We start from the raw sequence: 115343 nt of genomic DNA on the forward strand, positions 1-115343 counted from the left end.
TATCGATGCCGGTTGGCAATGGCGCGAGCCCGGATGCTCGATGTGCCTGGCGATGAATGGCGATGAATTGACTCCAGGCCAACGTTGCGCTTCGACTTCAAACCGGAATTTTGAAGGCCGCCAAGGTAAAGGCGGACGCACGCACTTGGTTTCGCCTGCAATGGCGGCGGCCGCAGCGGCGGCAGGCCATTTTGTCGATATTCGCAAACTATAAGATCGGAAAGAATTATGGAACCGTACAAAAAACATGAAAGCATCGCGGCATTGATGAACCGCAGCAACGTCGATACCGACCAGATTATCCCCAAGCAGTTCCTGAAAAAAGTGGAACGCAGCGGTTTTGGTCAGCATCTTTTTCACGACTGGCGTTTTAACGACGACGGCAGCGACAACCCGCAATTCGAGCTGAACAAGCCTGCATTCAAGGGCGCTAAAATCCTGGTCGTCGGCGACAACTTCGGCTGCGGCTCGTCACGCGAACACGCGCCTTGGGCAATTGCCGATTATGGTTTTAACACCATCATTTCCACCAGCTATGCCGATATTTTCTACAACAACTGTTTCAAAAACGGCATTCTGGCGATCAAAGTCGATAAAGCTCAGCTGGATAAATTGATGGCCGAAATTGCGGCCAACGAAGGCGTGCGTTTTGTCGTCGACCTTGAAAATCAACAGGTCACCACACCTGGCGGCAATAGCTTCAGCTTTGAGATCGACCCGTTCCGCAAAGGCAACCTGTTGAGCGGACTGGATGACATCGGCTTGACCTTAAAGCATGTTGATAAGATCACGCAGTATGAACAGCAGCATAAGCAAAACTTTCCTTGGCTTTGGGTTTAAGCAGCGCAAAGCCCTCTCCAGCGGGATACCTACAAGGATGTAGGTAGTAGAGCAATGCAGGAGCAATTGCCGAGAGGGTTGGGTGAGGGGAACCAAAATAAGCTTTTTATCCCCTCATCCCAACCTTCTCCCTGAAGGAGAGAGCGTATCTTCTAAAATCAGCAGCATTGGGCATGGAAGCCGGAGCAAACCGGCCCATGCAGTTGTAACCCAACAGAAACTTTAATCAATCCGCTTACATTGAGAGCACAGGCGACAACCATGTCCACCGATTCAAGACATATCCAGCTGATGGACACCACCTTGCGTGATGGCGAGCAAACTCAAGGCGTTTCCTTTACGCCGGTGGAAAAAGTCAGTATTGCCAAAGCCCTGTTGCAATCTCTGCGGGTTGACCGGATTGAAGTCGCCTCCGCCCGCGTCTCCCAGGGTGAAAAAGAAGCGGTCACCAGCATTAACGAGTGGGCGAAACAGGAAGGCTTTGCCGGACGCGTTGAAGTCCTGGGTTTTGTCGATCACACGCGCAGCGTCGACTGGATACTGGAAACCGGCGGCGACGTGATCAACCTGCTGATCAAAGGCAGCGAAAAGCATTGCCGCGTACAATTGGGCAAAACGCTCGCCGAACATACCGCAGATGTCTTGCAAACCGTCAACTACGCGCTGGAAAAGGGCCTGAAAGTCAACGTCTATCTTGAAGACTGGTCTAACGGCTATCGAGACGACCGGGATTATGTTTACGGTTTGATGGACAACCTGCAAAACGCGGGCATCAATCATTTCATGCTGCCCGATACCCTCGGCGTGTTGTCGCCTGCCGAAGTGTTCTCAAGCTTCAGCGACATGTGCAGCCGCTACCCGAAGCTGCAATTCGATTTTCATCCGCACAACGATTACGGCCTGGCGACCGCCAACGTGATGGAAGCGGTTCGCGCCGGCGTCAACGCGATACACTGCACCGTTAACTGCCTCGGCGAGCGCGCGGGCAATGCCTCAATGGCCGAAGTGGCCGTGGTGTTGCGCGATAAAATGAACATGCAGCTGTCGATCGATGAAAGCCATATCGTCCGCATCAGCTCTATGGTCGAAAACTTTTCCGGCAAACGCATCGCCGCCAATGCGCCGATCGTCGGGGCCGATGTTTTCACCCAAACCGCAGGCATCCATGCCGACGGCGATCAAAAAGGCGGACTGTACAAAACCAAATTGGGCCCGGAACGTTTCTCCCGCACCCGTAGCTACGCCTTGGGCAAGATGAGCGGCAAAGCGTCGCTGAAAAAGAATCTGGAAATGCTGGAACTCGACCTGTCGGAAGAGAACCAGAAAAAAGTGCTGGCCCGGATCGTCAGCCTCGGCGATTCAAAAGAGACCATCACCACCGACGACCTGCCCTTTATCATTGCCGACGTGTTGGAGAGCAAGAGTTACCAGCATATCAAACTGCTGAACTGCTCGATCACCAGCGGTTTGGATTTGGAATCGACTGCCAGCCTGCGAGTCAAAGTGATGGGCGCGACGCACATTGCATCCGGTTCCGGCAACGGCGGCTTTGACGCATTCGTCGACGCCATCAACAAAGTCATGCAGCAACACAACTACACCCTGCCCGCACTGGCCGACTTTGAAATACGGATACCCAGAGGCGGACATACCAGCGCCTTAACCGAGTGCGTCATCACCTGGAATTGCGGCGACGAACTGCGCAAAACCCGCGCCGTGCATTCCAACCAGGTTTTTGCTGCGGTATTGGCCGCGCTTAAAATCATCAACATGCAGCTGCACGAACTGGGTTTTAGTCAGACCTGAAAATCATTGTCTCGCGATGCATGCAGAGCAATACAGAAGCCTAAGCACGCTATGAATGATATTAACCCGTATAAAAACGACGTTATTTGCCACTGTAGCGGAACCACTAAACAGCAAATTAAGGAACTTGTTAATAAGGGAGTCGACGATCTGGACAGAATATCCAGAATGACCGGTGCATGCTCAGGCTGCGGCGCTTGCGATGCTTCAATATTGGAATTGCTGGCCGGGAATAGAACCGATTGAGGTGCTTGCCACCCTTTCATTCATCGTTCCCTCCTGTGTGGGAACGCAGTTAGTAACGCGCCAGCGTCACGGTTAGCAATCGCCGGAGCATTGCCGAATGAGTTGCGTCGGAACGACGCCAAACCCAGGTGCTTGATCAGGCGGCATGCTCCTTAAGCCACTCCTTCAGCGCTTCATTCATCCGCGATTGCCAGCCGCGACCTGTAGCTCGAAATGCGTCCAGCACATCGCGGTCAAAACGCACCGTAGTAGATACCTTGGTGGGCGACTGTTGCTTACCACGTCTTTTTAAGCCTCGTAGCGTGGCTTGTAACGATTCAGGCAAGGCGGAAAACGGCACGGCGTTTTTAAAATCTTCTTCGGTAAGCTCACGTACTTCGCCGTCCGCGTCAGTTAAGGGTAATTGGTTTGTCATATTTACGCGCCTCTCTACTGTTGGCCTTGCGAAAGCTCACGACGCGGATGCCGTCAGGAATTTGCACAAAACAAAGAAAATGTAATCGTCCATCCAGATAACCGATAGCGATTTGGCGCTGTTCGCCATAATCCTGCCGCTCGTCAATCAGGAAGGTTGCCGACAAAAAATCAAACTCCGCCGCGCGTTCAAAGCTCAAACTGCGTTCCATGATGTTCTTAGCGTTTTTGGCCGGGTCAAAGTCGATTCGCATTATTTTATTGTAGTAACAAAAAAATATTTAAGCCAGTATATTGTCAGCAATGGGCTGAAATGTTTGAGGACGATCCGCGCCACCGATAATCAAAGCCCTGTAGAGACAATTCTACGTCCTGACATTTATGCTGTGCACCTCTTTACCTACCTTCATTGATACAGCGTTCTGATTATGGATTCCAAATTAGCGGAGATAGTAAAACCAGGGGGAGACACGTGGGTTAACGCCGCATAAGGTTTAATAGTCGGGTCGGGCAACGAAACGCAGTTTCTCGAACTTCTTGGCTACGATCCTTAGCGCGTTATGAATTCGCTATTTCCAAAAGCATTTTTTTCATAAGCATTCTTTGTTTCATTCAGAATAGGGTGTCCTCCGTTATTCACTTCAAAAGGCATATGCTCTAAAAACGCATATCTTTCGATTAAAAGCTTATATTTCCAATATGTATCATTGGCATCCGTACAATAACAATTGATCGCCAACAATTGAGTAATGTCATAACCAAGGAATGAGCGAACAATATTACTGTACATTTTTTCATTGGCCAGCACGTCTGAAGACTGGATTTTATCTGCTTCGAGTGCTGCACCAATTGTGCTGCCTGGAGCGTTTATAGCTATGAATTTTAACAGTTGATATAGAACCCTGAAGTAGTGCCCGCAAACGTTATTTTTCTTTTCAAGAGCTACCTTTGCTGATGCTAAGTTCGTAAAATCTGATTCCAAAAATATAGAACGATAGATAAGTTTAACGTGACTGTATCTGGTGACATCTGGACTTGTGCTAATGGCCTCCAGCGCTTTATTATGCTGATCAAGCAGCGAGAAAAAAGTACTTTCGAACTGTTGCCTTGCTAAAGTTTCTGATTGTTTATCAAGAATTTTCTTTGTGTCTTCCTGAGCAGATGCACTACGGCTAAGTTCCTTTCGGGTTAAATCAAGCTCATTCCTTGTTAGTTCAAGCTCTTTGGTCTGGATGCCTATAGTCCACAACAAGGCAATCAAGCTTAAAAAACTCAAGATTGGATTCAGTGTCCCGCCGATATAATCACCAAATTGGCCCGCATCTGCTTTACCACTAAATGGTGAATCATTAAAGTGAGAAAAATAGTTCCAAAAGACTATCGCTACGACTAAGGAAGCAATAACAACCACTATCCATAAAAGTATATTGGTTGACTTTTTGGGTACCGCGGATTCAGTTTTCTTGTCAGGTTCTTTATTACTCATATTGACGTAACTCCAATTCATTTAATTTTTCTTATTATTTCAACGTAGTGCGCAGGTGGATTCGCCGTTAGGCAATTCACCGCAACTGCGACGGACTGTAATTGACGTTGTGTGTTGATTGGCGGATTGTAAAGCGCTGTCCTGCTGAAAAATCAGAAAAAACAGCTTCTTCGGCACTATCAACATCAAATTTCAGGTTAATGTAACAAATCAGATTGTGAGCATATCCCTACAAATCACAGATTATTTCGGCATTTTTGTTGTATTTCGCTGAGCAATAAAAAACCCGCTAAGCCTCTCGGCTTGCGGGTTTCTATATATCGGTTTAATAATTTGGTGGAGGCGGCGGGAATTGAACCCGCGTCCGCAAGTACTCCGCCACAAGGTCTACATGCTTATCCCGCACTTTTGATTTAGCTAGTGACTACCCGTCGGGCCAAGAAAATCACCAGCGATTCCGTAAGGTTTTAGCGCCGCCACACCGGACAGATTTTGGCGCGATCTTATGTAGATGACCTCTGAGCGCCTTTCATACCTAAAAGGTACTAAAAACTCCACCCGCATAAGCACAGATGGTCAGAGGAATGGTGCTGGTTTTAAGCAGCTAAAGCCATTGAGTAGTTTTCGTCATTTGCGAATACTTTAGTTTCAGTAGATTTTACGAGGTGTACTGTCCTCGGCATGCGCTTAAGGTTTCGCTACCCACGTCGAAGCCATGTCGCCCCCCGTGATGTGTATAATATACGAATTGTATAAAAATTGTACAATTATTTTTTTAGCCCGGTATTTATAAGGGTTCCAGGGGGCTTTACCGTTCATCCTCCGCCAGGGCTCTCCTGAGCGCAGCTGAAGGGCTCAGGACGGCAAAGCCTTGACTGTCGTTTCTGTACGTCAAAATCCTTATTTTTTAATTTTCCTCGGCAATCGCTCCTGCATTGCTCTACCTCCTGCATCCATGCAGTCGTCTCCTAGCCCTCTCCAACAGGAGAGAGGGAATAAAAGCATCGTGTTAATCAATCAGCATCCTAGCCAAGGGACTGTTGCTGTCTATTGGTAGCTGCCGGTCAGCGGCTCCGCACTGCTCGATAATCCCGTCAAGCCGGCTGATCTGCTCGACATGCTGAGCACAGATGTTTTCTATCACCAGCAGCACACCGCCATCGATCATGGTAAGCGCATTGTTTAACCCTTTGTTTAGTCCCCTTAAGGCGCTTTTTTCCAGCGACGGCTTTAATTTTTTCAGGATGAAAAAAGGTGTCAGCCAAGTAATGGCGATTAACAAGCCGCTATGTATCGCAAAGTCCACGCCCAAATAAGCTACATCGGTCATGTTGCTGGTGTAATAGCCGATAAAAACCTGATAGCCGACCCAACAGATGGCGGCAAGCGGCAGGACGATTTCACATAGGCGCATGAACTTTAAAAAGCCGCGATGCAAGGCATTGCCGGGATTCGCCAAGGCCTGCCTGGCGGCCAGTTCGCTTTGAGCCTGGACGATTTTGGGCACTTTTTCCCGTAATGCGGACAGCTGTTTTTTAAGCGGACTCACCGGTACGCCCAACTGGTCCGCATTGATCACGAATTCATCCAGCGCGTCGTCGAAACGGGCTTCGGCCCACTCGTCCCATAAGTTGAGTTTAGCACCAGTCGCTACATATTTAGCAGCCGACGGATTGCCTAATAAATCAGCAGCATGGTCGGCATAGTGCCGCGCTAATTGCTGGATAGGCCATGCAAAACCCTGTTGCAATACTTGGGCTGAGCGTCGCCATTGATCCTGCCACAGCGTCGGTAATTGTTGAAACGCCGATGTGGACCCCAGTAGCCGCCCGGTGTTTTCCAGGTTTTTCTTTAACTCGTCTTTCCTGGCCTGCGAACTTCGTTGCTCCAGTTGCGCAACGACATGCTCGGTCGCCAACGAGCTGATGGTCGATTCCAACGCGCCGAACTCGTCGACTTGCAGGCCTTCGGCGCAGGCGGTCTTGAAGATGATCGGCTCGGCAAAACCCGCTTTATGCAGTTGCCGCTTGAAATCTTCATACTGTTCTGTCAGGCCTCTGTCCCACTGATTCAGCACAAACAGCCAGGCATGCCTGCCGCCCTCTGCAAGCAGCAAGCGCCAGGCTTTTTCGTCGCGATAGCGTTCGGGGCTGACCACGTAGATCAGCACGTCGATATGCGGCAGCCATTCCAGCACTTGGTGTTTGTTGCTTTGCTCGGTGCTGTCGAAGTCGGGCATGTCGATCCAGATCACATGTTTCCTGGCCTCATTGTCATGCTCGGCGGTTTTGATTTGGGCCAGCGGCAGTTGCTCGGGCAAATGCTTGATCGCAACGCTATGGTGATGATAAAGAGTGACTTCCCGCGAAGTGGGCCGCTCGACTCCGGCTCTGGCGATGGCTTTGCCTGCCAGGCGATTCAGCAATGAACTCTTGCCGACGCCGGTGCCGCCCATGAAAGCGACTATCAGCGGCCTGGAACCGTCATGATCAAACAATGTATCGGGCGTTCTCGCATCGGCATCACTTAACTGCCGGGCAGTGTCGGCATTGATCCAGCCTGCCGCCGACGCCTGTTCGGCCCAGCGTTTTGTCGTTTGTACCAAACTAGAGTAATCGTAAGCCATGTCGCTTTTCTGTCAGTTGTAGCTCTGCCGCATGCAGCTGGTCAGGGGAGATATTAAAATGAGTATTCATCGATAAGTGCTCGGGCAGCTGCAACAGTTTAAGGCGCAGGCTCCCGACAAATAACGCCTGTTTGACGGTATCGAATTGGTTCTGCTTTAATTCGGCTTCCACTTTGTGCATATAGCTGCCGACCGCACTTTCAGCCAGCAGCGAGGTCACTGTCAGCATCGCCGGGGCGACAACCAGGTCATGCAGGCCGATGCCGCCCATTTGCAAGGTCAGCGCAATAACGGCGGCATCGGCGGTGGCACGGGTTGCGCGTAAACTATTGAGCACCACCGGCTGTTCTTGCAGCTTGTAATACAAACGATGCGCGGCGCTTTCCACATCCTGCTGGAAAGACAGGTGATAATCTTTAGCCGCCAGCCCGAAATCCTGTAACACGTCCTGCCGCCGGCTGCGCAGCACACTGTTGATCTGCCGCCACCACTGGCTTTGTTCGGTCTTGTCGATCAGCTTGTCGGACAATTGAATCAGCGTATGTTCGGCTATTTGATTTAACAAAGCTATTTCGTAGCTGCTGTCTGAAATATGCAGACTCTTACGGCCTAACTTCATGAACTGCCTGACCGGCCAGGTCAAGACCTTGCGGGTGCCGGCCAAAACGCGTTCTAATCCGGGTATTTCCATTAAGTGCAGCAGTTCGGTCATCGCAAGCTGAAAGGTTTCATAATGATGCGGATGATTCAGGTAATCGCGCTGGTAACTTTCCATCGCCTGTCCTATCATCAGGTCGACTAATTCTGCCCAATCGTTTAATACCCGATGTTCGGCAAACACAGGTTCCAGCCAAGTTTGCCAGTGCCTTCTCAATAACGCCTGCTCAAAACGCGCGTGCTTGTCGCGCCTTACTTTATTCGCCAGTTGGTTAAGCAACTGACGCCTGGACTCGGGCCATACCGGCAGCCCGCCCGGCTTTTGGTAGTACAGCGGAACGACCTCGGGAAATTCATCGGTTCTGGCATGCCGCCATTTTTCCTTTAAGGACTCGATAATGACCGATTCCGACCCTTCAACCAGCTTGTTCAGGCAAATGATCGTCGGCTGATGCAGTTCTTCAACAGCGGCCATGATGTCCCAGACCGACTGATCGGCGTATTTTTCCTTGCTGACCACCAGGATCACCATATCCGCCAGCGCAATCGCCCTGATAACGCCTTCCCGGTAGGTAGCCGAGTCTATCGAGTCGAAATCGGGCGTATCCCATAAAACGCCATGCGGCAAGAGTCCTGAATCAGTGGTGTTTTCGCTTAGCGAATAGCAATCGTGCCGGTCTTTGCTGAGCTGGGTTTGCGGCAACTGCTGGAAGCGGCCGAAATAACGTTGCAGGCCGTTGCAGTCTTCAATACTGACGCCGTTGCAAAAACCCTGAGGATGAATAGTGTAACCCGCCAACGGACTGACGCCGGCGGCGCTGCTGTTTAACAGCACGTTGGCCAGCGAACTTTTTCCGGCCTGCGTGGGTCCCACCACGGCCATTTGCAACAACGGCTGCTGCGACGCAGCAATCAGCTGGCCCTTACGGATAAAGGCTTCAGCCAGAATAAGCTGATCGATCCGTTGTTGATAGCTTGTTTTGACAGAGTCGGCGCCCAGTTGAGCCGAAACCGCCTGGTAACGTTGTTTTAATAATTGGATAAATTCCAGCATGAAAAGCCAGCTCAGGATTATAATGACCTGCTATTTTACTTCGTTTGACAAACCAGCGTTATATAATAAACATCGCAAACCATGTAAATAGCATGACATGCGTCCCTACTTAAACTTGAGGTTATCTTTATGAAGAAATTACCTATTCTTCTGCTCATTCTCTGCTGCACTTCTTTAATCGCATGTAGCAAGGGCTCACAAATTAATGGCCATACTACCCGCACCGCTTTTAAATCAGTAAAGGCGCTAAAAAACCGCTTATCGCCCGATGCTCGCATTGAGTTTGAAGTGTCTTTCTGGATGCTTCGCGATTCCATTAAAAGTGAAAAAGAATTTCTTAATACTGTTGACGGTAAAAAACCTGAAGAGATCATTGCAATGGGCAAAGAACTTTATCAGCAACGGAAAAACAGCGGTTTTGCAGGCTACGAGAAATACACAAGCTGGGATGATATGATCGCCAAATTCGGCAAGGAAAGAATTGACCAGGATAACCGTAAAGGCCCAAAAGAAGACCCTAAAGACAAAGCCAACGACGTTTTGTACAAGCTCTAAGCCTTACCGGCCAGGCAAGGCTTTTTGTTCGGTTAATACTGCAACAAATTGACTTGCCTCAGTGATGGTCTGCTCCATTGCACGGATCAGCTGGGAAATATCGATGCCTATCTCAATAAATTCATGTCTTAATGCCGCGATAGCCTGGGCATTAAGGTTGTGCTTCAAATACAACACCTGATCCTTGAATGCCGCCAGCACCGGCTGAATTTTTGCTTCCGCCTTTTGCATGGACTTGATAAGCCGGGCGTAATTTTGTCTGGCTAACTTTAATTGCTGCTTGCTGTGTGAGCGCAAGTTACGGTTCGTGTATTCATTCAGTTCGCTTTCCCATTCTTTAAACAGCGCCTCGCTGACCTGTTCGATCGCCCTGATTCTGTTGCTGACCGCTTCGGATTTGGCACAGCAAAACTGATACTGTCTGTTCAGCAGGTTATATTTATGGTCCAGCGCCGTCTCATTAACGCAAACCAGGGTCTTAAACCGCTCCAGCGCATCTTCAAACTCATTTTTGGTTTCCCGCAAACCCACGCAGGCCTGCTCGACATGAGCAACCACTATATCGCGCTTATGTTCGCCAATCGATTCCCTGGCGCTGTAATAGACGTTGCGGATTTTTTTTGAGAGGAAGCCTCTGATTAAATTTAACAATATTTTTACCAAATCGTTGGATGCCGGGGTATTTTGATCGGCTATTAAAACCTTGATGTATTTACTTGAGTTTTATCACTTGAAATCTTTTTATTCACCACGAAGACACGAAGGACGCGAAGTTTATTTCTTCGTGTCCTTCGTGTCTTCGTGGTGATATTTTTTACAACTTAACATTGCACTTTTTCCACGACTCCCGTGGGAATACCGTTACTCGACTAACTATTCGCGCCGCCAGCTGGTGGTGCCGTCGGGCGAATCTTCCAGAATCACGCCCTGCTCTTTCAGGTCGTTACGGATTTTATCGGCCAAAGCCCAGTCTTTGGCTTTTTTTGCATCCAGACGCGCCTGGATTTGCTGTTCGATTTGTCCTTCACCAAGTACAGCGTCCCCGCTACCTTTAAGAAAAGCATCAGGGTCATCCTGCAATATGCCCAGCAAGCCGCCTAAATATTTCAGCGTAGCCGCCAATACACCAGCTTTCTGCGGGTCGGTTTCTTTGGCTTTATTCAAGTCCCTGGCTAAATCAAACAACACCGACAAAACAACCGGCGTATTAAAATCATCATCCATCGCCTGTTCAAAACGGATTTTATATGCTTGCTCAATCGCCGCATCGGCCGTAATTTCCACGCCGCGCAGGGCAGTATACAGCCGCGTTAAAGCCGCTTTTGCGTCATTGAGCTGTTCATCGGAATAATTCAACGGACTGCGGTAATGACTGGAAAGAATGAAGAAGCGGATGATCTCCGGCTTGTACTGGTTCAACACTTCACGCACGGTAAAGAAATTACCCAGCGACTTGGACATTTTTTCTTCATTAATACGGACAAAACCGTTGTGCATCCACAGATTGACGAATTTCTCGCCGGTCGCCCCTTCCGACTGGGCTATTTCATTTTCATGATGCGGAAACTGCAAATCCATACCGCCGCCGTGGATGTCGAAATGATTGCCCAAACAACAGGTGGACATCGCCGAACACTCGATATGCCAGCCGGGGCGGCCCAAACCCCACGGCGAATCCCAGGCAGGTTCGTTGGCCTTGGCCATCTTCCACAACACAAAATCCATCGGATTGCGTTTTGCCGGATCCACATCAACACGTTCGCCGGCCTGCAAATCGTCCAGGTTCTTGCCCGATAACCGGCCGTAATCCTTGAACTGGGTCACCGCATAAAAAACATCGCCATTGCTGCCGACATAAGCCAAGCCTTTGTCCGCCAAGGCTTTAATCATCGCGATAATGTCGTCGATAGATTGCGTCGCCCTCGGCTCAAGGTCGGGCGGCAAAACGGCCAGCGCCCGCTCATCCTCGTGCATCGCGTCAATAAACCGCGCAGTCAATTGACTGTAGTCTTCGCCGTTTTCAATCGCACGTTGGATGATTTTGTCGTCAATATCGGTAATGTTGCGCACGTAGGTCAATTCATAACCCTGATAGCGAAGGTAACGAGCAACCGTATCGAACACGACCATGACCCGCGCATGGCCGACATGGCAATAATCGTAAACCGTCATGCCGCAGACATACATGCCGACTTTGCCCGCTACGCGCGGCTGGAACTGTTCTTTTTTTCGGGTCAGGGTGTTATATATTTTCAGCATGTCATTAAATCATTCAGTTAGGCGATGTTTTCCATTGCCGATCAGCCGGGGCAGGTTAAACAAATCCGCACAATCTACCAAGCGCATGCTTCTCTTTCAAGACAAAAACACTTAGAATTTGTTCTTTGCATCACTCAACAAGGAAAACCATGCGTACTTTCATTTTCTCCATGATGCTGCTTTTAACCACAACACTCTCATTTGCAACGGAAAATAAAATGTCTGATACACCATCAAAAGTTAAATTAACAACCTCTATGGGTGAAATCATTATCCAGCTGAATCCTGAAAAAGCGCCTATTTCATCGGCAAATTTCCTGACTTATGTTAACGAAGGCTTTTACAGCAACACTATTTTCCATCGCATAATTCCCGGATTTATGGCGCAAGGCGGCGGTTTTGATACTGACTTTAACCAAAAAGCGGTTCATGATCCTATCAAAAACGAAGCCGATAACGGCTTGCCGAACAAACGCGGCACTTTAGCGATGGCGCGCACCAACGTTCCCGATTCCGCAACCGCTCAGTTTTTTATCAACTACAAAGACAATTCATTCCTGAATCATACCAGCCCAACACCCAGTGGCTGGGGCTACGCGGTATTCGGCGAAGTCATTGAAGGCATGGATGTTGTCGATGAAATGGCAAAACAACCCACAGGCAACCGTGGCGGACATCAAGACGTACCCAAAACCGACATCATTGTCGAAAAAGCTGAAGTTATAAAATAGACGAAAGGCGCAAGGCTAAAGGCGAAAGGTGCCGACACCCCCCCGTCTTTAGCCCTTTGCCCTTTGCCCTTTGCCCTTTTGCCTCTCACTCGCCCTTGAATCAAGAAATCCTATTCATCTCAGACCTGCATATTTCCCTGGAAAAGCCTGAAATCACCCGCCGGTTTCTTTCATTCCTTAGCGATAGAGCGCCCAAAGCAGCCGCGGTTTATATATTGGGCGATCTTTTCGATGCCTGGATAGGCGACGACGACTTTACTCCACCCAACAACACGATCCGAAAACAGCTTAAACAGCTGACCGATTCAGGCACTCAGGTTTATTTACAGCAAGGCAACCGCGATTTCCTGCTAGGTAAGCGGTTTGCCAAGGATACCGGCGTCATACTTCTCGATGAGTACGCCGTGATCGATTTACATGGCACGCCGACGCTGTTAACTCACGGCGATTTATTGTGTACCGATGACCGGCCTTATCAGGCATTCCGCGCCAAATCCCATACCCTGGAATGGCAACAATCCGTGTTGTCAAAGCCCTTGTTTTTACGGCTGCTGGCGGCACGCTGGTATCGTGTCCGCAGTTATTTCCACAAACGCCGGAAGTCCCAGGACATTATGGATGTCAATCAGGACACGGTGATCAACGTTATGCGCAAGCGACGCTGCCTGCGCTTGATTCATGGGCATACGCACCGTCCCGCTATCCATGACTTTGAAATAGACGGACAACCCGCACAGCGCTTTGTTCTTTCCGCATGGAGCAAGCATGCGGCCGAAGTATTATGCTGGAACAGCAACGGCTACCACATCGAAGCCATTTAACCTGTCTATTTGTTTTACATAGATAAAAGTCAAAAATAAATTCAGCGACTTTAATTCGAGCACTATTACAAATGCAATCTTTGTAGAACCTCCTCTTCCTCCTCGGCGACAATTAAATCAATGACGTGTCGCTCAACCGCATCTGTAACGAAATATCCTGAAAATCTAAAGCCCTCGTAGCGGCTGCACGGATGCAGGAGCAATGACCGGCCACCCTGTGTTTTATCAAAACGTTACAGAAAATCACTCCGCATCGACGCCTATAAAAGTTGACTTTTGGGGCAAAATCATTAAATTTAGGCCCCTAGAGTGAAAATTTCCTGTATCCATGGAACATGAAAAACACCCTAAAAACTAATATTAGTCCTAAAAAACACAATCACTATTCTGTCAAATTAACAGAATACCAGGAGAAATATAATATGAAGAAGCCTTTGAAAAGTTGGCTGCTTGCTTCCAGTGTGGCTGCTATTCTAGCCGCACCAGCAGTTTCAACTGCTAACAGCGAAGTTGAAAAACTGACCCAAAACCCAGCCAACTGGGCAACTTGGGGTGGTGATTACGCAGGTACTCGTTACAGCAAGCTAAGCGAAATCAATACCAGCAATGTGAAAAATCTGCAACCAGCCTGGTCTTTTTCTACAGGCGTCTTGCGTGGCCACGAAGGCGGCCCCTTGGTTGTTAACGATGTTCTTTACATTCATACACCTTTCCCTAACACTGTTTACGCAATTGATCAAAAAACTCAATCCGTAATCTGGGAATTCACGCCGACACAAGATGCTGACGTAACTATTCCTGTTATGTGCTGCGACACTGTCAACCGTGGTTTGGCTTATGGCGACGGCAAAATCTTCCTGCAACAATCCGATACCGTTTTAACTGCACTGGACGCTAAAACCGGTAAACGCGTATGGAGCGTACAAAACGGCGACCCTAAACTGGGCATGACCAACACACAGGCTCCGTTAGTTGTTAAAGATACTGTTTTAACCGGTATTTCCGGTGGTGAATTTGGTGTTCGCGGTTTCTTGGCGGCATACAACATCAATACCGGCGCGCTGGTCTGGAAAGGCCACAGCATGGGTCCTGATAAAGACACTCTGATTGATCCCAAGAAGACAACCACCTGGAAAGACGGCAAAGTCACTCCGGTTGGCGAAAACTCAAGCACCAGCACTTGGCAAGGCGACCAATGGAAAATCGGCGGCGGCACGACATGGGGCTGGTACAGCTATGATCCTAAATTGAACCTGATTTACTACGGATCAGGCAACCCATCTACATGGAACCCGGTTCAACGTCCTGGCGACAACAAATGGTCCATGTCATTATGGGCTCGTGACGCCGACACCGGTGCGGTTAAATGGGTTTACCAAATGACTCCACACGATGAGTGGGACTTTGACGGTATCAACGAAACCGTTCTGGTTGACCAAGAAGTTAAAGGCAAAATGCACAAAACTATCGTGCATTTCGACCGTAACGGTTTTGGCTACACGTTAGATCGTGAAACCGGCGAACTGCTTGTTGCTGAAAAATTCGACAAATCAGTTAACTGGGCAACTCATGTCGACATGAACACCGGCCGTCCACAAGTTGTATCTAAATACAGTACTGAGCAAAACGGCGAAGACGTTAACACACAAGGCGTTTGCCCTGCTGCGTTAGGAAGTAAAAACCAACAACCGGTTTCTTACTCTCCACAAACCGGCTTGTTCTATATCTCAGGCAACCACTTGTGCATGGACTACGAACCATTCGAAGTATCATACACAGCGGGTCAACCCTACGTTGGCGCTACTTTGACTATGATGCCTGCCGGCGCGGACGTTATGACCGGCAAACCAGACGGCACAACCAACCTGGGCCAGTTCACAGCTTATGACGCCAAAACCGGTAAAATCGCTTGGTCTAACAAAGAACAATTCTCTGTTTGGTCAGGTTCTGTTGCAACTGCCGGCGGCGTAGTATTCTACGGTACTCTGGAAGGCTACCTGAAAGCGGTTGACGCTAAAACAGGTAAAGAACTCTATCGGTTCAAAACACCTTCCGGCATCATCGGCAACGTTAATACTTGGGAATATAACGGCAAGCAATATGTTGGCGTTCTTTCAGGTATCGGCGGCTGGGCTGGCATCGGTATCGCTGCCGGCCTTGACAGCGGTGAAGCAAGTTCAAACTCCGAAGGTTTGGGCGCTGTGGGCGCTTACAGAAGCTTAAGCTCTTTCACTAAACTGGGCGGTACATTAACTGTATTTACATTACCCAGCAACTAAATCGATCTGATTTTTAGATTGTGAATTAAAAGCCCCGGTTGATTTATCAACCGGGGCTTTTTTTTGCCTCTTTATCCAGTAAACTATGACCCCTTACTGTTTGATTCACACAAGGAGATCTTAATGAGGACCTTACCTCAACATACAGCATACTTCGCCATCTTGTTTCTAGCCGCAATCAGCTTTTCCGCCACAGCAGAAGAAAAATTCAAAGTCTGCGCCGACCCTTTGAATCCGCCCTATTCCACAAAAAACAAAGACGGCTTTGAAAACAAAATCGCCGAACTGTTTGCCAAAGAACTGGGACAGACCGTTGAATACACATGGTTGCCGCAACGCATCGGCTTTATCCGCAACACGTTAAATGCGCCGTTAAAAGACACCGATGTGGACAGCAATGAATATAAATGTGACGTCATTATGGGCGTTCCGGCAGGTTACGAGCTTACCTTGACAACCTCTCCGTACTACCAGTCGACTTATGTGCTGTTAATCGCCAAAGGACGCGGCTGGGATGATATTATCGATGCCGCCCAATTAGCCGATCTGCCGCTAAAAAGACAGGAGGCATTAAAAATTGCGATGTTTGACCGCGGCCCCGGCACAACCTGGATGCAAAAAAACGGTCTGCTCGATGTGGGCATCCCTTATCAATCGATGTCGGGCGACGGCGAAAATAATGTCGCCATGCAGATAGAAAAGGATCTTAAAGCGAAGAAGATTGATATGGTTATTCTGTGGGGACCTATGGCGGGCTATGTCGTTGCGCAAAGCCCTAAAAACAGTTACTCAATGATCCCGATGAAATCAACACCGGACATGAAATTCGAATTTGCGATGGCGATGGGCGTTCGCAATGGCGATAAAGCAAGAAAAGAGGCTCTTGACAAGCTGATAGCGGATAAAGCGGATAAGATTCGGGCCATCATGGCAGGTTACAACTTTCCGTTGCTACCGCTCCCTAAACAGGCTGTTCGCAAAGACGACGATTGACCCCAATTAATCTATATTCAAGGGCGGCCCGGCCGGCCGCCCTACGAAAACCTTATTTACGATTAAACAAGCCAACCAGATACGCAAATCTGACCGCCCGTTCATGTGACAACTGATCCCACTGAAAACGCCACTTCCAATTACCCACAGTTGTACCTGGAGTATTCATACGATGCTCAGACCCCAATTCCAGAATATCCTGCATCGGAATGACCGCAAGGTTTGCAACCGATGCCAATGCGGCATGAATTAACGCACAATGCAGCGGCATAGCGGGCCTGCCGAGGTAATCGTAAATGTGGTTCCTAGCATCATCGCTAATACCCTGCAGCCAGCCTAACGTTGTGTCATTATCATGAGTACCGGTGTAAACAACGCAGTTTTTCTCATAATTGTCCGGCAAATAAGGGTTATCAGGGCCGTCGCCAAATGCGAACTGCAAGATCTTCATGCCCGGCAAACCAAACTCATCCCTTAACGCCTCAACTTCGGGTGTAATAATACCCAAATCCTCGGCAACCAACGGAATCGACCCATGCTCGGCTTTTATTGCATTTAATAACGCCTGGCCCGGCGCATTAACCCAAACGCCATTAATTGCGGTATCTTCATTGGCGGGTATTTCCCAGGCGGCTTCAAGTCCCCGGAAATGATCGATCCGAATAATATCAAACAACTCAAGCTGGGTTTCCATCCTTTCGACCCACCAATGAAATCCGGTGTTCTCCAGATGGTCCCAGTTATAGTGCGGGTTCCCCCAGCGCTGCCCTGTTTCAGAAAAATAATCGGGCGGCACACCGGCCACAACAGACATCTCACCTGATTTATCGAGCTTAAAAACCTCACGATGCGCCCAGACATCGGCACTGTCATAAGACACAAAAATAGGAATATCGCCGAATAAAAAAACACCATGCCGGTTGGCGTAGACTTTTAATTCCAGCCATTGCCGGAAGAACACATATTGCTCAAATTTAATACATTCAATTTGTGTTTTTAGCCGGCGACGCGCTTCTTTTATGGCTTTTGCATCTCTTTCCTTGAAATGCTCCGGCCACTGGTTCCAGCATTGCTGGTTAAATTCAACTCTAAGCGCCAGAAACAACGCGAAATCATCGAGCCAGAACGCCTTGTCCCGGCAAAAAAGTTCAAAGTCCTCCTTATCCCGCTGTTCGGCGCTTTCCAGGTATCCATAATAAGCTTTTGTTACCAGACACCTTGTGGCGCAATTGCCGGCACATTCTTCGCATTTCTCGGTGCGGTGCAGCCACCCCCGCTTGACCAGCCACTCAATATTGATTAATGCAGGATTCCCGGCGTGGGCGGACAGGCATTGGTAGGGCGAACCATCCGCATGGGTCATGCCTAAAGGCAAAACTTGCCATACGCTCACCCCCGAATCATGCAGAAACTTTACAAAATGGTAAGCTTCCTGCCCCAAATCACCCTGACGGCCCGCACCCGGCAACGATGTAATATGCAAAAGAATGCCGGCGCGGCGTTTATTTAAGACGTCATTCACTCTTAATGATCTCTTGTTTGTGGTAACTATTCAGCAAATGCTAACTTTATGGGAACGCGGCTAACACTGCGCGGCAGACTCGGCCGGATTGCCAAAAGCCAAATCCATTATGCCCTTTACAACAGGCTTTAATAACTTTACCTGTTATAGCTTTCATACAACTTTCAATTTTAATCAGCCAAATATGTTAGCTTCATACAAGCTCGACGCCTGGACGCATTGCTCCTCCCATAGCCGGAGCGCCGGAACCTTGGGTAAATGACATCGCCAGATAAGCGGGGGGATCTTCACCCAGCAATCGATACAAATTAGCCAAATTAAGCCGGAATTGTTTCTCAAAGTTGCTGACCGCTTCGCCCGGATTATAATCGCCAAACCACCAAAACCAGTCGGACCCTTCACAAACGGCTAACTGAAGCTCGGCCTGTTGCGCTTGTTTATCCGTTAACCTACCGGCGGCAATGACTTTGTCAAACGTCCATTTAGCATCCCCGAGCATATCCCAACCTCGATTCTTGTCCGCATCGCCTATCCAGGTCGAAAAAGTGCCGTAAACCCAACTGCCCGCAACCATTTTCGACAGCGGCTTAACGTCAACATTCTTGCGCAGACATTCCGAAAAAGTCGTTAATTCAATAGCCTGATGATCGGCCAGACGATGATACAGGCCGTTGAGGAAGTAATAGCCATTAGCAGGAAAATACTCCCAGGCATTCTCGCCGTCCATAATAATTGAAACCACCTTGTCTCCGGCTTCATGCATGGCAATATTTTCCAGATGGTGGATCAGATCGCCGACCGCATCATCGGCATGCCATTTTGAATACTCAAAACCAATAAGATCGGATAAGCCGTCATCCCGGAAAAAGCAGGCTATATCGGTTTTTTTCAGTTTAAAAGGATGATGAATCCCTGTGTGTTTGGCGTTTTCAGGAAGATTCAAACTATTATGCAGCACGGACCCGCCGCTAGCCGCCCAATCAAAACCGAAGTCACCCAATATTTTTAAGGTCTGCTCGCTGATGCTGCCTTCCGAAGGCCAGCATCCTTTAGGCTCAAAACCAAAAAACCGTTTAAACGTCTGCACGCCCTTTTCAAGATGCCACCATACGCGCTCCTTGCCTCCCGGATAGGCATCCAACTCAGGCAAAGGAGCACTCGGCATAGCCTCATGGGTGGAGTTCAAGTCCAGCAACAACGGCATGATAGGATGGGCGTAAGGCGTCACGGAAAGTTCAACCTGCCCTTTTCTGGCTAATGCCTTGTATCTACAGATAATACTGGTCAGCTGCTCGGCAATGACTTCTACAATTTCAATCCTGTCGTGCATGGTATAGCCGGAGCCTTTCTCTATCAGGCGTTTTATTCGGCTATCCGCCAACTTTATCGTTTCACCCATCCAAACCAAATGATACCAAACCAGAATATCGCTGATAAATTGAGAATTGACATACGTCAAAGAGTCGTAATGCTGCTCAAGCCATTCGGCCATTTCAATCAATCTTTTAAAGGTCGGATAACGGTTGATTTGCCGTTCCCTGTTCGCACGCATGCAGTCTTTAACCAGTTTCATGCGCTCTTCAGGATCCGCCGGAATACTCGGGTTAACCAAAGCCGCCAATAAAGGATCGGTAATCGAAATGCGGTCATGCAAATAGCCGTTGACTTGCCGGGCATATTCCTCGATTTGTTCCAGAAGTATAGGCGCGAAATTCACCACCGCCTTAGCCTTCGGCACGGCTTCCAGATGCGCCGCCATATCCACATAGTCTTTAATAACATGCAGATAGGTCCACGGCAGCTTGAATTCTCCCGTCTGTAAATCCCTGTATTCCGGCTGGTGCATATGCCAGCACAAGACCAGTTTCAGTTTTCTTTTATCTGACATAATGTCTTCTTTGTCCCAGCATGTCCGGCGTAACCAAAACGACTCCACCGGGGCTCACATGGAATCTTTTCTCATCTTCGGCCCTGTTTTCGCCGATGATGGTGCCTTCCGGGACTTCGCTGCCTTTCTCTATAATCGCTTTGGTAATGCGGCAATGGCGGCCGATATTCACTTCCGGCAAAACAATGGTGTCTTGCAACGTTGTGTATGAGTTAACGCGGACATTAGAAAATAGCAGGGAATGCCTGACTTTCGCCCCGGAAATCACGCAACCGCCGGAAACCATAGAGTCAACTGCCTGGCCCCGTCTTTTGTCGCTGTCGAAAACAAATTTGGCCGGCGGTGTTTGTTCCTGATAGGTCCAGATAGGCCAGGTTTTATCGTATAAATTTAAATCCGGCTTTACGCCAATCAATTCCATGTTGGCCGCCCAGTATGCATCGATGGTCCCCACATCGCGCCAGTAACTTTGCACCCCGCTTTGCAAATCCAAAAAGGGGTAAGCGTTGGCGACATATTTATCGATAACCGCCGGAATAATATCCTTGCCGAAATCCCGGCTTGAGCTCTTGGTGTCGGCATCTTTTAGCAATTGTTCAAACAAGAAACCGGCATTAAAAATATAAATACCCATGGATGCCAACGCAGTGTCCGTTCTGCCCGGCATAACCGGAGGATGCTCCGGCTTCTCAACAAAAGCCCTGACCCGCCTGTTTTCATCGACATCCATCACGCCGAAAGCGGTTGCATCCTGTAGCGAGACTTCGATACAGCCGATCGTCAAATCGGCCTTTTTTTCAACATGATCGGCAAGCATCGCGCCGTAATCCATTTTATAAATATGATCCCCGGCCAGCACTAGGATATGTTCAGGGCTACGGCTACGCAAAATATCAATATTCTGGAAAATAGCGTCAGCTGTTCCTTTATACCAGGAATTCTCGTCGTGCCGTTGCTGGGCCGGCATCAAATCGACATACTCGCCAAATTCGCCGCGTAAAAACCCCCAGCCCTGCTGGATGTGCCTGATCAGCGAATCCGACTTGTATTGGGTCAAAACGCCTATCTTGCGTATCCCCGAGTTCATGCAGTTCGACAGCGGAAAATCGATAATCCGAAACTTGCCGCCAAACGGTACAGCCGGCTTGGCGCGCCAATCGGTCATATTCATTAACCGCGAACCTCGGCCACCGGCCAGTATTAATGCAATGGTATTGCGGGTTAACTGGCTGACATTATGATCATACTTATGATTACTTGACGCTGACATTTTTCATCTCCATGTGGAATAGACTGACAACTCTTGATGTGTTTGGTAACATTCACGCAACTATTATTCCACTACACCGAGGCTATTCATAGTGAAAAAGCAATCTAATAACGCACTTGATTCAGATGCTATAAAAATCATGGAAGCCAAACATCATGATCCTTTTTCAATTTTAGGCCGCCACCCCAAGAACGATCACATTCAGGTTAAAGTGTACCTGCCTTACGCGGAAACGGTCAGCTTGAGTCACAACGGCGCGGCCTTGAACCGGATACCGGATACCGACTTTTTTGAATATAACGCCGAACCCGGCCGGTTGCCGGCTCATTACCGCCTGTCCTGGATCGATAAAGACGGCAACAGCCACGAAAACTACGACCCGTATGATTTCGGTCCGCAACTGCCGGAATTTGACCAACACCTATTCGGCGAAGGCAAGCACTGGCATATCTACCAAAAATTGGGCGGACATCTGCACAGCGTCGACGGCATTGCCGGGGTTTTGTTTACGGTTTGGGCGCCCAATGCCGGACGGGTCAGCGTAGTCGGCGATTTCAATCGCTGGGACGGACGTTGCAATCCGATGCGCAGCTTGGGCGGCAGCGGCATTTGGGAACTGTTCGTACCGGATTTGCAAGCCGGCTGTTTCTATAAATTTGAGATATTAAACCGCAATACCCATGAGGTTCTGTTAAAAACCGACCCTTACGGACAGCAATTCGAATTCCGCCCCAACACCTCGTCAATTGTTGTCCATGAAAACAACTATGATTGGCAGGATCAGCAATGGCTGGATGACCGTGTCCGCCACAATTGGCTGCATGAACCCATGTCTATCTACGAGGTTCACCTGGGTTCCTGGCGCCGCGATCATCTGGGCAATTTCCTCAATTACCGCGAACTGGCCGTACAGCTGGTCGACTATGTCAAGGAGATGGGCTTCAGCCATATTGAGTTATTGCCGGTCACCGAACACCCGCTGGACGCCTCCTGGGGTTATCAAACCACCGGCTATTTCGCCCCGACCAGCCGTCACGGCACGCCGGACGATTTCCGCTATTTCATCGACACCTGCCATCAAAACGGCATCGGCGTAATCCTGGACTGGGTACCCGCACATTTTCCCAAAGACAGCTTTGCGCTGGCCCGTTTCGACGGCAGCGCGCTTTATGAGCACGAAGACCCGCGCAAAGGCGAACACCGCGACTGGGGCACATTGATTTATAACTACGGCCGCAACGAAGTTAAAAACTTTTTGCTGGCCAGCGCGATGTTCTGGCTGGAGGAATTCCACCTCGACGGCTTGCGGGTCGATGCCGTGGCCTCGATGCTGTATCTGGATTATTCCCGCAACGAGAATGACTGGATTCCCAACATGTACGGCGGCAACGAAAACCTGGAAGCGATCGACTTCCTCAGAGAACTCAATACCGTCACCCACGACCAGCACCCCGGCACGGTGATGATGGCTGAAGAATCCACGTCCTGGCCGCAAGTAACCCGGCCGACCTGGACCGGCGGCTTGGGCTTCTCGATGAAATGGAATATGGGCTGGATGCACGACACGCTGGCCTATATGAGCCAGGAGCCGATACACCGCAAATATCATCACGACCAGCTCACGTTCGGGATGCTCTATGCTTTTACCGAAAACTTCTGCCTGCCCTTCTCCCACGACGAAGTCGTGCATGGCAAAGGCTCCCTGGTCAACAAAATGCCGGGGGACGAATGGCAACGCTTCGCCAACCTTCGGCTGCTTTACACCTTGATGTACACCTATCCCGGCAAAAAACTGCTGTTTATGGGCTGCGAATTCGGGCAAGGCTCCGAATGGAACTTTAACAGGCCATTGGACTGGTATGTACTGGACTACCCGCATCACCAAGGCATACAAACGCTGGTAAAAGACCTGAACCATCTTTATAAAAAGCACCCGGCCTTGTACCAGCATGATTTCGATCATCACGGTTTTGACTGGATCGATTGCCATGATGTGCAACAGTCCATCATCAGTTACCGGCGCAAAACCGAAAATGAAAACTTGATTGTCATACTCAACTTTACCCCGGTACCCCGCGAAGAATACCGGATAGGCGTACCTCTGGAAGGCGCCTATACGGAAATATTCAATTCCGATTCCGGCTACTACGACGGCAGCAATGTCGGCAACGGCGTAGCATTGTCGGAACCTACGCCGTGGATGAATCAGCCCTACTCTATCAGCCTTACCTTACCTCCGTTAGGCGCCGTAATTTTGAAATTATAGGTTTTAGGCGAAGGGCGAAGGGCGAAGGGCGAAGGGCGAAGGGCGAAGGGCGAAAAAGTTTGCATCTAAATTTAAAAAACGTTCCAATTTTTAGCCTTTAGCCTTTAGCCTTTGGCCTTTAGCCTTGAAAATATCATCCGGTGTTCGATAACAAACCTAACATCTGTTGAGTAGTTATCCTTTAATAAAACAAGCAAGACCATGAAAAAAATACTTTTTGTCACCAGTGAAACGCATCCTCTGATTAAAACCGGAGGACTGGCTGACGTTTCCGGCAGTCTGCCCAAAGCACTCGTCGAATTGGGCGAAGATGCGCGCATTATCATGCCGAATTATCAAGCCATCAAAACGACCGAAGAAATTCGCTACTTAAGCACTATCTATGTCAATAATTACGCGGTGAATATCCTGGAAACCCGGCTGCCGGGCACCGGCGTCATCGTGTGGCTGGTAGACGCCCCGGAATTCTTCAATGTTCCCGGCAATCCCTATCATGATAAACACGGCAATCCCTGGGCCAACAGTGCCGAACGTTTCGCCCTTTTCTGCCGCGTCACGGTAGAAGTCGCGATGAACCGGAGCTATCTGGACTGGAAGCCCGACATCGTTCACTGCAACGACTGGCAAAGCGGACTGGTCCCGGCGCTGCTGTCTTTGGAATACAGCAGGCCCGCTACCGTTTTTACAATACATAACATGGCTTATCAGGGGATATTCCCAAGCGCGACTTACCTTTCCTTGAATTTGCCCGGCCAACTTTGGAACCCTTACGGTATCGAATATTACGGCATGCTGTCATTCCTTAAAGGCGGCCTGGTCTATTCGGACCGCATCACCACCGTAAGCCCGACCTATGCCAAGGAAATTCAAACCGCCGAGTTCGGCTACGGCCTGGAAGGCCTGTTAAGCCACCGCAAAGACTTTCTGAGCGGCATTATCAACGGCATAGATACCGACCACTGGAACCCGGAAACCGACAGCAACATCAGCCAAACCTATAATCATTTAACGCTAACCAAAAAACGGCTCAACAAAACGGCGCTGCAGGAAAAACTATCCCTGCCCGTTGACGATAGCATCCCCGTATTCGGGCTTATCAGCCGATTGATCGAACAAAAAGGCATCGACCTGATACTGGAATGCCTCCCCGAGATGCTGACCCACCGGCTGCAATTTGTACTGCTCGGCAACGGCAACAAAGGTTTTGAACAACGCCTGCATAATTTTGCCGAAAGCCACCCCGACAAAATATCGGTCACCATCGGTTATGACGAAACGCTGGCGCACATGATTGAAGCAGGGGCGGATATATTCCTGATGCCCTCGCGCTTTGAGCCCTGCGGCTTAAACCAGATTTACAGCCAACGCTACGGCACCATACCCATCGTCAGAAAAACCGGCGGACTGGCCGATACCGTCGTCGACGCCGTCCCGGAAACGCTGGACAATAAAACCGCGACAGGCCTTGTGTTTAATGAAGCAAGCCCTGCGGCATTGATGGAAGCGATTAAACGCTCGCTGATTTTGTATACCCACCCTAAAACCTGGAAACAGCTGCAAACCACCGGCATGAAAAGAGACTACTCGTGGAGCACAAGCGCCCAGCAATACATGACTTTGTACAGTCATCTGTAGCGGGCAAGCCGCAAGGGTACGCTATGCGTACCTTTCGGTATTCGATCGTTCACACATAAACCGGCTCAGTAATACACTCTAAACGACCGCCGTATTTGCTCAAACTCATACAGATAAGGCTTTGCCACTTCGTAATTGGCGGCCACGACCAGCAGGTCGTGTGAAAAAACCGAGGTGTTGTACCAGTTGAAACTGCCTTCAATAACGATGTAGTCGTCAATAATGCAGTATTTGGAATGGATCGGCGAATACGGCACCGGATGATCGTCTTGCCCGTAAACCAGGCCGACCGAAATGCCCGCATACTTTAGCCGGTCCACTGTCGGCAGCAACGGCCTGGCCAGCTCTTCCGCCATCGGCCGCTCCACGCCGATACGCCCCTGTCTGGCCAGATGCCCGTTCAGCAGGATATGAACGTTGACGCCCCGGTGATGGGCATTGATCAACGCATTGACCACGCTGTCGTGGTGATCACCCAACAAATCGCCGATCAGGAATAACGACACTTTAACCGAATATCGGGCGCGGTTGATTTCGGCCAATATCGCGTGATGCGGGCGGTAGGGCTTGCCGTTCAGCATAACGTGCCGGCCAAAGGTATAGAGCAGGTTGAAATGACTCAACGGATCGATGCCGTATTTCTGGTTGACGCCGCCGCGCTGGCTTTGAAAGATATTATCCAGCAGTCGGCAGATGCCTTTGGAATGGAAAGTCATGCCCGATTCCCAATTGGCCCACCAGCGATCGAAGGTGATATTGAACGAACCCAGTATGCTGTCCTCGTCATTAAAAATAATGAACTTGGTGTGCATATCCGGCTCCACTTCGATCAGATGATGCTTGGGGCTGCAAAACACGCCGATCAACTCGATCCGGGAACGCTTTAAGCGCGCATAGTTGTGACTGTTGGTCAGCGTCATTTTTCGCCAATCGACGATGCACTGCACCAAGACTCCCTGATCGCTGGCGTGCAGCAAATGCGTCGTAAAATCATAATCGTCTATGCAATCGACACTGACTTTTATCGTGCATAAACGCCCGGGATTCTCGTGCTTGCAACGGATAACCTTGTCGATCAGGTCGTGAATATAGCGCTTCGGGTGGTAAGGATGGTATTGCTGTCCCTTGGTGAACTTGGGCACCAGCTGCAAAGCTTCGAAATGATGGTTGTACCAATCGACATCGCTCTGCAATTCACCGGCATTCAGTTCGTAGGCCCGATAACTGCTAGGCGTCGACCAATCGCCAGTAATCCTTCGGTACTGCGGGCTGTCTCCCTGGAGCTGGTGCCAGTCCATAAAGATATATTCGTTTTGGGAGGCAATCGAGTGCTCGTCCAGATGCACGATAAAAGCGAACTTAACGCAATTGATCTGGCCGAAGTTGCTGGAAAACGGGTGGATATAAAAATCCCGCGTGCAGCGTTTGTGGCGGTCCCACTGAATGTCATAGGCGTCGGTATCGACGATGTAGGTTTCGCAGACCGCATCGCGGTAGACTTTTAAGATAACCTTTACATTGGCCTGAACGCCGTAGAACACATCGAAATCTATTTTTCCCCAGCGGATATAGAATTTGTCGTTGAAATCGTTAACTCTCTGGAAAGAGCCGCCCAGGTTTCCGTGAGTGGGCGAGGCATAGTGTTCGGCTATCTGCATAGGTTTATCTCCATGATAAAAGGGCATAGGCATCTAAACAACGTGTCATCCCGGCAGGGATTACCGGGATGACGATAATACAATCCATGCGAATACCTTGTAAGCCGCTTACAATTTCTCATTTAGGCTCAAAGGTCATGAAATAACCGCAATGATCGGAAACCCGGCCGTAATCCTGATCGGTAAACAAAACCCTCGCCGAAGTGACATGCAGCTCGCTGGTTTTATTCAAGAAAATATAATCGATACGGTAATCATCGCTAGGATAATCCTGCCAATGCGGATCGTTCACCCTGAATATTTTTTCAAACACGCCTTCTGAATTGGCCGCCAGATACTGGTCGTCATATTGGTGGCCATCGACCACCAGATGGTAGCCTTCGGACCCGGCGGCAATGTTAAAATCGCCGCACAGCAACGTGGCGCCGACATGCGCCGACTGTTGCGTCTCGGCCCACTCGCACAGCCGTTTAAATTGCCCGGCAAAACCGTCTTCCCACCAGCTTAAATGCGCCGAAAAAACATTAACCCGGCCCATGTAAGGGGCCTTGATTTGGGCCATGACCACTTTTCTGGAGTGGATGCTGTAGGCATCATGGCTGTCCGACACATACCGGGCATCCTGCTTGACGAACGGATATTTGCTTAGAATCGCGACGCCTTCGCGATACTTGTCAAAGCCCAGATGCGACCAGTCGGTGTGGATATGGTACGGCGTAGGCAATCGGTCGTTGATTATCCTGGCGGAGTTGGACGCCCAATCCCCTGCCCCGCCATTCCAAAGTTCCGCTACTTCCTGTAGACAGACGACGTCGGCATTCAGTTCGTCAATCGCCTTGGCTATCTGGGAGAATTTATAATCCTGATTGTCTTCCTGATAACAATGCAGGTTAAGAATCAAGACCTTCAGCGGCTCGCGGCTGAGCGAGTAGTTTTTGCCGCGGTTATTGTCCCAAAAAACCTGGCCGTGGCGTTCAAGCGAGATGCTGTATTCCAAGCGAAAAGCCTGGCCGATCCTGAGCCAGCCTTTCCAGGCTGCAACCCCGTATTGGTTCGGGTTCCTGGCATTGCTGAGCGATTCTTTATCCCAGTAGGCTCTTTTGAAATGGCAGGGCGTTTTATGGGTATGCCGCCAGTTGTCGGTCGTCCAATGCACCGTCACTTGGTCGGCATCGATAAATTTGTCCACCGCCACGGTGATCGGAATATTTTTTTGCCCGTCTTCCAGCTTGTTCGCAAAACCCGTGTTTAAAACCGGAACAGCGCAAACCACCTTGATGCCGGAGTCGGCCTGACTGGAATAATTTAAGCCCTGTTTGTTATCCCAGCACTCGCCCGCCGAGGTCCGGCAGCGAAGCCCGAAACGGATATTGCCGGGCAGCGATTTGGCCGGGCTGAGCTGAAAACTGACCTGCGCCTGCCAGTATTCCTGATCGTGCTCCAGCTTGCTGTGATAGTTTGCAGGCAGGGTTTGCCAGTCGCCGTCTTCACCCGCCCAAAGCACATCAATCCGTTTGTCGTAGCTTGAGCTTTCCACCCGCATGAAAAAACTCAAGTTCTGCTGAACGCCGGTTTTTTTTCGGCTAATCACATTTTCAACATACAGCAGTTGGATTTTGTCCATCCTTTGTCTCCGTTATTACTGGTCCGCGCGACAGATCGAAAAGAAAAGTAGTGGCTTGATTCACCACGGAGACACGAAGAAAAACTAAAATAAAACTTTGTGTCTAGGCAATTGCTCCTGCATTGCTCTACCTTCTGCATCCATGCAGTCGTTCGTGGTGTTCTGCTTTAAGTTAATGCTTATCAGGTTTATAACCGGCACTTACATTTGAAGGATTGTAATCCCGAAAATCAATGTCAGGAAAAATATTATCCATGATCTCCAAAGCGGTCAGATAACGCTCGTTGAGCCTGTTCTTGCGAATGCTGTCGTGCAAATAGTTAAACCGGGCCAAGTGATCGGTAATGCGTTTGTTCGCATAATCGATGGTTGTGCCCGATTTCATGATAAACGGCCAATCGGAGGCTTGCGCCAGCAGAATCGACCTGGCGGCCTGATTCAAAGCCCGAATTTGCAGCGGCGTCAGCGCTAATCCCTTAACGTCGTTCGCCAGTTTTTCCATATCCAGCTCGGCCTTGTGCAGCAAGGGATAAATCCAGTCGTTCGTTTCATTGATCCAGTAACCGGAGTAACCCTGATCGCCCCAGGTGGATGCGGCTGGCGTGGCGGCCTGAAGCGACGGCTGCTGTGTTAAATACTCGCCGCAACTGATCAGCTGAACGCCGCTCGCCTTTTCGCTCGCCAATCTCAGCACGCATTCCAGCCAATGCGTGCCTTCAAACCACCAATGGCCGAACAGTTCCGCATCGTAAGGCGCGACAATGACCGGCGGCCTGTCCATCGTAGCCTCAAGCCGGTCGATTTGGCCCCGGCGTTTATCGATGAAGTCCTGGGCATGCCGATACGCCTTCGCCTTGGCCTGTCTCGGATTATAAATTTCCTTGGGCAGGTTGCCGCCGGTCACGCGATGGTATTTGATTCCGGTGTTGATGCGGGTTTCCCGGTCCAGAATATAGGGCGCGATATAATCCAGCTCCCGCTCAAAACCGATGTCGCTATAGTATTCGCGGTAGTCAAAATCGCCCGGATAGCCTTCTTTAGCGCTCCAGACTTGCTTCGACGACTCGGGATCGCGCGCAAACGCCGCAACACCGTTGCCGCAATCAAGTGGCGCATAAACGCCGTTGCGGGGCTGCTCGCTTGCATCCATGACGCCGTGCGTATCGACGAAAAAATACTTGATCCCGGCATCGGCCAGCACCGTCTCAAGCCCCGGATAATAGCCGCATTCGGGCAGCCAGAAACCGCTCGGGGCGCTGCCTGTCGCGGCCTTAAACGTTGCGATGCCGGTATTGATCTGGTTGCGGACCGCGGTTTCGCTGACATTCAACAACGGCAAAAAGCCGTGGGTCGCGGCAGTCGTTACCAACTCAAGCTTGCCGGTGGCCTGATGTTTTATAAAAGCCGCCAGCAAATCGCCTTGATAGCGATTCTGGTAAGTGTCCAACGCATTCAGGAAAAAGCGCCGGTACAGCCGCGCTAATTTTTGGTACTCCGGCTGCTTGCGGGTTCTGATGATTTCCTTCTCGGCCAATTCCAGCCGGCTATGCAGGTATTTCAGGAAACGCGTTTGCAGCAGGTCGTCGCGCAGCATCGAGATCAACGTCGGCGACAATGACAGCGCCAGACGGTAATCGACGTTATCCGCATGTAAGCGGTCGAGCACGCCGATCAACGGCAGGTAGCATTCGGTCATGGCTTCGAACAGCCAGTTCTCCTCAAAAAAACTGTCATGCTCGGGGTGGCGCACATACGGAAGATGCGCGTGAAGAATAATACTCAGGAATCCCTGCCCGGTACGCGGTAAGCTGTTTGTCATGATGTTTAGTTGCTGATGCCTAGACCGGAGGCATTTTTATTCAGGCAAGAGGTGGAGTTCTCTGAGTCTTGATGCCGCTGGGCCGGTCCATGGTGAGCATGAATAATATTCGACTGCGCCAAAACGATAAAGCTGTCGTCCGCACCCTGTTTGCCGATCGCGGCCGAATAAGTCGTTTCCTCAACCGGGCTTGGCAAAATCACTTGTTGCTGGGTATTGGGGCTGTCGACGGCTACGTCGAACCATAATGCTTCGTCGGTATCGGCGCTGTCTTCCTCGGCTTGGGTATAGATTCTTAAGGTAAGCCCGTTATCAGGCTCAGGCGTTTCCCTGGTTTCGCCAAGATTCCAATACGCATGAAGATGTTCGGGATCGACCGGCAACAATATCAATTCCGGTTTGCTGCAAGACACTTTCGGCGCAAAATCGCGGCTGATTTCCTTGCCAATATCCAAGAGTTCTCTCGGCGTAAGCCTTATTTTTTCGACACGCTCCGGCATCTGGCTTGAAAAGCATGGCGTAAAATCCCGACTGATTTCCCGACTGATCTCAAGCATGTCTTTTGCCGATAGATTGAATTTGGAATGGTACTCTGAGTGCAAAAACGTCATTGCCGGCCTTAAGCGTTACGATTACCTTATCTGAATTTCTTCCCTACACCCGCCTCTTTCTTCCCAAGTTATCTTTCAAAGATGACCCAAAAAGCAGGCTCGTCCAAGTATACGGAGTAAATTCCGTAGGGTCCAGTGCGCCGCTTTAATTACCGCCGAAGCGCGCCGCGTGCTTGGGATAAATGCTTGTCGATTATAACGGCCGTCCCTTGAGACGGTTTGATCGGCTGCTTATCGAGATTGAACCCGTCCAACATCATTAGTCTACAGCCCCATTCCAGGTCTTTCTGCGATGTCCGGGCTACGGGCTGCACTTAACCAACGTGTTCAGGCTTTGCGCAACTGATCCCGGATAGGCAGTTGGCGGATGCGTTGGCCGGTAGCGGCGAAAATCGCGTTGCACAATGCGGGCGCAATGGGCGGGACGCCCGGCTCACCGACGCCGCCGAGCGGCGCATCGAACTCGGTCGCGGGCAGCAGATGAACCCGGATTTCGCGGGGCGCGTCATCCATACGGGTGAGTTGATAGGCATGGAAGTTATCCTGCACCACCGCTCCCTCCTTGAAGCTGATTTCGCCCAGCGTCGCCAGGCTGATCCCCATAATGCAGGCGCCTTCGATCTGCGAACGGATGCGCTCAGGATTAACCTGCGGCCCGCAATCCACCGCCACGTCAATGCGGGGAATGCTCAATTCGCCGTCGCCGTTGACGGCTACCTCGACCACAACCGCAACATAAGTGACGAAGCTGTAATGAGCCGCCAAGCCCAATCCTCCGCCCTTGGGCAAGGTGCGTCCCCAGCCCGTCTCGCGCGCAACGGTTTCGATCACCCGGCGCAGGCGTCCGGTGTCCAGCGGGTAGGCCTCGGGCGACTCCCCGTAATTCCAGCTGTCGCCAAGGGTACTCGGATCAATGCGCTGCGGCGGGCCGATCAGCTCAAGCAGGAAATCCTTAGGATCGCGTCCCGCCGTAGCGGCCAATTCGGCAACGAAGGACTGGATCGCGAAAGCATGCGGGATATTGGACACCGAACGAAACCAGCCGATGCGGGTATGCGCTTCGGCCTCCGGATTTTCGATGCGCAGGTTGGCAATCGCAAAGGGCGCATTGATAACGCCCATGCCGAGTTCGATCGGCATCTGGTGCTTGCTGTCGGGGCCGAAAGTGGACGAAATGGTCGGCGCTACCGTTCGGTGCAGCCACGCTACCGGTTTGCCCTGGGCATCCAGACCCGCTTCCAGCCGCTCGACTGAAACCGTGTGGAAATAAGAGTGGTGCAGGTCGTCCTCGCGCGTCCAGGTCAGCTTGACCGGCTTGCCGTTCATCGCCTGCGATAACAGCGCGGCTTCAATGACGTAGTCGGGTATGGATTTGCGTCCGAAACCGCCGCCCAACAGGGTGACATGCACCGTAACATCGTCCTCCGGCAGCTTGAGCCATTTGGCCACGCTGTCGCGGGATGCCTGCGGAGCCTGCGTGCAGGTCCATATTTCGCATTTCCCCTTAACGATGCGGGCGGTTGCGGCCGGCGGCTCCATCGGGGCCTGGGCGAGATGCGGAGCGTAATATTCGGCTTCCAGCCGTTTGACCGCGCCTTGCAAAGCGGCGTCGACGTCTCCTTCGTTGCGGACCACTTTACCCGGTTTGCGCGCCGCTGCTTCAAGCTCGGCCTTGTACATCAACGAATCGTAAGTTCCGTGAGGCCCGTTGTTCCATTCGATCTTCAGCGCCTTGCGTCCCTGAATAGCCGCCCAGGTATTGCGGGCGATCACGGCGATTCCCCCGAGCGGGTTGAAGCCGGCAGGCAGGGGACTGCTCGGCAGCTCGACCACTTTAACCACGCCCGGCAGCTTCAGGGCATCCTTGGCATCGTAACTCAAGACTTTGCCGCCGAATACCGGCGGGCGCGCCACTACGGCGTAAAGCATGTCGTCGAGACGGGTGTCGATGCCGTACTGTGCCTGGCCGGTGACTATATCCTGACCGTCATAAATCCCGAGCCGCCCTTTGCTGATGTAGCGGAACTCCGCCGGTTTCTTCAGGCGCAAGGTTTCCCGATCGGGCACCGGCAGTTTTGCCGCGACCTTGGCCAGCTGACCGTAACCAAGTGTTCTGCCGGTCGCGGGATGAAGAACCTGATGCAGCTCGGCGCGGACTTCCTGCACCGGCACTTGCCATTGCGCTGCCGCCGCCGATTCGAGCATGCTGCGGGCGGCCGCGCCGACCCGGCGCATCGGCATAAAGAAATGGCGCATGCTGCGGGAGCCGTCGGTATCCTGGTTGCCGTAACGCGATTCATCGCCGGTCGCCTGCTCGACCCGTACATGCAGCCAGTTGGCTTCGAGTTCGTCGGCCACCACCATCGGCAGGCTGGTGCGCACGCCCTGCCCCATTTCCGAACGGTGACAAACAATGGTCACCGTGCCGTCCTCCGCTATCGCGACGAACACCAGCGGATTATCCACCCAGCCGTGCGGCATTGCATCGGCGCCGTACTTGCCTTTTTCTGAAGGCGCGGCCGTTTCGTCGGCCCCGCTCAGCGAGGGAAAACCGGCAGCCAATACAAATCCGGTCAAGGCAAAATTCTTGATAAACGCGCGCCGGCTGATGTTGGCGATATACAGGCCGGCGTCGTCCGGGCTCAATATAGTGGGATTATCCAGAGACTTTTTCATGACTTACGCTCCGTTGACCCGGCGGCCTGTTTGATCGCGGCGCGTATGCGGGGATAGGTGCCGCAGCGGCAGATATTGCCGCTCATGGCCTTGTCTATATCGGCGTCGCTGGGTTTGGGGTTTTGCTTGAGCAGCGCCGTGGCCGCCATTATCTGGCCGGACTGGCAATACCCGCATTGCGGCACGCTCAGTGTTAACCAGGCATCCTGAACCTTTTGCCCTGTTGCGTCCTGGCCGATGGCTTCGATCGTGACGATTTTCTTTCCGACGGCGGCCGAGATCGGCGTCACACAAGCGCGGGCGGGCTCTCCGTCGAGATGCACCGTACAGGCTCCGCATAAAGCCATGCCGCAGCCGAATTTGGTTCCGGTCAGGCCCAGATAGTCGCGCAAGGCCCAAAGAAGGGGGGTATCCGTCGGCAAATCGATCTGCCGGGGCTTGCCGTTGATGTTGAGCGTAATCATCGGATATTTCTCCTTCCAGTTATCAGAGCTACAGGGCACTCGCATCGCAGTGTCACTGGCCGCAAGTATGTCGGACGAAATCTTACAGGGCTTGGATCGGCCAGTAAAGGCGCCTAAGCCGAGGTTCGTGTCAGGATTTTACTCGGCTGTATGATTATTCCAGCGCCTTGCTCAACGACTCGCCGCAGCCGCCTCGCCGCACCAGCACCATTTCACTGGCGATAGACAAGGCGATTTCCTCAGGCGACTTCGCGCCGAGATCCAGGCCGGCCGGGGCGCGCACCCTGGCAAGGCCGGACGCTGAAAAACCTTCCTGCGCCAATCGCGCCAAGACCAGATTCGCCCGCTTGCGACTGGAAACCAGCGCGATATACGCGGCTTCGGATTGCACAGCGCGGGCTAGAGAGTCGTAGTCGCCCTTGTGATGGGTCGCTATCACTACAAAATCGCCCGTTTGCGGCTGCAATTGCTGATACCGGCAATCGTCGCTGATGATGCGCTCAGCGGAGGAAAAGCGCTCCGCCGTGGCCTGCGGGTCATTGACAACCACCTCGAACCCTAAGCGGCTGGCGAATTCGCAAAGACTTTCCACGATGCGTCCATGTCCCATGAGCCAGAGTACCGGCTTGGGCAAGACCGGTTCCACATACACCCGCATGCTGCCGCCGCACGGCATGCCCGCGCCGAAAACTTCGTCATTCAAGTCGACTTCAATCACGCGAGGTTCTCCTGTTTCAAGACATTCAAGCGCCGCACCGGACACCAGGGATTGCGCGCAACCGCCGCCGACCCAGCCGGCAATGACCTTGCCGGAGAGGTCGATCAGCGCCTTGGCCGCAGGTTTTGCCGAGGATGAGCCCAGTATTTCCACGACAGTGGCCAAGGCATAAGGACGGCGCGCCATGCGCAGTTCGATCTGGAGGTCGAGAATATCGCGGGTCACAATGGTTTTATAATTTTTGTCAGGATTTTCAAATCTTCCGGCTTATCGATGTCCCGAAGCACGCCTGCATCAGCGCAATCTATCAGCCGAAGTTGATCAAGATGCGCCTGAATCACCGTTTTCGCGCCTTGATCGCCGCCCAACGCGGCCAGTTCCGGGCCTAAATTTCGTGAAAAACCTACAGGGTGTCCGCGTCGGCCTTGCCAGCAGGGCGCGGCAATGGGCGCACCCGAGCGAAGCGCATCCGCCACCTTGCCGATGGTCGCGGGCTCTATCCAAGGCATGTCCGCCAGCGCGATCAGCCAGCCGGCGGCGGCGGGACAGGCCCGGATACCGAATGCAAGACTCGCTCCCATCCCTTGCTCGGCGTCGGCGCAAACCCGGACTTCCGCGCCCTCGGCCTGCAATAGAGCGGTCAGCTCCCCGCCGCTGGGCCGCACCACCGCCAGCACCCTGTCCGTGCTCGCTAACAGGTTGCGGCAGGCTCGCACCGCCACCAAATCGCCATCGGGCAAGCTACGGGTCAGTTTGTTGTCCGCGCCGAAGCGCCGGCCGGCTCCGGCGGCCAGCAAGATACCGACAATCGAATCCATCAGTCTAAATGGCCGCTTCGGCTGGGTAATGTAGGGGCGATCATAATCTAGTCTGGGCTCGCGTGAATCAGGGCAAGGACATTATCACCGCCCCCTCCGATTAGCAAGATTCTTCATTTAGACGAAGTCAGCTTGGGGACAAGAAAAATGTATCGCTACAGCGGCGATGGTTGGAACCCGACGGGGGGAGTTACCTTCTTTTGCGTCGCCTAAAGCGCCTACTGTGGGTGCTCTCGGCGCATCCCTGTCCCCGCGCTTCGGGTGCTACGCAACGAGCGCATGTACAGGCTCCTCACAACAACGCCTTAATCTCCGGCACGCAAGAGCCGCAGTTGGTTCCGGCTTTTAGGCAACGCCCGATTTCCTGATGGGTTTTGAGGCCTTGTTCCCTGATTGCTGCAAGTATGGTTTTTTCCCCGACGTTAAAGCAGGCGCAAACGATAGTGCCGACATCGGCTTGACCGACGGGCGGCTTGCCGGTCAATAACGCCTTGCGTTCGGTTTTTTCCAGCTCTGTTTTTTCGAACAGCCCGGCCAGCCAGTTGCGCTCGGGAAGCGCAGACTCGGCGGCGATAAAAACCACGCTTTCGAGCTGATTGTTCACGATACGCGCGGCCCGGTAATTGCCCCGGCCGGGATCTTGATATTCCTGCCACTGAGGCGCTGCGCCATCGTTGTCGCAGAGATTGTTTTTCGCCCAATCCTGCCAGTTTTCGGACAGCGTCATCCCGGCCAATTCATAACGGTAAACCTGTTCGCCTTTGATTTTCACCCAATAATCCGGCGCGTCGATGCCCAGCTCGCGGCGGGACAGGATAAAGCCTTGCCAAGCGGGTTGATAGGTTTTGATCCGCACCGGCGTGTGCTTGCTTTCCGGTTGATTGGAAATCGGGTCGACTATCGCGTTGACTAACGCGCCCATGCGTCCGCGGCCGGCGTATTGTTCGGTCCAGTGCATCGGAACGAACAGGCTGCCCGGAAGCTGGCTGTCGGTAACCTGCACCCGCGCAAGCATGGTTCCCCAACGGCTTTCTATGCTTGCCAGGCTGTTGGTAACCAAGCCATAACGCCGCGCATCGTCAGGATGCACTTCGACAAAAGGCTCGGGCTTGTGCTGATTTAACTTCGCCGCAATGGCCGTGCGCGTCATGGTGTGCCACTGGTCGCGCAGGCGGCCGGTATTTAAAATCAGCGGATAATCCTGGTCCGGCGGATTGACCGGCGGGCGCGGCGTGACGGCGATAAATTTGGCTTTGCCGGATTCGGTAAAAAACCGACCGTCATCGAACAACCTGGCCCTGCCCTTCGGATAGGCCTGGTTAACCGGCCATTGGATAGGCTGTAATCGCTCGTAATCCTGCCCGGCGATGTCCGCAAACGCCGATATGTCGAAATCGCGCGACCCGTTATTTTCGAAACCGGACAGCCGGGCGTGTTCGCGAAAAATCTCCACCGGGCTCTGGTAATGAAACGCCTGCTCGAAACCCATGCGCCGCGCCACTTGGGTGATAATCCACCAGTCCGGCTTGGCGCCGCCTGCGGGCTTGAATAATGCCCGTTGCCGTGAAATCCTCCGCTCGGAATTGGTGACAGTGCCGTCTTTTTCGCTCCAGCCTTGCGCGGGCAACAGCACATGCGCCAAGACAGTCGTATCGGTATCGGCGATGCAATCGGACACCGCTACAAATTCGCATCGCTGCAAGGCTTGTTTGACTTTATCGGCATTGGGCAAGCTGACTACGGGGTTGGTACCCATAATCCACACGGCTTTGACTTTGCCCTCATAGATCGCATCGAACAGTTCGACGGCCGGGTAACCGGATTTACGGGCGATATTGTCGCTGCCCCAAAACCGTGCAACCCGCTCGATGTCATCGGTACTGGAAAAATCCATGTGCGCGGCCAGTTGGTGCGACAAGCCGCCGACTTCACGCCCGCCCATCGCGTTCGGTTGTCCGGTCAGCGAGAACGGCCCACAACCGGGCTTGCCGATTCTGCCGGTCGCCAGATGGCAGTTGATAATCGCATTGACCTTGTCGGTGCCGGATGACGATTGGTTGATGCCTTGGCTGTACAGGCTGACGACTTTTTCATGGCCGGCGAACCATTCGTAAAAGCGGTGCAGGTCGTCTTTGTCTAACCGACAAGTATCTGCAACCTGTTCAATATCGATACAGGCGGCATTTAGGGCTAACTCAAAGCCTTCGGTATGGGCTTTTATATAAGCTTGGTCCAGTACACCTTGCCCGCTTAAAAAATGCAGCAATCCGTTAAACAAGGCGGCGTCGCTGCCGCTGGCCAGCGGCAAATGCAAATCGGCGATGTCGCAGCTGACGGTGCGGCGCGGATCGATCACGACGATTTTTAACTTAGGGTTAGATTCCTTGGCCGCGCGTATCCGCTGAAAACTGACCGGATGGCACCAGGCGGCATTGGAGCCGATCAGCACGATCATCTCGGCCAATTCCAAATCCTCATAACAACCCGGCACGGTATCGGAGCCAAAGGCGCGTTTATGTCCGGCGACCGAAGACGACATGCACAAGCGGCTGTTGGTATCCATATTGCCGCTGCCGATAAAGCCTTTCATCAGCTTGTTGGCGACATAATAATCTTCGGTCAGCAATTGCCCGGAGCCGTAAATCGCTACCGCGTCCGCACCGTATTTTTGAATAGTATTAATAAAAGAATCGGCGACCAGATCCAGCGCCTCCGTCCAGCTGGTTTCGCACCCGTAAACTTTCGGCTGCAACAGCCGGCCTTTCAGTTCGACGGTTTCGCCGAGCGCGGAGCCTTTGGAGCAAAGCCGCCCGAAATTAGCCGGATGCGTGGCGTCGCCGCTGATTTTAAGGTGATGATGGGCTTCATCGATCTTCGCGCTGATGCCGCAGCCTACGCCGCAATAAGGACAAGTGGTTTGTACGGTTGTATTCATTAAAAACGGCTTGAATGTAAGTAGGTTAATTCACCACGAAGACACGAAGTTTTTATCTTTGTGTCTTCGTGGTGAAATGCTTTAAGTTGATTTGGAAGAGACACCGCCTTACTCGGCATAAGCTTTACCAAAAATCAGCGCGTCCCTGATGCCGGAAATGTCTTCTCTTTGCTCCAGCAATTGCTGGTACCAGCCGCCATCGGCTGTGTCGCCGTACAGCACCGCGCCGGCCAGCTTGTTAGCCTTGATGACCAGTTTTTTATAAACGCCTAAAGCGGGATCGGTAAAACAGATGCTTTGACAACTTTCATCGCCTTGAAAATCGCCGACCGAAAACAGGTTGATGCCGGTCACCTTCAGCTTGGTCGCAGTCGGCAGCGCGACATATTCCGCCGCGCCGTGGGCGCTGAGATGATTGGCGCACACCTTGGCTTGCTCGAACAGCGGGGCGACCAGGCCAAACGTATCGCCGCGATGCTGGATGCATTCGCCGACCGCATAAATGCTGGGATCGTAACTTTGCAAGGTATCGTTGACCACGATGCCGCGCTCACAATAAATCCCGGCTTTTCGAGCCAGTTCCATGTTCGGACGCACGCCGATAGCCGCAACAAACAGATCGCATTCGAGTTGTCTGCCGTCAGAAAAACTAACCGCCGTGATGTGATTGTTTTGATCGCCTGTCAACTGCGTAAGTTTGGCGGCCATTTTAAATTTAAGGCCGCGTTGCTCCAGCTCCGTTTGCAGCATTTTTGCTGCGGGCCTGTCCATTTGCCGGTTCAGCAGGATTTCATGATTATGGATCACGGTGACATCCATGCCCCTTAAAACCAGGCCGTTAGCGGCCTCCAACCCCAACAGCCCGCCGCCCAACACCACGGCTTTTTTATGGCTGCGGCTGTAGTCGAGCATCTTATTCACATCGAAAATATCCCTAAAACTGATCACGCCATCCAGGTCACTACCCGGAACCTCCGGCATGACCGCCTTGGAACCGGTCGCGATCAGCAGCCGCTCGTATCCGGCGACCGTGCCGTCCTGGGCGTAGACTTCCTTGTGTTTCCGGTCGATGTAAACCGCGGCCTTACCCTCGCCCGCATGCAGGGTTATGCCGTTGTCGATGTACCACTGGCGGTTATTGATCACAATATCCTCGATGGTTTTTTCGCCGCACAGCACCGAAGACAGCATGATGCGGTTGTAGTTGCCGTAAGGCTCGGCGCCGAACACGGTAATATCGTATTTGTCCGGCGCGGCGGTCAGCAGTTCCTCTACGGTACGCATACCCGCCATGCCGTTACCTATGACGACCAAGCGTTGTTTCATCTGGGGTTCCTTATGTGAATGCATCAGCTCAAACTGTATGCCATTTCAATAGCAATCGGTATGCCGACTTTAATCCTGTAAGCCGTAATAAACCGGCTCAAGCGTCAGTAACAACCGGTATTTCCGGTAACTCGCGAGCCGACAAGCCGGAAACGCCGCCTCCCGCTATGTTTTTCGACGAGACTCTCCTGAGCAGCACCGAAGGGTGCAATCGGACTTGTCCGATCTTATTCCGGCCGACATCTAAAACATGAAATATAAAAGAACGCTAACGCGCCAAGATGGGGCATAAATAATTTGAAGAGGCAGCCAAACGGTCGATAATGGTGCAACAGAATGGAGCGTAATAAAGCATGCCGCAAAAACCATCGTATAGCGTGGCTGGTTATGTGGGATTCCACCTAACGCCCCACTCCACCCTGCCGGGCGGCCTGCAAATTGCTATACAATCCATAACGCTCTTAACTTTGAATAACTTTAAAGCAATCCATGTATAAACGTATCCTTGATCACCTTAACGGCGCAATCTTGTTATTTGATCGCGATCTGAGCCTCACTTACCTTAATTCAGCCGGAGAAATTCTGCTTGCCGACAGCTCGCGCCACTTGGTGGGGCTCAGCGCTAATGAGATATTCAAATCCTCCGATCCGGCATTGCTGCTTAATTTGCAGCAATGTTTAACAATGGCGGAACCGCTGCTGGATCGGGAGCTTATTCTGGACCGCATGACCCACAGCATCACCATCAATTTTAGCGCGACGCCGTTGTTGAAGGATGAGCAGGTCGACGAAATCCTGGTCGAATTACAACAAGTGGACAATCACCTGCGCATATCCAAGGAAGAACGCTTGTTAACCCAGCAGAATACCGCCAGAATGCTGGTCAGGGGGCTGGCGCATGAAATCAAGAACCCCTTGGGCGGCTTGCGCGGGGCGGCGCAATTACTGGATCTGGAATTACGCGACCAGGATCTCAAGGAATACACCCGGATTATCATTGCCGAGTCCGACCGCCTGCAAGGCTTGATGGATAAAATGCTCGGCCCCAATAAATTGCCCAATAAAAAGGCCATCAATATTCACGAAGTGCTGGAGCGGGTCAGGCAGCTGGTTCAAGCCGAGTCCAACCTGACCATTAAATCGGACTACGACCCCAGTATCCCGGACATCTATGCCGATAAAGACCAACTGATTCAGGCTATTTTAAATATCGCTAAGAACGCCGTTCAAGCACTGAACGGGGAAGGCGACATCCTGATCAAAACCCGAATCCACCGGCAAGTGACCATTGGCCGCAAACGCTATAAATTGGCCGTGAAGTGCGACATTATCGATAACGGTCCGGGCATCGACGCCGATATGATGAACCAGATTTTTTATCCCATGATCACCGGGCGCGCCGACGGCACAGGACTGGGTTTGTCGATAGCCCAAGCGTTGATCAATCAGCATAACGGTTTGATTGAATGTACCAGCGAGCCTGGAAACACGGTGTTTTCAATCTTCTTACCCATTATTTCACAGGGAGAGACCGACAATGACTAAAGCCGAAACTGTCTGGATCATCGATGACGACAAATCCATACGCTGGGTCGTGGAAAAAGCCCTGCAAAAAGCGGACATCAACACTCGCAGTTTTTCCGGTGCGGCCGACTTGCTGAACGCATTGCAGGACGACTCGCCCGATGCGCTGATTACCGATATCCGTATGCCTGACATGGATGGGCTGGAACTGTTGAACAAGATTCAACTGAGCCACCCGAATCTGCCGGTGATTGTGATGACCGCTCATTCCGATCTGGAAAGCGCCGTCGCCGCATTCCACGGCGGCGCTTTCGAATACCTGCCCAAGCCCTTTGATATTAAAGAAGTCGTCGATCTTGCCCATAGAGCCTGCATCCATAGCCGGCAGCAGCAAATTGAGACGGTTTCGGATACCCATACGGTCGAGGAAACGACGCCGGAAATTATCGGCGAAGCGCCGTCGATGCAGGAAGTGTTCCGCGCAATCGGTCGGCTGGCAAGATCGCAGATCACCGTACTGATCAACGGCGAGTCGGGAACCGGCAAGGAATTGGTCGCCAAAGCCCTGCATCGGCACAGCCCCAGAGCCGACAACCCGTTCATCGCCCTGAATATGGCCGCGATCCCCAAAGACCTGATGGAATCGGAACTGTTCGGCCATGAAAAAGGCGCGTTTACCGGCGCGCAATCGCGCCGCGCCGGACGCTTTGAACAAGCCGACGGCGGCACCCTGTTTCTTGATGAAATCGGCGACATGCCCGCCGAACTGCAAACCCGTTTATTGCGCGTACTGGCCGACGGCGAGTTCTATCCGGTCGGGTCGTATTCATCGGTCAAAGTCGATGTACGCATTATCGCCGCCACTCACCAGAACCTTGAAACGCTGGTTGAGCAAGGCCGCTTTCGGGAAGATTTATTCCACCGCCTGAACGTGATCCGCATCCACATCCCGCCGCTACGCGAGCGCAAGCAGGATATCCCCTTGCTGCTGCGCCACTTTTTAAATCAGGCGGCCGTTGAACTCAATACGGAAGTTAAAATCCTAAAACCCGAAGCGGAGGCTTTTTTAAGCACGCTGGACTGGCCGGGCAATGTCAGGCAACTGGAAAACAGCTGTCGCTGGCTGACCGTGATGGCGTCGGGCCGGGAAATTCATTTACACGACTTGCCGCCCGAGTTGCTCAATACCCTATCGGAAAAAAACGAGACTGAAAACGGCTGGGAAGCATTACTGAGGAGCTGGATAGACCAGCAATTGCTGTTGAACTCTCATCTGGCGCATGGGTACGAGGGTGAAATCGCCAAACACATCATTCCGACGGTTGAAACCATTTTAATTAAGGCCGCGTTAAATTTTACCCACGGCAAACGCCATGAAGCGGCTATTTTATTGGGCTACGGCAGAAACACCCTGACCCGTAAAATTCAGGAGCTGGGGATATAACTGTCCAGACGGGTCTTTTATTCCGCCGTGAGCTGCGTTGCACGGGGCAACCGATGAATAACGATCGCCCAATGTAGGCGAATACTTACGGCAATTAGAACACTGCGACAATATGCCACATTCCATCATTTATCATTTATCGCTAATATATATACAACTCTTGAGATGCAAATTTCCTCCTCGAAATTCAGAGTTTTATATCCTTTTTAATGCGGCCTAACCGGCCGCATTTTTTTTGCCTGCAAGAAAGTCATTTACTCCCGGTAATCCGGCTTAATCAACCCGTTTTTTGCTTACGATAAAACAATCCGCTACCGGTTCTGCGACATTCTGACACGCGGCAATTTGTCACATTCCGTTACTTAACATTTGCCGTTAATATAGCTGCAACTCTTGAGATGCAAACTTCCTCCTCGGAATTCAGAGTGTTATATCCTTCTCTAATGCGGCCTAATCAGCCGCATTTTTTTTGCCTGCGATAAACCGGTTCCGTCGCATGCCGACACACGGGACAAGCTACATTCCATTGCTCAACATTTGTCTCCGATACAACTGCAACTGCTGGCGTGCGACGGCAGTGAAAACTTTGCCTGATTGGCGACGGCTAACGTAAAAGTTTACCGGCAGCGCTAAACGACAGCCGGATATTGAACCCGCCGCCTGGCGTGCTCATATCCACAATAGCTGACCAGAGGAGAACTAGCCCAGCTTGAAGCCGACAAAAAAACCGCCGACTCCGCTGGCGCCCTTGCTGGTAACGCTGGTCAGGCGATCGACCAGAAACCCGCCGGAGCTTTTTGCGGCTTCTGTGGCCGCACTGGCCGCATGTTGCAGCTTCTCATCGGTTATATCGATGACGTCGTAATATTCCGCAACAAACAGCAGCACGATTGCAGCTCCCCCAAGAAACAGCACCGTGCGCAACATTTTTTTGGCGAAATAACCGACCGCCAAGCCGATTACAAACGGCGTGCCAACATTGCCAAGTAAAAAAGCCGAAGAAAAGATGTCGGTAGACGATGCGGCGTCGACTGGTTGAGTATTCATGGTTGTGAGCTTCCTCTGTTGTGATGATTGAGATAGTCCGGCAGGCAGGGTAAAAGTATCGCGCGTCGGGCAAATTCAGTCGATGCACGGGCTTATCCACACTACACCTAAATCTTTACCGCATTAATTGTTGCCGGGACCGTAAAAGTAACCGCTCGTTTTTATTGTTTACTTTTTTATTCTATCACCAAATTCAACCGCGTCAGAAAACAAAGCTGTAGGCGCGATATATACAAAAGAATCTTCCCTTACGCATCAAAAACCAGGTTTTATTAAAACCTTATCGCTTATAAGCGTACAATCATTCCAATTTTTTACCCCAAAGCCCCCAGCTAAATTTTTAAGTTGGACGAGAGCATTATGTATTCAGTTGAAGTTTTTCCATGGAATAAAAATTTCGAGGTTGGTGTACCGCTGATCGATGCACAGCACCAAAAGTTGGTCGAGTTGTTAAATGTGTTGGCAGGTCACTTGGCCTACCAATCCGACGTCCCCACCTTAAACAATGTTTTCAATGACTTGGCTGAATACGCTATTTACCATTTTCAGGCCGAGGAGCGCATCTGGCATGCGTTCTTCCCTGAAGACCCCTGGGAAACAAAACATAAAGAGGATCACAGGCGGTTCTTGGCTACGGTGAACAGAATAATGGGGGGGAAAACCAGCAGGCCGCTGGATCAGCTGATTGAAGAAATCCTGACATTTCTGACCCAATGGCTGGCCTTTCATATTCTGGACACCGACATGCGCATGGCCAAAGTCGTGTTGGCGGTACAATCAGGCGTACCGTTAAACCAGGCCAAGAAGCAAGCCGACCAGGAAATGAGCGGGGCGATGAAGGTGCTGATCGAAACCATGCTTTCGATGTTCGATGCGCTTTCTTCACGCACCATGCAACTGGCGAAGGAGGTCGTTGAACGCCAGAAAGCCGAGCAAGCCAGCCAGGACGCCCTGGATCGCCTGCAAAAAATCGCCAGCCAGGTACCGGGACTGGTGTTCCAGTTTCAGCGGTTTCCCGATGGGCGCTCCTGCATCCCTTACGCCAATGAGGCCATTCGCACTATCTACCGGGTCAGCCCGGAGGAAGTCAGCGAAGATGCGACCAAGATACTTGCCGCCGTGCATCCTGACGATCTGGACGCTTTCAAGACGTCCTTTAAGGTATCGGCGCAAAACTTAACGCCATGGCGCCAGGAGTACCGCTTGAAATTTGACGACGCCCCTGTCTGCTGGCTGTTCGGTAACGCGCTGCCGCAGCGGCAGGCGGACGGCTCCGTACTTTGGCACGGCTTCATCACCGACATCACCAAGCAAAAGCAGGATGAGGTGGATCTTCGCATCGCGGCCACCGCATTTGAATTGCAGGATGCCATGTTGGTCACCGATGCAAACAACGTTATCCTCAAAGTCAATCAGGCATTTACCCGAATCACCGGTTACAGTGCCGAGGAAGTCCTGGGAAAAACCCCCAATTTGCTCAGCTCAGGGCTGCATGATAAGGCTTTTTACACGGCGATGTGGGATAGCATCAATCGCACCGACGCATGGCAGGGTGAAATATGGAACCGGCGCAAAAACGGCGAGGTGTTCCCTGAATGGCTTATTATTACGGCGGTAAAGGCAGCCGATGAAAAGACTGAGCAGATTCATCATTACGTTGCCTCTTTTTCCGATATTACCTCCCGCAAAGCCGCCGAGGAGGAAATCAAACAACTGGCCTTTTATGATCCTCTCACCCAGCTGCCTAATCGCAGACTGCTGCAGGAACGCCTTAAACACAGCATCGACATAGAACGGCGTGACGGCAAACGGCTGGCATTACTGATGCTTGACCTGGATCGCTTTAAAGCGGTCAACGACAGTTTGGGGCATCTGGCGGGCGACGAGTTACTGCAACAGGTCGCGGCGCGCATCACGGCAAGATTGCGCGATGTGGACATGGTGGCGCGTCTGGGCGGGGACGAATTTGTCGTCTTGCTGGAAGACATTGCGCATCCTGAAGACGCCGCACGGGTGGCTGAAGAAATCATATTCGCGTTAAGCAAATCCTTCCAACTAACCCAAAGCAATGACGTGCAGATTGGCGTCAGCATCGGCATCAGCCTGTATCCTGAACACGGCGCCAGCTATGAAGAGCTCACGGATCACGCCGATGCCGCGCTGTATCAAGCCAAAGACCAAGGACGCGGCTGCTATGCCTATTTTTCCGAAGACCAGACGATCGCAGCCCGTGAACGCATTGCCTTGGAAACAAGGCTGCGCCGGGCGATAGAGCAACAGGAGCTGCGCGTTTTTTACCAACCGCAGGTCGATATTGCCAGCGGACGCATCGTCGGCGCCGAAGCTTTGGTACGCTGGCAAGACCCGGCAGAGGGGCTGATTCCCCCGCTACGTTTTATCCCAATCGCCGAAGAAACCGGGCTGATTTTGGACATTGGCAAATGGGTGCTCCGTGAAACCTGCCGTCAAGGTCGCCGATGGCTGGATGAGGGTTTGCCGCCGCTAACGTTGGCGGTCAATGTTTCTCCCCAGCAATTCCGCCGCGGTAATATTAGCGCCTTGGTTGAGGCGGTGCTGAACGAAACAGGGTTCCCGGCCGAACACCTGGAGCTGGAAATGACTGAAAGCGGACTGCTGGAAAACCAGAGCAATGTGATGGAGCTTCTGAACAAGTTGCGTTATCAAGGCGTCCGTCTCGCCATTGACGACTTCGGCACGGGTTTTTCGTCGCTGGCTTACCTGAAGCATTTCCCGCTGGACGTGTTAAAAATCGACAAAAGCTTTATCGATGACATTCCGCACTTGCAGGACGATATGGAAATTGCCGCGACTATTATTGCAATGGGACATATTCTGGGCTTTAAAGTGCTGGCGGAAGGCGTCGAAACCCCGGAGCAACTGGCGTTCCTGCGGGAAAAGAACTGCGATTCGTATCAAGGTTACATCCTTAGCCCGCCTGTGCCGGCGGAAGCGTTTGCGCTGTTATTGCGGGAGCAAGGAATAAATTAATTTTTCACCGCGAAGATCACGAAAAATGAAATATAAAAACTTCGTGATCTCGCCAACTGCTCCCTGCGTTGCTCGACCTCCTGCATAACCCACAGGGATGTAGGGAATGCAGATATTGCAGGAGCAAATATCTGTCCTTGCAGTCGTTCGTGTCTTCGTGGTGTTATGCCTTAAGCGGAAACGATTAAATCCCGTTTACAGATAGTTAACTTCCGGCTTGCCTTCGGACTCGACCAGCTCGCCGATAGTAAAAGCCTGCTCGCCCAACTGACTCAAGGTTTCAAGCGTCGCCCGCTCATCCTCGGGAGCCACGCAAACGATCATGCCGATGCCGCAATTAAAAGTGACCAGCATGTCCGCCTGCGATACGTTACCTTTTTCCTGCAACCACTTGAAGATGGCCGGAAACTCCCAGGAAGCAAGGTCGATGTGGGCGTTGGTGTCTTGCGGAAGCACGCGCGGAAGATTCTCGGTCAAGCCGCCGCCGGTAATGTGGGCCAGCGCATGCACCGGTACTTTATCGAGCAGCGACAACAACGACTTGACGTAGATCCGGGTCGGTTCGAGCAAGGCTGCGCCCAAAGATTTGCCGTTAAAGGGTTCGGTCAGCGCCGACTGACTGTGGGTGATGATTTTCCTGATTAATGAATAGCCGTTGGAGTGCGGGCCGGATGATGCGAGGCCGATCAGCTTGTCGCCGACTTTGACTTTGCCGCCGTCGAGCACTTTGCTTTTTTCCACGATGCCGACGCAAAACCCGGCCAGATCATACTCCCCGTCCGCATACATGCCCGGCATTTCTGCGGTTTCGCCGCCGACCAAAGCAGCACCTGCCAACTCGCAACCTTTGCCGATGCCGTCCACGACCGCTGCGGCGGTGTCGACATCCAGCTTACCGGTCGCAAAGTAATCAAGGAAAAACAGGGGCTCCGCGCCCTGAACAATAATATCGTTGACGCACATTGCAACCAGGTCGATGCCGATGGTGTCATGGATACCCAACTCATTGGCCAGTTTCAGCTTGGTGCCTACGCCATCGGTACCGGAAACCAGAATCGGCTGCCGATAACGGTCCAGCGGCAGTTCAAACATCGAACCGAAACCGCCCAGACCCGCCATGACCCCTGCCGTCCGTGTTCTGGCTGCAATAGGCTTGATCCGTTCGACTAATGCGTTACCGGCTTCAATGTCAACGCCTGCGCTTTTATAATTCAAGCTTTCTTGATTTTGTTCGCTCAATGTGGTGTTCTCTTGCTAAAATTTAAACTTCCGATATTGTACAAGACATCATCGGTTTTGTCTGAAGGATATGAATACACAGGTTTTATCTGACAGATGTTACCGTAGCGTTTGTGTGAATTTGGATTCATATCATTTTAAGCGCGGCAAATTGAAAAAAATAATTAACGTGGTTGGCTGTTAATTACAGTGGATCAACCGAAACCGCCCATGGCAACACCAAGTCTTTTTGAGGAGTGGATATATGAACGTAACAAAAATGTTTAACCCTATGCTGTTTATTGCAGCCACATTATTTACCGGCACCGTTTCCGCCTATGAGTCGGGTCTAACAGAAGAGATTTGCAAAAAGCCCCAGTTCAGAGACTTCAGCCTTCCTGTCTTTCAAGAGCCCGAAAAAACCGAGATTCCGCCTGAATCAACATTTTCCTTCATGGTTTCGCCTTGGGCCAAGCCGAGCACCATCAAATTGACCGCTAAAAATCAAGAACTCGAATATACGGTCGAAAGCAACAGCAGTTTTCACCGGGTTAAGGCAAAGTTGCCTGCTGCTTTCAATGGCCAATATGTCAGGCTCAATGTCAGCGCCAAAGCGGAATTAGGCTGCTCCGGCCAAAACGGATGGCTGGTTAAAGTAACCGATAAATAACAGAAGTGAAAGGCTAAGGGCGAAAGACGAAAAAACCTAACACAGGATCGCTCTGTGCCTTTTGCCTGTTTTAATAAAGCACCTTGTCGGTCTTTTCAGCCCATATCTGAAACGGCTGCATTGCATTCGGCAGATTTAAATGCAGCATGGCGATACGGCGCTGATGCGGCAACACGGCAATCTCATCGTAAATGAAGCTGTCGTCAAAGTTGGCGGCAGCGGCATCATGCCGACTACAGGCAAAATAGACCTTTTCAAGCCTCGCCCAGTAGATCGCCCCCAGGCACATCGGACAGGGCTCGCAGCTGGAATAAAGGGTGCAGCCCGGCAACTGGAAATCATTGAGCTTTTGACAAGCCAGGCGTATCGCCATCACTTCCGCATGGGCGGTAGGGTCGATATTGCTGGTGACCTTGTTGCCGCTGGCGGCAATCACCCGTCCCTCTTTTACAATAACCGCCCCGTAAGGGCCGCCCTGTCCCGATCGGGCATTCTCTACGGCCAGATCGACCGCCTGCCGCAAAAACTCCTCATCCATTTATAAGCCTAGGGGATTATTTGGGTCTACGCCATCCATGAAAGGCAGGCCACGTTCCTGATGGGTCAATTGATATATTTTTCCCAACCAATTGTTGAATACCGCTTTCGCCGTATCGCCCCAGGTGTTGTCGATATGTTCCAGCACCTGGTTTTCAGGAAACTCGGCCAGACGCAGCCCGTTCTGTCTGGCCGATATGACCTGCTGCTCATAACCGGCAAAAATCTGCTGGACCTCGGCATTAAAATAATTTTCCGGGAACGGCGGGTAGTCGTCTATTTCCGCACGATAAAAGCGCAGGACTTCACGCTTGTATTCTTTCAACAGGCTGATGTCGTCATATTCAGGATGCCCTTGAAAAAACACAATGCGAAAACCGTCCGGGCTGACCGCAAGATGCACGCCGGCTTCTTTGCTGGCGGCCAGGACCCTGAGCCCGTGTTGTTCCATATCGCTCTGGAATATTTCATTAAAACGGGAATGAGGGACGTCAAATCGGGTGTTGATTTCCGCGACCAACGGATGGCTGCGATCGGTTAGTTTATGCGAAAACACTCCCCAACGTTTGGCCGGCAAGCGGGTTCGCTCGATGCCGTAACAATATTGAATGACGGCATGCGTCGCAAGGCATGAACACAATATCGAGGTGACATTTTCCTTCGCCCAGAAAAAAACCTCGGTCAACGGTTGCCAGAAATCTTCCTCGGATAATCGGGGATGCGTGACATTAGCGCCGCTGATGATCAGCGCATCCAAGCCATCCCGTTTGATTTTCTCGAAGGGTTCGTAATATTTAGCGATATGGGCTTGCGCTTCCGGGCTTCTTTTCAGTCCCTCAATGGTAAACGGATGCACATGAAACTGAACGATCTGGTTGCACGCCCCCACCAGCCGGAAAAATTGTCTTTCGGTCGCTTCCAGCGCCGCATCGGGCATCATATTGAGCAGACCGATATGCATTTCCCGTATATCCTGATTACTGGCGCGAACAGGATCCAGTATTTCCTCCCCTTCTTCACGAAGGCGTTGAAATGTCGGTAAATCAGTATGTGCAACTAAAGGCATAACCGGACTCCGTCCATATTATTGCTGGGAACCAAGGGCATCGGCGATAAGCCGGATAAAGTCATCCTCGCCGTTAACGGCGGCGACATCGTTCGCATCGACAGTATAGCCGTATTGATCGGCGATAGCCTGATAGCGGGGCAGTCTGGACTTGAATAGCTCGGGAAAAACCCAGGAGACAAAATCATCCGGCTGAATGGCATCAGTGGAAGAATACTGTCTAAGCTTCATGAATTCGGCGAGTTTTTCATCAAGGAACGCTTCCCGATAATAAAGCGGCTTGGGATCGGATTTAGCGCGTTCAATAATGGTTTGCTCCAATTCCGGCGGAATTTTGATGTAAACAATCAGCGTGTTCTGCGCCAGCGTTTCCAGCACCTCGGGGCTATCCAGCTCGCAAACGCTGCCTCCGGCGTCATTGACGAAGTGCTTGTAGCCGTATATGTCTACCGCTTTATCGATAAAATCCGGCACGTCATTCATCGCGGCAATCTCAGCCTGATGGTGCAGTTTTTGCCGGCGTTTGAATTCCTGCAAAGACAGTCCGCCCAACTCAGGATTGCCGAGTTTACCGAGAAAGCTGGAAACAGGAGCCAAGTTATCGACGGTTATCTTATTGCTGATATGGATGGAGTCGGAAAGCAGCAATTCGCGCAGAAACGGAACGCGCATGGCTTGGCGCTTGATATTATCCAGAATAGGCTCTTCCAGATATTTTGTGCCTATCCGGTAATCGCCGGAATAATGGAACCATTTGGCTTTAGGCAATTTATTGGCCAGCGTGGTTTTTCCCGCGCCGGACATAGCCAGCAGAGTAATGCGTTTTGTTTGCCAGTCCAGGAATTCCTGAGGACTCATTTTCATTGTGATGCTTCCCTCATTAATCCAGGTAATCTTCTATGTCCAGATCGTCAGGATTGGGTCTGTGTTCGTCCGTATCGGTATAGCCCAAATCATCGACCTCAAGATCGTCAAAAGGCGCGCTCCAGTCTTCAGGAGCCTCAATATAATCGAAAGTTGAGCTATACCAGCTGTCATGGTCGTATTCGCCAATATCGCCGTTAAGGTATTGGACTTCAATGGAATCATCGCTTTCTTCAATGGCGACGACTTTAAATTTCAGGTTGTTTTCCACATCCTTGTACCAACTGCCGATGATAGGGTCTGCTATGGTTGTCATAATTATTCCTCAATGCTTAGCTAGAATGTTTCGCCGCAAAAATATCTAAAAGGTAAGTGATCTTACTAACAATGCAAAAGAAAATACAAAAGTATTTTATACTGGCCGGGATAAATTTATTTTCCGTATTTTTATATTGAAACCCGCGTTAAAGCCTGTTATGACAAGGCTGATTGAATTATCCGGGTGCGATATTTATAAAGTAAGCACCGCTTACTTGCAACAGTCCGCCAATAATGACGAATAATGTGTTCAGATCAAAAACTCTGTTTTTAGAGTTACTGCAAAAACTGATTACGCAGTCGAAAGCAATTCGCCCTCCCGGTTTCGCCGGACTGACATTGCATGACATAGGCTTCTTCTTCCTGGTGGAAATCCAAAAAAGCGCCATTACCACTCGGGCGTCCGCAGTAGCCTTTACTCTGTTTCTCGCGATGTTTCCCGCCATCATCTTCTTTTTTTCGTTGATACCTTTCCTGCCCGTCGCTAATCTGCACCAGCAGGTGTTCAACGAAATGCACTCGCTATTACCTGAAAACGCTTATCAGGCCGCTGTTGAAACCATTAACGATCTGGTGAAAAACCAGCATAACGGATTGCTATCATTCGGATTTTTGGTAACAGTCTACTTTGCCACCAACGGTATTAATGCGTTGATGGAAGCGTTCAACCAGGCTCTTCATGTCGTTGAAACCCGATCTTTTATCAAGCAGCGGTGCGTTTCGCTACTCTTGTTTGTAGCGCTCTCGCTGCTCCTGCTGACGGCTTCATTGCTGATTATATTCAGCGAAGTTGCGATCAATTATGCAATTGATCAGGGCTGGCTCTTACATGACTGGCGAGAAATATTATTATTGATGCTGGGCAAGTGGCTGGTTGCGCTTTTGCTGTTATATACCGCCATCTCGTTGCTGTATTACTTTGGCCCGGTTAATTCGGCCAACTACCAGTTTATAAGCCCCGGCGCGCTGTTGGCGACCGTTTTATCGATCTCGGCGTCATTGCTGTTTAACTATTATGTCAACAACTTCGGCACTTACAACAAGGTGTATGGCGGCATCGGCACCATCATGGTCATCATGTTATGGCTCGAATTTAACTGTTTGATTATGCTGATAGGTTTTGACCTAAACGCCAAAATATACAACCGTTCTTAGCAAGCGGCTTTGGGAATATCCCCGGCTGTCACAATCGGTCCGGTCATCGTCGCAACCAATAATCCGCCAGCAAACCTAAAAACACGGCCAAGCCATACCAGTTGTTGTTTAAAAACGCCTTAAAACAAAGCGCTCTTTCCCGGTGAAGAATCAATTTTTGCTGATAAACCGACAAGCCCGCCGCAATTAAAATACCGCCGTAATAAGGCCAACCGGTGTTCGCCATTTGCCCCACAGTAATCAGCAGGCCGAGTATGACGACCTGCAACGCCGCCATGATGTGACGGTCGTAAGCGCCGAACAGTATGGCCGTCGATTTAACGCCTATTTTCAGATCATCGTCCTTATCGACCATCGCGTACATGGTGTCGTAAACCAACGCCCATAATATGGTAGCCAAATACATCAGCCAGCCCACCGGCGGAATGCTGTCCAGCTGCGCGGCAAACGACATCGGCACCGCCCAGCCGAAAGCCATGCCCAAATAGGCCTGGGGCAAATGAGTGTAACGCTTCATAAACGGATAGCTGGCGGCCAGAAAGGCGCCGATGAACGACAGCATGATGGTGTAGATGTTCAACAACAAGACCAAACCGAAAGAGCACAAACACAACACCGTAAAAACTATCAGCGCTTCCTTGGGGCTTACCCTGCCTGCGGCGATAGGCCGCTGCTTGGTGCGTTCCACATGCGGATCGAAGTCGCGGTCGGCATAATCGTTAATCACGCAGCCTGCCGCCCTCATCAGCACAACGCCCAGACAAATAACGGTCAAAACCAGCAAATCGGGTTTGCCGCCGCTGGCGACCCACAGCGCCCACAACGCAGGCCACAATAAAATCAGGATGCCGATAGGCTTGTCGAATCGCGCTAATAGCCAGTATTGCTTGATTCGATCCAGTACGCGATCCATTATTTTGTCCATCATCGTTATTGCCTTTTCCAAAGCCTGAATTTTATTAAAAATGCTATTATAGCTTTTTTATTTTAATGAGCAGGTGAACCATGAGCGTAAAGATTTATCATAATCCGCGTTGCGGCAAATCGCGTCAAACCTTGCAACTGTTAAAAGAGCAAGGCATCGAACCTGAGGTTGTCGAATATCTTAAAACGCCTCCCAGCGCCCAGGAACTGGATGAGATTCTGCAAAAGCTGGGCATGGAACCGCGCGAGTTAATGCGTAAAAAAGAAGCCGAATATAAGGCGAACGGCCTGGACGATACGTCGCTGGACCGGCAGGCGCTGATACAAGGCATGGCGGACCATCCCATTTTAATCGAACGGCCTATTGTTATCGCGGGCGGCAAGGCGGCCGTTGGCCGTCCGCCGGAAGCCGTGCTCGCCATTCTTTGATGGCTTAATCTTATGGCAAAAATCCTGGTTTTGTATTTCTCCCGCAACGGCGCGACCGCCGATATGGCCAATTATATCGCCCGCGGCGTAGCATCGGTTGACGGCGCTGAAGCCGTACTCAGAACCGTCCCCGATGTTTCAGCCGTCTGCGAAAAAACCGCGGAAAGCATCCCCGCCCACGGCGCAATTTACGCTACGCTTGACGATTTAAAATCCTGCGACGGCCTAGCGCTGGGCAGCCCGACCCATTTCGGCAATATGGCCGCACCGCTAAAATATTTTATCGACAGCACCACCGAAATCTGGTTTTCAGGCGCATTGTCCGGCAAACCGGCCGGCGTATTCACCTCGACCGGCAGCATGCACGGCGGACAGGAAAGCACCTTGTTGTCGATGATGCTGCCGCTGCTGCACCAAGGCATGTTGATAGTGGGCTTGCCCAGCACCGAACATGCATTGCGCGAAACCACGTCGGGCGGCACGCCATACGGCCCCAGTCACGTATCGACTAACCACACAGGATTGAGCGATCACGAAAAAATCTTGTGCAAAGCGCTCGGTGCGCGTCTGGCTAAAACCGCGCTTCGTTTGAAACAAGCTTGAAGCGGATGCGGGTAAACAGGCGATTAAAAGCCCCCTTATTCACCACGAAGACACGAAGGACACGAAGAATAAAACTTCGTGTCCTTCGTGTCTTCGTGGTGTTAATCTTTTAAATCTTTTTAACCGATTTTTTGTGGACTTACCTGTTATTACTGAGAAATTACCATTCATGACCATAAAACCGATTTACTGCTATATCACTGCCCTGACCGGTTTTTTCGGGCTGTTCGCTTTGCTGATGCTATGGAATACCGTGCTCGCGCCGTCGACCCGTTTTCCGGTGGCGCTGGTTTTATTGGTCTCCGTTATGCCATTATTGCTGCCCATGCGCGGCTTACTGGATCGCAATCCCAGAAGCTGCGCATGGGCCGCCTACGTCAGCCTAATCTATTTTCTCCACGGCACTGCCGAAGCCTACGTCAACGCCGACGAACGGCTGTATGCATCGCTTGAAATCCTGCTGAGCCTGATGCTGTTTTTCGGCTCCGCGTTTTATGTCCGCTTTGCAGGAAAACAAAACTGACAATGGCGGAGCAGCTTCCATTACATTTTGAATTTCGGGCCAACCAGACCTTTAACGATTTTTTCCCCGGAACCAATCGCGAAATCGTCACTCATTTGCAGCGGTGTGTTGCCGGCCTGGGCGAACAGCAAATTTTCCTCTGGGGCAAATCGGGCCTGGGCAAGACTCATCTGCTGCAAGCCTGCTGCCATCAGGCCCAACGGCAAAACATCCGCTCATTCTATTTTGATTTAGCCCATGCAGAATTGCCTGATCCCGCGATACTGGACGGACTCGATGAATATGATGTCGTTTGTTTCGACAACATCGAGTGCATAGCCGGCAATGCGGATTGGGAGCTGGCCTTTTTTAATTTTTTCAACCGGCATCGCGATCGGGGCCACAAACTGATCGTATCGTCATGTGCCGCACCCAATGATCTCGCCATCCGATTGCCCGACCTGAAAACCCGTCTTAACTGGGGCCTGGCCTTAAAAATACAGCCTTTGACCGACAGCGACCGTATCGCGGCATTAATCTTTAAAGCCGATCAAATGGGCTTTGAGATCGCGCCGCAAACCGGGCGTTTCCTGCTGACTCATTACGATAGGGATCTGGCCGGTTTATGGGCCTTACTGGAAAAACTGGACAAGGCGTCATTGGCCGCCAAGCGCAAACTAACCGTCCCTTTTTTAAAGCAGATTCTGAACGAAGACAGCCATGATTAAAGTGCTGGTTATTGGAGCAGGAGCCGTCGGCGCGTTTTACGGCTCGCTGCTGTCGCAGGCCGGAGCCGAAGTATCGGTGGTTTGCCGCTCCGATTACGATCAAGTCAAGCAACACGATTTCATCATCAACAGCCAAGCGCTCGGCCGCTGGAATTTTACCCCGGCACAGGTGTTAAAAAATGTGACCGATTTTAAAGGGACGCCGGACTATATTTTACTCTGCACCAAAATCATTCCGACGCTGGATCGTGTCGCACTGATACGCCCGGTTGTCGGCCGAAATACGTCGATAGTCTTTATCCAAAACGGCGTGGAAATCGAACAGGAAATGCTGAATGCTTTCCCGAATAATGAACTCGTCAGCGGCCTGGCGTTTATCTGCTGCAACCGGACAGGCCCCGGAGAAATATTGCACTTGGCCTACGGCCGTCTGGCTTTAGGTAATTTGCCGAACGGCGTCAGCCTTAAAACCGCGCAGCTTTGCGAACTGTTTAATCAATCCGGCATTGATTGCGGGGCAATCGACAACATTGTGACCGGGCGCTGGCAAAAATGCGTCTGGAACGCGCCGTTTAATCCGCTGTCGGTACTGTCAGGCGGTTTGCTGACGCTCGACATCCTGCAAACCCAGGAGTTTTTCGTGCGCAGCATCATGCAGGAAATTTGCGATATTGCGTCGGCCGTGGGGCATCCCTTGCCCGACGATATTGTTGACACCAACATCGAAAATACCTACGCGATGCCGCCTTATAAAACCAGCATGCTGCTGGACTATGAGGCCGATCAGCCGATGGAGACCGAAGCCATCCTCGGCAATGCCCTGCGCGCCGCCCGCCGGGTGAGCATTGTCGCGCCTCATCTGAAATCGGTCTATGCGTTGATGAAGCTGAGGGAATTGAAGCTAGAGCAGCACTAGAGTATTTAATACATACGACACAGAACAAAGACTTTTATTCACCACGAAGACACGAAGAGCACGAAATTTTATATTTTTTTCTTCGTGTCCTTCGTCTCTTCGTGGTGAATACTTTTAACCATTGCGTAACATCAGTTATGAACGTGAATTTACGTTATTTGGCATAAAAAACATAATCCGCCGTATAGGCAACCCGCTTTTCGCCTCCCAGATGATTGGCGTCGCATCCCGCGGCAGGCGGCAGGCCTCCCTGCGTATTAACCCGGTTGATAAAGTCCACGTTCGAAAACAGACCGTCACCCTGATGGGAAACCACCTCGACCAGCAACCAGGAAATAGCCTTGCCCGGCGCCATATCGACTTTATTGACGACCCGGCCGACTACGCGGCTGCCTTCTTTATATTCCCACAGGGGGCCGGCGGAGTGATTCCCGACGATGTTGCCCTTGGCATCGAACAATTTGGCGTCGGGCGCCTGCGTTTCCCACGCATACTCGCCTTTATTCAGTGCGCATTGGTAAATCTGATCGCCCTTCGCATGCGCGGTCAAAACGGGGCTATAGCCCGCAGGCGCTTTAATCTGTTCGGGCGTTGAAACCTCCGCATGAACCGCACCTTGTAACATGACCGATAAAATCAATATCTTTTTAATCATAACATTCACCATGGCATTGGCGTTCCGTCGTATTTGACGAAACTGCCGGATTGATCCAAAGAAAAGTTCTCTATCAACGTGCGCATTCCGGCAACGCTTTGCTCCGCATCGATTAGCGCATTCGGCCCGCCCATGTCGGTTTTGACCCAGCCGGGATGAAAAGTAAGCACGCCGACAGACTGATTTTTAAGCTCTATCGCCAAACTCTTCATTGCCGCATTCAACGCCGCTTTGCTGGACCGGTGCAAGATACTGCCCATCAGGCTGCTGATATTAACAATCAGTCCTTTATCGCTGGTTTTAATTTGCGGTAAAAAAGCCTCGGCCATTTTTATGGGGGCCTCGGTGTTAACTACCAGCGAATGGGTCCAGGCCTGATAATCGAGACGGCCAAAACCGTTACTGTTGTCATCCGTATAAATACCGGCATTATTAATCAAAACATCGATACGGCTGCCCGCCAGTTTTTGCGACAAGGCCTCAATTTGTCAAAACTCTGAAACATCGAGTTTTTCCAGCTGAATAGTAGGGTAGCGCGGCCAGAACGTTGTAGATTTTTATTGCTCCCATAAAAAAACCTCCTGCATCGGCGACGCAGGAGGTTTTTATACTACTTTAAAATTATGCTGAAAAGTTTTTTGCAGCAAAATCCCAGTTAACCAATGCCCAGAATGCTTCCAAATAAGCCGGACGCGCATTGCGGTAATCGATGTAATAAGCGTGCTCCCAAACATCGCAAGTCAACAAAGGTGTTTGACCCGTGGTTAATGGGCAACCTGCGTTGCTGGTGCTGACCAGCGCCAAGCTGCCGTCGGCATTTTTTACCAGCCAAGCCCAGCCTGAACCGAAGGTAGTAACTGCGCATTTGGTGAATTCTTCTTTAAATTTCGCGAATGAGCCGAAAGTTGCGTTGATTGCATCGGACAAAGCGCCGGTAGGTTCGCCGCCCGCATTGGGTGCTAAGCTGTTCCAATAGAAAGTGTGATTCCAGACTTGCGCCGCGTTATTGAAAATACCGCCGGAAGATTTCATAATGATTTCTTCTAATGATAAACCTTCAAATTCAGTACCCGGAACCAAGTTATTCAGGTTTGTCACATAAGTTTGGTGATGCTTGCCGTAATGATATTCCAAGGTTTCGGCAGAAATATGGGGCGCCAATGCGTCTTTAGCATAAGGCAGAGCAGGAAGTTCGAAAGCCATGGGATTCTCCTAAATTAAAGTTGATGTAAAGTATTGCATACAAACAGCCGGCGATAAAACAAATACCAAGCGTTTTAATAAACAATTACTTTAGCATTGCTCGACGATTAAATAAAGCAATAGCCAAGCCGGATAGCGCCAAATCGTTAAAATTGCTCACGTAACCCCCCGTGTTGACCGGCAAAAACGTCCGGTTCTGGATTATCGGCATATAGGGACTCCCGGTAGCTATCCCAATAACCCAATGCTGAAACTTGAGTGAAAAAACTGCCGCCGCAAACAGGTATTTCACCACTGAAACCGGGCTTTGAATGCTTAACCGTCAACAGCAACTCAACGCTGTTTACGGGGCGCTTCCTGGATCACGCCTTGCTTTTCCGCCAACGCCAAGACCCGCTGACCGGTTGGGATCATCATTTTAGTTAATTGCCGGTTTTTAACCCAGACTAAAACTCGAAAACCCAGCAGCAAAAACACGATGATCGAATAAAACAAAGGTTCGGCCAAATTACCTTTGAGTTGCCAGAAATAATGAATAATGGCCGCAACGGCTGCAATATAAATAAGCCGGTGAAGTTTTTTCCAGGTTTTACCCATACGCTTTTTAGCCCATTTAGGCGAAGTCAGCGCTAATAGAAAAATAATGCCATACGCTAACACCCCAAACCAGATATAAGGGCTCTCAATAATATCAATACCGATAATACGCCACATCAGGGCATGATCTGCAAGCAAGTAGCCCAGCAAATGCAAGCTTGCATAAAAAAAAGCATACAGCCCGAACAATTGCCGGTAATCGGCCATACCGCGCCATTTTGTAATCGTCTGGATAGGCGTAATCGCCAGGGTCAGACATAAAAAACGCAATGACCAATCCCCCAGACGAATATGCAAGGCTTGAACCGGATTTGACCCTAAATTGTCGAACGCAATGTCGACACACAACCATAACAATGGCAGTAAACAGACGACAATGAATTTTGACCGCAAATTATTGATTCGAAAGATCATCAGAAAAAATGCCGCAAGTCCATATCGCTATAAAGCGAAGCTACTTGCTCGCCATAGCCGTTAAATAATTCAGTTTGCCGACGCGGAGTAAAAAAACCGCTGCCTAATTGGCGTTCGCTGCTTTGGCTCCAGCGTGGATGGGCGACAGCCGGATTTACATTAGAATAAAAGCCGTATTCATTAGGCGCGAATTGATTCCACGATGTGACTGGCGGTCTTTTTAACAGCTCGATTTTTACAATCGCTTTAATGCTTTTAAAGCCGTATTTCCAAGGCACCACCAAACGTAACGGCGCTCCATTTTGCTTGGGCAGAATATCGCCGTACATGCCGACCGCCAGGATTGTCAACGGATGCATGGCCTCGTCGATGCGCAAGCCTTCGACATAAGGCCATTCAAGCATCGCGTTATTGCGTTGTTTGAGCATTATTTCCGGTTGATAAACGGCGGTAAATTTTACAAATTGGGCGGTTGATAAAGGCTTAACCGTTTTTAACAGCTCGCCCAGCGAAAAGCCGACCCAAGGCACAACCATTGACCAGCCTTCGACACAACGAAACCGATAGATGCGCTCTTGAAGGGTCTGTTGGCGCAAAACATCTTCCAGATAATAACTGCCGGGCTTTTCGACCTCGCCGCTTATCTCTACGGACCAGGGATCGGTGCGCAGGTTTTGCGCCAGGTTCGCTGCATCTTTTTTATTGAACGAAAACTCATAATAATTTGTGTAATTTTTAATCAGTTCGGCTGGCGTAGGCGTTAAAAGATCGGCAGAGAAATCCCCTGTTGGCAAATCCGCCCAAGCAGGCTTATTGCTGTCCGCCAATATCGGCGAAATACCGGCGCCAGCCCCCATCACCGCTAACACGGCCTTAATGATTTTGCGCCGCCCTCTAAAGATTAAAGGATCGGTAATCTCGCTGGCCGGAATATCATTTTTTGTTTTAATTATCATCGCCAAAGTGACCCAATGCTTTATCAATGCGAGCAAACCGAAACAGGTTATTTTTTACCTTTAGGAATCCAACCCAAAAGTTGCCGAACTTTAAGCTCGGTAATAAACGCCAGCGAAAACAACTGTATAAAATTTTCAGCTTCAATGAGGTCCAAACCTATATTTTCAGGTACCAGTTCTTTTCGCGTTCCAAACATTCGATCCCAGATGGACAATACAATGCCATAGTTACTGTCGTGCTCTTTGCGTAACGTGGAATGATGGGCGCGGTGTAGCGACGGCGTAATAATGACTTGAGAGATCGCCTCTTCATTGGGAACGCGAAGGTTGGCGTGATGAAAAAAAATGAAAAACAGCTCGATAATCTCGATCGAAAGCACCAGATAAGCGTTCACGCCGATGACCACGACGAATATCGACTTATAAACGATTTCCAGCAATAAATCGAAAACGTGGAAGCGAAAGCCGGTGGAGACATTAAAACTTTTATCGCTGTGATGTATTTTATGAAACCGCCACAAAAACTCGTTTTTGTGGCTCGCCACATGCCACAGATAAATTGCCAAATCAAAAAACACAAAGGCCAATACCCATTTGACCGGACCATTTTCCAAGCCGCCCAATAATCCATAAGCGGCAAATTGCTGCGCGACAAGAAATAATGACGATGCCCTTAATACCGTCAAAATCAGGTTATTGACCAAAAACGCCGTAGTATTGGTAACAAACGATTCCTTGTTGATTTTTTGAGGAAAATCACGATAAGGCTTAACTTTCTCCATGACCAGCAACAACAGAAAAGCCAATATCGCAAGACCGAATAACGCCTCATTAAAAAGTAAGTCGCCGCCATTATTGGCGCTTGTTGTCTGATTCATAAACTTACCCTTCTCTCTAAGTAACGGGGCTATTTGCTCGGCATGGCTTTTAGTAAATCGTTCAATTCTTTAATTTCATTATTGGCGTTAATCTGCTCGGTTATATCGTACTGCACGCCGAGATAATAAATAACCCGTTGTTTTCTGTCGAATAAAGGCGTTATTTTCAACCGGTTATGGAACAAAGTACCGTCTTTTTTATAATTGCGTAAGGTTACCTCGATTGCCTCATGATTTTTCATCGCTTCGGCTATTTGGCGGCGTGCTTCCTGGTCCCTGTCGTCACCTTGGAGGAAACGGCAATTGTGGCCGATAATTTCTGCCTGACTATAACCGGTTAATCGCTCAAAGGCCTTATTAGCGTAAACAATCGGAGCGTCATCCAAATCCGGGTCGGCTAAAGTCACACCGTTAACACACTCATCTAAAATAGCGGAAAGCACTTGCGGAATGAGACCGCTGTCTTTTTCAACAATAAAAGGCATCATTAAACTCCCATGTTTATATAAATCACGAATCGGCCAGACGTTAGCCGCCTTCAACGGCGATTAAGTTTTTGATGTTTTCAACCGTGTTTTCAGCCCCCTCTTCAATGGCCGAACGTATCAGTTTTTCAAACGGACGCATAAAAACTTCGAGCTCCAATAACTCAAAACGAAAAGTCAGGCGCGTGGGTTGTTTGTGTTCGCTGCTTTCCAATAGATAACTGTGCTGATAGGGCTCGGTCAGGCCTTTAAAAATAAGTTTTATAGAGGGCTGATAATCTGTAATTTCAAAAACCGATTCGACTTCCGCGCCGTTGTCTTTACGAACTTGTTTCGCCTTGGCGCCGATAAAAACCTCTTTACCGTCCAAGGGCTCAAATTCAACAACTTCTACCGACCATTTAGGGTAGTTATCAAAAAAATATTCGCCAATATAAGAAAAAACATCGTGAACCGGTTTATTAATCTCAATGCTCGCTTCACCGACAACCGGCTTGGATAAATCAAACGGAAACTTAATCTGCATTGTAAAAACCCATTCCTTATTGAGCGCAACACTCAACTACATTGCTGTTCTTCTTTAATGTACCAGCATAAATATTAATTACAAACTCTGAACCCATTTAGATTCATCGTTTTTCTCATGCCAAGTCAAACGCCTCATGGACGAGCAGGCTGAGTTTAAGCGAACCGGGAAGCGGCGAATCGTATTTCATCTTGCGCTATAGCATTTCAATACGGTTTAAATATGAACTATTCGAGGTGGAACTTCGATTGGAAAACGGCCGATGCGGCACGAAAATCCGCTCGATAAACCTTCTACTGTGGAGCCAAGTTTCTCGCGTTGCTGATGGCGCTCATGTGATTTTTGAGCCAATCAGTCAACCGCCGTTTATGCCGGGCCATTACCGGCATGCTGAAAACATAGGAGGAATCGGGGTGTAAATCGCCATTGCGTTTCCCGAACATTACCCTGATGTAATGCCGGTAATATTGGAGAACTACCGCACTAACAACTCGGCAGAAAAGTGATTGTATTTGTTGCGGGCATTCACCTGCGAAACAGGCTGGTTTTAGTAGCGCTAAACATGACTAAAACCAGCCTGTGAACTTGATTAGCGTAACAGAGCCATCACGCCTTGGCTGGATTGGTTTGCCTGAGCCAGCATCGCGGTGCCTGCCTGTTGCAGGATCTGGGTGCGGCTTAATTCCGCCGTTTCCGATGCAAAGTCAGTGTCTTGAATACGGCTGCGGGACGCAGTCATATTCTCAGACGAAACCTGCAAATTTGAAATCACCGAAGTGAAACGGTTTTGTATCGCCCCCATAGAGGCACGTTTGGCGACAACTGTGTTGATCGCCGCGTCAATCGCCTTGATTGCCGCAGTAGCGCCCGACGCGGTACTGACATCCAGTCCGCCGCCGACCACGACATCGTCGTTGTTTTGGGCAACTAAGCCAAACTTCTTCAAACCGGTGCCGCCTGCCGGGATAAGAAGCCCAAGGTCATCGGGAAGGCCGTTCCCATCGATCCTGATTGAACCGCCGTTGGACGAGGCTAAGTCAATATGTCCGCGTATGCCGACAAACTGGGCGGAGGCAATGGTGGTGGTTAGTGCGCCGGTAGCGCTTTCGGAGACTGCGGTGAAAACACCGCCACCCGTTGCGCCTGCGCCGTTATCGTCGGCAACGATAATATCGACGCCTGAATCCGATTTCAGCAGCAACTTGCCGGTAACGGCATCTGCGGAGGCCTTGACGCCTGCGATGCCCGCGGCATTGATTTTGGTTACCACATCCGCTAAAGACACATCGGTTGCCGCAAGCGAAACGACCGTGCCGTTAATGGAAAACTTGTTAGTTGCCCCCAAGGTCGATCCGGCTACTGTGACATAGGCTGAGGTTGAGGCTGTCGCGGTGACGTTGGTTTGGCTGCCGATCGCGTTGATCGCGGCGGCTTTATCCGCGGCGCTGCCGGTTGCGGTGGCCCCAACCTGTACGCCGTTGATTTTTACCACATCGGTCGAGGTCGTTGCCGGGTCGTAAACGCCGGCGCCGGTGGTGACGACGCTATTGAGATCTGCCGTGGCTGCCGCTGCCGTAGCGAAAGAGGCCGTGATTTGTCCATCCCCGGTCACACTGCCGTTGCCAGTCCCCATATTTAATCCAAACGCAGTGAGCGCACTCGGATCGTAGGTAGCCAAAGTGCCGATTTTTATATCCGCGCCGTTGCCGCTGGTCAATCCAAGAAAGCCAGTATAGGTTCCCGCCGACAAACCGGTGTTGGCGGTGACGCCGCTAATCGCTATTGCCGCGCCGTTCTGGTTGCTCAATATCAGGTTGCCGTCCTTGCCGATGGTCGCGTCGACACCGCCGACCTGCCGGTTGATATTATCCGCCAATTGCGACAGAGAAACGGCGGTGTCTATGGTAACAGAAGTACCGAGGGTGCCGGCAGCCGAGTCCACAGTGATGACTAAGCCGGTAACCGCGTGGGCGGCGTCCACTGAGGCGCGGGTGCCGGTGACCTTGTTAAAGGCATCCGCGGTCACGCCTGATGTTGAGGACGTGTTGTTAATCGCCGTTTCCATACCCGCTATGTTGGTGGAATTTGAGCCTCCAGCTACGCCTCCCACAGATACGCCGTTAAGAGTCATCTGGCCAACCCCAGTCGCCGCTATCGTATTTCCAACCCGTCCTGAGTAGGTCTGCCCGGCCGCCACGGAACTGTTCAGCGCCAATGTTTTGGTGTCGGTCTGGCCGATGGTGAAGGAAATGCCTTGGCCTGCGTAGGCGCCGACCTGAATGTTGCGGCTTTGATTTGCGCCGGCTCCGGAAAACAGCTTGACGCCGTTGAAATCGGTGGTGGCGGAAATCCGGTCGATTTCATCGTAAAGCGATTTGACTTCGTTTTGGATAGACGAACGGTCGGTGTCGCTGTTGGAATCGTTGGCGGACTGTACGGCCAACTCACGCATCCGTTGCAGGATGGTGCTCATTTCGCCCAAACCACCTTCAGCCACCTGGGCGATGGAGATACCGTCGTTGGCGTTACGCACGGCCTGATTGAGGCCTTTGATCTGCGCCGACATACGTTCGACAATCGACAGACCGGCCGAGTCATCTTTCGCGCTGTTGATACGCAGGCCGGAGGACAAGCGCTGCATCGCCTGCATACCGGCGGCTTGCGATTTATTTAAATTACGTTGCGCAGTCAGCGCACCCATATTGGTATTAATATATTGGGCCATGGTGCTTCTCTCAAGTAGAAGTTAATACAATCTTAAGTTCTTATCGGCGCAGCTTTAAGAAACTTTAATAACCATTAATGATTACCGGTAGATTCAGAACACAGAGCTATAAAATCGAGACTGTATCATAATGATTTTAATACGCTTATCTGCTTCCACTTTTTAAGCACAAATAATACCAATTATTTATTTTTATAATTTTACATAAGGTTACTTTAAGCCTGACATTTGTGCGGCTTGCTTCACGGCATTTTGTCATTTTCTTGGCGCTACCGAATAAACCGCTTCCATCTAATCAAGTCATGCCGTCCCTGCCTCTATTTCCTGACCGCTAACCTCGCGTAGCCGTGCAATCGATTCGAGCACCCTGTTTTGCGCATCCGCAAAGCCGGCTAATATTTCAGGTTCATATTGCGCTGGCTTCTTAAGCGTTTGTTCCAACATTTCTACGCCGGTTTTCAATTCCGGCATCGCAAGATTGGCCGCCACGCCTTTCATGGCGTGAAGCATGCTCAAAGCCGAATCGACATCGCCTGCCTGCAACAAAGCATCTAACCGAATCTCGGCATCGCTATAGCTCTGATAGAATTTCAATAACAAGTCACGGAACAGTCTTTCATTGCCCACAACATTTTTTAATCCTTGCAGCATATCGATACCGGGTAAACAGTCCGGCAGTAACGCCACGTTTTGTTCGGCCGCCTTCGCCAAACAGGAACCCTGCGTTGCCCTTAATTCCGGTTTGATAACATCGATCAGGCTTGCCAGTAATTCATCAACATCTATAGGCTTGGTCACATACCCGTCCATCCCTACATGCAGACACCTCTCTCGAGCGTCGCTGACGGCATGAGCCGTCATCGCAATAATCGGCAAATCGTCAAACTGCGCTTCGGAACGGATGATTCGGGTTGCCTCATAGCCGTCCATAACCGGCATTTGCAGATCCATCAATACGGCGTCAAAATGGTTTTCCCGTATTTTTTGTACGGCGTCATGGCCGTCCGCCGCAATGGTGACATCGAAACCTTCCTGCTCCAGCGTTTCTTTCGCCACCTGCTGATTAATATGATTGTCTTCTACCAGCAGTAACTTTGCGCCTTTAATCCCATCAGGAATTTCGTTTCCCGCCCCGGCGCAGCGGTCTTGCGAAACAGGATTTTGATCAAACGCATCGACAACCGCATTGAACAGCGCAGACGGATGCACCGGTTTGATCAGAAAACCGTCTGGATTAAATTCGGTTGATCGCTGCTCAATGTCTTCCGCGCCATGCGCGGCAATCATGATAATGTGGGGAATGCGGGGAATGTTAAGGTTACTTTTAATATGATGCGTCAGCGAAATACCATCCATTCCAGGTAGATCCCAATCCATTAACACCAGCTGATAAGGGTCTTCAGCAGAGGCGTTTTCCAACAGTTGAATAGCCTGCTCGGCTGTCTCGGCCTGGGTCACTTGAAAGAAAAAGGTTTCCAAATACAGACACAAGACATTCCTTGACGCCTCGTCGCCATCCACCACCAATGCCTTTACGCCGCGAAAAGCATCGCGCGATGCCGCTCGTTTTTGATCCGCCTCCTGGAGTTGCCCAAAGACGGCGGTAAACGTAAACGTGCTGCCCATCCCTATTTCACTGCTTACATTGATGGCGCCGTTCATCATCTCCACCATCCGCTTGCAAATCGCCAAGCCTAAGCCTGTTCCGCCGTATTTACGGGTGGTCGATTTATCGGCCTGGTTAAAGGACTGAAATAATCCGCCTATTTGTTCTTCCGTCAGGCCTATGCCGGTATCTTTAACAAAAAACTCCAGCATAATTTGATCCGGTTTTTTCAGTTGTTCACCGCCTTCCGCTAACGCAATTTCAACAACGATCTCGCCGTAATTGGAAAACTTTACCGCATTATTGACTAAATTAAGCAATATCTGGCCCAGTCTTAGCGGATCGCCCACCAAATCCAAAGGCACGTCGCCTCCGGTAATAAAATGCATCTGCAGGCCTTTTTCTTCCACCTTGTCCGTCATTAAACTGGAAAGATCACTCAGCACGTCATGCAAATTAAACGCAATAGCTTCCAGCTCCAGTTTCCCGGCTTCGATTTTGGAAAAATCCAAAATATCGTTAATAATCCCGAGCAATCCGCGCGAAGAAACCTGAACTTTAGTCAGATAATCCCGCTGTTTTGCAGTCAGATCGGTCTGTAACGCTAACCGGGTCATACCGATGATCGCATTCATCGGGGTTCGAATCTCGTGACTCATCACCGAAAGAAATTCCGACTTGCTTTTATTGGCGGCAACCGCCTGGTCTCGCGCTTCGGCCAATTCGGATGTGCGGTTTATTACTTTTTGCTCTAAGGTCCGGCTGTAGTCTTCAAGCTTATCGTAAGAAATTTTCAAGTTCCTGGCCATTTGCGCAAACGCTAACGTTAGCGCGCCAATTTCCCCATCCTGACGGATTTTTTTAACATGGTCCCCGACCGAAAAATTACCTTGCGCTAATTCATCCGCCAACCGGGTTAAGTGCATCAGAGGCCGGGACAATCGCTCAGATACAAACAATACGACACACGCGCCAATCAGGATAAAAATAGCTGTGGTTATTAATAGCCTCGTTATCATTGCGCGGATTTGACGGGTGCTCTCCTCTCTGGAATTAACAATCTCCTGATTAAGCAACTCCAAAGAAAAGCCCAGCCGGAGCACCCCCCAAGGCTTTGCACTCACTCGAATCGGCATGATAAATTCCATAAAGGACTTACCGTTGCTGACATACTCATTAACCGTTGCGGTTATTTGGCCTGCCGCAAACACATCCTCTTTTTCGGATAAAACGTCCATTTCCAATTGCGGCTTTAGCGTATGGATATAGGCTCTCCCGGAGGATTGCATCAATATGATGTAATGAAGCGCCTTATTTTCCCGCACCGCGTTTCTTAACTGATCGGCAACCAGCGAAAGGTTTACGGATGCGATGCCGTTCTCGACTTGACCCGATAGATTATCGGACAGAATCCGCCCTCTATCGATTAACCTGCCTTTCATCAGTACAATGCGCTTTTCCAATTCCTTTTCAAACACATCTTTTTGAAACTCGATCTGAACAAAGGTCAACATCGTCAACAAAGCGATAATCAACCCAACCATCGTAACGAGAAGTTTTCTAAAAATACTTCGTTTAACCATCTTGTTTAAACTCAAAAGTGTTTTTGGGGAAATTTATTTTGCTTACTTGCCTTTACTGCTCTCGGCATTATAAATCTAACTTTAACAGCAGCCTGATTAATTACACCGTTTCGGTTATTCTGTTAAAAACGGTGTTATCCATTCGTAAAGGATCATGACAAAACCACTTTTATTCTGTTTCGAACCGGTTGCAGATTGCAACGCAGAGATATTGATTTTGGGCAGCATGCCGGGACAGGAGTCTTTGGCGGCAGGCCAATATTATGCAAACCGCCGCAATGCTTTCTGGAAAATCATGGCCGAATTGCTTGAGTTTGATCCCGGCTGTTCGTATGAGGCCCGGCTACACGAACTGAAGACGGCCCGCATCGCGCTATGGGATGTACTGAAATCTTGTACACGAATCGGCAGTTTGGATGCAAGCATTGATAACAGCTCCATCACGGCGAATAACTTTCAGAGCTTCTTTGCTGCGCATAACCGGATCCGTGCGGTCTTTTTCAACGGAGCAAAGGCGGAGTCAGCGTACCGGCAGTATGTTTTGCCTACCATCAGCAACGTTCCGCTCAGCTATATGCGTCTTCCATCGACCAGCCCGGCGCACGCCTCTCTGTCCTATGAACAAAAACTTCAGGCATGGCGGGCAGCGTTGAGCCCTGCCGAAATAAGCCTGTCCTGAGCTCGTCGAAGTGGCCTGTCCTGAGTCCTTCGACCTCGCTCAGGAGAGCCTTGCCGAAGCGGCAGCTAAAACTGGCGTTGCCGGCCTACGCTATTTCTTTTTGAAATAAAAAACCTGTTTATCGGATTCTTTTATCAAAAGAATAATTTGATGCCCGGTCTGGTCGGAATAAACGCCAAAATCCAGATGTGCGGCTGGATCGGTTGCGATCACTTTGACTACTTCGCCGCTGGACATGCTCATCAAGGCTTTTTTCAGACGCAACAAGGGCAATGGACAGTTCAATCCGCTGGCATCTAGTTCCAGATTAAATTCGATCATGGTTTTAAGTTTTCTCAACTAAGTTCGGTGCGCTTATAATACCATCCTCTTTTAAATCCACGAATCATCACACACAATGGATTATTTCCCGATATTTTTAAAACTTAAAGACCAGGCTTGCCTGGTTGTCGGCGCAGGCGAAATCGCCGCCCGAAAAATTGAATTATTGGCGCGAGCCGGTGCAAAAATCACGGTCATCGCCAGGGAGATAAGTCCTACGGTATCGAGCTTGCAGGCGTCTCATAACTTGACGCTGCTGCAACAATCCTTTTCTCCCGCCGATCTTGGCAACTTCAGGCTGGTGGTATCCGCGACGGATAACGGAGAAACCAATCGCCTGGTTGCCGAAACGGCGGCGGAACAAAACATCCCGGTTAATGTAGTCGATAACCCCGAGCTTTGCAGCTTCATATTTCCGGCCATTATCGACCGCTCGCCGATTATTGCAGCGGTATCCTCCGGCGGCGCTACACCCGTATTGGCCCGCTTGCTGAGGGCTAAAATAGAAACGGTGATTCCTCCCGCCTACGGCCGCCTGGCCGGTCTGGCAGATAAGTTCAGGGACCAGGTCAAGCAGCATATCAAGCGGCCGGCACAACGCCGGATTTTCTGGGAAAACGTATTGCAGGGTTCTGTCGCCGAACTGATCTTCTCCGGCAAAGAACAGGAAGCCGAACAGCAATTGGAGCAAACCCTGCTTAAGCAAGAACAAGACACTACCCTCGGCGAAGTCTACCTGATTGGCGCAGGCCCCGGCGCACCGGACTTGTTGACTTTCCGCGCACTGCGATTGATGCAGCAGGCCGATGTGGTCGTTTACGACCGGCTGGTTTCGCCGGAAATTCTCGATTTGGCGCGCCGGGATGCAGAAAAGATTTATGTCGGCAAACAGCGCCAATATCATGCACTGCCGCAGGAATCCATCAATACCCTGTTGGCTGATCTGGCTAAAGCGGGAAAGCGGGTGGTACGCTTAAAAGGCGGCGACCCGTTCATATTCGGCCGCGGCGGTGAAGAAATTGAAACCTTGATGCAGCAAGGCATTAATTTTCAGGTAGTCCCGGGCATCACTGCGGCTTCCGGATGTGCAACCTACGCCGGCATCCCGCTAACCCATCGGGACCATGCGCAATCCTGCACTTTCGTCACCGGACACCTAAAGAATAATTCCATCAACTTAAACTGGACGCAACTTGCGGCGCCCAATCAAACCATCGTCATCTATATGGGCTTGGTCGGCCTGGAAAAAATCTGCCAGTCCCTGATTGAACACGGAAGTTCCAAAGATTTACCTGTCGCCATTGTGCAACAAGGCACTACATCCAACCAGCGGGTGATTACCGGCACCTTGGAAACATTGCCGGGCAAGATTGCCGGTCAGGACATCAAGCCGCCCACTCTGATTATTATCGGCACGGTCGTAACGCTGCATGACAAACTAAGCTGGTTTCAGGCCGGCTAAACGGTTAAGCTGTCATTCATAAGCGCTGCTGATACTATTACTCGGAAAAATAAACAAAACAATTGAATTTTCCGGCTAAATTCCCTATCCTTTACGGGTTTAACTTTTAATCGGACTGTTTTTTCTTCAAAAATAACAGTTCTTTTTACTACCAAGAGAGGTCATTATGAAAAAATCATTAGCTACATTGGCAGGCATCGCTTTAATCACTTTAAGTGGACAAGTATTTGCCGACGAAGCCAGCGACATCGGCAAGAAAATTTATGAGCGCGCTTTCGGTCGCGGTTGCGGCACTTGCCACGACATCGCTTCAAACCCACAGTTAACTACTTTAATTAAAGGCGGCCAACTGGACAGAGCAAAATTCGAAAACGTTCTGAAAGAAGGTAAAGGCGGCATGCCGAAAGCTATCGCTGAAATCATGAAAAACCCAGCCGTTGTTAAAGCCGGATACGGCGAAGATCAAGCTGTTGACGCTTTGTACAAATATCTGGGCGGCAACTAACCTGGATCGGCGAACACAAAAAAGCCGCCCCAGTCAGAGATCGGGGCGGCTTTTTTTATTCAAAAAACGGTATTGTTACACGCGCGACCAGGAAACTAATCCTTACCCAAATAACTTGTTTTGACTTCTTTATAAGGCAATCGGTTACGATTTTTAATCCAGATGCCCGCAACTGCCGCCAGCATCAACCCGCAAGAAGCAAGCGTCACATAGATCAGGCGTTTTAATTGGGACATTTCCTGCATTAACTGTTCATTAGAAATAGCCGTATTTGCTTTCTTAGCGGGCTCTGAATAAGTGCGGAGCACTTTAAGATCGTTTTTCAAGTCTTCTATCGTACCTATCGAACTGGAAACGGATCCCACCCGGAGACTTTCTTCCAATGCGTTTAATTTACTTTCGATTGAACCGCTGACCAGACCGACAAGCTGACCTTTCAGTGCGTTAACTTCCGCAGATACCACCGGATTCATCTCAGCCGCATAAGTCTCGGTGGCAGTGGCGTTTCTATAGCTATTAATAAAACTCTGGCTTGGGAACAATAAAAAACCGGCTATCAAAATGACAACCATCAAGGAACAGATTATCGTCAGCAACAATCTGTTAACTTTCATTAATGCGTGATGCGAAGGTATTATTTGCAGAACGGCCGGAGCGTTGCCGTGCAACGCCTCCACGACTGAATTTGTCTTATCTGTATCGCTCATTAATTAACTTCCCCTCGAACCAGGAACCTACGGCGACCAACCATCCTGACCGAACAATTATTATTTTTCATAACAAACCATGTCGGTAGTAGTGCTACCTAACTCGCGATTATACAAGTTTAATGCTCAAGTCCTGCATATTATTTAAGTGTATGCCGCATATAAATCCGGCAAGACAGGTTTGATAAGGCAGCATAAAGTTTCTAACCCTATGCTGCCTATAGCATTACTTTAATCGCTTGGCGGCGGCTATTCTCATTCTCAGCGCATTTAACTTGATAAAACCCTCGGCATCTTTTTGATTATACGCGCCGGCATCATCTTCAAATGTTGCGATGCTTTCGTCAAACAGGCTGTCTGTATCGGAAGCGCGTCCGACGACGATCACATTGCCTTTATAAAGCTTGAGCCTGACTTTGCCGTTAACATTCGCCTGGGATGCATCGATCATGGTTTGCATCATCTTGCGCTCGGGACTCCACCAGTAGCCGTTATAGACTAAAGAAGCATAGCGCGGCATCAGCTCATCCTTTAAATGCGCCACTTCCCTGTCCAGCGTTAACGATTCAATCGCCCGATGCGCCTTGAGCATCACCGTGCCGGCCGGTGTTTCATAACAGCCGCGGGACTTCATGCCGACATAGCGGTTTTCCACGATATCCAATCGGCCGATACCGTTAGCGCCAGCCACCTTGTTTAATTGCTCCATCACTGTCGCGGGAGAGCAAGGCACGTCGTCAATGGCGACAATATCGCCCTGACGGTAAGTCAATTCAATGTAAGTTGCTTGATCGTGTGCGGATTCGGGGGAAACCGTCCAGCGCCACATATCTTCCTCAGGTTCCGCCCAAGGATCTTCCAGAACCCGGCCTTCATAAGAAATATGCAGTAAATTGGCATCCATTGAGTAAGGCGAGGTTTTGCCTTTCTTCATTTCCACCGGAATCTTGTGTTTCTCGGCATAATCCAGCAAGGTTTGACGGGAAGTTAAGTCCCATTCCCGCCAGGGTGCAATAATCTTTATATCGGGACGCAATGCGTAGGCGCCCAGCTCAAAGCGCACCTGATCGTTACCTTTGCCGGTTGCGCCGTGGGAAATGGCGTCCGCGCCGGTTTCATTGGCGATGTCGATCAGACGCTTGGCGATTAAAGGACGCGCAATCGAAGTACCCAGCAAATATTCGCCTTCGTAAATCGTATTGGCGCGGAACATCGGGAACACATAATCACGCGCAAAATCCTCGCGCAAGTCTTCGATGTAAATATCCTTAATGCCCATTGCCTGGGCTTTGGCTCGCGCAGGTTCGACTTCTTCGCCCTGCCCCAAATCGGCCGTAAAGGTGACAACTTCACAATCATAAACATCCTGTAACCACTTAAGAATAACGGAAGTATCCAAACCGCCTGAATAAGCCAATACAACTTTATTGATTTCCGACATAGCGCCTATACCCTGAATTGAAAATGTTGGAAATTATACCGGAAAATACAAATTCCGACAGCAACGTACACGCCGGAAGTCATCAGTGTTAGCGGATACCGGGATCAATAATAACTGTCTGCTTATTAATAAAGTACGGACTTTCAAGCTATTGCGCCCGCAGCAGTTCGACAAACACCTCTGTCGTCACCGGCTTACTTTTTAGATAGCCTTGCAGGCCTTACCCTGTAAGAACGCCAATTGTTCGCCCGTCTCCAAGCCTTCCGGCCAAAACCTCAAAACCTAAGAAGCCGCTTAAAAACCTCAATGATCAGCTAATCTGCAATATTTCTGGCCTAGGAGGGTTGGCACGAATTTAACCGATGAGCAATGGCGGTTATAGCGGCGTTTTAGTCGAATGGGCAAAAAACATGTTCAACTGGAACCTTACGATTGTTAAACGGACTGACGCCATGCGAGGTAAATTTGTCGCGTTACCTCGCCGATGAGTGGTTGAGCGCTCTTTTGCCTGGCTTGGGCCTTTCCAAGGATTATGAACGCCTAACCGACGACTGAGGTATTTATCAAAATTATCGAGGCACACCGCCTTTTACGCGGCATTTGTTAGGTTTTTAAACAGCTTCTTGGATTTGGTGCGGGCGGGCCGATGTTTTAGCGCCTGCTTACCTTAGATAACTGCGTTCGATTCTAACTGAAATACTTAGCTTCCTCCAGCATGGATAATTCGTCCATGGAATTAATGTTATTGAATATTTCCGGCTCTCCACTGAAATCCACCCGCACCAAACTTTGCTGAGCCAGCCAAACCGCGACCTTACGTTGACCATTGGCCAAGTAATCTTGCAAACTGGTTTGCAATGTAGTTTTTATCGCTAAAAAAACCGGATGCAGCCTTATGCCGTCAAAAGCGACCGCGACATCGGCATTGCTTTCCGCACGGACTAATAACAACTTTCGTAAATGTTCGGTTTTAATTAACGGCGAATCGCAAGGCATGACCAGCAAAACATCGGCATCGGCATGCATCATTGCGCTTAATACGCCGGCCAAGGGGCCGTCAAAACTGTCGGTTTGGTCGCTGATAACCGGCCATCCGAACTGACGGTATTGGTCGATATTCCGGTTGGCACTGATGAAAACAGCGTCCACAACAGGGGCCAGCGCGGCTATCGCATAACTGACCATCGGCCGGCCTTTAAAATCCACCAGGCCTTTGTCCCGATTATCCATGCGCCGCGCACGGCCGCCCGCAAGAATCACGCCCGCTACTTTTGTTTGACTGTTCATAATGGTAAGCTTTGAATACCGTAGATAATGGTCAACTTGTTCAACCGACAGACTATTCTCGCAAGCCTGCTGTTTATTGCAAGCTACACATACTTTTTCACTTTAACTGACTTATGGGAATAAAAGATCATCAATGAAAATTAAATACCTATCATCTATTTTCAGCCTTGCTTTAATTGCCGTTATTTCAGGCTGCGCCACGGAACCGGAAAAACCCGTTGAACAAGCCGAGCCCGCGCCGTTTGTCAACGACTACCCTACCCGCGACCGCGTTGAGTATGTTTTGAACTGCGTTGCTCAACACGGCGGCCTGACCTACATCACCCAATACGCCTGCGGCTGCAAGATCGACAAAATTGCCGAAAAACTGAATTTCGCTGAATTCGAGGCCGCGAAAACCTTTACTTATTTAACCAAAGGCCAAACAGGCGATGCCGCGGCGGCGCTGCGCGATCCGGCTCAATCCAAGGACTTGAGAAAACGGCTCAAAGATGCGGAACAATATGCCGAGAAAAGCTGTTTTGTGAAATAGGAAAGCCGCTTTTTCATTTTTTACCCCTTAAGTTAATGCATAGAGCGGCGCTCTGGCTTACTCATCCAAAGGTAGATCCATTCCAGCCCCATAAGTTAGCAGGACAATTGCTGAACTCAATATAAACACGCTCCGCTGGAAGCTGTAAGCGGCTTGCCAACAATTGGCTGATAGCCGCCGAAAGCGACTGCGCCTGCTGGGCGCTTAGACCGATACTCTTACATTCGACATAAGCCAGCGGTTCATTACTGCCCCCAAACAGCATGTCTTTGCCACCGCTTAGCTCAACCATAACATAACGCTCCGGCTTGCCGGTTTCTTTTGCCAGCAGTTGCGAAAATTGGCTCATGAGTTCTGGAGACTGTTTTTTATCGATTGCAATATTGGTTGTTAGTTTTAAATAGGGCATAAAATCCTCTCTTACTTTCTAAATGGCCGGGGCTAATAATAGGCTAAAAACTGTTTTATGAAACAGAAAGGTAGCCCAATTTTGAACGCGCTATCTTGCCAATATAAGCATATGCATGAACAGTCTGTTGCCTGATAATAGACAAATCATTTTGAATCGCTGCATTTAAAAAATATCTATTATAAATAGGGACATAACCAATACTCTTTAAAACACTTACATTATTTATCTGATTTATAGCATTTTTACAGCCAAAATATCTTGTGCTATGCTACCCGGCACACTTAAATACGCAACAGTCAGGGATAGCCGTTGTTTTAACCAGGATGGATCGCCATATTGAGATGATCATGACAGAATCAGGCACCATGCAATCAATCGTGCAAGAAATAATCGCCACACTCAAAGACAAGCCCGGCGCACTTTTACCTATTCTACATGGCGTACAAAATGCTTTGGGCTATGTCCCGGCTGAAAGCGTCCCGGACATCGCAGCAGCGCTTAACCTTTCCCGCGCCGAAGTACACGGCGTCATCAGCTTCTACCACTATTTCAGAGACACGCCGCCGGGTAAACAAACCATTTATCTTTGCCGCGCGGAATCCTGTCAAGCGATGGGCGGAAGACAACTGGAGGAGCATGCTAAAAGCAAACTGGGCATCGATTTTCATGAAACGACCGCAGACGGTAAATTCTCCCTGGAACCTGTGTACTGTTTAGGCAATTGCGCCTGTTCACCGGCCATGCAAATCGGCAAGGACATATACGGCCGTGTGACAGCTGACAGCTTTGATGCTGCCATCAACAATATAGAGGCATCGGCATGAGCATCACTATTTACGTTCCGTGCGATTCCAGCGCCGCATCAATGGGCGCAGACCGCGTTGCTATCGCCATCGCTGAAGAAGCCGCAAAACGCGGCATCGATATTAAACTGATCCGCAACGGCTCAAGAGGCATGTATTGGCTGGAGCCGCTGGTTGAAGTGGCGACCGACAAAGGCCGCGTGGCCTACGGCCCTGTTCAGCCCGGAGACGTGTCCGGCTTGTTCGATGCTAACTTCACACAAGGCGGCGCGCACGCGCTAAATTTAGGCCTGACCGAAGAGCTGGATTACTTCAAGAAACAGCAACGCTTGACCTTTGCCCGCATCGGTAAAACCGATCCCATCAGCTTGACTGACTATGTTGCAAATGACGGTTATCGCGGTTTAAAAAATGCATTAGCCATGACTCAGGCGGACATCGTCAAAGCAGTAACCGATTCAGGTTTACGCGGCCGCGGCGGCGCTGCATTTCCAACCGGTATTAAATGGAATACGGTGCTGAACACCGCATCGCTGCAAAAATACATTATCTGCAATGCCGATGAAGGCGACTCCGGCACATTTTCCGACCGCATGGTCATGGAAGGCGATCCTTTCGTGTTAATCGAAGGCATGACGATTGCGGGTTTAGCAGTCGACGCTAGCCAAGGCTACATTTATCTGCGCATAGAATATCCTCACGCTTTCGAGATACTCAATGCCGCGATTGCAACGGCTTACAAGGAAGGTTACCTGGGCGAAAACATCCAAGGCAGCGGCAAGACCTTTAACCTGGAAGTACGGCAAGGAGCAGGCGCTTATGTCTGTGGCGAAGAAACCTCATTAATGGAAAGCCTTGAAGGCAAACGCGGTCTGGTACGTTTTAAACCGCCCTTGCCCGCCATCAGCGGCCTGTTCGGCCAACCGACCATCGTCAACAACGTTATATCGCTGGCTTCAGTGCCGGTTATCCTGGACAAAGGCGGCGATTATTACCGCGATTTCGGCATGGGACGTTCGCGCGGCACCTTGCCGATACAATTGGCAGGCAACATCAAGCGCCCCGGCCTGGTCGAACTGGGCTTTGGTTTAACCTTGCGCGAATTACTTTATGATTTCGGCGGCGGCTCGGCTTCCGGCAGGCCGATTAAAGCCGTCCAGGTAGGCGGCCCGCTCGGCGCTTATCTGCCCGAAGCGCAATTCGACACGCCGTTGGATTACGAAGCCTTTGCCGCGAACTGGACGGTACTGGGACATGGCGGCATTGTCGTTTTCGATGACACGGTCAATATGGCCGAAATGGCTCGCTACAGTATGGAATTTTGCAAAATCGAATCCTGCGGCAAATGCACGCCTTGCCGCATCGGCTCGACCCGTGGCGTAGAAGTCATGGACGACATTATTAACGGTCGCAACCTCGACAAAAACATCCCTTTGTTACGTGATCTTTGCGACACCTTACTCAACGGCTCCCTCTGTGCATTAGGCGGTATGACGCCCTACCCCGTACTGAGCGCTTTAAATCATTTCCCCGAAGATTTCGGGATAAATGCCAAAGCTACAGCCGCCTGATAATGATTAGAGGAGATTACAATGTCGATCAATAAAGAAAAAGATTTTGGTACACCGGCCCGCGCCAGCGACAACATGGTTACGCTGGAAATTGATGGTTTTCAGGTAACGGCGCCGGTAGGGACGTCGGTTATGCGTGCGGCGGCAAGCATCGGCATTGAAATCCCCAAATTATGCGCAACCGACAGCATAGAGCCGTTCGGTTCGTGCCGGCTTTGCGTGGTACAAATAGAAGGCGGCCGCGGCATGCCTGCTTCATGCACGACGCCGGTTTCGGAAGGCTTGAAAGTTGTCACCCAGAATAAAAAACTGGCCGATGTGCGTCGCGGCATCATGGAACTGTATATCTCCGATCACCCGCTGGACTGCTTGACCTGCTCAGCCAATGGCGATTGCGAACTGCAAGACATGGCGGGCGCCGTTGGCCTGCGCGAAGTGCGTTACAACCCGGTTGAAACACACCTGAACGCCGTAAAAGATCAAAGCAACCCCTACTTCAGCTTCGATCCCAGCAAATGTATCGTTTGCTCGCGCTGCGTCAGGGCTTGCGAAGAAACCCAAGGCACGTTTGCGTTAACCATCGACGGCCGCGGCTTCGATTCCAAGGTTTCGCCGGGACAAAATGAAGCCTTTATGGATTCGGAATGCGTCTCCTGCGGCGCGTGCGTCCAAGCCTGCCCGACCGCGACGCTGATGGAAAAAACCGTGATCGACAACGGCCAACCTGAACATGCGATCGTGACAACCTGCGCCTATTGTGGCGTCGGCTGTTCATTCAGGGCGGAAATGAAAGGCGAGCAGGTCATCCGCATGGTACCCGCCAAAGACGGCAAGGCCAATCACGGCCACTCCTGCGTGAAAGGGCGCTTTGCGTTCGGTTATGCCACGCACAAAGACCGCATCACCAAGCCGATGATCCGCGCCAGCATTAACGATGCCTGGAAAGAAGTCAGCTGGGAAGAAGCCATTGCTTACGCAGCGTCCGAATTAAAACGCATTCAAGCCAAGTACGGCAAAGACTCTATCGGCGGGCTGACCTCGTCGCGCTGCACTAACGAGGAAACTTATTTAGTGCAAAAATTGATCCGCGCCGGTTTCGGCAACAACAACGTGGACACTTGCGCCCGGGTTTGCCATTCGCCAACGGGTTACGGACTGAAACAAACCTTTGGCGAATCGTCAGGAACACAGGATTTCGACTCGATCATGAAAGCGGATGTGATTGTGGTCATGGGAGTCAATCCAACGGACGGCCATCCAGTATTTGGTTCGATGATGAAAAAACGCCTGCGTCAAGGCGCAAAACTGATTGTCATTGATCCGCGCGAGATTGATTTAGTCAAAACCCCGCACGTCAAAGCCGACTACCATTTGAAATTGCGCCCCGGCACCAACGTTGCGTTGGTCAATGCATTGGCGCATGTCATCGTCACTGAAAACTTAGTGGATGAAGCATTTGTCAACGCACGTTGCGACGTTGCCGCATTCAATAAATGGCGGACTTTTATCGCCGATGCGCGTCATGCGCCCGAGGCAACCGAATCGATTACCGGTGTGCCGGCCGCAGAAATCAGGGCCGCCGCGCGTTTATACGCCACCGCTGATAATAGCGCATTCCACTATGGTTTGGGCGTCACCGAGCACAGCCAAGGCTCAACCACCGTTATCGGTATCGCCAACTTAGCGATGGCGACCGGAAACTTGGGACGCGAAGGAGTGGGCGTCAATCCATTGCGCGGACAAAATAACGTCCAAGGCTCGTGCGATATGGGCTCGTTCCCGCATGAACTCCCAGGCTATCGCCATGTTTCCGACCCTGCAACCCATGCCTTATTTTCCGAAGCCTGGCAAACGGAGTTAAGCACCAATCCGGGCTTGCGCATTCCCAATATGTTCGAAGCCGCGCTGGACGGCAGCTTTATGGGGCTGTATTGTGAAGGCGAGGACATTGCCCAATCCGACCCGGACATCAAGCATGTTCATGCCGCACTGCGGGCGATGGAATGCGTGATCGTTCAGGATATTTTCCTGAATGAAACCGCAAAATTTGCCCATGTGTTTTTACCCGGAGCAAGTTTCCTGGAAAAAACCGGTACGTTTACCAATGCGGAACGGCGTATTTCTCCGGTAAGGCAAGTGATGCGGCCTTTAGCGGGTTATGCGGATTGGGAAGTGACGCAATTGTTGTCCAATGCATTGGGCTATCCGATGAATTACAGCCATCCGTCGGAAATCATGGATGAAATTGCGCGTTTAACCCCGAGTTTCAATGGCGTCAGTTACGAAAAAATTGACGAGCTGGGCAGTATCCAATGGCCTTGCAATGAGGAAGCGCCGGAAGGCACGCCGGTTATGCACACCGATCATTTCTTGCGCGATAACGGCAAAGGCTTGTTCATGTTGACCGAATATGTGCCGACTATCGAGAAAGTCACGCCGATGTTCCCGCTGATTTTGACCACCGGACGGATTTTGTCGCAATACAACGTCGGCGCACAAACCCGCCGCACTGACAACGTGGCTTGGCATTCTGAAGATCGTCTGGAAATTCATTCACATGATGCCGAAGATCGCGGCATTGTGACCGGCGATTGGGTCGGCATCAAAAGCCGTGCCGGTGAAACGGTATTGCGCGCCTCGGTAACTGACCGCGTGCAACCCGGCGTAGTTTATACGACGTTCCATTTCCCGGAATCCGGCGCCAACGTAATTACCACTGACAATTCGGACTGGGCGACTAACTGCCCCGAATATAAAGTCACAGCGGTGCAAATTACTAAAGTGCATCAACCGTCGGAATGGCAAAAAAGCTATCGCGATTTCACCGAGCAACAATTGGAATTGCTGGAATCAGGACAACAGCATGCCTAATGCTGAAGCGAGTCCAGACTTAGGTTTGGACTTCGTAGCGGAATTAGGTTGGGCAAATTATCAGCAAAGGCTGGTGCAGCGTTGGCAGGGAAGCCAACATAGCCAGGAACAGGATTATGTCGCGGAAGAAGTGCCGGTTGTGCTGGTTTATAACGGCATTTCTCATGTGGTGATGCTAGCCACCCCGACCAATTTGGAAGATTTTGCCTTAGGGTTTAGCATGACCGAGGGCATTATCCAAAATCCTAAAGAATTTTTATCGGCGCGGGTTTATCAGCGCGCCAACGGTATTGAGGTCAGCATCAAAATTCCGCCGGAGCGGTTTCAGTGTTTATCCGATAAAGGGCGCAACTTGACCGGACGCACCGGTTGCGGTTTATGCGGCGCAAGCACCTTGAAACAGGCGATTCGCCAGCCTGCACCTGTACACAGCACCGTTAGCGTCAGCGCCGCACAATTAACTGCCGCTTTAGGCGATTTGCAGCATAAACAATCCTTAAATCAATTAACCGGCGCGATTCATGCCGCCGCTTGGGTTGAACCGGAACGCGGCATTGTCGATTTACGCGAAGATGTAGGCCGCCATAACGCACTGGACAAACTGCTGGGCTTGTTATGCCGCACCGGTCGGGATGTCAACGCCGGTTTCATTATCGTAACCAGCCGCGCCAGTTATGAAATGGTACAAAAAACCGCCTTTCTGGGCATAGGCTTATTAGTGGCCATTTCCGCGCCGACCGGATTAGCGATTCGTCTTGCCGAACAAGCCGGAGTGACGTTGGTTGGTTTTGCCCGCCACGACAAACATGTTATTTATACCCATCCACAACGTTTAACACATTAAAAACTATGCACATCGAAAGACTTATTAGAATGGCTAATGACATTAGCAATTTCTTTGCCGCCGAACCCGATCATCAAGTTGCGGTTGAAGGCGTTAAGAATCACATCTTACGGAACTGGGAACCCCGCATGCGGAAGGCTTTGCTGGAATATGCACAAGCCGATGGCTCAGAATTAAGCGCATTGGCGCGCGACGCGGCAAATCACCTGCAAACAGGAACAAAGTAATTCTAAGCCGCTGTTTGAAAAGTCATCGGAAATTACAAATTTCTAAAAAACGGTTTATTTTGAACTTCAAAATGAATAGGGGCATGATCCAAACAAACGAGAAAACAGTTTAGGGCTTATTGGTAGCCGCGTCGTTGCCGGCCTATTACAGCCCCATATCCCCGACAGCTATGGACGGCGTGCGCAAATAAACCGCTCTTCCCAATAACGGTTTTTAAGGCTGGATACCAGCACTTTCCCGGTGCGCTGACTGGGTGCATGAATAAAATTATCGTTATTGACATAAATGCCGACATGGGAAAACGGCTTGCCGTCGGTATTAAAGAAGACCAGATCGCCGGAATGAAGATCCTCTTTCGGAACCTGATTCAGCGACTGGGCCATTCCCTGAACCGTGCGCGGCAACGATATGCCCTGATGCTCGTAGACATGCTTAACAAATCCGCTGCAATCGAAACCCTCCGAAGGTGAACTCTTACCGTAATGGTAAGGCGTACCCTGCAAGCTCAGCGCATAACTGACCATCGGTGAATAATCCGCAGTAGGTTTGGTTTCTGGAGTGCTGGCACAGCCGGAAAATAAAACCGCCGCGATCAGTAAAACACCTCGGGTAAAAAAACAGTGATAGTTGGTAGTGGCGAATGCGTTCACAAATTCATAACCCGTTCGAGACTGAGTAAAAACTCCATATAAAAACAGCAATCTTCATTTTGGAGTTTTGACAACAAAGGAAAAATTCATATATATCCCCGGTATCTCCCGCATTTTTTGCAGTCAATACCGGCTGACATGAAATCTACTGCCACTAAAGATAGACCATTACCCGCCAAATGGCTACGCGGCCGAGCCGCCGACATCATCTTTTTGTTGAATCGCCAAGACTCATAACAGCACAAACATCCCCGCACCAAGCGCTGCATACGATAGAATAGTCATCTTTCACTTTAGCCATAGAGACAGCTTTCATGAAATTTAATGCCTTGTTCTTTATCAGTCTATGCCTGCTTGCCTCATCCGGCAGTTATGCGGCGGAAAAAACAGTCATTCGCCTTGGCGTTCAGGCTTCCGGAACGGTCGATTGGGAGGTTGCGGCTATACAGGATAATCCACAGGCTGACTTTCAACTGGAAATACAGCGCGTCGCCAATGCTGAAGCCGGCAAAATCGCGCTGCAATCCGGCGCTGTCGATATGATTGTGTCTGACTGGATTTGGGTTTCCAGCCTGCGCGCCACCGGCTCCGATTTTACTTTTTATCCCTATTCGGATACCTCGGGCGCCTTGGTTGTAGCCGAAAACAGCCCTATCCATTCCATAAAAGATCTCAACGGCAAACGATTGGGGATTGCCGGAGGCGAGCTGGACAAAAACTGGCTGTTGCTACAAGCCTTGGCCAAACAAGAACAGCTGGACCTGAATGCTTCAGTGGAAAAAGTCTTCGGCGCGCCGCCGCTGATCAGCGAGCAAATCAAGCAAAACCGCGTCGATGCCGCCCTCACCTACTGGCATTTTGCGGCCAAGCTTGAGGCTCAAGGCTATCGCCAGATAATTGACGGCAGAGACATCTTAAAAGGTTTAGGCATTCAAGAGAATGTTCCCAGCCTCGGCTATGTTTTCAAAGAAAGTTGGGCAATGAGCCGCAAACAAGCGATTAACAGTTTCTTCAAGGCCGGCAAGCAAGCTAAAAACCAGCTGTGCATCTCCGATGCCGCCTGGCAAAAAATAATCCCGTTAACCAAGGCGGATGACTTACCCACCCAAACCAAACTTCGTCAGCGTTATTGTGAGGGCAACATTGAGCACTGGGGACAAGAACAACAACAAGCGGCGGGGCGCATTTATACGATGCTCCACACCTTAAGCAATAAACAGTTAACAGGCCATTCCGATACCCTGCAACCCGGAACATTCTGGTCGGCTGAATAAACTATTCAACTGCCGCCTTTGGCATCTGTATGCTATTTTTCTAACTGCCCAATAATTGCAACTTGATCAATCTTAAGATTTTTTTACCCGCCTTGTCATTACTGGCTTTCTTGGCAATGTGGCAAGGTTTTGCCGCTTATTTAAACAGCAACACCTTGCCGTCTCCCGAAACCGTCGCCAACGTTTTCTGGCAAGGCTGCGTATCGGGGCAACTCCCTTTTCATCTGGGCGTGACCTTGCTCCGGCTGGTGGTCAGTTTTACCATTGCGATGCTGCTGGGTTGCGCGATCGGCATCGTGCTGGGACGCAATAAAAAGCTCGATGCGTTCTTTGACAACTGGCTGGTGATTTTCCTGAATGTTCCGGCGCTGGTCACCATTATCCTGTGCTATGTCTGGTTCGGCCTGGTTGAATCGGCGGCGATCCTCGCCGTGGTGATCAACAAGCTGCCCAATGTGATTGTCACGATCCGGGAAGGCACGCGCGCGCTGGATCAGGATTTGCTGGATATGGCGCGCTGTTACCGTTTCGGCAAGCGCAAAACGTTGGTTCATGTGATCTGGCCGCAACTGCATCCGTTTGTGATGGGAGCCACCCGGTCGGGTCTGGCCTTGATCTGGAAAATTATTCTGGTGGTCGAGTTATTAGGCCGCAGCAACGGCATGGGCTACCAGTTGCATCTGTTCTTTCAACTGTTTGATGTCGCAAGTATTCTGGCTTATACGATCGCTTTTGTTGCCGTGATTCAGCTGATAGAGCTGCTGGTTTTAAAACCGCTGGACAAAAAAGCGCTACGGTGGCGCAGATGACCGACATCCAAATCAATATCAACAACAAAACCTATCCGACAGCGACGAAGCCAAGCATCGCCAACCTTGAGCTGTCGCTGAACTCGAATGAATTTATTTGTCTGGTCGGCCCGTCCGGCTGCGGCAAAACCACGCTGCTGAATATTATTGCCGGTCTGGATAATGATTACGATGGCGAAATCCTCGTCGGACGGCGACACACGCATCCCAAGATCGGCTACGTTTTCCAGAATCCGCGCCTGCTGCCCTGGCGGACGGTCAGGGAAAATATTGAGCTGGCGCTGGATCGGCCGCAGCCTCCCGAAGTCATTGACGCCTTGCTTGGGGCCATGCAACTGACCCAAGCGCAACAAGTTTATCCTGAACGATTGTCATTGGGCATGAGCCGCAGGGTCGCAATCATCCGCGCGTTCGCTGTCGATCCCGACGTGTTGCTGATGGATGAGCCGTTTGTGTCGCTGGATGCGCCGACCGCAAGGCACGTCAGGGAACTGCTGCTGAAACTGTGGCAACAACGCCCGCACACGGTTTTATTTGTCACCCATGATCTGCGCGAGGCCGTTGCGTTGGCTGACCGGCTGGTATTTTTATCGGCAACGCCGATGCGGGCCATCAGTGAAATCATCGTGCCTATCCCCCGAAACGAGAGGAACAATGAGCTGGCAATTGAAGCATTCAGGCAACAGTTGCTGCAACATCATCCTGAAATAAAACAACTTTTGTGACCGTTTCCCGAATCGAAAAACAGTTGCGGCATCGTTCAAAATATCCGATACTCTTGACCGTCAAGCCTTGTTATAGGGGATTCTTGCAGGGCTTACCGTACAAACTACCCAGGGTTAATATCATATGAAAAAAGTAATTATCTTAGGATTGACGACTACCGTTATTGCATTGGCCTCATTGACCGCATCGGCTGAGAGCGATGCCCAATATCCCGCTGCAAATTTTCAACCTAAAGTCGTCTATATCGACAAAGATGCGATCAAATCTTCACCTAAATGTTCAGACCAAAAACCCGCAGAAAAGGCAACCGAGTTCGACCCTAAATATCCGGCCGCCAGCTTCACGCCCAAAGTAATTTATCCGTAACCTCGCTTTTTAATAAAAGGTGCGTCTAAACCGGATTCACCTTTTACCGGCCTTCCCCTCTTTTTCGGACAAAAAAAGGGGACTGATGTCCTATCAATCCCCGCTATGGCATCCAAACCCTTGATCCTGACGTTTGATCAAGCCCTGCGTTAGAGATATTTGAACAGCGATAACCCGCTTACCTGGGCATAAGTCTGCTGAGCGACCTGCAACGCGGTGGATTGCAATTGAAACCTGCTGATTGCATCGGCGTAATCAAGATCCTGAGTCTCGGAAAGTGTGGTCTTCGTGTCTAATACAAACTTTTCATTTTGCGCTTCTTGATTATCCAAAGCATTCAACCTTGCCCCGACACTGGTTCTTGCTTCCAAAAAGCTATTCAGCGCCGCGTCAAGATCGTTTAACACACCGTCAAGCTGGTCTTGAAAAATCTGGCTCGTTGACGTTGCCGCACCGGGTACGTCAACCCCCGTATTACTCTGACCGTCAACAAAACCGGCATCGGTTAAAAAAGTTCCTGACGTGTTATTAATCTTGATGCTGGTGTTAACGCCCGTGGCTTCTGTAACGTAGGTAGTTACCGCGCCAAATTCAATTCTATTGCCGTTGCTCCGGGCCTGCATAACATCGCTATAATGAGAACCGACAGGCAAATTCGTGTTAGGGGCGACAAAAGCGGCAGGCAGTAAACCGGCCGCCCCTGAAAGCTGCGCATTGATCTCAGTGACCACATCCTCGGTATTAGCAAAGGCTTTACCGCTCAGATCTATTTGTGCGGCCGGAAGCGGGATGACTGACGGCGGCGCCGTAGCAGGCAGCATCTCTATATTGCCCACCAACTCAAATTTAGTCGGCGGCAAAAGAGGATCAGAATAATCCAAGCCATAGCGCAAAAACCTGTCGCCGCTGATTTGGGCCGGAGTGGCCTTAAAAGTCCCCGCCAAGCCATCAGACAGCGACTTTAAGGTGTTAAAAATACTGCGCTTGCCGTTCTCGTCAGCTCCCGGACTGGTAGAGTTTATATTTTCGAATACATTGAAGCCTAAATCGCCGTCGGCTACTTGACGGGTAGGACTAATTTGCAGAACACGCTGCTGCGGGCCGCCTTGGTAAACATATTCACCGGTCGTAGGGTGTAGCGCAAAAGCGGGTACCGTCGAAAAATCGCCTGAAAAAATAAATTCGCCGTTGGCGTTTTTGGTATTTGCCACGCCGGCCATTTCCTGAATCAACTGATCTATTTCAAACTTCAACGCCAACCTGTCGTTGCTGTTTAAACTATCGTTCTTACCTTGAAGCGTCAGTTCTTTGGCGCGTGACAATATGTTAGCTGAACTTGCCAGCGCTGATTCCTCAATATTCAATCGCCCGCGGGCAGTCGAGATATTGCTTTGATACTGGGTGGTTTGGGCAATCGTCGCCTGCAAATCCAAAACCTTTACCGCAGCGGCCGGGTCATCGGCAGGTGTCGATACTTTAAGTCCGGTGCTTAATTGCTGCTGCACCTTAGCCAATTTAGCTTGCTGGCCGGCCATCGCGTTAACATTAAGCTGTTGCGCCCAAGCTGTTGAAATTCTCATTGTTATCGCTCCTATCTAACTGCGCCGATCAAAGTATCGAATAAGGACTTAGCCATTGAAATCGATTGTGCGGATGCCTGATAAGCTTGTTGAAACTTTATCAGGTTAGCGGCTTCTTCATCCAAGTTTACACCGACAAGACTCTCTCTGGAGTCCTTTGCCTGATTTAATAAGGTTTCCTGCGCCGAAGCACCGACTTCGGCTGTCCGTGTCAAGGTTCCGACACCGGAAACAATTTGACCGTAAGCATCGCTAAACGAGGCGCTCCCGCCTAGCATGCCCAATCTATTCTCAAGACCCGCCAGCAGTATTGCATTCCTATTATCGTTGGGCATCGCCCCTTTGATAATGGATGCGGGGAATACCGGCAATTTGGTCACCGGATCGACTTCTACATTCGTCGCGGCCGCGATTTTTTTCGGGTCATCGATATTAACCCCAATCTTCTGGGCCGCGCTGTAGGTTGGCCGGGTTACAAATTGATCCCCGACTGAAATGGTTTTACCACCACTCAAATCAACCGTTATATCAATGCCCGCCGGAACGGCTGTCACGCCGGTAGTCGATCCTGAAAACGCGCCGGCGGTGCTGCCTACGCCGCTGAAGTTGCTGCTGATGGTAAGAGTGGATGCCGAACCGGCCTTGCTGAGCACGAGGTCGTTGGTCGCAAACGATCCGGTTTTGACATACACGCCGGCCCCTCTTCCGGTGGTCAGGAATGTATTCAGTGCGGCATCAAGCTCGTTCTTTGTAACCGTGCCGCCGATCGATGCCGCTTCGGTGTATATTTGCAGGCCGTCGACTTCCAGGGTAAAGGGACCGCCGGTCGCGGCGACGGCAACCGAACCCGCAACATTGACGGTATTGGCCGCGAAAGCGCCGGGGGTGGTGGCGAAGTTACTGGTGATGTTAACGGAAATCGCCGTACCGGAGAACTTGCGCAACACCAAGTCGCCGCCGCTGAAAGAGCCGCTTACTTTGGTGTAGGCTCCGGCATTGGCGGGTTGGGCCAGAAAAGCATTCAGCGCGGTGTCCAGTTCGGCGCCGGTTACGGTGCCGCCGACCGAGCCGGGCTCGGTGTAGAAGGGGATCCCGTCGATGTTCATGGTAAAGGTATCCGCGCCGTTGGACACCGCAGTTGTAAATGCGCCGATCTGTTCCTCTTGCGCTACCGCCGCCGTACCGCTTGACACTGCCTGCGTAAAAGCGCCGGGCGAGATGCTGGTCGACAGCGTAAAATCGGTTGGATCAAAATTTGACGGCTGAGTGGCCGCAAACGACAAGCTGTAAACGCCGGTAGGCGGCACAGTATCGGTAGCCGTAAGGTTAATCACCTTATTATCCCGAATCCTGGTCAAGGTATAATCAACCCCGCCGCCTGAATTGACATACTTCAAATTAAAATCGCTGAAATCCAGGCTTCCTGACGCCAATGGATTGGTATCCTGAAAATTAACCGTAACGGCTGCACTGCCGCTATTGGACGAACTTTGAATAACAGGAACTTCAACGCCGGAAAAATTAAATAAGTCCAGGCCTGCCGCGCCGCTCAAATCGAAGCCGCTTTTATGGACGGCGTTAAAATCCATCGCCAGGCCGACGGCAACCCGGCCCAGTTTCTGCTGCGCCGGATCCAACACCTCATCCCGGAATCTTAACGACCCGCCCAGCGAACCGCCGCTTATCTGATCGGTCATTTCCATGATGCCGTTAACCGTCTTAATCCCGATTTCCAGACGGCCCGGATCGAATTCCGACTGAAGCGTAGTAAACGCGGCCGCCCCGCCATTAAGAACCAAGGCCTGTCCATTACCGATAAAAACACTGGTCATACCGTCATTCTGCTGAACAACAGAAACGTTGACTATTTCAGATAATGAAGAAATCAACGCATCCCGCTTGTCCAATAAGTCATTGGGCTGTCTAAAGCCTTGTGTTTTGCCTAAGTCATTGACGATTTGCACATTGAGATCGGCTATTGACGTAGCTAAAGAATTAATCTCGTCAACCATGACGGCTATATCGTTATTATTCAGCGCGCGTATGTCTTCAAATCTACCGCTCATGGTATTGAAGCTTTGTGTTAAAGCGTCCGTTTCAGCCAACAGCACCTGCCGGGAAGGAATCGATGAAGGATCATTCGCCAATTCATTGACGGCATTAAAAAAACGTTTCATGACGGGCGCTATGCCCGTACCGGCATCAGCCATTATATTATCAACGCGGGTAGCAAGCTGATGGTAACGATCCACTTCGCCGAACGCAGAAAGACTGGAGCTCAGTTGCTTATTAATAAACTGGTCGTAACTGCGCGTGACATTATTGATGTTTACGCCCTGACCGATATATCCGTCGCCGGTAAATTGCGCGGGCCTGGCGCCAAGCTCCACGCGTTGACGGCTGTAGCCTTCTGTATTTACATTGGAAATATTATGCTGTACGGCTTCCAATGAGCGCTGGGCGGCTCTTAAGCCTGTCAATGATGTTGATAATAATCCACTCATGATAGCGTCCTGTTCCGGGAGTTAGATGCCGAACTTAATCTGCTCATTGATTCATCGCCATGATGACATCGGGCTCAAAGTCGGCCATCGTAACGCCCTGATAAATACTTATTACCTTGTTGGCATATTTCGGGTCGGTTGCATAACCCGCCCGTTGTAATTCATGCATATATTGTTCCGCATTGCCGACTTTTTTTAATGCCTCGCCATAGCGTGGATTATTTTTTATAAAACTCACATAATCCCTGAAACTTTCTTCGTATGAATCGTAGGATCTGAATCCGGCATTCACTTTTTTAGCGATACCCTGATCAAATTCCAGTGTCGCCACTTGCGCCTGCTTACCCTGCCAGGATTTATCGGCTTTGATATTAAACAAGTTATAGCTGTTGCTGCCGTTGCTGTTTCTTATTACCGAGCGTCCCCATCCGGTTTCCAGGGCCGCTTGCGCTAACAAAACTTTGGGTTCCACGCCCAATTCCCTGGCGGCCCGTTCGGCATAGGGATGCAAACGGCTGACAAACTCTTCCGCCGACTGTATCGGCCCGGTGCGCCCCGACTTTAGTCCGTTCATCGCGGAATCGCTATCTAACGGAATGTCGGTGATCTCATCAAACGGACTTCTATCCTGAGTATAAGGGCTGATCTTAGCCTGGTCGTCTGTGGAACCGGCCGCAGAACTGTCGGCTTTGCCGCTCACTTGCCGGTTAGCGGCATGAGCCTGTGCGGAACCGCCTCGTGAGACACCGCCGAATTTATTCAGATAATCTTCAATATCCTGCTTTTCATTTTTAACTCTATCGGGGCTCAGTTGCTTGACAATTAAGTCAGCCAGACCAACGCCGGGAGAACCTGACAAATGCAAAGCCAATTGTTGATCATACATTTCGCCGTAAAACTTGCTTTGATCGTTATCCATAATGCCGTCGGCCAATTTTGCCTCACGCATACTTTTAAGCACGTTGTTTAGAAAAATTGATTCAAATTGCTTGGCAACTTCTTTCAATGCTTCCGGCGATGCTTCCTTGGCTTGGGTTTTTAATTTGGCCAAACCGCTAAAGTCGGTATAAACATCGGCATTTTGTGGTCCACTTAACATAACAACCTCCGCGTAAGGCGGATCGCGATAGCAATCCGCCACGGTCGACAACAGCTTTAAATAACAATTAATTCCGCATGCAAGGAGCCTGCCGATTTCAGGGCTTCAAGAATAGCCACTAAATCACTGGGCGCGGCGCCTACATTGTTGACTGCCTGAACAATTTCATCCAGGGAGACACCGGGATTAAACACAAACATGTGGTTCTTTTCTTCTTCAACCTTTACGTCGGATTTAGGCGTAACCCTTGTTTGGCCATTGGAAAACGCGTTAGGCTGACTGACCTGGAGATCTTCAGTAATCGTCACTGTCAGACTGCCGTGAGACACCGCCGCAGGCTGCACCCTGACTTTACCGTTAACGACGACAGTCCCGGTGCGAGAGTTCACGATCACGCGCGCCGCCGCATCATCCGGCGTAACCATCATGTTTTCGACCACTGAAGCAAATGACACTTTTTGGGTGGGATCCACCGGCGCATTAACCCTGACAGAAGTCGCATCAAGCGCCTTTGCCGTATTAACGCCCAACACCCTGTTAATAGACTCCGCCATGCGATTGGCGGTAGTAAAATCGGGACTATGCAAATTAAAAATCAAGGCATCGCCGTCAGAAAAAGACGAGTTAACCACGCGCTCGACAATTGCACCGTTAGGGATGCGGCCCACATTGGGATTATTGACGGTAACGCTTGAGCCGTCATTACCTGAAGCACTGAGACCGCTCACAACCAGACTGCCCTGTGCGATAGCGTAAACCTGTCCATCAGCCCCTTTCAAAGGGCTCATTAACAAGGTGCCGCCGCGCAGGCTTTTTGCGTCGCCCAGTGAAGAGACGGTAACGTCAATTGTTTGACCCGGCTTGGCGAATGCGGGCAGATCCGCCTGAATGGAAACCGCCGCAATGTTTTTTGCTTTAGGATCGATGCCGGGAGGCAAGGTCATCCCAAGGCGCGCTAACATACTGCGTAGGCTTTGCCCGGTAAATGGGGTTTTATCCCCGGATTTATCCAGCCCGACGACCAAACCGTAGCCTACCAGCTGGTTACTCCGCACGCCTTCGATAGTGGCAATATCCTTGATGCGTTCGGCATGAACCGGCCCGCTAAAGACAATGCCCAGTATGAGCGGAGTAAAATATTTATGTAATGCGTTCATGTCAAAATCCTTAGCTTAGAATGGGAACCATGGGCTTTGAAGAATCCTTGCCAACCAGCCCATTTTGCTGGCGTCCGCTATAGCGCCTTCGCCGACATACATAATGGTTACATCGGCCACTTTGTCCGAGGTGATAATATTGGCTGCGTTTATATCGACCGGCCTGACAATGCCGGACAACCTGACAAACTCATCCCCCTGATTCAGGGTGACTCTTTTCTCGCCCCGAACGCTTAAATTGCCGTTTGGCAACACGCTGACGACGGTAACGGAAATGTCGCCGGTTAAACTATTGCTTTGATCGGCTGAGCCCGTCCCTGTAAATTCTTTTTTGGACGCTAAGGTGGTTCTAACGCTTTGCCCGGTCAAAGCGGATGCCGCTATACCGAACATCGAGGGAACTTCGGCTGACATCGCAGTGTTCTTTTTAGCATCAAAGTCGTCAGTCTTTTGCGCTTGGGTTCTCTCCAACAGCGTAATGGTTAGCACATCCCCAACTCTTTTTGCCGTATGGTCTTCAAACAAACGCATATCGTATCCGGCCTGATAGATCGATCCGCTGCTTTGTACCGGCGGCCGTAAATCGGCCGGCGCAACCGGAGCAAATGCCGGATCTCTTTGCGGCGGAGTTACACAAGCACTTAGCAGCGACAGCGTGACGGCAACGATGCTTAAGGTAAAGTTAGGTTTTTTAGTCATCATGGCCATCACCCTCTAGTTATAATTGCTGTGTCACAAAGGACAACATCTGATCGGCTGTTGAAATCGCTTTGGAGTTCATTTCATAAGCCCGTTGAGCTTCGATCATGTTAACCAACTCTTCAACAACATTGACATTGGACGTTTCCAATGACCCTTGGTTCAAAGTTCCATATTCGCCTTGCCCCGGCGTTCCGAGTATCGGCGCACCGCTGGCGGCAGACTCCCGGTAAAGGTTGTCGCCAACCGCTTGCAACCCGGTAGGATTGATGAAGTTAGCGAGCTGAATTTGTCCCAAATTGCTCGGCGCGGTCGTACCCGGCAGCAGAGCGGATACGGTTCCGTCAGTCCCGATCGTTACGCTCATCGCGTCGGCCGGCACAGTGATCGCCGGATTCAGCGTTAATCCGCCGGAGGTAACCAGCTGCCCTGTTGAATCTAATTTTAACGAGCCGTCACGGGTATAATTCGTCTCACCGTTAGGCATTAAAATCGGCAGGAAGCCCCGGCCATTAATTGCCACATCCAGCGCATTATCCGTTTGCTGGACATTGCCCTGAGTATGAACTTTTTCGGTTGAAACCGTTTTAACCCCGGTTCCCAGCTGCGTCCCCGTTGGCGCTTGTATATTCTGCGTGGTATCCCCACCGACTTGGCGAATATTCTGATACATAAGATCGTCAAACATGGCCCGGTCTTTCTTAAAACCGATAGTATTAACGTTCGCTAAGTTATTGGATATAACCGCCATTCTCGTCTGTTGGGCATCCAGACCGGTCTTAGCTACCCATAATGAGCGTTCTGTCATGATAATCTCCTGTGTGCCAATTTATTGTCTCAGTTAAATTGAAAGCATGGTTCGTGCCATCTTTCCATATCCACACAAAGCCCGAACTCAGCTTAAAAAAAAGCCGGGCTAAACCCGGCTTTCCGCACATAAATCCCGATCCGCGATACCTATCCCATTTGCATCAACTTGGCGCTCATTGCAGAGTTGTCATCGACAGTCTTCATCACCTTGGTTTGCAGCTCGAAGTTTTTCGACAACTCCAGCATTTCCGTCATCGCGACAAAGGCATTAACGTTACTGCCTTCCAACGTTCCGGTATTCAAACTGACACTGGCATCGACCGGCAACGGTTCGCCGGTTTTAGTATGAAATAAACCGTCACCTTGTTTTTCCAGCTCGCCGATCTCAGGATTGACCAGTTTAATCCGGTCAATCTGCACCAGCGTTGTCGCATTACCGGAACCCATTGGAATAATACTGATAGTGCCGTCAGTTCCGATAGTCACCTTTTCGGCGGGCGGAATGGTGATTTGTCCATTCTGTCCCAACACTTTCAAACCGGCGCCGGTTTTCAACAAGCCTTCCGGCGTAATACGCAGATCGCCTGCACGCGTATAAGCTTCTTTACTGTCATAATCTCCCCCCTGAGCGGCAATCCATCCCTTACCATTGATGGCCACATCCAGATCGCGGCCCGTCGTCTGCATCGCACCGGGGGAATAATCGGTTCCGGGTTTTTCTATCATCGCAAAAACCCGGGTAGGATAGCCCGCACCGTTCATGGGCCTGCTCTGGAACCATTCCAGATCAGACTTGAAGCCGGTTGTCTGCATATTCGCCAAATTATTGGCGTTTGAGTTTTGCGCCTGTAACGACTGCTTGGCGCCACTCATTGCAATATATAAACTACGGTCCATAACAGCTCCCCTTTTACCTTAAAACCAGAATCTTATAACAGAATAAAAAGCAAACATCGTTCCAACTATATCAAGCTAAAAACTATGCATTCAAAATAGTTTGTATCAAGCTTTTTTCGGTGGTGATCGTTTGTGAATTAGCCTGATAAGCTTGCTGCGCGATAATCAGCTTAACCAACTGCTCGGATAAATCCACATTGGAGCCTTCCAGGGCTGACGATTGAATCCCGCCGAAATTATTATCGCCGGCCGCGCCATAAATAGGCGCTCCCGAGCTTGAAGTCGTAGCCCAGGAGGTATCCCCTAATTTGGCCAGCGATTGATTGCTTTGGAACCGAGCCAGAGCGACTTGGCCCAAAGCCTTGGAGCCGCCGTTACTGTATCTTGCAAACACCACACCGGTATCGTTAACATCAATACCTGTCAAATTGCCGGCAGGCAAGCCGTCCTGATCCAGTCCATTGACACTAAAAGGCGTCGCGAATTGGGTGGTGCCGAAAAAATCCACATCGAACGCCATATCCTCAACACTTATATTAGGATCGATAAGCGATAGATCAATGTTGCCAAAATCCACCTTGGTCGCTTGCGAAGCGCCGGCAGAGGCCGCATCAACAGCAAGCTTATAAGCATCGGCCGCAGCCTTCGCAGTAGCTGCATCAGTCTGCGCAGTATTGGCAAGAATGGCGGCAGCGTCGGCAGTAGCTTGATCAGTAACGGTCGCCGCAGCCGTAGCATAAGCCGCTGCAGATGCCGCCGCAGTGGCGGCGGTACTTTTAGCCGTGGCGGCAAGCGCTGCGGCGGCAGGCGTACTGTTAATGGCGGCCGCGGCGGCGGCAAAATTAGCCGCCGTCGTAGATGCCGCTACGGCCTTGGCTAGAGCGGTGGCGGCAAGCGGCGCGGTATATGCTCCAACCGGAATGGCCGTTGAATCCATCAACGCAGCCGCAGCCGACGCCGTCGTAGTATCGGTAACCGCCGTGGCCCCCGTCGTCACAATCGCCGCAGCCTTAACCGAGGCCGCGCGAGGGCCGACTTCATCAAGCAAGCCCGATGCGGTGAAAGTCATCGGTATGGGTAATCCAGGCTGGTCAACCGTTGACGATACGGTCGAGTCCGGCGCCGTTGCCGGCGGCACAGCCTGTCCGCCCGTGGTAATGCCGAAGCCATCGAGAAACAAATAAGCATCCCATACGTTAGCGACCGGTGTTTTGACATAATAGGTCGATGCGATATGCGCATTACCCTGAGTATCGTAAGTGGTAATCGATGTTGTGTTGTTATAGGACAAAGGATTTCTAGGGTCGAACACCGTCGTTGACGGTTGGCTTGCAGCTCCGTTGATATTCAACTTCATATTGATATTTTCGGTGGCGCTGGGCAAACCCTGAGCGGTATCGATCGTTAGCGGCCTGAAAACACCGACGCTGAAACCCTCGGCTTCAGTCGTACCGTTGGGCGCAAAAGTCAATAAATACTGGCCCTTGTCATTCACTACATTACCCGCGCTGTTTAACTGAAAAGCACCGTTACGGGTATATGCGCTGGGTACCGAAGGATCGACCGGCCCTGATGGATTGGCAGGATCGGGAAGATTCACGTCATCGGCCAACACAAAAAAACCGTTGCCGCTGATCGCAAGATCAAGGCTGTTTTGGGTGGACTCGATATTACCCTGATTGAACTGTTGCGCCACTTCTGTGACTTTTACGCCAGCTCCTGGTTGAGTCTTGCTGACTCCGCCGAGACTGGAAGCATACACATCGGCAAATTCCGCCCGCGATTCTTTAAAACCGGTGGTTTGAGAATTGGCAATGTTATTTCCGGTTACCTGTAAACTTGTCGATGCGGCTTTTAATCCGCTTAATGCTGTTGCAAAACCCATGTTACACCCCCAATCCTAAAGAATTTGTTTAATCTTATTAAAATCCACACTGTCCAATCCGGTCAGGTTGACTTTCATGCCAGTGGAACCGTTGCCCATAGTGACACTGTCAACCTGCGCATTCAGATCTGTTTCCAATACCGTATTTTTTCCATCGATATAGGCTGTCGCCTCAATTTTATACACGCCGGGATTGGCCATGGCGCCATTTGAATTCACCCCATCCCAGACAAAAGGTACTTTTCCGGCGCTATGTTGGCCAAGGTCTATATTTTGTACAATTTCCCCGGTATTGGCATTGGTGACTTTGACCTTAACACTGGATGAGCTGTCTGCTAAATTAATAGCGCCCTTTATCTCGCCGCCGGCCGGCAACACCGCTTTCGTTCCGGGAACGGATACATAGCGCCCCACTAAACTCGTTGCTTGCAATGCCTGACTGGAGTTGATCGAGCTGGCAAAATCGGCAAACGATTTTTGCAAATCCTGGATGCCGGATACCGTCCCAAACTGCGCCATTTGCGTAATAAATTCACCGTTTTGCATCGGACTTGATGGGTCTTGATGCGTCATCTGTGCAGTCATTAATTTTAAAAACTGCTCTTGCCCCAATGAAGCTTTTCTAGTCGCCTCGGAATCTTTTTTGGGCGTAACGGTTAAGCTGCTGTAATCAGTTGTTGTACCTTGAATAGCCATCTTTATCTCCTTACTGTCCCATTCTTAAAGTCTGAAGCATCATCTGTTTTGCCGTGTTCAGGACTTCTACATTGTTTTGATAAGAGCGCGATGCAGACAGCATATTGGCCATTTCTTCAACCGTATTAACATTCGATTTAAAAATGAAGCCGTCTTGATTGGCCAACGGATGATTCGGAGCAAACTCCATCACAGCTGAAGCCTGGCTTTCCACGACTCCCAATACCTTCACCTTGCTGGTAGCGTTCTGCTTATCGATGACGTTCTTTAATTCAGCGGCAAACACCGGCTGCCTGGATTTGTAAACGTCATTTGCATCGGTACCGACACTGTTCGCGTTCGATATGTTACTTGCGACCAGATTAAGTCTTAACGACTGTGCATTCATGCCGCTACCGGCAATATCAAATATACTTGAAGACATGACTATTGACCTTTCACTGCGGTCATAAGACCGGTAAATTTGTTACTGAGGAACTGTAAACTGGCTTGATACTGCACCGCATTTTCAGCATATTTAGATTGTTCGATATGGGGTTCGACGGTGTTGCCGTCCAATGACACCTGATTGGGATTTCTATACATGACATTAGCTCCAAATACTTGCTGCTGTGGTGTAATATGCCCTTGATGAGTACGCTCCATGGGTACCCCCGAAGCCAGGCTTTGATTTAAAACCGACTTAAAATCCAAGTCTCGCGCCTTGAAGTTGGGTGTATCTGCATTTGCTAAATTAGCGGCCAGTATCTCGCCTCGTTTTTCTCGAAAAGCCAAGGCCTTAGAATGAATGCCAAGAGCTGTGTCAAAATTAATAGCCATGATAGTTACCTCCTGATTATGTATGCAGAAATAAAAGCACGGCACATGCCATAAATTTTAAATACATATAAATCATCATGATATGAATTATTAAGTCATTTTCCGCTCATTTATTGGCGATTACGCTTAAAATACTCTCCGTCATCCGGCAAAAAATAGCCGCCAATAAACAGTAAAACAGATAAAGCAACAAACAGGCCGGGGGCATACGTCAATAAATTGACTGACACCTGAAAAATAACTTGGCACCAATTGTGCGTAATATTTGACATACGTCATAAAACAAACTTCAACGATGACAAAAAACATCCCGCTCATTTTGGTATTGGCCTTTATTTGTTCCGCATCTCATGCGGAACAAGGTTCCCAATCGCACGAATCTATTGGTGAAGCGGTTAAAGAATATATTGCGCAGAATATCAACCTGCCGGGTGAATATGAGGTGACGCTGATTCCATTGGACAGCAGGCTAAATTTGCCTCAATGCGCCGAACCGCTAGAAGCATTCAAAGCGACCAATATCATTAAGGCCGGCAGAATGACTGTAGGCGTGCGTTGTAATACAGAAAAAAAATGGTCGATTTTCACGTCCGCAGTCATCAAGTCTTATCAAATGGTCGTGGTTTTATCTCAAACGGTGCGTCGAGGTGAAATTGTCACCCGACAACATCTTGCTATCGAAAAAAGAGACGTATCCAATCTCAGGGACGACTTTGTCACGGAAATAGAGCCCGTTGAGAATAAACAGGCTTCGCGTCAATTAGATGCCGGAAGCATTCTTAGCTTTAGGCACTTGGTCGAACCCAAACTTGTCAAAAGAGGAGATAAGGTTATTATTACCACAACGAGAGCGGATCTTTCGATCAGGATGAACGGAGTCGCGATGATGGATGGCATTAAAGGCCAACTTATCAGCGTTAAAAATCAGTCCTCGGGGCGCATCGTTAATGCAACAGTCATCGAACCTGGATTGGTCGCTGTTAAATATTAAATTCACACATGATCTCGCCAAATAAACTATTAAAGTTTTTGACCGCACTGCCGATAACTTTTGCAAATGAAAATATCTTAAGGAATTTGACATGGCTATCGAGATAACCGGTAGAGCAAATAGCCCGACTCCCATCAAAACGCCCTCAAAAGCGGAAGTCGACGGCGAAAAAAAAGTTGCTATTACAACCACAGAGAAAAGCGATAGCATTGCATTGACAGCCGCAACGCAGGAAATGAAAAAGACGCTTGGCTCAGCTACGCCACGGGTAGATATTGATCGGGTTAATGCGGTAAAAAAAGCACTCGCGGACGGAAGCTATTCGGTCAATACTGAAAAGACCGCAAAGAAACTCATTCAATTTGAGAAATTAATGTCTCAAGAAAACAGCACATGAACATGATAGAGCAAACATATCCGATTACTGAAAAACTAATCATCAATGCTCTCCAGCTGGCTCAACAGCTGCATCATGAGCTTATTCAGGAAGCTGATGCCTTAAAAAAAACACAGCAGGCGGAACTGATCAACACTATCGCTGCCAATAAAAAACAGCTGGTTGCGCAAATGGAACAGTTCAACGCGCAACTCACTCAAGTTTTGGCAACCGAAAATCTGCCTAACGATCAGGCAGGTATCAACGAATATTTTAAAAGGGCGGTCACAGCGGGCCTGTTAGCCACTCAATCAATGAGCAATTGGACCCAGCTCATGCTCACCTGCACAGAATGCCGAAACCTGAATGAACAAAACGGCGCCAGTATCGACCTTTTATCCCGCCACACCAAACGCTCCCTGGATATTCTAAAAGGCAAACCGGAATTTACAAACACTTATGGCTCCGATGGATCGACCCAAAGCGACCGGCATAGCCACACCCTGATTTCGGTATAAACTCTATATCTGTACCGGTTGATACCGGCAATTCTTTTCAAAACCCCCTTTCCATTTCTATTATCGAATTCGGCGATCCGCTGCCGCCATCTGGCAACATTCTGTCCGGCAACCAAGAACTTTAGACTTATCGGGGCGCTACGGACGGAACAAATGAATTAAATATCCATCTATGGTAGAATTAATTTTATTTTTGCCCCGATAGCTCAGCTGGATAGAGCGGTCCCCTCCTAAGGGACAGGCCGGTGGTTCAAATCCGCCTCGGGGCACCATTTATATCAACAACTTACAACGCTCATATACACACGTCTAACCGTAACCAGAGACGTCAGCTAACGCCATCGCTATAAAAACGCCGATATTACCGCAATCAACTCGACCGCCGTTTTCTGACGCGTTTTTTATTTAACCCCCCACACTTTTCACCAAGCTGCAAAACATTTGTCAGCAGCAACCTTTTATTGAGACTCTAACTAATATGCCATTTACCACCCTGGGTTTATCTGACCCGCTGCTGCGCGCCATTGCTGACGCAGGCTACACCACCCCCTCCCCGATCCAGTCGCAAGCCATTCCAGCCGTTTTAGGCGGCCATGACGTTCTGGCAGCCGCACAGACAGGAACCGGCAAAACGGCCGGATTCACCCTTCCCATTCTGCATCGCTTATCGCAAAAGGCTTATACCAATAACCGGCCGGTCAGGGTATTGATACTGACCCCAACCCGGGAACTTGCCGCGCAAATCGGCGAATCGGTCAGCAAATATGGAGCGCATTTGCATCCCCGCTTAAAATCCGAAGTCGTATTCGGCGGAGTAAAGATCAACCCGCAAATGATGCGCTTAAGAGGCGGCGTAGACATCCTGGTCGCCACGCCCGGACGCTTGCTGGATCTGGTTAATCAGAATGCGGTGAAACTCGATCAAGTAGAAACACTGATACTTGACGAAGCGGATCGCATGCTGGACATGGGTTTCATCCGGGATATTCGCAAAATCATCGCCTTGCTGCCGAAGAAACGCCAAAACCTGCTGTTTTCGGCGACCTTTTCCGAAGATATACGCAAGCTCACAACGGGACTCCTGGTCAATCCGATAAAAATCGAGGTCGCTCCGCGCAACACCGCCGCAGAACTGGTTGAGCAAGTCGCTTACCTGGTTAATAAAGCCAACAAAACCGAACTGCTCTGTCACTTGATAAAAGAGCATGACTGGCGGCAGGTTTTGGTTTTTACGACTACCAAGCACGGCGCGAACCGGCTCACTGAAAAACTTAACAAGATAAACATTAAGGCGGCGGCAATACACGGCAACAAAAGCCAGGGCGCCAGAACCAGTGCATTGGCGGGCTTTAAAGCCGGTGAAATCAGGGTGCTGGTGGCGACCGATGTCGCGGCGCGCGGCATCGATATTAACCTGCTGCCGCATGTCGTCAATTTTGAACTGCCCAGAGCGCCGGAAGACTATGTACACAGAATCGGCCGAACCGGTCGCGCAGGTGAGGAAGGCCAAGCTATATCGCTGGTGTCCCATGATGAATACAGCTTCTTGCGTCAAGTTGAAAAGCTGATCGGGAAAGAGATTAGACGCGAACAAATTGCCGGTTTTGAAGCGTCCGCAGTTGCGCCGCCGATGCCGCCAGAGCCGCCGCGAGGACCGCGCCCAAGCAGAAACTCAAATCAGCCACGGAAACCCGGCGGTAATCAAGCCGGAAATAAGCCTAGAGCGAAAAGCGCTTAGATTCACAGGTAGGATTGCATGGCGTAACTGCTTCTAAAAGCACATCACCGCGAAGACATGAAGTTCCCGAAGAAAAAACTTCGTGCTCTTCGTGGTGATATGTCTTATTAAGTTATATTAGCGTTACGTTATGCTAACCCGACGCCTCATCCCCATTGAGATTTGCGGACATTAAAATTGCGTCCCTTTATTTTGCCGTTTCTCAAGCAAGCCAGGGCCTTATCAACACTGTCGCGCTTGATTGCAACGTAAGCATGGGCATCAAAAATATCGATCTTGCCCACTTCGCTGCCTGCAATCCCGGAGTCGCCGGTTAACGCCCCCAATATATCCCCCGGACGCACTTTATTCTTGCGCCCGCCGTCGATCCACAAAGTCACCATCGGCGGTTCGAAGCGCTGCTCATGGTTCATCTGGAATGGAGCCACTTCATCCCATTTGGCAGGAATGTTCTGATATTTTTCAATAGCTTTGACCCGGATTAATTCCTTTTCCGTACAAAGACTTAACGCCAAACCTTTGTTACCGGCGCGACCGGTACGCCCGATTCTATGCACATAAATTTCAGGATCCCAGGGTAATTCATAATTAATCACCGCCTGCATATCCTTGATATCCAGCCCCCGCGCAGCCACATCGGTCGCCACCAGCACTGAACAGCTCTTGTTGGCAAAACGAACCAACACTTGGTCCCGATGCTTTTGCTCCAGATCGCCATGCAGTGACTGAACCGAGAAACCGCTATTTTCAAGGAAACTCGCCACATCCTGGCAATCCCGTTTGGTATTGCAAAAGACCACAGTCGATTCGGGCCGATAGTAGGACAAAAGATAGCCTAATGCACTGATTTTTTTAGATTTTTCTACCTGATAAAAACGTTGCTCAATGTCGCTGTCATGATGCCTGGTTTCGATACTGACAGACACCGGCTTAAACTGGAATTTCTGGCTCATCTCCCTGATAGGCTCGGCATAAGTCGCGGAAAACAGCAAAGTCTGCCGATGCGTCGGCGCGTATGAAATCACATCGGTAATGGCTTCTTCAAAACCCATGTCCAGCATCCGGTCGGCCTCGTCCAAAACCAACACCTTGAGATTACTCAAACGCAAGCTGCGTTTGCGTAGATGCTCCTGCAACCGCCCCGGCGTGCCGACAACCACATGAACGCCATGCTCCAACGAACCCAGCTGCGGACCGAAAGGCACGCCGCCGCACAAGGTCAGCACCTTAATGTTTTGCGTAAACCGGGCTAATCGCCGGATTTCCTTGCAGACCTGATCGGCCAGTTCCCGCGTAGGGCAAACCACCATCGCCTGAACCCTAAAACTGTTCAAATCCAACTTGGACAACAGACCAATGCCGAAAGCGGCGGTTTTGCCGCTGCCGGTTTTAGCCTGCGCAATCACGTCCCTGCCTTCAAGAATATGCGGCAAACTCTCCGCCTGGATAGGCGTTAAGTGGGTGTAACCCAGGGATTCAATGTTTTCAAGCAGGGCGGGTTTTAAAGCTAGGGATGAAAATTTGGCAGTACTCACTAAGGACTCTTTATATTGACGTGAATGGCGGCGAACTGCCGTCATTCAATCGCTTATGATACCAGATAGCGGGACCTTAAGCCGGACAAGGTTGATGTTTCAATTGTTAATATCAAATTAGCCAGACACATCAACAAATCCGTGCAAGCCGCGCTTGGACTTAACCGCCAGCCAGTCTTTCAATTGCTTTAACTCTGCGGTTTCTTCCAGGCCGTCCAGGCTTTTCTTATTTTTCAGCAGGCGGAATGCCGCCGACAGCACTTTATACCGCTCTCCGGTAATGCCTGCGCGTCTTAAACCTACGGTGTTCAACTTGTAATGCCGGGCGGGACGTCCGCCGATCAGCATAAAGGGAATCACGTCCATGTTAAGGCCGGTCGTACCCTGCACTATCGCGTATGAACCGATTCTGCAAAATTGGTGCGCAACGACAGCCCCCCCGATAAAAACATTATTGCCGACTTCAACATGCCCACCGATGGCGACATTATTGGCGAATATGGTGTTATTCCCAACGGAGCAATCATGCGCGACATGGCTGTTGTTCATAAAAAAACAGCCCGACCCGATACGGGTCTCGGCATTTTCTTTAGAGGCGCGGTGCGCCGTAAAACCCTCTCTGAAAACGTTGTTGTCTCCGCAGACCAGCCAGGAAACTGTCTCGGCTTTAAAGCCGGTATCTTGCGGTAATCCGCCCAACACAGCATGCGGATGTAAAATATTGCCGTCGCCCATCTTCACATGACTGTGTACCACGGCATGAGCGCCCACTTGGCAGTTGGCTCCCAGTTGAGCGCCTGCTTCGATAACGGCAAAAGGCCCTACCGTAATATTGTCTCCCAGCGACACATCCGGTGCTATATAGGCGGTTGGATGAATATTTTGAGCCATCTTTTATCCTCTTGGATGAAATTTTGAATGTAATTCTTTAAGCCTTTCCCGGGCAATATGGGTATAGATTTGCGTGGTCGATAAATCCGAATGCCCGAGTAATAACTGCACGACCCGCAAATCCGCTCCATGATTCAACAAATGTGTGGCGAAAGCGTGTCTCAACGTATGCGGCGACAGCGCTTTGTTAATGCCGGCTTTTTTTGCATTGCGTTTGATAATATGCCAAAAAGCCTGCCGTGTCATATTCTCGGCCCGGTTGGTGACAAACAGGTAATCGCATTGCCGCTGACCGAGAATGGTCTTTCTGGCTTGAGTCATATAGCTTTCCAGCCAGCTCATGGCTTCTTCGCCGACCGGCACCAGGCGCTCTTTGTTGCCCTTGCCGATAATTCTGACCACGCCTTGCCTGAAGCTAATCTGTTCGAACTTTAAGTTGACCAGCTCCGATACCCTGAGCCCTGTGGCGTAAAGCATTTCCAGCATGGTTCTGTCCCTAAAACCAAGCGCGTTGGTGACTTCAGGCGCATCCAACAGCAACTCGACATCCTGTTCCGATAGCGATTTGGGCAACGGCTGGCCGATATGGGGCGATTCTATTAAGGCGGTCGGGTCGACTTGAATGCTGTTTTCCCGGATGTAATACCCGTAGAACCGGCGCAAACTGGACAAAATACGCGCAGTAGACCGGTTGCCTATGCCTTCTTTATAACGGCTGGACAGAAATTCGGATAGCTGCCCCCCGTCCACTTCCAGTATCGGCTTATCTTTTAACCATTTGGCAAAAATCCTTAAATCGCTGCCGTAAGCCGAAAGCGTGTTCTCGCTCAAGCCCTGCTCGACCCAAACCGCATCGAGAAATTGATCTATCAAAGCCGTTGCGTTCATTTTTTATAGTTTGCTTCAAATTCCAGCAATTTGTATTTTACCGCCAATAAATCGCCGCCGGTTTGCCCGCAATAGCCACCCATGCCGGAAACGGAAACCACCCGGTGGCAGGGGATGAATAAAGCATAAGGATTGTCCCGGCACGCGTTGCCGACTGCCCGCGCCGATGAGCCTATTTTCTTGGCCAATGCGGAATAGGTCATGGTTTCACCAAAGGGTATTTGGCAAAGCGCGGCCCAGACTTGATTTCTGTAGACGCTGCCTTGTTTTAACAGTTTGATGTTAATAGGTCTATCGGGATGCCGCCAATAGGCGTCTAACTCATGTTCAGCAGGCGGACTCGGACAAACGCCCGAATCCCAGTCTGTTTTGCTGATCACGCCCTGACAGCTAGTCAAAACAAACTGCCCGGCCGGAGTCTGAAGCCTTACAACTTCCTCAGCTTCCGAGCAATTTTCGACCCACTGAATTATAAACGGCATAAAACAAGTCCTGAATAATTTTAATGATTCGCTAAAAGACAATCGCTCTAAATTAACCGCCATAAAAAAAGGCAGCCCAAAGCTGCCTTTTTTATCTCATGAAAACCGACTTGATTAAAGTTTTTCTTTAATACGAGCCGCTTTTCCGGTCAGGTCACGCAAGTAATACAACTTGGCACGACGCACATCGCCGCGACGCTTAACATTGATCTCGCTAATCAGCGGGCTGTGTGTTTGGAAAACACGCTCAACGCCGGTACCGTGAGAAATTTTTCTTACTGTGAAAGCCGAGTTTAATCCGCGATTACGTTTTGCAATCACGATGCCTTCAAAAGCCTGAATTCTTTCACGATCGCCTTCTTTTACCTTAACCTGTACAACAACTGTGTCACCTGGACCAAAGTCAGGAATCTGTTTCAATTGTTCCGCTTCCAATTCATCAATAATATTGCTCATACCACACCTTAATTTAAACCAACTCCACAATAAATTCTTTAAGCAAGTTTTCCTGCTCTGCGCTCAAATTCTTTTTTTTCAATAAATCCGGCCGTCTCTGCCAAGTCCGACCCAAAGCCTGCTTCATACGCCAGCGATCTATATCCGCATGATTGCCGCCTAACAAAACTTCCGGTACCGAGTGTCCTTCAATCTGTTCCGGCCTGGTAAAATGCGGACAATCCAGCAAGCCATCGCTATGAGAGTCCTGCTGAGCCGAATCCTCATCACCGAGCACACCCGGCAACAAACGCGTCACCGCATCAATCACTATCAGCGCTGCTAGCTCGCCGCCACTGATAACATAGTCACCGATAGACCATTCATCGTCGCAATCCAGCTCAACAAAACGCTCGTCAATACCTTCATAACGCCCCGCAACTAAAATCAGCTGCGATACTTTACCGGCCTCTGCCAGCAAAGCCTGAGTAATCGGTTTGCCTTGCGGACTCAAATAAACCACTTTAGCGCCTTCAGCGCCAGCCTGTTTTGCGGCATTGACCGCATCATGCAAGGGCTGATATTTCATGACCATGCCAGGACCGCCGCCGTAAGGACGATCATCAACTGTTCTGTGCCTGTCGTGGGTATAATCCCGAGGATTCCATGTCGACAAACCGACTATATTGCGTTCGATCGCCCTGCCGGTTACACCGCAACCCGCAGCCGCTGTCACCATTTCCGGAAATAACGTTACAACATCAAAACGCATGGTGATAATTAAAACTCAGGATCCCAGTCGACAATAATTTTGCCCGCATCCAGATCAACATTAATTATCGTCTGTCCCTGTAAAAACGGAATAACCCGTTCTCGATCTCCATGGACAATAACGACGTCATTAGCGCCTGTTTCCAGCAAACTATCAACTGTGCCTAGCTGAACGCCATCAATGGTTTCAACAGCCAACCCGATCAACTCGGACCAGTAATATTCGCCTTTAGCGGCTTTCGGCAGTTGATCTCGGGTTATAAAAACATCCCAACCCATCAGACCGGCTGCTTGATCCCTGTCACTAACACTGTCCAGCTGGGCGACTATCGTCTTGCCCTGCAGCTGTCCGTCAACAACATCAACGGTTTTTATCTCGTCGCCTTTTATCAACAACCAAGGAGAATAAGTTAAAATATTTTCCCTCGGATCAGTGAAGGAAAATACCTTAACCCATCCTTTTACACCAAAAACGCCGGAAATTTTTCCGACACTTATATGCTGCTGTTCTGACAAACGGTTTATGCCGCCGCTTTTTGTGCGTCTTTAATCAATTTTGCAACGCGATCAGAAGGCTGCGCGCCATTGGCTTTCCAATGCTCAACTCGTTCGCTATCTAAACGCAATCTTTCTTCATTGCCACGAGCCAGTGGATTGAAAAAACCAACACGTTCAATATAACGGCCGTCGCGACCGCTTCTGCTATCGGTTACAACAACGTGATAGAAAGGACGATTTTTCGCGCCACCTCTAGAAAGACGAATGGTTACCATCTAAGTTCCTCAAAAAACATTTAGTCAAAATTGAATCGATTTATTTTACGCGATTTTCCATATAAGTAAAGAACAACACACAACCGATCAAGTTCATTCGCTCTGGCAATCAAATAAGCAGCCATTGCGACAATGAACTATCGTCTCATGCCGCCCATACCACGCACATTATTTTTTATGCCTCGCATCATGTTGGCCATATTGCCGGACTTGAAGCGCTTCATCATTTTCTGCATCATCATAAACTGCTTCAGGATGCGATTGACATCCGACAACTGCTGCCCACAACCGTCCGCAATACGTTTCTTCCGATTGCCTTTAATCAGGTCGGGATAGCGCCTTTCCTTCATGGTCATGGAATTAATGACCGCAATCTGGCGCGACAACTCCTTATCATTAACCTTGTCTCTCACTTCCTGAGGAATACTATTCATACCGGGCAACTTATCCAACATGGAGCCGACTCCACCCATGCTCTGCATTTGCTGCAATTGCTCACGAAAATCTTCCAGATCAAAAGACTTGCCTTTTTGCAGCTTTTTAACGAGTTTCTCGGCCTTTTCCTTGTCAACTTTCTGTTCGATCTCTTCAATCAGACCCAGCACATCACCCATACCCAAAATACGGGAAGCGATACGATCAGGATAGAAAGGCTCCAAAGCATCGGTTTTTTCGCCCATCCCGATAAACTTGATCGGCTTGCCGGTAATATGGCGTATAGACAGCGCCGCCCCGCCTCGTGCGTCACCGTCCGCCTTGGTCAGGATAACCCCGGTCAACGGCAACGCGTCATTAAAGGCTTTTGCTGTAATTGCCGCATCCTGCCCGGTCATGCTGTCAACAACAAACAAGGTTTCGATAGGATTGATTGCCGCATGCAACGCTTTAATCTCGCCCATCATTTCATCATCGACATGCAGACGGCCTGCGGTATCGATAATAATGACATCGAGAAATTTTTTCCTGGCCGCTTCAATCGCATTCTTGGCAATATCTACCGGATCTTGCGACGCATCGCTTTCAAAAAACTCCAAAGAAAGATCGTTTGCCAGCATCTGCAACTGCTTGATCGCCGCAGGACGATAAACGTCGGCGCTGACCACGCCGACTTTTTTCTTTTGATTTTCTTTTAACCAACGACCCAGTTTGGCCACCGTCGTGGTTTTACCGGCACCTTGCAAGCCCGCCATTAAAATAATCGCGGGAGGGACGGCATTAAGATTCAGCTTTTCGTTGGCCTCGCCCATCACGGTGACCAGCTCAGCCTGAACCAACTTAATCAGCGACTGGCCGGGCGAAAGACTGGATTGAACCTCCTGCCCTAACGCACCTTCTTTGATACGTTCAATAAAATCCGTAACCACCGGCAAAGCAACATCGGCCTCAAGCAAAGCCATCCGCACTTCGCGCAGGGTGTCCTTGATATTGCTTTCAGTCAAGCGCCCCTGGCCCTTAATTTTTTTAAGCGTGCTACCTAATCGATCGGTTAAATTATCAAACATATCAGTATCTTTAATTAAATCTTCAGGGAAACCATTCACTAACACAAATGCGTTAGGACTATTTAGCGGGATATATTAACATAGCCATTGAGGCCTTTGCATTAAACTCAAGGGAATTTGGGTGTGATGGAAATGCGACTTGTCGCATTATCTGGAAGCTAATGCCCCTTACCATTCATACTGGCAAAAAGTCCACACCTGACAGTGGCGTTACCGATTGATTACAAACCAATAAAACGACCCTAATGAACACCATCGCACTCGCCACCCTGTCAATATGCACTTATCTGGCAAGCACGCTGCTTATTGCCTGGGATACTCATCAGAACAAAAGACAAAGTACACCGCTTTATCTTGGATGGCTGGCCGTAGGCGCACATACCTTATATACCGCCGCCGCATTCCAGCAAAACAGCAGCTTCAATTTTAGCTTTATCAGTACCGCGTCCCTAGTTTCACTGATTGTCGCCCTACTGCTGCTTATCGCTACACTCAACAAGCCTGTCGAAAAACTCGGTCTCGTCATATTTCCGGTTGCCGCGATCATGCTGGCGCTGGAACTGAACCTGCCCGAGAAACCGCATCTACTGCACACCCACAACTGGCAGATGAGCGTTCACATCTTAACCTCAATTATCGCGTTCAGCCTGCTCAATATCGCCGCCTTGCAAGCCGTTCTGCTCGCCATTCAGGACCAGCAGCTTAAAAGCCACCCGCCCAAACGCTTTATCCAGTCACTGCCTTCCTTGCAAGCCATGGAATCTTTATTGTTCCAAATGCTCGGCACAGGGCTTTTTTTCCTGAGCATTTCCCTGGTCAGCGGCTTCATCTTTATCGAAGATTTGTTTGCCCAGCATTTGGCGCACAAGACTGTATTATCCATAATCGCCTGGATCATTTTTTCCAGCTTGCTGATAGGCCGATTGCGTTACGGATGGCGAGGAAAAACCGCAGTCCGCTGGACCTTGACGGGCTTTGTTTTGCTGCTGCTGGCTTACTTCGGCAGCAAGCTGGTGCTGGAAATTATCTTACATAGATAGTGCATTTTTACAATTTCCTTACCAAACCCATGCCGGTTTCAATCCAAATATAACTATGCTGGAAACCCCTGAAGACACACTAGACCCATCCGACTGGAATGCCTTTCGCTTGCAAGGCCATCGGATGCTGGACGACATGATCGACTATCTTGAACACCTGCGCGACCAACCGGTCTGGCAGCCTATGCCCGACGAAGTTCGGGATTCATTCCGCCAAGCATTGGATGACGTCCCATCCGACCTAGCAAAAACGCATGAACTATTTCTCAAAGACGTACTCCCCTACGCCTTGGGCAACGTCCATCCCGGCTTTATGGGCTGGGTTCATGGCGGAGGAACCCCGGTCGGCATGCTCGCGGAAATGCTGGCAGGCGGGCTGAACGCCAATCTCGGCGGACGCGATCAATCGCCGATAGAAATCGAACGACAGGTCGTACAGTGGGTCCGAAGACTGTTTAATTTCCCGGAAACCGCCAGCGGCCTGTTTGTGACCGGCACCTCGATGGCCAACCTGATCGGCGTCCTGATTGCACGCACCGCCCGCTTAGGCACCGATGTACGTCATACGGGCATAGCCGCCAACGGTCAACAGTTGGTCGCCTATACCTCGGCCGGCGCACATATCAGCATCGTTCAAGCCATGGACATTGCCGGCTTCGGCAGTGCCGCGTTACGCATGATACCTGTCGATCAGCTGCACCAAATGGATATAGCGGCGCTTGAACGCGCCATTGCCGAGGACAAAAAAGCCGGGATGACGCCGTTTTTCATTGCCGGCACAGTGGGCACCGTAGGCGTCGGCGCCATTGACAACCTTCAGGCTATTGCCGAACTTTGCGAACGCGAAAGCATCTGGTTCCACGTCGACGGCGCTTACGGCGCGCTGGCCATGCTCGCGCCGGATATTGCTCCGCGACTGCAAGGCATCGGACGCGCCGATTCGATCGCCTTTGATTTCCATAAATGGGGACAAGTTCCCTATGATGCAGGATTTATATTAGTGCGGGACGGCGAGCTGCATCACAACGCATTCGCTTCGCCCGCCGCTTACCTGAAACGGGAAACCCGCGGCATGGCGGCCGGTTCGCCGTGGCCTTGCGACTTCGGCCCCGATCTTTCACGCGGTTTCAGGGCGCTCAAAACCTGGTTCACCTTAAAAGTTTACGGCGAGGAAAAATTAGGCAGGGTTATTTCAAATACCTGCGCGCTGGCCCAGCACATGAAGCGGCGTATCGAAGCCGAACCGCAGCTGGAACTGCTCGCGCCCGTTGCGCTGAATATCGTATGCTTCCGCTACCGTAGCGAGGATGCCGACCGGGTCAATGCCGACCTGGTGGTCGCGCTGCAGGAGTCCGGCATTGCGGCACCGTCAACGACAACCATCAACGGACAGCTGGCCATTCGAGCCGCCATCGTCAATCATCGCACCACCGTAAGCGACATTGACGCCTTGATCGATGCCACACTCGAATTGGGCGGGATTGCCGCTCGCAGCGCCTGTTCCTGACAGGCTTGCCGCATACACACCATTCCTGGCGATAGAAAATGCCCAACCTTAGGAAAACCAATGCAATCCAATGAACATACCGAACCGCTGCTCGGCCTCGCAAAGCTGATGCGAATGGCTTACTCCGGCTCCGACCTCGCCCCTTTGGGCACGCAGTTGATCGAACGCGCCGAGACTGAATCCGGCGGCCACGCCCTGATGGATTTATCCACGATTTTGCAGCTCCGTGGCAACCGCGACTTGGCCTTAAGCACGCAAGCCCAGGCCATCGAAAGCCAGCAAATATATTCCCCTCCCACTGCGGCAGATCAAGTAACTGTCCGCCTGCTCGCGATCATGGGCGTCGGCGACTTGATGTCCAACACGCCGGTGGAATTCCTGCTGGAAGACTCCGATGTCGCCTTGGATATCGTCTATGTAACCCAAAACCAGCCTTTACCGGCCGACCTGCCGGATCACGATGTGCTGTTCGTCGCCATCGCCCAATCCGATCAAAATATGCCGCTGTTAAAACAGATCGATGCCGCGATAGCAACATGGCCCCGCCCGGTGCTGAACAGGCCTGACCGTATTGCATTGATGTCGCGGAATGAAGCCTGCGTATTGCTAAAATCCGCACCGGGCATAGAGATGCCGATTACGGCACGCATATCCCGGCAAACCCTGCAACAAATCGCCGATGGCGAGCTGCCGCTGACAGAGATTCTCGAAGACGGCGTTTTCCCGATTATCGTCCGCCCGGTCGATTCCCACGCAGGGAAAGACCTGGACAAGATAGACAGCTCAACCGTGCTTGTCAGCTACCTGCAAAACATGCCCAATGAAGAGTTTTATATATCCCGTTTTGTCGACTATCGCGGGCAGGATGGCTTGTTCCGCAAATACCGCATCGTCCTGATCGACGGCAAACCCTTTGTTTGCCATGTCGGCATATCCGAACACTGGATGGTCCACTACCTGAATGCAGGCATGGCCGAAAACGCCGAAAAACGCGCCGAAGAAGAACGTTTTATGATCGATTTCGACAGCGGCTTTGCCCGTAAACATGCCGAAGCCTTCCGCGCCATCAACGAACGGGCCGGACTGGACTATCTGGGCATCGATTGCGGCGAAACCGCCGACGGCAAATTGCTGATTTTCGAGATTGACAGCTGCATGATTGTCCATGCGATCGATCCGGTCGATATTTTTCCGTACAAGCAACCGCAGATGCGGAAAGTGTTCAGCGCCTTTCGGCAGATGCTGCTTAACGCAATGCAACGTAGCGCCGCTTAATGTCATCATTAAGTAACTGCATTACGCCTGACAACTCATTGCGGGAGCGCAAGCAGAGCTTGCAGGCGAAGCCTGCACTCCATACTTCATAATTATTGTGCAAAACCTTTTCAAAACGCCCGGCAACCTGCCATCCACAGAACAACTGCTGCTTGCAGGCGGCGATGCGCGTATCGCGGTCGATCCGCTCAGCGGACTGAATAAATACGGCTGCGGGCCTTTTCCCGACCCTCAGCTGCTGGCATTCGGCTCCTCTACCGCATCGATTATTTCCGCAGAAGGTTTCGCCGCCGCAGACCGGCTGCGCCAAAAACTGCTGACAGCCCTCGGCACGGAATCGCCTTCAACCGTTTATGCACGGGAAATGCAGCGGATTCGCCAGGAATGCCTGCGCTTATGCGACCTGTCCGACGTCACCGGACTGGAACTTATATTCTCCCCATCCGGCACCGACATCCATAGCATTGCCTCCCAATATGCAGGCAGCGGCGCATCCGCACCGGCGCTGGCTATCATGGTCGAAGCCAATGAAACCGGAAGCGGAGTGGCATCGGCCTTGGCGGATAATACCGTTGAAATTGCACAAGTATCGATTCGGCTGGACGATGGAACGCCCAAGCCGCCGACCGCAATCGACGCCGACGCAGAAGCCCTGGCCAGCAAAGCCGTCGCATCAAACCGGCGCGTGCTGTTGATTCTGGTCGATCAATCCAAAACCGGGTTAATCGCGCCGAGCCCGGCCTGCGTCATCGCGCTGCACCGCCGTTTCCCCGACAACATCGAGGTACTGGTCGATGCCTGCCAATTTCGCATCGCAATGCCGACTTTGCGCGCCTATCTGGAACAAGGCTTCATGGTCGCACTGACCGGTTCGAAATTCCTTACCGCTCCGACTTTCTCCGGTATGTTATTGCTTCCTCCGGCCCTGGCAGAGCGGTTCCAGAAACGTCCATTTCCACGCCGTCTGTCGTCTTGTTCGTCAAAAGCCGATTGGCCGACCAATTGGACCGGAGCCGAGCATCTGGATCATGCCGCCAACTTCGGCCTGCTGCTGCGTTGTGAAGTTGCGCTGGAAGAACTGCGCCGGTTTCGCGCCGTGCCGCAAGCAGCCGTCATCGAATTCTTGCAGGCCTTTTCCGAAGCGATCCGGCAACGGCTGGCGTCCGACCCTCACTTCGAGCCCTTGCCTGTCCCTCCACTCGACCGTCGTCCGCTAATAGAGCCGGATAACTGGGACCATCTCCAGACCATCTTTCCTTTTCTGCTTTACCATCCCCAGCCCGCCGGGCGGACACCGTTAAGTCGCGAGGAAACCCTGCATGTCTACCGGCAACTGCCGGAAACGGCCGCCGGCATGCCGTCATCAATACGCTGCCAACTTGGCCAGCCCGTCGCCTGCGGCAGCCGTAACGGCGCGGCGGTCAGCGCCTTGCGTTTGTGCCTCAGCTCACGGCTGATTGTCGAAGCGACAACAAGCAGTGACAAGGGCATCGGCGTGATTAAAAATGCGCTACTGGCTTTAGACAAAACGGCATGGTTAATCCAATCAAGCGTCAATGAAGTTTAAACAATTTTGGTGATGCTCGCCGAACTCAGCGCTGTTTGCGCAATTTAAGTTCTGCAAGCAATTCCAGGCTGTACTCTTCACTGTCCGTCAGGTCAGCAAGAGAGGCATCATTGTTATCGCGTATCTAGGTCAACGGAATCTGCCATCAGGCCAAATCCAGCAATGCAAAACATATAGGTAGAAATAGTTCGGGATTCATGCTGGCCATTAAGCAGGAATTATAAACGCGAGCCCCCTGAAACAAAACGTCCTACCCGTAAACTCTGGCACTCGGAATCGTATTTCACCATAGACCCCACACCAAAACCTGAGCACTTGCCTATATAAAAAGTGCCGCTTTCCGGTTCCTGGTCCCGCCAGTCGCGAAAAAACCCAAGCGGAATTACGCTGCCTCCCCTAGCGAATACGTCAGAATATTGAACTGTTGGCTCATCGGGTGGTCTCCGTCAATTCCGGAAAAATCATTTTCTGTTTCGACTTTCATGCTCGGTTTTATCGAATTCATCCAATGGCGTATAGGAACAATAGCCGTAGACAATTTTTTCGTCATCGTCCAGTGTTTCAAACATCGACTCAGGTATGGCTCTCGGGTAATCAAACCCTTGTTTTATATACCAACGGCAAAACGTGGCAATGAGCGCCCACCGGTCTCTTTTCACGCTGTTTTCCAGAGTTGCATGCAAAATCCTGCTGTCCCAAATCACAATATCCCCGGCTTCGGCCTCTAAAGGAATTGCCTCCGCATTCTCGCCTTGCGGCGCATATTCCCCGGTTTGATGGGATTTTGGCACGACCAGTGTAACAGCCATTGTCCACCTTGGAATCATTCAGGAAGAGAATG

106 protein-coding genes, 1 tRNA gene and 1 other RNA gene (1 of these 108 cut by a window edge) are annotated in these 115343 nt (G+C 50.5%); 43 read left to right on the forward strand and 65 right to left on the reverse strand.

The window, feature by feature from the left end:
• The 4 genes from leuC to B0F88_RS09155 form a co-directional block, all read left to right on the forward strand.
• Positions 1-214, forward strand: partial view of a 3-isopropylmalate dehydratase large subunit gene (leuC, locus tag B0F88_RS09140; RefSeq protein ID WP_104423632.1) — the 3' end only. It extends 1184 nt beyond the left edge of the window; 214 of the gene's 1398 nt are visible here — the last part of the coding sequence; its start codon lies beyond the left edge, outside the window; it ends in the stop codon at positions 212-214.
• A 14-nt stretch (positions 215-228) separates the two neighbouring features.
• Entirely contained in the window at positions 229-840 is a 612-nt protein-coding gene (gene leuD, locus B0F88_RS09145; RefSeq protein WP_104423633.1) for a 3-isopropylmalate dehydratase small subunit, read from the forward strand.
• A gap of 261 nt (positions 841-1101) precedes the next feature.
• Complete coding sequence (locus tag B0F88_RS09150; RefSeq protein ID WP_104423634.1) at positions 1102-2646, forward strand: alpha-isopropylmalate synthase regulatory domain-containing protein; 1545 nt, start codon at positions 1102-1104, stop codon at positions 2644-2646.
• 51 nt (positions 2647-2697) lie between these two features.
• Positions 2698-2892, forward strand: coding sequence for a (2Fe-2S)-binding protein (locus B0F88_RS09155; RefSeq protein ID WP_104423635.1), 195 nt, complete (start codon positions 2698-2700; stop codon positions 2890-2892).
• Positions 2893-3028: 136 nt separating this feature from the next.
• Here the strand turns inward: B0F88_RS09155 and B0F88_RS09160 are convergent, their stop codons facing one another.
• The 6 genes from B0F88_RS09160 to B0F88_RS09185 form a co-directional block, all read right to left on the reverse strand.
• Positions 3029-3307 carry a BrnA antitoxin family protein gene (locus tag B0F88_RS09160; protein ID WP_104423636.1) on the reverse strand — a complete coding sequence of 93 codons (279 nt, stop codon included), beginning with the start codon at positions 3305-3307 and terminating at the stop codon, positions 3029-3031.
• Positions 3282-3560 (reverse strand): BrnT family toxin, encoded by a 279-nt coding sequence (locus tag B0F88_RS09165; RefSeq protein ID WP_104423637.1) that lies wholly within the window; start codon positions 3558-3560, stop codon positions 3282-3284. Before B0F88_RS09165 ends, B0F88_RS09160 begins: the two co-directional genes overlap by 26 nt.
• Before the next feature lie 296 nt (positions 3561-3856).
• The gene (locus B0F88_RS09170) at positions 3857-4792 is read right to left on the reverse strand and encodes a putative phage abortive infection protein (protein ID WP_146083340.1); all 936 of its coding nucleotides are present in this window, start codon (positions 4790-4792) and stop codon (positions 3857-3859) included.
• 334 nt (positions 4793-5126) lie between these two features.
• Positions 5127-5518: a transfer-messenger RNA gene (gene ssrA / locus B0F88_RS09175) on the reverse strand.
• Between the two features lie 283 nt (positions 5519-5801).
• On the reverse strand, positions 5802-7418 hold the full coding sequence (locus B0F88_RS09180) for a GTPase domain-containing protein (protein ID WP_104423639.1): 1617 nt from the start codon (positions 7416-7418) through the stop codon (positions 5802-5804).
• Positions 7399-9129 (reverse strand): GTPase domain-containing protein, encoded by a 1731-nt coding sequence (locus tag B0F88_RS09185; protein WP_104423640.1) that lies wholly within the window; start codon positions 9127-9129, stop codon positions 7399-7401. The genes B0F88_RS09180 and B0F88_RS09185 overlap by 20 nt, the downstream gene beginning before the upstream one ends.
• A 129-nt stretch (positions 9130-9258) precedes the next feature.
• On the opposite strand from B0F88_RS09185, the gene B0F88_RS09190 reads away from it, so the two are divergent.
• On the forward strand, positions 9259-9684 hold the full coding sequence (locus B0F88_RS09190; protein ID WP_104423641.1) for a hypothetical protein: 426 nt from the start codon (positions 9259-9261) through the stop codon (positions 9682-9684).
• Between the two features lie 3 nt (positions 9685-9687).
• Here the strand turns inward: B0F88_RS09190 and B0F88_RS09195 are convergent, their stop codons facing one another.
• Both B0F88_RS09195 and cysS read right to left on the reverse strand, forming a co-directional pair.
• Entirely contained in the window at positions 9688-10335 is a 648-nt protein-coding gene (locus tag B0F88_RS09195; RefSeq protein WP_258076609.1) for a DUF2959 domain-containing protein, read from the reverse strand.
• Positions 10336-10557: 222 nt separating this feature from the next.
• The gene (cysS, locus tag B0F88_RS09200; protein ID WP_104423643.1) at positions 10558-11943 is read right to left on the reverse strand and encodes a cysteine--tRNA ligase; all 1386 of its coding nucleotides are present in this window, start codon (positions 11941-11943) and stop codon (positions 10558-10560) included.
• 218 nt (positions 11944-12161) lie between these two features.
• Between cysS and B0F88_RS09205 the strand changes: the two genes are divergently transcribed.
• From B0F88_RS09205 to B0F88_RS09220, 4 genes are all read left to right on the forward strand, one after another.
• A complete protein-coding gene (locus tag B0F88_RS09205) occupies positions 12162-12674 on the forward strand; it encodes a peptidylprolyl isomerase (protein ID WP_308472011.1) in 513 nt (170 codons plus the stop codon).
• A 95-nt stretch (positions 12675-12769) separates the two neighbouring features.
• Positions 12770-13495 (forward strand): UDP-2,3-diacylglucosamine diphosphatase, encoded by a 726-nt coding sequence (locus B0F88_RS09210; RefSeq protein ID WP_104423645.1) that lies wholly within the window; start codon positions 12770-12772, stop codon positions 13493-13495.
• A 422-nt stretch (positions 13496-13917) separates the two neighbouring features.
• Positions 13918-15774, forward strand: coding sequence for a methanol/ethanol family PQQ-dependent dehydrogenase (locus B0F88_RS09215; protein WP_104423646.1), 1857 nt, complete (start codon positions 13918-13920; stop codon positions 15772-15774).
• A 123-nt stretch (positions 15775-15897) separates the two neighbouring features.
• A complete protein-coding gene (locus B0F88_RS09220) occupies positions 15898-16767 on the forward strand; it encodes a quinoprotein dehydrogenase-associated putative ABC transporter substrate-binding protein (protein WP_104423647.1) in 870 nt (289 codons plus the stop codon).
• 52 nt (positions 16768-16819) lie between these two features.
• On the opposite strand, the gene malQ is transcribed toward B0F88_RS09220, so the two are convergent.
• The 3 genes from malQ to glgC form a co-directional block, all read right to left on the reverse strand.
• Positions 16820-18319: a 4-alpha-glucanotransferase gene (malQ, locus tag B0F88_RS09225; RefSeq protein WP_308472014.1), complete on the reverse strand. Its 1500-nt coding sequence runs from the start codon at positions 18317-18319 to the stop codon at positions 16820-16822.
• Positions 18320-18482: 163 nt separating this feature from the next.
• Positions 18483-20177 carry a glycoside hydrolase family 57 protein gene (locus tag B0F88_RS09230; protein ID WP_104423649.1) on the reverse strand — a complete coding sequence of 565 codons (1695 nt, stop codon included), beginning with the start codon at positions 20175-20177 and terminating at the stop codon, positions 18483-18485.
• On the reverse strand, positions 20167-21447 hold the full coding sequence (gene glgC / locus B0F88_RS09235; protein ID WP_104423650.1) for a glucose-1-phosphate adenylyltransferase: 1281 nt from the start codon (positions 21445-21447) through the stop codon (positions 20167-20169). The genes B0F88_RS09230 and glgC overlap by 11 nt, the downstream gene beginning before the upstream one ends.
• A 91-nt stretch (positions 21448-21538) precedes the next feature.
• Between glgC and glgB the strand changes: the two genes are divergently transcribed.
• Both glgB and glgA read left to right on the forward strand, forming a co-directional pair.
• A complete protein-coding gene (glgB, locus tag B0F88_RS09240; protein WP_104423651.1) occupies positions 21539-23713 on the forward strand; it encodes a 1,4-alpha-glucan branching protein GlgB in 2175 nt (724 codons plus the stop codon).
• Between the two features lie 201 nt (positions 23714-23914).
• Positions 23915-25348, forward strand: a complete 1434-nt coding sequence (gene glgA / locus B0F88_RS09245) for a glycogen synthase GlgA (protein ID WP_104423652.1) — start codon at positions 23915-23917, stop codon at positions 25346-25348.
• Positions 25349-25413: 65 nt separating this feature from the next.
• Here the strand turns inward: glgA and B0F88_RS09250 are convergent, their stop codons facing one another.
• From B0F88_RS09250 to B0F88_RS09295, 10 genes are all read right to left on the reverse strand, one after another.
• Positions 25414-27006, reverse strand: coding sequence for a phospholipase D-like domain-containing protein (locus B0F88_RS09250; protein ID WP_104423653.1), 1593 nt, complete (start codon positions 27004-27006; stop codon positions 25414-25416).
• 118 nt (positions 27007-27124) lie between these two features.
• The gene (locus B0F88_RS09255; protein ID WP_104423654.1) at positions 27125-28630 is read right to left on the reverse strand and encodes an endonuclease/exonuclease/phosphatase family protein; all 1506 of its coding nucleotides are present in this window, start codon (positions 28628-28630) and stop codon (positions 27125-27127) included.
• Positions 28631-28802: 172 nt separating this feature from the next.
• Positions 28803-30449, reverse strand: a complete 1647-nt coding sequence (locus tag B0F88_RS09260; RefSeq protein WP_104423655.1) for a glycoside hydrolase family 57 protein — start codon at positions 30447-30449, stop codon at positions 28803-28805.
• 5 nt (positions 30450-30454) lie between these two features.
• On the reverse strand, positions 30455-31006 hold the full coding sequence (locus B0F88_RS09265) for a DUF4912 domain-containing protein (RefSeq protein WP_181049867.1): 552 nt from the start codon (positions 31004-31006) through the stop codon (positions 30455-30457).
• 381 nt (positions 31007-31387) lie between these two features.
• Positions 31388-33736, reverse strand: coding sequence for a xanthine dehydrogenase family protein molybdopterin-binding subunit (locus tag B0F88_RS09270; protein ID WP_104423657.1), 2349 nt, complete (start codon positions 33734-33736; stop codon positions 31388-31390).
• Positions 33733-34200, reverse strand: a complete 468-nt coding sequence (locus B0F88_RS09275) for a (2Fe-2S)-binding protein (protein ID WP_104423658.1) — start codon at positions 34198-34200, stop codon at positions 33733-33735. Before B0F88_RS09275 ends, B0F88_RS09270 begins: the two co-directional genes overlap by 4 nt.
• Positions 34201-34354: 154 nt before the next feature.
• Positions 34355-35143, reverse strand: a complete 789-nt coding sequence (locus B0F88_RS09280; RefSeq protein ID WP_104423659.1) for an XdhC family protein — start codon at positions 35141-35143, stop codon at positions 34355-34357.
• Complete coding sequence (locus B0F88_RS09285) at positions 35140-35736, reverse strand: nucleotidyltransferase family protein (RefSeq protein WP_104423660.1); 597 nt, start codon at positions 35734-35736, stop codon at positions 35140-35142. Before B0F88_RS09285 ends, B0F88_RS09280 begins: the two co-directional genes overlap by 4 nt.
• Before the next feature lie 292 nt (positions 35737-36028).
• Positions 36029-38671: a nitrate reductase gene (locus B0F88_RS09290; RefSeq protein ID WP_104423661.1), complete on the reverse strand. Its 2643-nt coding sequence runs from the start codon at positions 38669-38671 to the stop codon at positions 36029-36031.
• Positions 38672-38779: 108 nt separating this feature from the next.
• A complete protein-coding gene (locus B0F88_RS09295; protein WP_104423662.1) occupies positions 38780-39997 on the reverse strand; it encodes an NAD(P)/FAD-dependent oxidoreductase in 1218 nt (405 codons plus the stop codon).
• A gap of 489 nt (positions 39998-40486) precedes the next feature.
• On the opposite strand from B0F88_RS09295, the gene glnL reads away from it, so the two are divergent.
• Positions 40487-41542, forward strand: coding sequence for a nitrogen regulation protein NR(II) (glnL, locus tag B0F88_RS09300; protein ID WP_104423663.1), 1056 nt, complete (start codon positions 40487-40489; stop codon positions 41540-41542).
• The gene (gene ntrC, locus B0F88_RS09305) at positions 41535-42965 is read left to right on the forward strand and encodes a nitrogen regulation protein NR(I) (RefSeq protein WP_104423664.1); all 1431 of its coding nucleotides are present in this window, start codon (positions 41535-41537) and stop codon (positions 42963-42965) included. Before glnL ends, ntrC begins: the two co-directional genes overlap by 8 nt.
• Positions 42966-43664: 699 nt before the next feature.
• Here ntrC and B0F88_RS09310 read toward each other — a convergent pair.
• Positions 43665-44012: an FUN14 domain-containing protein gene (locus tag B0F88_RS09310; RefSeq protein WP_104423665.1), complete on the reverse strand. Its 348-nt coding sequence runs from the start codon at positions 44010-44012 to the stop codon at positions 43665-43667.
• A 360-nt stretch (positions 44013-44372) separates the two neighbouring features.
• Between B0F88_RS09310 and B0F88_RS09315 the strand changes: the two genes are divergently transcribed.
• Positions 44373-47021 carry an EAL domain-containing protein gene (locus B0F88_RS09315; RefSeq protein ID WP_104423666.1) on the forward strand — a complete coding sequence of 883 codons (2649 nt, stop codon included), beginning with the start codon at positions 44373-44375 and terminating at the stop codon, positions 47019-47021.
• A gap of 195 nt (positions 47022-47216) precedes the next feature.
• Here the strand turns inward: B0F88_RS09315 and purM are convergent, their stop codons facing one another.
• Positions 47217-48260 (reverse strand): phosphoribosylformylglycinamidine cyclo-ligase, encoded by a 1044-nt coding sequence (gene purM, locus B0F88_RS09320; RefSeq protein WP_104423667.1) that lies wholly within the window; start codon positions 48258-48260, stop codon positions 47217-47219.
• A gap of 244 nt (positions 48261-48504) precedes the next feature.
• Between purM and B0F88_RS09325 the strand changes: the two genes are divergently transcribed.
• Complete coding sequence (locus tag B0F88_RS09325) at positions 48505-48909, forward strand: hypothetical protein (protein WP_104423668.1); 405 nt, start codon at positions 48505-48507, stop codon at positions 48907-48909.
• A 70-nt stretch (positions 48910-48979) separates the two neighbouring features.
• On the opposite strand, the gene B0F88_RS09330 is transcribed toward B0F88_RS09325, so the two are convergent.
• Genes B0F88_RS09330 through B0F88_RS09345 form a run of 4 tightly spaced genes read right to left on the reverse strand, consistent with a single transcriptional unit; the run spans position 48980 to position 51692 of the window.
• Complete coding sequence (locus tag B0F88_RS09330) at positions 48980-49447, reverse strand: nucleoside deaminase (RefSeq protein WP_104423669.1); 468 nt, start codon at positions 49445-49447, stop codon at positions 48980-48982.
• Positions 49448-50512 (reverse strand): homoserine O-succinyltransferase MetA, encoded by a 1065-nt coding sequence (gene metA / locus B0F88_RS09335; RefSeq protein ID WP_104423670.1) that lies wholly within the window; start codon positions 50510-50512, stop codon positions 49448-49450.
• 18 nt (positions 50513-50530) lie between these two features.
• Positions 50531-51376, reverse strand: a complete 846-nt coding sequence (locus tag B0F88_RS09340; protein ID WP_104423671.1) for an ATPase — start codon at positions 51374-51376, stop codon at positions 50531-50533.
• Positions 51377-51392: 16 nt separating this feature from the next.
• On the reverse strand, positions 51393-51692 hold the full coding sequence (locus tag B0F88_RS09345; RefSeq protein ID WP_104423672.1) for a DUF6763 family protein: 300 nt from the start codon (positions 51690-51692) through the stop codon (positions 51393-51395).
• A gap of 248 nt (positions 51693-51940) precedes the next feature.
• Here B0F88_RS09345 and B0F88_RS09350 point away from each other — a divergent pair, with 248 nt between their 5' ends.
• Positions 51941-52849 carry a YihY/virulence factor BrkB family protein gene (locus B0F88_RS09350; protein ID WP_181049868.1) on the forward strand — a complete coding sequence of 303 codons (909 nt, stop codon included), beginning with the start codon at positions 51941-51943 and terminating at the stop codon, positions 52847-52849.
• A gap of 43 nt (positions 52850-52892) precedes the next feature.
• Here the strand turns inward: B0F88_RS09350 and ubiA are convergent, their stop codons facing one another.
• Complete coding sequence (ubiA, locus tag B0F88_RS09355) at positions 52893-53762, reverse strand: 4-hydroxybenzoate octaprenyltransferase (protein ID WP_104423745.1); 870 nt, start codon at positions 53760-53762, stop codon at positions 52893-52895.
• A gap of 92 nt (positions 53763-53854) precedes the next feature.
• Between ubiA and arsC the strand changes: the two genes are divergently transcribed.
• The 5 genes from arsC (at position 53855) to B0F88_RS09380 (ending at position 56951) form a co-directional block, all read left to right on the forward strand.
• On the forward strand, positions 53855-54202 hold the full coding sequence (gene arsC, locus B0F88_RS09360; protein ID WP_104423674.1) for an arsenate reductase (glutaredoxin): 348 nt from the start codon (positions 53855-53857) through the stop codon (positions 54200-54202).
• 12 nt (positions 54203-54214) lie between these two features.
• Positions 54215-54805: an NAD(P)H:quinone oxidoreductase gene (wrbA, locus tag B0F88_RS09365; protein WP_104423675.1), complete on the forward strand. Its 591-nt coding sequence runs from the start codon at positions 54215-54217 to the stop codon at positions 54803-54805.
• Positions 54806-54974: 169 nt separating this feature from the next.
• Positions 54975-55328 (forward strand): DUF2069 domain-containing protein, encoded by a 354-nt coding sequence (locus B0F88_RS09370; protein WP_181049869.1) that lies wholly within the window; start codon positions 54975-54977, stop codon positions 55326-55328.
• 2 nt (positions 55329-55330) lie between these two features.
• Positions 55331-56035, forward strand: a complete 705-nt coding sequence (hda, locus tag B0F88_RS09375; RefSeq protein WP_104423676.1) for a DnaA regulatory inactivator Hda — start codon at positions 55331-55333, stop codon at positions 56033-56035.
• The gene (locus B0F88_RS09380) at positions 56028-56951 is read left to right on the forward strand and encodes a ketopantoate reductase family protein (RefSeq protein WP_104423677.1); all 924 of its coding nucleotides are present in this window, start codon (positions 56028-56030) and stop codon (positions 56949-56951) included. The genes hda and B0F88_RS09380 overlap by 8 nt, the downstream gene beginning before the upstream one ends.
• A 154-nt stretch (positions 56952-57105) precedes the next feature.
• Here the strand turns inward: B0F88_RS09380 and B0F88_RS09385 are convergent, their stop codons facing one another.
• The 10 genes from B0F88_RS09385 to B0F88_RS09430 all read right to left on the reverse strand — a co-directional run bounded on the left by B0F88_RS09385 (position 57106) and on the right by B0F88_RS09430 (position 68540).
• Positions 57106-57606, reverse strand: a complete 501-nt coding sequence (locus B0F88_RS09385; protein ID WP_258076611.1) for a DUF3455 domain-containing protein — start codon at positions 57604-57606, stop codon at positions 57106-57108.
• A 5-nt stretch (positions 57607-57611) separates the two neighbouring features.
• The gene (locus B0F88_RS09390) at positions 57612-58082 is read right to left on the reverse strand and encodes an SDR family NAD(P)-dependent oxidoreductase (protein WP_258076612.1); all 471 of its coding nucleotides are present in this window, start codon (positions 58080-58082) and stop codon (positions 57612-57614) included.
• 145 nt (positions 58083-58227) lie between these two features.
• A complete protein-coding gene (sodB, locus tag B0F88_RS09395) occupies positions 58228-58809 on the reverse strand; it encodes a superoxide dismutase [Fe] (protein ID WP_104423679.1) in 582 nt (193 codons plus the stop codon).
• Between the two features lie 333 nt (positions 58810-59142).
• Positions 59143-59799, reverse strand: coding sequence for a protein-methionine-sulfoxide reductase heme-binding subunit MsrQ (locus tag B0F88_RS09400; protein WP_258076613.1), 657 nt, complete (start codon positions 59797-59799; stop codon positions 59143-59145).
• Positions 59800-59819: 20 nt separating this feature from the next.
• The gene (gene msrP / locus B0F88_RS09405; RefSeq protein ID WP_104423681.1) at positions 59820-60776 is read right to left on the reverse strand and encodes a protein-methionine-sulfoxide reductase catalytic subunit MsrP; all 957 of its coding nucleotides are present in this window, start codon (positions 60774-60776) and stop codon (positions 59820-59822) included.
• 47 nt (positions 60777-60823) lie between these two features.
• Positions 60824-61654 carry a sterol desaturase family protein gene (locus B0F88_RS09410; RefSeq protein ID WP_104423682.1) on the reverse strand — a complete coding sequence of 277 codons (831 nt, stop codon included), beginning with the start codon at positions 61652-61654 and terminating at the stop codon, positions 60824-60826.
• Positions 61655-61683: 29 nt separating this feature from the next.
• Positions 61684-62139, reverse strand: a complete 456-nt coding sequence (locus B0F88_RS09415; RefSeq protein ID WP_104423747.1) for a PAS domain-containing protein — start codon at positions 62137-62139, stop codon at positions 61684-61686.
• A gap of 43 nt (positions 62140-62182) precedes the next feature.
• Positions 62183-62665 (reverse strand): SRPBCC family protein, encoded by a 483-nt coding sequence (locus B0F88_RS09420; RefSeq protein ID WP_104423683.1) that lies wholly within the window; start codon positions 62663-62665, stop codon positions 62183-62185.
• 589 nt (positions 62666-63254) lie between these two features.
• Complete coding sequence (locus tag B0F88_RS09425) at positions 63255-65390, reverse strand: flagellin N-terminal helical domain-containing protein (RefSeq protein ID WP_104423684.1); 2136 nt, start codon at positions 65388-65390, stop codon at positions 63255-63257.
• 300 nt (positions 65391-65690) lie between these two features.
• Complete coding sequence (locus tag B0F88_RS09430; protein WP_181049870.1) at positions 65691-68540, reverse strand: response regulator; 2850 nt, start codon at positions 68538-68540, stop codon at positions 65691-65693.
• Between the two features lie 193 nt (positions 68541-68733).
• On the opposite strand from B0F88_RS09430, the gene B0F88_RS09435 reads away from it, so the two are divergent.
• Positions 68734-69258 carry a DNA-deoxyinosine glycosylase gene (locus B0F88_RS09435; RefSeq protein WP_104423686.1) on the forward strand — a complete coding sequence of 175 codons (525 nt, stop codon included), beginning with the start codon at positions 68734-68736 and terminating at the stop codon, positions 69256-69258.
• Positions 69259-69348: 90 nt separating this feature from the next.
• Here B0F88_RS09435 and B0F88_RS09440 read toward each other — a convergent pair whose 3' ends face one another.
• Entirely contained in the window at positions 69349-69579 is a 231-nt protein-coding gene (locus B0F88_RS09440; RefSeq protein WP_104423687.1) for a sulfurtransferase TusA family protein, read from the reverse strand.
• Positions 69580-69655: 76 nt separating this feature from the next.
• Here B0F88_RS09440 and cysG point away from each other — a divergent pair, with 76 nt between their 5' ends.
• Together cysG and B0F88_RS09450 are read left to right on the forward strand one after the other, a co-directional pair.
• Positions 69656-71041: a siroheme synthase CysG gene (gene cysG / locus B0F88_RS09445; RefSeq protein WP_104423688.1), complete on the forward strand. Its 1386-nt coding sequence runs from the start codon at positions 69656-69658 to the stop codon at positions 71039-71041.
• A gap of 166 nt (positions 71042-71207) precedes the next feature.
• On the forward strand, positions 71208-71546 hold the full coding sequence (locus B0F88_RS09450; protein WP_104423689.1) for a c-type cytochrome: 339 nt from the start codon (positions 71208-71210) through the stop codon (positions 71544-71546).
• A gap of 95 nt (positions 71547-71641) precedes the next feature.
• On the opposite strand, the gene B0F88_RS09455 is transcribed toward B0F88_RS09450, so the two are convergent.
• The 3 genes from B0F88_RS09455 to mobA form a co-directional block, all read right to left on the reverse strand.
• A complete protein-coding gene (locus B0F88_RS09455) occupies positions 71642-72253 on the reverse strand; it encodes a hypothetical protein (protein WP_104423690.1) in 612 nt (203 codons plus the stop codon).
• 226 nt (positions 72254-72479) lie between these two features.
• Positions 72480-73694: an argininosuccinate synthase gene (locus B0F88_RS09460; RefSeq protein WP_104423691.1), complete on the reverse strand. Its 1215-nt coding sequence runs from the start codon at positions 73692-73694 to the stop codon at positions 72480-72482.
• A 687-nt stretch (positions 73695-74381) separates the two neighbouring features.
• Positions 74382-74981 (reverse strand): molybdenum cofactor guanylyltransferase MobA, encoded by a 600-nt coding sequence (mobA, locus tag B0F88_RS09465; RefSeq protein ID WP_104423692.1) that lies wholly within the window; start codon positions 74979-74981, stop codon positions 74382-74384.
• A 133-nt stretch (positions 74982-75114) separates the two neighbouring features.
• On the opposite strand from mobA, the gene B0F88_RS09470 reads away from it, so the two are divergent.
• Positions 75115-75513 carry a hypothetical protein gene (locus B0F88_RS09470; RefSeq protein ID WP_104423693.1) on the forward strand — a complete coding sequence of 133 codons (399 nt, stop codon included), beginning with the start codon at positions 75115-75117 and terminating at the stop codon, positions 75511-75513.
• A 61-nt stretch (positions 75514-75574) separates the two neighbouring features.
• Here B0F88_RS09470 and B0F88_RS09475 read toward each other — a convergent pair whose 3' ends face one another.
• Entirely contained in the window at positions 75575-75922 is a 348-nt protein-coding gene (locus B0F88_RS09475; protein ID WP_104423694.1) for a phenylpyruvate tautomerase MIF-related protein, read from the reverse strand.
• Positions 75923-76272: 350 nt separating this feature from the next.
• Between B0F88_RS09475 and B0F88_RS09480 the strand changes: the two genes are divergently transcribed.
• The 5 genes from B0F88_RS09480 to B0F88_RS09500 are packed head-to-tail and all read left to right on the forward strand — an operon-like array spanning position 76273 to position 82241.
• Positions 76273-76749, forward strand: a complete 477-nt coding sequence (locus B0F88_RS09480; protein WP_104423748.1) for a formate dehydrogenase subunit gamma — start codon at positions 76273-76275, stop codon at positions 76747-76749.
• A complete protein-coding gene (locus tag B0F88_RS09485) occupies positions 76746-78299 on the forward strand; it encodes a formate dehydrogenase beta subunit (RefSeq protein WP_104423695.1) in 1554 nt (517 codons plus the stop codon). Before B0F88_RS09480 ends, B0F88_RS09485 begins: the two co-directional genes overlap by 4 nt.
• Positions 78300-78320: 21 nt before the next feature.
• The gene (fdhF, locus tag B0F88_RS09490) at positions 78321-81170 is read left to right on the forward strand and encodes a formate dehydrogenase subunit alpha (protein ID WP_104423696.1); all 2850 of its coding nucleotides are present in this window, start codon (positions 78321-78323) and stop codon (positions 81168-81170) included.
• On the forward strand, positions 81163-82014 hold the full coding sequence (fdhD, locus tag B0F88_RS09495; protein WP_104423697.1) for a formate dehydrogenase accessory sulfurtransferase FdhD: 852 nt from the start codon (positions 81163-81165) through the stop codon (positions 82012-82014). The genes fdhF and fdhD overlap by 8 nt, the downstream gene beginning before the upstream one ends.
• 29 nt (positions 82015-82043) lie before the next feature.
• Positions 82044-82241 carry a formate dehydrogenase subunit delta gene (locus B0F88_RS09500; protein WP_308472013.1) on the forward strand — a complete coding sequence of 66 codons (198 nt, stop codon included), beginning with the start codon at positions 82044-82046 and terminating at the stop codon, positions 82239-82241.
• A gap of 168 nt (positions 82242-82409) precedes the next feature.
• On the opposite strand, the gene B0F88_RS09505 is transcribed toward B0F88_RS09500, so the two are convergent.
• Positions 82410-82892 carry a C40 family peptidase gene (locus B0F88_RS09505; RefSeq protein ID WP_104423699.1) on the reverse strand — a complete coding sequence of 161 codons (483 nt, stop codon included), beginning with the start codon at positions 82890-82892 and terminating at the stop codon, positions 82410-82412.
• 314 nt (positions 82893-83206) lie between these two features.
• Between B0F88_RS09505 and B0F88_RS09510 the strand changes: the two genes are divergently transcribed.
• The 4 genes from B0F88_RS09510 (at position 83207) to B0F88_RS09525 (ending at position 86067) form a co-directional block, all read left to right on the forward strand.
• Positions 83207-84166 carry an ABC transporter substrate-binding protein gene (locus B0F88_RS09510; RefSeq protein WP_104423700.1) on the forward strand — a complete coding sequence of 320 codons (960 nt, stop codon included), beginning with the start codon at positions 83207-83209 and terminating at the stop codon, positions 84164-84166.
• Between the two features lie 116 nt (positions 84167-84282).
• The gene (locus tag B0F88_RS09515; protein ID WP_258076617.1) at positions 84283-84975 is read left to right on the forward strand and encodes an ABC transporter permease; all 693 of its coding nucleotides are present in this window, start codon (positions 84283-84285) and stop codon (positions 84973-84975) included.
• Positions 84972-85700 (forward strand): ABC transporter ATP-binding protein, encoded by a 729-nt coding sequence (locus tag B0F88_RS09520; protein WP_104423702.1) that lies wholly within the window; start codon positions 84972-84974, stop codon positions 85698-85700. The genes B0F88_RS09515 and B0F88_RS09520 overlap by 4 nt, the downstream gene beginning before the upstream one ends.
• 124 nt (positions 85701-85824) lie before the next feature.
• Positions 85825-86067: a hypothetical protein gene (locus B0F88_RS09525; RefSeq protein WP_104423703.1), complete on the forward strand. Its 243-nt coding sequence runs from the start codon at positions 85825-85827 to the stop codon at positions 86065-86067.
• A gap of 149 nt (positions 86068-86216) precedes the next feature.
• On the opposite strand, the gene flgL is transcribed toward B0F88_RS09525, so the two are convergent.
• From flgL to flgB, 11 genes are all read right to left on the reverse strand, one after another.
• Positions 86217-87647, reverse strand: a complete 1431-nt coding sequence (flgL, locus tag B0F88_RS09530; RefSeq protein ID WP_104423704.1) for a flagellar hook-associated protein FlgL — start codon at positions 87645-87647, stop codon at positions 86217-86219.
• Between the two features lie 11 nt (positions 87648-87658).
• Entirely contained in the window at positions 87659-90151 is a 2493-nt protein-coding gene (gene flgK, locus B0F88_RS19710; RefSeq protein WP_258076614.1) for a flagellar hook-associated protein FlgK, read from the reverse strand.
• A 43-nt stretch (positions 90152-90194) separates the two neighbouring features.
• Positions 90195-91250, reverse strand: a complete 1056-nt coding sequence (gene flgJ, locus B0F88_RS09545) for a flagellar assembly peptidoglycan hydrolase FlgJ (protein ID WP_104423750.1) — start codon at positions 91248-91250, stop codon at positions 90195-90197.
• A gap of 56 nt (positions 91251-91306) precedes the next feature.
• Complete coding sequence (locus tag B0F88_RS09550; RefSeq protein ID WP_181049871.1) at positions 91307-92407, reverse strand: flagellar basal body P-ring protein FlgI; 1101 nt, start codon at positions 92405-92407, stop codon at positions 91307-91309.
• Between the two features lie 15 nt (positions 92408-92422).
• Complete coding sequence (flgH, locus tag B0F88_RS09555) at positions 92423-93109, reverse strand: flagellar basal body L-ring protein FlgH (protein WP_258076615.1); 687 nt, start codon at positions 93107-93109, stop codon at positions 92423-92425.
• A gap of 16 nt (positions 93110-93125) precedes the next feature.
• Positions 93126-93914 (reverse strand): flagellar basal-body rod protein FlgG, encoded by a 789-nt coding sequence (flgG, locus tag B0F88_RS09560; RefSeq protein ID WP_104423705.1) that lies wholly within the window; start codon positions 93912-93914, stop codon positions 93126-93128.
• A gap of 149 nt (positions 93915-94063) precedes the next feature.
• Positions 94064-94813: a flagellar basal-body rod protein FlgF gene (flgF, locus tag B0F88_RS09565; protein ID WP_104423706.1), complete on the reverse strand. Its 750-nt coding sequence runs from the start codon at positions 94811-94813 to the stop codon at positions 94064-94066.
• 82 nt (positions 94814-94895) lie between these two features.
• Positions 94896-96698, reverse strand: coding sequence for a flagellar hook protein FlgE (locus B0F88_RS09570; protein WP_104423707.1), 1803 nt, complete (start codon positions 96696-96698; stop codon positions 94896-94898).
• A gap of 15 nt (positions 96699-96713) precedes the next feature.
• A complete protein-coding gene (locus B0F88_RS09575) occupies positions 96714-97394 on the reverse strand; it encodes a flagellar hook assembly protein FlgD (RefSeq protein ID WP_104423708.1) in 681 nt (226 codons plus the stop codon).
• A gap of 10 nt (positions 97395-97404) precedes the next feature.
• Positions 97405-97818 carry a flagellar basal body rod protein FlgC gene (flgC, locus tag B0F88_RS09580; RefSeq protein WP_104423709.1) on the reverse strand — a complete coding sequence of 138 codons (414 nt, stop codon included), beginning with the start codon at positions 97816-97818 and terminating at the stop codon, positions 97405-97407.
• Positions 97819-97820: 2 nt separating this feature from the next.
• Positions 97821-98213, reverse strand: a complete 393-nt coding sequence (gene flgB, locus B0F88_RS09585) for a flagellar basal body rod protein FlgB (protein ID WP_104423710.1) — start codon at positions 98211-98213, stop codon at positions 97821-97823.
• Positions 98214-98508: 295 nt separating this feature from the next.
• On the opposite strand from flgB, the gene flgA reads away from it, so the two are divergent.
• From flgA to B0F88_RS09610, 5 genes are all read left to right on the forward strand, one after another.
• On the forward strand, positions 98509-99204 hold the full coding sequence (gene flgA, locus B0F88_RS09590) for a flagellar basal body P-ring formation chaperone FlgA (RefSeq protein WP_104423711.1): 696 nt from the start codon (positions 98509-98511) through the stop codon (positions 99202-99204).
• A 91-nt stretch (positions 99205-99295) separates the two neighbouring features.
• Positions 99296-99601, forward strand: a complete 306-nt coding sequence (gene flgM / locus B0F88_RS09595; RefSeq protein ID WP_104423712.1) for a flagellar biosynthesis anti-sigma factor FlgM — start codon at positions 99296-99298, stop codon at positions 99599-99601.
• 2 nt (positions 99602-99603) lie between these two features.
• Entirely contained in the window at positions 99604-100098 is a 495-nt protein-coding gene (locus tag B0F88_RS09600; protein WP_104423753.1) for a flagella synthesis protein FlgN, read from the forward strand.
• Between the two features lie 195 nt (positions 100099-100293).
• Positions 100294-100370: transfer RNA gene (locus B0F88_RS09605), tRNA-Arg, on the forward strand.
• A 206-nt stretch (positions 100371-100576) separates the two neighbouring features.
• On the forward strand, positions 100577-101836 hold the full coding sequence (locus B0F88_RS09610) for a DEAD/DEAH box helicase (protein ID WP_104423713.1): 1260 nt from the start codon (positions 100577-100579) through the stop codon (positions 101834-101836).
• A 146-nt stretch (positions 101837-101982) separates the two neighbouring features.
• Here the strand turns inward: B0F88_RS09610 and dbpA are convergent, their stop codons facing one another.
• From dbpA to ffh, 9 genes are all read right to left on the reverse strand, one after another.
• Positions 101983-103371, reverse strand: coding sequence for an ATP-dependent RNA helicase DbpA (gene dbpA, locus B0F88_RS09615; protein WP_104423714.1), 1389 nt, complete (start codon positions 103369-103371; stop codon positions 101983-101985).
• Between the two features lie 117 nt (positions 103372-103488).
• On the reverse strand, positions 103489-104262 hold the full coding sequence (gene lpxA / locus B0F88_RS09620; protein WP_104423715.1) for an acyl-ACP--UDP-N-acetylglucosamine O-acyltransferase: 774 nt from the start codon (positions 104260-104262) through the stop codon (positions 103489-103491).
• Positions 104263-104265: 3 nt separating this feature from the next.
• Entirely contained in the window at positions 104266-105150 is an 885-nt protein-coding gene (gene xerD / locus B0F88_RS09625) for a site-specific tyrosine recombinase XerD (RefSeq protein WP_104423716.1), read from the reverse strand.
• Positions 105147-105632, reverse strand: a complete 486-nt coding sequence (locus B0F88_RS09630) for a methylated-DNA--[protein]-cysteine S-methyltransferase (RefSeq protein ID WP_104423754.1) — start codon at positions 105630-105632, stop codon at positions 105147-105149. The genes xerD and B0F88_RS09630 overlap by 4 nt, the downstream gene beginning before the upstream one ends.
• 114 nt (positions 105633-105746) lie before the next feature.
• Entirely contained in the window at positions 105747-106088 is a 342-nt protein-coding gene (gene rplS / locus B0F88_RS09635; RefSeq protein ID WP_104423717.1) for a 50S ribosomal protein L19, read from the reverse strand.
• 13 nt (positions 106089-106101) lie between these two features.
• Positions 106102-106839, reverse strand: coding sequence for a tRNA (guanosine(37)-N1)-methyltransferase TrmD (trmD, locus tag B0F88_RS09640; RefSeq protein ID WP_104423718.1), 738 nt, complete (start codon positions 106837-106839; stop codon positions 106102-106104).
• Between the two features lie 8 nt (positions 106840-106847).
• A complete protein-coding gene (rimM, locus tag B0F88_RS09645) occupies positions 106848-107354 on the reverse strand; it encodes a ribosome maturation factor RimM (RefSeq protein ID WP_104423719.1) in 507 nt (168 codons plus the stop codon).
• 5 nt (positions 107355-107359) lie between these two features.
• Complete coding sequence (gene rpsP, locus B0F88_RS09650) at positions 107360-107611, reverse strand: 30S ribosomal protein S16 (RefSeq protein ID WP_104423720.1); 252 nt, start codon at positions 107609-107611, stop codon at positions 107360-107362.
• A gap of 137 nt (positions 107612-107748) precedes the next feature.
• A complete protein-coding gene (gene ffh, locus B0F88_RS09655; RefSeq protein WP_104423721.1) occupies positions 107749-109113 on the reverse strand; it encodes a signal recognition particle protein in 1365 nt (454 codons plus the stop codon).
• A gap of 245 nt (positions 109114-109358) precedes the next feature.
• Here ffh and B0F88_RS09660 point away from each other — a divergent pair, with 245 nt between their 5' ends.
• The 4 genes from B0F88_RS09660 (at position 109359) to B0F88_RS09675 (ending at position 114502) form a co-directional block, all read left to right on the forward strand.
• The gene (locus B0F88_RS09660) at positions 109359-110153 is read left to right on the forward strand and encodes a cytochrome C assembly family protein (protein ID WP_104423722.1); all 795 of its coding nucleotides are present in this window, start codon (positions 109359-109361) and stop codon (positions 110151-110153) included.
• Between the two features lie 55 nt (positions 110154-110208).
• Positions 110209-111660 (forward strand): pyridoxal phosphate-dependent decarboxylase family protein, encoded by a 1452-nt coding sequence (locus tag B0F88_RS09665; RefSeq protein ID WP_104423723.1) that lies wholly within the window; start codon positions 110209-110211, stop codon positions 111658-111660.
• Between the two features lie 60 nt (positions 111661-111720).
• On the forward strand, positions 111721-112935 hold the full coding sequence (locus B0F88_RS09670) for an ATP-grasp domain-containing protein (RefSeq protein ID WP_104423724.1): 1215 nt from the start codon (positions 111721-111723) through the stop codon (positions 112933-112935).
• A gap of 97 nt (positions 112936-113032) precedes the next feature.
• A complete protein-coding gene (locus B0F88_RS09675; protein WP_104423725.1) occupies positions 113033-114502 on the forward strand; it encodes a hypothetical protein in 1470 nt (489 codons plus the stop codon).
• A 461-nt stretch (positions 114503-114963) separates the two neighbouring features.
• Here the strand turns inward: B0F88_RS09675 and B0F88_RS09685 are convergent, their stop codons facing one another.
• Positions 114964-115311 carry a phytanoyl-CoA dioxygenase family protein gene (locus B0F88_RS09685; protein ID WP_181049872.1) on the reverse strand — a complete coding sequence of 116 codons (348 nt, stop codon included), beginning with the start codon at positions 115309-115311 and terminating at the stop codon, positions 114964-114966.
• Positions 115312-115343: the final 32 nt, after the last annotated feature.

This window comes from Methylobacter tundripaludum, from assembly GCF_002934365.1.
Lineage (GTDB): Bacteria > Pseudomonadota > Gammaproteobacteria > Methylococcales > Methylomonadaceae > Methylobacter_A > Methylobacter_A tundripaludum_A.

Bases quoted from the DNA above. Each gene is read 5' to 3' on its own strand.
- leuD (WP_104423633.1), top strand. From the start codon at position 229: ATGGAACCGTACAAAAAACATGAAAGCATCGCGGCATTGATGAACCGC.
- B0F88_RS09150 (WP_104423634.1), top strand. From the start codon at position 1,102: ATGTCCACCGATTCAAGACATATCCAGCTGATGGACACCACCTTGCGT.
- B0F88_RS09155 (WP_104423635.1), top strand. From the start codon at position 2,698: ATGAATGATATTAACCCGTATAAAAACGACGTTATTTGCCACTGTAGC.
- B0F88_RS09160 (WP_104423636.1), bottom strand. From the start codon at position 3,307: ATGACAAACCAATTACCCTTAACTGACGCGGACGGCGAAGTACGTGAG.
- B0F88_RS09165 (WP_104423637.1), bottom strand. From the start codon at position 3,560: ATGCGAATCGACTTTGACCCGGCCAAAAACGCTAAGAACATCATGGAA.
- B0F88_RS09170 (WP_146083340.1), bottom strand. From the start codon at position 4,792: ATGAGTAATAAAGAACCTGACAAGAAAACTGAATCCGCGGTACCCAAA.
- B0F88_RS09180 (WP_104423639.1), bottom strand. From the start codon at position 7,418: ATGGCTTACGATTACTCTAGTTTGGTACAAACGACAAAACGCTGGGCC.
- B0F88_RS09185 (WP_104423640.1), bottom strand. From the start codon at position 9,129: ATGCTGGAATTTATCCAATTATTAAAACAACGTTACCAGGCGGTTTCG.
- B0F88_RS09190 (WP_104423641.1), top strand. From the start codon at position 9,259: ATGAAGAAATTACCTATTCTTCTGCTCATTCTCTGCTGCACTTCTTTA.
- cysS (WP_104423643.1), bottom strand. From the start codon at position 11,943: ATGCTGAAAATATATAACACCCTGACCCGAAAAAAAGAACAGTTCCAG.
- B0F88_RS09205 (WP_308472011.1), top strand. From the start codon at position 12,162: ATGTCTGATACACCATCAAAAGTTAAATTAACAACCTCTATGGGTGAA.
- B0F88_RS09215 (WP_104423646.1), top strand. From the start codon at position 13,918: ATGAAGAAGCCTTTGAAAAGTTGGCTGCTTGCTTCCAGTGTGGCTGCT.
- B0F88_RS09220 (WP_104423647.1), top strand. From the start codon at position 15,898: ATGAGGACCTTACCTCAACATACAGCATACTTCGCCATCTTGTTTCTA.
- B0F88_RS09230 (WP_104423649.1), bottom strand. From the start codon at position 20,177: ATGTCAGATAAAAGAAAACTGAAACTGGTCTTGTGCTGGCATATGCAC.
- glgC (WP_104423650.1), bottom strand. From the start codon at position 21,447: ATGTCAGCGTCAAGTAATCATAAGTATGATCATAATGTCAGCCAGTTA.
- glgA (WP_104423652.1), top strand. From the start codon at position 23,915: ATGAAAAAAATACTTTTTGTCACCAGTGAAACGCATCCTCTGATTAAA.
- B0F88_RS09250 (WP_104423653.1), bottom strand. From the start codon at position 27,006: ATGCAGATAGCCGAACACTATGCCTCGCCCACTCACGGAAACCTGGGC.
- B0F88_RS09255 (WP_104423654.1), bottom strand. From the start codon at position 28,630: ATGGACAAAATCCAACTGCTGTATGTTGAAAATGTGATTAGCCGAAAA.
- B0F88_RS09260 (WP_104423655.1), bottom strand. From the start codon at position 30,449: ATGACAAACAGCTTACCGCGTACCGGGCAGGGATTCCTGAGTATTATT.
- B0F88_RS09265 (WP_181049867.1), bottom strand. From the start codon at position 31,006: ATGCTTGAGATCAGTCGGGAAATCAGTCGGGATTTTACGCCATGCTTT.
- B0F88_RS09270 (WP_104423657.1), bottom strand. From the start codon at position 33,736: ATGAAAAAGTCTCTGGATAATCCCACTATATTGAGCCCGGACGACGCC.
- B0F88_RS09275 (WP_104423658.1), bottom strand. From the start codon at position 34,200: ATGATTACGCTCAACATCAACGGCAAGCCCCGGCAGATCGATTTGCCG.
- B0F88_RS09285 (WP_104423660.1), bottom strand. From the start codon at position 35,736: ATGGATTCGATTGTCGGTATCTTGCTGGCCGCCGGAGCCGGCCGGCGC.
- B0F88_RS09290 (WP_104423661.1), bottom strand. From the start codon at position 38,671: ATGAATACAACCGTACAAACCACTTGTCCTTATTGCGGCGTAGGCTGC.
- B0F88_RS09295 (WP_104423662.1), bottom strand. From the start codon at position 39,997: ATGAAACAACGCTTGGTCGTCATAGGTAACGGCATGGCGGGTATGCGT.
- glnL (WP_104423663.1), top strand. From the start codon at position 40,487: ATGTATAAACGTATCCTTGATCACCTTAACGGCGCAATCTTGTTATTT.
- ntrC (WP_104423664.1), top strand. From the start codon at position 41,535: ATGACTAAAGCCGAAACTGTCTGGATCATCGATGACGACAAATCCATA.
- B0F88_RS09310 (WP_104423665.1), bottom strand. From the start codon at position 44,012: ATGAATACTCAACCAGTCGACGCCGCATCGTCTACCGACATCTTTTCT.
- B0F88_RS09315 (WP_104423666.1), top strand. From the start codon at position 44,373: ATGTATTCAGTTGAAGTTTTTCCATGGAATAAAAATTTCGAGGTTGGT.
- B0F88_RS09325 (WP_104423668.1), top strand. From the start codon at position 48,505: ATGAACGTAACAAAAATGTTTAACCCTATGCTGTTTATTGCAGCCACA.
- B0F88_RS09330 (WP_104423669.1), bottom strand. From the start codon at position 49,447: ATGGATGAGGAGTTTTTGCGGCAGGCGGTCGATCTGGCCGTAGAGAAT.
- metA (WP_104423670.1), bottom strand. From the start codon at position 50,512: ATGCCTTTAGTTGCACATACTGATTTACCGACATTTCAACGCCTTCGT.
- B0F88_RS09340 (WP_104423671.1), bottom strand. From the start codon at position 51,376: ATGAAAATGAGTCCTCAGGAATTCCTGGACTGGCAAACAAAACGCATT.
- B0F88_RS09345 (WP_104423672.1), bottom strand. From the start codon at position 51,692: ATGACAACCATAGCAGACCCTATCATCGGCAGTTGGTACAAGGATGTG.
- ubiA (WP_104423745.1), bottom strand. From the start codon at position 53,762: ATGGATCGCGTACTGGATCGAATCAAGCAATACTGGCTATTAGCGCGA.
- arsC (WP_104423674.1), top strand. From the start codon at position 53,855: ATGAGCGTAAAGATTTATCATAATCCGCGTTGCGGCAAATCGCGTCAA.
- wrbA (WP_104423675.1), top strand. From the start codon at position 54,215: ATGGCAAAAATCCTGGTTTTGTATTTCTCCCGCAACGGCGCGACCGCC.
- B0F88_RS09370 (WP_181049869.1), top strand. From the start codon at position 54,975: ATGACCATAAAACCGATTTACTGCTATATCACTGCCCTGACCGGTTTT.
- hda (WP_104423676.1), top strand. From the start codon at position 55,331: ATGGCGGAGCAGCTTCCATTACATTTTGAATTTCGGGCCAACCAGACC.
- B0F88_RS09380 (WP_104423677.1), top strand. From the start codon at position 56,028: ATGATTAAAGTGCTGGTTATTGGAGCAGGAGCCGTCGGCGCGTTTTAC.
- B0F88_RS09385 (WP_258076611.1), bottom strand. From the start codon at position 57,606: ATGATTAAAAAGATATTGATTTTATCGGTCATGTTACAAGGTGCGGTT.
- sodB (WP_104423679.1), bottom strand. From the start codon at position 58,809: ATGGCTTTCGAACTTCCTGCTCTGCCTTATGCTAAAGACGCATTGGCG.
- msrP (WP_104423681.1), bottom strand. From the start codon at position 60,776: ATGATAATTAAAACAAAAAATGATATTCCGGCCAGCGAGATTACCGAT.
- B0F88_RS09410 (WP_104423682.1), bottom strand. From the start codon at position 61,654: ATGAATCAGACAACAAGCGCCAATAATGGCGGCGACTTACTTTTTAAT.
- B0F88_RS09415 (WP_104423747.1), bottom strand. From the start codon at position 62,139: ATGCCTTTTATTGTTGAAAAAGACAGCGGTCTCATTCCGCAAGTGCTT.
- B0F88_RS09420 (WP_104423683.1), bottom strand. From the start codon at position 62,665: ATGCAGATTAAGTTTCCGTTTGATTTATCCAAGCCGGTTGTCGGTGAA.
- B0F88_RS09425 (WP_104423684.1), bottom strand. From the start codon at position 65,390: ATGGCCCAATATATTAATACCAATATGGGTGCGCTGACTGCGCAACGT.
- B0F88_RS09430 (WP_181049870.1), bottom strand. From the start codon at position 68,540: ATGGTTGGGTTGATTATCGCTTTGTTGACGATGTTGACCTTTGTTCAG.
- B0F88_RS09435 (WP_104423686.1), top strand. From the start codon at position 68,734: ATGACAAAACCACTTTTATTCTGTTTCGAACCGGTTGCAGATTGCAAC.
- B0F88_RS09440 (WP_104423687.1), bottom strand. From the start codon at position 69,579: ATGATCGAATTTAATCTGGAACTAGATGCCAGCGGATTGAACTGTCCA.
- cysG (WP_104423688.1), top strand. From the start codon at position 69,656: ATGGATTATTTCCCGATATTTTTAAAACTTAAAGACCAGGCTTGCCTG.
- B0F88_RS09450 (WP_104423689.1), top strand. From the start codon at position 71,208: ATGAAAAAATCATTAGCTACATTGGCAGGCATCGCTTTAATCACTTTA.
- B0F88_RS09455 (WP_104423690.1), bottom strand. From the start codon at position 72,253: ATGAGCGATACAGATAAGACAAATTCAGTCGTGGAGGCGTTGCACGGC.
- B0F88_RS09460 (WP_104423691.1), bottom strand. From the start codon at position 73,694: ATGTCGGAAATCAATAAAGTTGTATTGGCTTATTCAGGCGGTTTGGAT.
- mobA (WP_104423692.1), bottom strand. From the start codon at position 74,981: ATGAACAGTCAAACAAAAGTAGCGGGCGTGATTCTTGCGGGCGGCCGT.
- B0F88_RS09470 (WP_104423693.1), top strand. From the start codon at position 75,115: ATGAAAATTAAATACCTATCATCTATTTTCAGCCTTGCTTTAATTGCC.
- B0F88_RS09475 (WP_104423694.1), bottom strand. From the start codon at position 75,922: ATGCCCTATTTAAAACTAACAACCAATATTGCAATCGATAAAAAACAG.
- B0F88_RS09480 (WP_104423748.1), top strand. From the start codon at position 76,273: ATGACAGAATCAGGCACCATGCAATCAATCGTGCAAGAAATAATCGCC.
- B0F88_RS09485 (WP_104423695.1), top strand. From the start codon at position 76,746: ATGAGCATCACTATTTACGTTCCGTGCGATTCCAGCGCCGCATCAATG.
- fdhF (WP_104423696.1), top strand. From the start codon at position 78,321: ATGTCGATCAATAAAGAAAAAGATTTTGGTACACCGGCCCGCGCCAGC.
- fdhD (WP_104423697.1), top strand. From the start codon at position 81,163: ATGCCTAATGCTGAAGCGAGTCCAGACTTAGGTTTGGACTTCGTAGCG.
- B0F88_RS09500 (WP_308472013.1), top strand. From the start codon at position 82,044: ATGGCTAATGACATTAGCAATTTCTTTGCCGCCGAACCCGATCATCAA.
- B0F88_RS09510 (WP_104423700.1), top strand. From the start codon at position 83,207: ATGAAATTTAATGCCTTGTTCTTTATCAGTCTATGCCTGCTTGCCTCA.
- B0F88_RS09515 (WP_258076617.1), top strand. From the start codon at position 84,283: ATGTGGCAAGGTTTTGCCGCTTATTTAAACAGCAACACCTTGCCGTCT.
- B0F88_RS09520 (WP_104423702.1), top strand. From the start codon at position 84,972: ATGACCGACATCCAAATCAATATCAACAACAAAACCTATCCGACAGCG.
- B0F88_RS09525 (WP_104423703.1), top strand. From the start codon at position 85,825: ATGAAAAAAGTAATTATCTTAGGATTGACGACTACCGTTATTGCATTG.
- flgL (WP_104423704.1), bottom strand. From the start codon at position 87,647: ATGAGAATTTCAACAGCTTGGGCGCAACAGCTTAATGTTAACGCGATG.
- flgK (WP_258076614.1), bottom strand. From the start codon at position 90,151: ATGAGTGGATTATTATCAACATCATTGACAGGCTTAAGAGCCGCCCAG.
- flgJ (WP_104423750.1), bottom strand. From the start codon at position 91,250: ATGTTAAGTGGACCACAAAATGCCGATGTTTATACCGACTTTAGCGGT.
- B0F88_RS09550 (WP_181049871.1), bottom strand. From the start codon at position 92,407: ATGAACGCATTACATAAATATTTTACTCCGCTCATACTGGGCATTGTC.
- flgH (WP_258076615.1), bottom strand. From the start codon at position 93,109: ATGATGACTAAAAAACCTAACTTTACCTTAAGCATCGTTGCCGTCACG.
- flgG (WP_104423705.1), bottom strand. From the start codon at position 93,914: ATGACAGAACGCTCATTATGGGTAGCTAAGACCGGTCTGGATGCCCAA.
- flgF (WP_104423706.1), bottom strand. From the start codon at position 94,813: ATGGACCGTAGTTTATATATTGCAATGAGTGGCGCCAAGCAGTCGTTA.
- B0F88_RS09570 (WP_104423707.1), bottom strand. From the start codon at position 96,698: ATGGGTTTTGCAACAGCATTAAGCGGATTAAAAGCCGCATCGACAAGT.
- B0F88_RS09575 (WP_104423708.1), bottom strand. From the start codon at position 97,394: ATGGCTATTCAAGGTACAACAACTGATTACAGCAGCTTAACCGTTACG.
- flgC (WP_104423709.1), bottom strand. From the start codon at position 97,818: ATGTCTTCAAGTATATTTGATATTGCCGGTAGCGGCATGAATGCACAG.
- flgB (WP_104423710.1), bottom strand. From the start codon at position 98,213: ATGGCTATTAATTTTGACACAGCTCTTGGCATTCATTCTAAGGCCTTG.
- flgA (WP_104423711.1), top strand. From the start codon at position 98,509: ATGACAAAAAACATCCCGCTCATTTTGGTATTGGCCTTTATTTGTTCC.
- flgM (WP_104423712.1), top strand. From the start codon at position 99,296: ATGGCTATCGAGATAACCGGTAGAGCAAATAGCCCGACTCCCATCAAA.
- B0F88_RS09600 (WP_104423753.1), top strand. From the start codon at position 99,604: ATGATAGAGCAAACATATCCGATTACTGAAAAACTAATCATCAATGCT.
- B0F88_RS09610 (WP_104423713.1), top strand. From the start codon at position 100,577: ATGCCATTTACCACCCTGGGTTTATCTGACCCGCTGCTGCGCGCCATT.
- lpxA (WP_104423715.1), bottom strand. From the start codon at position 104,262: ATGGCTCAAAATATTCATCCAACCGCCTATATAGCACCGGATGTGTCG.
- xerD (WP_104423716.1), bottom strand. From the start codon at position 105,150: ATGAACGCAACGGCTTTGATAGATCAATTTCTCGATGCGGTTTGGGTC.
- B0F88_RS09630 (WP_104423754.1), bottom strand. From the start codon at position 105,632: ATGCCGTTTATAATTCAGTGGGTCGAAAATTGCTCGGAAGCTGAGGAA.
- rplS (WP_104423717.1), bottom strand. From the start codon at position 106,088: ATGAGCAATATTATTGATGAATTGGAAGCGGAACAATTGAAACAGATT.
- trmD (WP_104423718.1), bottom strand. From the start codon at position 106,839: ATGCGTTTTGATGTTGTAACGTTATTTCCGGAAATGGTGACAGCGGCT.
- rpsP (WP_104423720.1), bottom strand. From the start codon at position 107,611: ATGGTAACCATTCGTCTTTCTAGAGGTGGCGCGAAAAATCGTCCTTTC.
- ffh (WP_104423721.1), bottom strand. From the start codon at position 109,113: ATGTTTGATAATTTAACCGATCGATTAGGTAGCACGCTTAAAAAAATT.
- B0F88_RS09660 (WP_104423722.1), top strand. From the start codon at position 109,359: ATGAACACCATCGCACTCGCCACCCTGTCAATATGCACTTATCTGGCA.
- B0F88_RS09665 (WP_104423723.1), top strand. From the start codon at position 110,209: ATGCTGGAAACCCCTGAAGACACACTAGACCCATCCGACTGGAATGCC.
- B0F88_RS09670 (WP_104423724.1), top strand. From the start codon at position 111,721: ATGCAATCCAATGAACATACCGAACCGCTGCTCGGCCTCGCAAAGCTG.
- B0F88_RS09685 (WP_181049872.1), bottom strand. From the start codon at position 115,311: ATGGCTGTTACACTGGTCGTGCCAAAATCCCATCAAACCGGGGAATAT.